General features: G+C 62.9%; 106 protein-coding genes and 1 pseudogene (1 of these 107 only partly in view). 63 read left to right on the forward strand and 44 right to left on the reverse strand.

Features of this window, described 5'->3' with window-relative positions; genetic code table 11:
* A pseudogene (locus RLEG4DRAFT_RS47065) lies at positions 1-132 on the forward strand (IS110 family transposase); the annotation flags it as partial.
* Positions 133-318: 186 nt separating this feature from the next.
* Here RLEG4DRAFT_RS47065 and tam read toward each other — a convergent pair.
* The 4 genes from tam to RLEG4DRAFT_RS15285 all read right to left on the reverse strand — a co-directional run bounded on the left by tam (position 319) and on the right by RLEG4DRAFT_RS15285 (position 4,138).
* Positions 319-1,089 carry a trans-aconitate 2-methyltransferase gene (tam, locus tag RLEG4DRAFT_RS15270; RefSeq protein WP_003577977.1) on the reverse strand — a complete coding sequence of 257 codons (771 nt, stop codon included), beginning with the start codon at positions 1,087-1,089 and terminating at the stop codon, positions 319-321.
* Positions 1,090-1,198: 109 nt separating this feature from the next.
* Positions 1,199-2,473: a hemolysin family protein gene (locus RLEG4DRAFT_RS15275; protein WP_003577979.1), complete on the reverse strand. Its 1,275-nt coding sequence runs from the start codon at positions 2,471-2,473 to the stop codon at positions 1,199-1,201.
* Between the two features lie 483 nt (positions 2,474-2,956).
* Positions 2,957-3,433, reverse strand: coding sequence for a cupin domain-containing protein (locus RLEG4DRAFT_RS15280; protein ID WP_037093747.1), 477 nt, complete (start codon positions 3,431-3,433; stop codon positions 2,957-2,959).
* Positions 3,434-3,490: 57 nt separating this feature from the next.
* Complete coding sequence (locus tag RLEG4DRAFT_RS15285; RefSeq protein ID WP_003577984.1) at positions 3,491-4,138, reverse strand: cysteine hydrolase family protein; 648 nt, start codon at positions 4,136-4,138, stop codon at positions 3,491-3,493.
* An 80-nt stretch (positions 4,139-4,218) separates the two neighbouring features.
* On the opposite strand from RLEG4DRAFT_RS15285, the gene RLEG4DRAFT_RS15290 reads away from it, so the two are divergent.
* Both RLEG4DRAFT_RS15290 and RLEG4DRAFT_RS15295 read left to right on the forward strand, forming a co-directional pair.
* The gene (locus tag RLEG4DRAFT_RS15290; RefSeq protein WP_003577986.1) at positions 4,219-5,103 is read left to right on the forward strand and encodes a LysR family transcriptional regulator; all 885 of its coding nucleotides are present in this window, start codon (positions 4,219-4,221) and stop codon (positions 5,101-5,103) included.
* 139 nt (positions 5,104-5,242) lie between these two features.
* Positions 5,243-6,061, forward strand: a complete 819-nt coding sequence (locus RLEG4DRAFT_RS15295) for a sugar phosphate isomerase/epimerase family protein (RefSeq protein WP_003577988.1) — start codon at positions 5,243-5,245, stop codon at positions 6,059-6,061.
* A gap of 802 nt (positions 6,062-6,863) precedes the next feature.
* Here the strand turns inward: RLEG4DRAFT_RS15295 and RLEG4DRAFT_RS15300 are convergent.
* Positions 6,864-7,907, reverse strand: a complete 1,044-nt coding sequence (locus RLEG4DRAFT_RS15300; RefSeq protein ID WP_003577990.1) for a zinc-dependent alcohol dehydrogenase family protein — start codon at positions 7,905-7,907, stop codon at positions 6,864-6,866.
* A gap of 240 nt (positions 7,908-8,147) precedes the next feature.
* Here RLEG4DRAFT_RS15300 and RLEG4DRAFT_RS15305 point away from each other — a divergent pair, with 240 nt between their 5' ends.
* The gene (locus tag RLEG4DRAFT_RS15305) at positions 8,148-9,035 is read left to right on the forward strand and encodes a branched-chain amino acid aminotransferase (RefSeq protein ID WP_003577992.1); all 888 of its coding nucleotides are present in this window, start codon (positions 8,148-8,150) and stop codon (positions 9,033-9,035) included.
* A 313-nt stretch (positions 9,036-9,348) separates the two neighbouring features.
* Here RLEG4DRAFT_RS15305 and RLEG4DRAFT_RS15310 read toward each other — a convergent pair whose 3' ends face one another.
* On the reverse strand, positions 9,349-10,086 hold the full coding sequence (locus RLEG4DRAFT_RS15310) for a class I SAM-dependent methyltransferase (RefSeq protein WP_003577995.1): 738 nt from the start codon (positions 10,084-10,086) through the stop codon (positions 9,349-9,351).
* A 396-nt stretch (positions 10,087-10,482) separates the two neighbouring features.
* Complete coding sequence (locus RLEG4DRAFT_RS15315; protein ID WP_003577996.1) at positions 10,483-11,385, reverse strand: LysR family transcriptional regulator; 903 nt, start codon at positions 11,383-11,385, stop codon at positions 10,483-10,485.
* Positions 11,386-11,523: 138 nt separating this feature from the next.
* Between RLEG4DRAFT_RS15315 and RLEG4DRAFT_RS15320 the strand changes: the two genes are divergently transcribed.
* The 4 genes from RLEG4DRAFT_RS15320 to nadE all read left to right on the forward strand — a co-directional run bounded on the left by RLEG4DRAFT_RS15320 (position 11,524) and on the right by nadE (position 16,752).
* Positions 11,524-12,750, forward strand: a complete 1,227-nt coding sequence (locus tag RLEG4DRAFT_RS15320; RefSeq protein ID WP_003577997.1) for an HlyD family secretion protein — start codon at positions 11,524-11,526, stop codon at positions 12,748-12,750.
* Between the two features lie 78 nt (positions 12,751-12,828).
* Positions 12,829-14,448, forward strand: coding sequence for an MDR family MFS transporter (locus tag RLEG4DRAFT_RS15325; protein WP_003577999.1), 1,620 nt, complete (start codon positions 12,829-12,831; stop codon positions 14,446-14,448).
* A 33-nt stretch (positions 14,449-14,481) separates the two neighbouring features.
* Entirely contained in the window at positions 14,482-15,666 is a 1,185-nt protein-coding gene (locus tag RLEG4DRAFT_RS15330) for an adenylate/guanylate cyclase domain-containing protein (RefSeq protein ID WP_003578001.1), read from the forward strand.
* Positions 15,667-15,918: 252 nt separating this feature from the next.
* Positions 15,919-16,752 (forward strand): ammonia-dependent NAD(+) synthetase, encoded by an 834-nt coding sequence (gene nadE, locus RLEG4DRAFT_RS15335; protein WP_003578004.1) that lies wholly within the window; start codon positions 15,919-15,921, stop codon positions 16,750-16,752.
* An 11-nt stretch (positions 16,753-16,763) separates the two neighbouring features.
* Here nadE and gstA read toward each other — a convergent pair whose 3' ends face one another.
* Positions 16,764-17,447, reverse strand: coding sequence for a glutathione transferase GstA (gstA, locus tag RLEG4DRAFT_RS15340; RefSeq protein WP_003578006.1), 684 nt, complete (start codon positions 17,445-17,447; stop codon positions 16,764-16,766).
* Between the two features lie 129 nt (positions 17,448-17,576).
* On the opposite strand from gstA, the gene RLEG4DRAFT_RS15345 reads away from it, so the two are divergent.
* Positions 17,577-18,188, forward strand: a complete 612-nt coding sequence (locus RLEG4DRAFT_RS15345) for a TetR/AcrR family transcriptional regulator (protein ID WP_003578007.1) — start codon at positions 17,577-17,579, stop codon at positions 18,186-18,188.
* On the opposite strand, the gene RLEG4DRAFT_RS15350 is transcribed toward RLEG4DRAFT_RS15345, so the two are convergent.
* Positions 18,156-19,427 (reverse strand): multidrug efflux MFS transporter, encoded by a 1,272-nt coding sequence (locus RLEG4DRAFT_RS15350; protein WP_003578008.1) that lies wholly within the window; start codon positions 19,425-19,427, stop codon positions 18,156-18,158. The two genes, RLEG4DRAFT_RS15345 and RLEG4DRAFT_RS15350, sit on opposite strands and share 33 nt — an antisense overlap.
* Before the next feature lie 115 nt (positions 19,428-19,542).
* On the opposite strand from RLEG4DRAFT_RS15350, the gene RLEG4DRAFT_RS15355 reads away from it, so the two are divergent.
* Entirely contained in the window at positions 19,543-19,884 is a 342-nt protein-coding gene (locus RLEG4DRAFT_RS15355; protein WP_003578010.1) for a nuclear transport factor 2 family protein, read from the forward strand.
* Between the two features lie 22 nt (positions 19,885-19,906).
* Here the strand turns inward: RLEG4DRAFT_RS15355 and RLEG4DRAFT_RS15360 are convergent, their stop codons facing one another.
* From RLEG4DRAFT_RS15360 to RLEG4DRAFT_RS15370, 3 genes are all read right to left on the reverse strand, one after another.
* Positions 19,907-20,638 carry a sulfite exporter TauE/SafE family protein gene (locus RLEG4DRAFT_RS15360; RefSeq protein ID WP_003578012.1) on the reverse strand — a complete coding sequence of 244 codons (732 nt, stop codon included), beginning with the start codon at positions 20,636-20,638 and terminating at the stop codon, positions 19,907-19,909.
* Between the two features lie 58 nt (positions 20,639-20,696).
* On the reverse strand, positions 20,697-21,350 hold the full coding sequence (locus RLEG4DRAFT_RS15365; protein WP_003578014.1) for a class I SAM-dependent methyltransferase: 654 nt from the start codon (positions 21,348-21,350) through the stop codon (positions 20,697-20,699).
* Positions 21,351-21,566: 216 nt separating this feature from the next.
* The gene (locus tag RLEG4DRAFT_RS15370) at positions 21,567-21,893 is read right to left on the reverse strand and encodes a hypothetical protein (protein WP_003578016.1); all 327 of its coding nucleotides are present in this window, start codon (positions 21,891-21,893) and stop codon (positions 21,567-21,569) included.
* A gap of 224 nt (positions 21,894-22,117) precedes the next feature.
* Here RLEG4DRAFT_RS15370 and RLEG4DRAFT_RS15375 point away from each other — a divergent pair, with 224 nt between their 5' ends.
* Both RLEG4DRAFT_RS15375 and RLEG4DRAFT_RS15380 read left to right on the forward strand, forming a co-directional pair.
* A complete protein-coding gene (locus tag RLEG4DRAFT_RS15375; RefSeq protein ID WP_003569477.1) occupies positions 22,118-22,720 on the forward strand; it encodes a superoxide dismutase in 603 nt (200 codons plus the stop codon).
* A gap of 140 nt (positions 22,721-22,860) precedes the next feature.
* Positions 22,861-23,706 (forward strand): metallophosphoesterase, encoded by an 846-nt coding sequence (locus tag RLEG4DRAFT_RS15380; protein ID WP_003578018.1) that lies wholly within the window; start codon positions 22,861-22,863, stop codon positions 23,704-23,706.
* A gap of 268 nt (positions 23,707-23,974) precedes the next feature.
* Here RLEG4DRAFT_RS15380 and RLEG4DRAFT_RS15385 read toward each other — a convergent pair whose 3' ends face one another.
* On the reverse strand, positions 23,975-24,667 hold the full coding sequence (locus RLEG4DRAFT_RS15385) for a helix-turn-helix transcriptional regulator (RefSeq protein ID WP_003578020.1): 693 nt from the start codon (positions 24,665-24,667) through the stop codon (positions 23,975-23,977).
* Between the two features lie 130 nt (positions 24,668-24,797).
* Between RLEG4DRAFT_RS15385 and RLEG4DRAFT_RS15390 the strand changes: the two genes are divergently transcribed.
* The 3 genes from RLEG4DRAFT_RS15390 to RLEG4DRAFT_RS15400 all read left to right on the forward strand — a co-directional run bounded on the left by RLEG4DRAFT_RS15390 (position 24,798) and on the right by RLEG4DRAFT_RS15400 (position 27,159).
* Entirely contained in the window at positions 24,798-25,433 is a 636-nt protein-coding gene (locus RLEG4DRAFT_RS15390; protein ID WP_003578022.1) for a LysE family translocator, read from the forward strand.
* A gap of 235 nt (positions 25,434-25,668) precedes the next feature.
* Positions 25,669-26,109: a c-type cytochrome gene (locus RLEG4DRAFT_RS15395; protein ID WP_003578023.1), complete on the forward strand. Its 441-nt coding sequence runs from the start codon at positions 25,669-25,671 to the stop codon at positions 26,107-26,109.
* Positions 26,110-26,244: 135 nt separating this feature from the next.
* Positions 26,245-27,159 (forward strand): c-type cytochrome, encoded by a 915-nt coding sequence (locus tag RLEG4DRAFT_RS15400; RefSeq protein WP_003578025.1) that lies wholly within the window; start codon positions 26,245-26,247, stop codon positions 27,157-27,159.
* Between the two features lie 69 nt (positions 27,160-27,228).
* Here the strand turns inward: RLEG4DRAFT_RS15400 and RLEG4DRAFT_RS15405 are convergent, their stop codons facing one another.
* Together RLEG4DRAFT_RS15405 and RLEG4DRAFT_RS15410 are read right to left on the reverse strand one after the other, a co-directional pair.
* Entirely contained in the window at positions 27,229-27,858 is a 630-nt protein-coding gene (locus RLEG4DRAFT_RS15405; RefSeq protein ID WP_003578027.1) for a glutathione S-transferase family protein, read from the reverse strand.
* A 204-nt stretch (positions 27,859-28,062) separates the two neighbouring features.
* Positions 28,063-28,557, reverse strand: a complete 495-nt coding sequence (locus RLEG4DRAFT_RS15410; protein WP_003578028.1) for a GNAT family N-acetyltransferase — start codon at positions 28,555-28,557, stop codon at positions 28,063-28,065.
* 279 nt (positions 28,558-28,836) lie between these two features.
* On the opposite strand from RLEG4DRAFT_RS15410, the gene dmeR reads away from it, so the two are divergent.
* From dmeR to bla, 3 genes are all read left to right on the forward strand, one after another.
* On the forward strand, positions 28,837-29,109 hold the full coding sequence (dmeR, locus tag RLEG4DRAFT_RS15415; RefSeq protein WP_003578029.1) for a Ni(II)/Co(II)-sensing transcriptional repressor DmeR: 273 nt from the start codon (positions 28,837-28,839) through the stop codon (positions 29,107-29,109).
* A 24-nt stretch (positions 29,110-29,133) separates the two neighbouring features.
* Positions 29,134-30,141 (forward strand): CDF family Co(II)/Ni(II) efflux transporter DmeF, encoded by a 1,008-nt coding sequence (gene dmeF / locus RLEG4DRAFT_RS15420; protein WP_003578031.1) that lies wholly within the window; start codon positions 29,134-29,136, stop codon positions 30,139-30,141.
* Positions 30,142-30,220: 79 nt separating this feature from the next.
* On the forward strand, positions 30,221-31,153 hold the full coding sequence (gene bla / locus RLEG4DRAFT_RS15425) for a class A beta-lactamase (protein ID WP_003578034.1): 933 nt from the start codon (positions 30,221-30,223) through the stop codon (positions 31,151-31,153).
* A 242-nt stretch (positions 31,154-31,395) separates the two neighbouring features.
* Here bla and RLEG4DRAFT_RS15430 read toward each other — a convergent pair whose 3' ends face one another.
* A complete protein-coding gene (locus RLEG4DRAFT_RS15430; RefSeq protein WP_003578035.1) occupies positions 31,396-33,735 on the reverse strand; it encodes a glucose/quinate/shikimate family membrane-bound PQQ-dependent dehydrogenase in 2,340 nt (779 codons plus the stop codon).
* A gap of 137 nt (positions 33,736-33,872) precedes the next feature.
* Positions 33,873-35,375: a protein adenylyltransferase SelO gene (locus RLEG4DRAFT_RS15435; protein ID WP_003578037.1), complete on the reverse strand. Its 1,503-nt coding sequence runs from the start codon at positions 35,373-35,375 to the stop codon at positions 33,873-33,875.
* A 254-nt stretch (positions 35,376-35,629) separates the two neighbouring features.
* Between RLEG4DRAFT_RS15435 and RLEG4DRAFT_RS15440 the strand changes: the two genes are divergently transcribed.
* A complete protein-coding gene (locus RLEG4DRAFT_RS15440; protein WP_003578039.1) occupies positions 35,630-37,087 on the forward strand; it encodes an MFS transporter in 1,458 nt (485 codons plus the stop codon).
* 35 nt (positions 37,088-37,122) lie between these two features.
* On the opposite strand, the gene RLEG4DRAFT_RS15445 is transcribed toward RLEG4DRAFT_RS15440, so the two are convergent.
* Positions 37,123-37,647, reverse strand: a complete 525-nt coding sequence (locus RLEG4DRAFT_RS15445; RefSeq protein ID WP_003578041.1) for a DUF1697 domain-containing protein — start codon at positions 37,645-37,647, stop codon at positions 37,123-37,125.
* A 226-nt stretch (positions 37,648-37,873) separates the two neighbouring features.
* A complete protein-coding gene (locus RLEG4DRAFT_RS15450; RefSeq protein WP_003578043.1) occupies positions 37,874-39,982 on the reverse strand; it encodes a S9 family peptidase in 2,109 nt (702 codons plus the stop codon).
* Between the two features lie 254 nt (positions 39,983-40,236).
* On the opposite strand from RLEG4DRAFT_RS15450, the gene RLEG4DRAFT_RS15455 reads away from it, so the two are divergent.
* The gene (locus RLEG4DRAFT_RS15455) at positions 40,237-40,626 is read left to right on the forward strand and encodes a DUF930 domain-containing protein (RefSeq protein WP_003578044.1); all 390 of its coding nucleotides are present in this window, start codon (positions 40,237-40,239) and stop codon (positions 40,624-40,626) included.
* A gap of 97 nt (positions 40,627-40,723) precedes the next feature.
* Complete coding sequence (locus tag RLEG4DRAFT_RS15460) at positions 40,724-41,527, forward strand: polysaccharide deacetylase family protein (protein ID WP_003578047.1); 804 nt, start codon at positions 40,724-40,726, stop codon at positions 41,525-41,527.
* A gap of 230 nt (positions 41,528-41,757) precedes the next feature.
* Here RLEG4DRAFT_RS15460 and RLEG4DRAFT_RS15465 read toward each other — a convergent pair whose 3' ends face one another.
* The 3 genes from RLEG4DRAFT_RS15465 to RLEG4DRAFT_RS15475 form a co-directional block, all read right to left on the reverse strand.
* Positions 41,758-43,050: an NAD(P)/FAD-dependent oxidoreductase gene (locus RLEG4DRAFT_RS15465; RefSeq protein WP_003578048.1), complete on the reverse strand. Its 1,293-nt coding sequence runs from the start codon at positions 43,048-43,050 to the stop codon at positions 41,758-41,760.
* Positions 43,051-43,068: 18 nt separating this feature from the next.
* Positions 43,069-44,235: an AI-2E family transporter gene (locus RLEG4DRAFT_RS15470; protein ID WP_037093753.1), complete on the reverse strand. Its 1,167-nt coding sequence runs from the start codon at positions 44,233-44,235 to the stop codon at positions 43,069-43,071.
* A gap of 177 nt (positions 44,236-44,412) precedes the next feature.
* On the reverse strand, positions 44,413-45,378 hold the full coding sequence (locus RLEG4DRAFT_RS15475) for a VOC family protein (RefSeq protein ID WP_171898212.1): 966 nt from the start codon (positions 45,376-45,378) through the stop codon (positions 44,413-44,415).
* 187 nt (positions 45,379-45,565) lie between these two features.
* Between RLEG4DRAFT_RS15475 and RLEG4DRAFT_RS15480 the strand changes: the two genes are divergently transcribed.
* From RLEG4DRAFT_RS15480 to RLEG4DRAFT_RS15495, 4 genes are all read left to right on the forward strand, one after another.
* A complete protein-coding gene (locus RLEG4DRAFT_RS15480; protein WP_003578052.1) occupies positions 45,566-45,985 on the forward strand; it encodes a universal stress protein in 420 nt (139 codons plus the stop codon).
* A gap of 127 nt (positions 45,986-46,112) precedes the next feature.
* Entirely contained in the window at positions 46,113-46,781 is a 669-nt protein-coding gene (gene trhA, locus RLEG4DRAFT_RS15485) for a PAQR family membrane homeostasis protein TrhA (protein ID WP_003578054.1), read from the forward strand.
* A 99-nt stretch (positions 46,782-46,880) separates the two neighbouring features.
* Positions 46,881-47,426, forward strand: coding sequence for a GNAT family N-acetyltransferase (locus RLEG4DRAFT_RS15490; protein ID WP_003578056.1), 546 nt, complete (start codon positions 46,881-46,883; stop codon positions 47,424-47,426).
* 102 nt (positions 47,427-47,528) lie between these two features.
* Positions 47,529-48,230, forward strand: coding sequence for a pentapeptide repeat-containing protein (locus tag RLEG4DRAFT_RS15495; protein WP_003578058.1), 702 nt, complete (start codon positions 47,529-47,531; stop codon positions 48,228-48,230).
* A 226-nt stretch (positions 48,231-48,456) separates the two neighbouring features.
* Here the strand turns inward: RLEG4DRAFT_RS15495 and RLEG4DRAFT_RS15500 are convergent, their stop codons facing one another.
* Positions 48,457-48,987 carry a GNAT family N-acetyltransferase gene (locus RLEG4DRAFT_RS15500; protein ID WP_003578059.1) on the reverse strand — a complete coding sequence of 177 codons (531 nt, stop codon included), beginning with the start codon at positions 48,985-48,987 and terminating at the stop codon, positions 48,457-48,459.
* A gap of 52 nt (positions 48,988-49,039) precedes the next feature.
* On the reverse strand, positions 49,040-49,453 hold the full coding sequence (gene msrB / locus RLEG4DRAFT_RS15505; protein ID WP_003578061.1) for a peptide-methionine (R)-S-oxide reductase MsrB: 414 nt from the start codon (positions 49,451-49,453) through the stop codon (positions 49,040-49,042).
* A gap of 189 nt (positions 49,454-49,642) precedes the next feature.
* Between msrB and RLEG4DRAFT_RS15510 the strand changes: the two genes are divergently transcribed.
* From RLEG4DRAFT_RS15510 to RLEG4DRAFT_RS15550, 9 genes are all read left to right on the forward strand, one after another.
* Positions 49,643-49,858, forward strand: a complete 216-nt coding sequence (locus tag RLEG4DRAFT_RS15510; protein WP_003578063.1) for a hypothetical protein — start codon at positions 49,643-49,645, stop codon at positions 49,856-49,858.
* A gap of 150 nt (positions 49,859-50,008) precedes the next feature.
* The gene (locus RLEG4DRAFT_RS15515; RefSeq protein WP_003578064.1) at positions 50,009-52,372 is read left to right on the forward strand and encodes a putative monovalent cation/H+ antiporter subunit A; all 2,364 of its coding nucleotides are present in this window, start codon (positions 50,009-50,011) and stop codon (positions 52,370-52,372) included.
* Positions 52,372-52,791 carry a Na+/H+ antiporter subunit B gene (locus RLEG4DRAFT_RS15520; protein WP_003578065.1) on the forward strand — a complete coding sequence of 140 codons (420 nt, stop codon included), beginning with the start codon at positions 52,372-52,374 and terminating at the stop codon, positions 52,789-52,791. The genes RLEG4DRAFT_RS15515 and RLEG4DRAFT_RS15520 overlap by 1 nt, the downstream gene beginning before the upstream one ends.
* A complete protein-coding gene (locus RLEG4DRAFT_RS15525) occupies positions 52,791-53,168 on the forward strand; it encodes a Na+/H+ antiporter subunit C (protein ID WP_003578066.1) in 378 nt (125 codons plus the stop codon). The genes RLEG4DRAFT_RS15520 and RLEG4DRAFT_RS15525 overlap by 1 nt, the downstream gene beginning before the upstream one ends.
* A 240-nt stretch (positions 53,169-53,408) precedes the next feature.
* Positions 53,409-54,956 carry a Na+/H+ antiporter subunit D gene (locus RLEG4DRAFT_RS15530; protein ID WP_003578067.1) on the forward strand — a complete coding sequence of 516 codons (1,548 nt, stop codon included), beginning with the start codon at positions 53,409-53,411 and terminating at the stop codon, positions 54,954-54,956.
* The gene (locus RLEG4DRAFT_RS15535; protein WP_003578068.1) at positions 54,953-55,426 is read left to right on the forward strand and encodes a Na+/H+ antiporter subunit E; all 474 of its coding nucleotides are present in this window, start codon (positions 54,953-54,955) and stop codon (positions 55,424-55,426) included. Before RLEG4DRAFT_RS15530 ends, RLEG4DRAFT_RS15535 begins: the two co-directional genes overlap by 4 nt.
* The gene (locus tag RLEG4DRAFT_RS15540; protein ID WP_003578069.1) at positions 55,423-55,794 is read left to right on the forward strand and encodes a cation:proton antiporter; all 372 of its coding nucleotides are present in this window, start codon (positions 55,423-55,425) and stop codon (positions 55,792-55,794) included. The genes RLEG4DRAFT_RS15535 and RLEG4DRAFT_RS15540 overlap by 4 nt, the downstream gene beginning before the upstream one ends.
* The gene (gene mnhG, locus RLEG4DRAFT_RS15545; RefSeq protein ID WP_003578070.1) at positions 55,791-56,123 is read left to right on the forward strand and encodes a monovalent cation/H(+) antiporter subunit G; all 333 of its coding nucleotides are present in this window, start codon (positions 55,791-55,793) and stop codon (positions 56,121-56,123) included. Before RLEG4DRAFT_RS15540 ends, mnhG begins: the two co-directional genes overlap by 4 nt.
* Positions 56,124-56,562: 439 nt before the next feature.
* On the forward strand, positions 56,563-56,994 hold the full coding sequence (locus RLEG4DRAFT_RS15550) for a MucR family transcriptional regulator (RefSeq protein ID WP_003569414.1): 432 nt from the start codon (positions 56,563-56,565) through the stop codon (positions 56,992-56,994).
* Positions 56,995-57,203: 209 nt separating this feature from the next.
* Here RLEG4DRAFT_RS15550 and RLEG4DRAFT_RS15555 read toward each other — a convergent pair whose 3' ends face one another.
* Positions 57,204-57,626: a SufE family protein gene (locus RLEG4DRAFT_RS15555; RefSeq protein ID WP_003578071.1), complete on the reverse strand. Its 423-nt coding sequence runs from the start codon at positions 57,624-57,626 to the stop codon at positions 57,204-57,206.
* Positions 57,627-58,123: 497 nt separating this feature from the next.
* Positions 58,124-58,618, reverse strand: a complete 495-nt coding sequence (locus RLEG4DRAFT_RS15560; RefSeq protein ID WP_003578072.1) for a DUF5330 domain-containing protein — start codon at positions 58,616-58,618, stop codon at positions 58,124-58,126.
* A 451-nt stretch (positions 58,619-59,069) separates the two neighbouring features.
* Here RLEG4DRAFT_RS15560 and RLEG4DRAFT_RS15565 point away from each other — a divergent pair, with 451 nt between their 5' ends.
* The 4 genes from RLEG4DRAFT_RS15565 (at position 59,070) to RLEG4DRAFT_RS15580 (ending at position 63,513) form a co-directional block, all read left to right on the forward strand.
* The gene (locus RLEG4DRAFT_RS15565) at positions 59,070-60,611 is read left to right on the forward strand and encodes a sensor histidine kinase (protein WP_003578073.1); all 1,542 of its coding nucleotides are present in this window, start codon (positions 59,070-59,072) and stop codon (positions 60,609-60,611) included.
* Positions 60,583-61,506, forward strand: coding sequence for a peptidoglycan-binding domain-containing protein (locus tag RLEG4DRAFT_RS15570; protein ID WP_003578074.1), 924 nt, complete (start codon positions 60,583-60,585; stop codon positions 61,504-61,506). Before RLEG4DRAFT_RS15565 ends, RLEG4DRAFT_RS15570 begins: the two co-directional genes overlap by 29 nt.
* Positions 61,507-61,661: 155 nt before the next feature.
* On the forward strand, positions 61,662-63,107 hold the full coding sequence (locus tag RLEG4DRAFT_RS15575) for a methyl-accepting chemotaxis protein (RefSeq protein WP_003578075.1): 1,446 nt from the start codon (positions 61,662-61,664) through the stop codon (positions 63,105-63,107).
* Positions 63,108-63,168: 61 nt separating this feature from the next.
* Complete coding sequence (locus RLEG4DRAFT_RS15580; RefSeq protein WP_037094631.1) at positions 63,169-63,513, forward strand: DUF1491 family protein; 345 nt, start codon at positions 63,169-63,171, stop codon at positions 63,511-63,513.
* 21 nt (positions 63,514-63,534) lie between these two features.
* Here the strand turns inward: RLEG4DRAFT_RS15580 and RLEG4DRAFT_RS15585 are convergent, their stop codons facing one another.
* Both RLEG4DRAFT_RS15585 and RLEG4DRAFT_RS15590 read right to left on the reverse strand, forming a co-directional pair.
* The gene (locus tag RLEG4DRAFT_RS15585; RefSeq protein WP_085061905.1) at positions 63,535-64,584 is read right to left on the reverse strand and encodes a DUF2336 domain-containing protein; all 1,050 of its coding nucleotides are present in this window, start codon (positions 64,582-64,584) and stop codon (positions 63,535-63,537) included.
* Between the two features lie 251 nt (positions 64,585-64,835).
* Positions 64,836-65,042 carry a hypothetical protein gene (locus RLEG4DRAFT_RS15590; protein ID WP_003578078.1) on the reverse strand — a complete coding sequence of 69 codons (207 nt, stop codon included), beginning with the start codon at positions 65,040-65,042 and terminating at the stop codon, positions 64,836-64,838.
* A 538-nt stretch (positions 65,043-65,580) separates the two neighbouring features.
* Here RLEG4DRAFT_RS15590 and RLEG4DRAFT_RS40855 point away from each other — a divergent pair.
* Entirely contained in the window at positions 65,581-65,748 is a 168-nt protein-coding gene (locus RLEG4DRAFT_RS40855) for a hypothetical protein (RefSeq protein ID WP_003578079.1), read from the forward strand.
* A 48-nt stretch (positions 65,749-65,796) separates the two neighbouring features.
* Here the strand turns inward: RLEG4DRAFT_RS40855 and RLEG4DRAFT_RS15595 are convergent, their stop codons facing one another.
* The 3 genes from RLEG4DRAFT_RS15595 to RLEG4DRAFT_RS15605 all read right to left on the reverse strand — a co-directional run bounded on the left by RLEG4DRAFT_RS15595 (position 65,797) and on the right by RLEG4DRAFT_RS15605 (position 69,447).
* Complete coding sequence (locus RLEG4DRAFT_RS15595) at positions 65,797-66,345, reverse strand: DUF1254 domain-containing protein (RefSeq protein WP_003578081.1); 549 nt, start codon at positions 66,343-66,345, stop codon at positions 65,797-65,799.
* Complete coding sequence (locus tag RLEG4DRAFT_RS15600) at positions 66,338-66,925, reverse strand: DUF1214 domain-containing protein (protein WP_003578083.1); 588 nt, start codon at positions 66,923-66,925, stop codon at positions 66,338-66,340. The genes RLEG4DRAFT_RS15595 and RLEG4DRAFT_RS15600 overlap by 8 nt, the downstream gene beginning before the upstream one ends.
* Before the next feature lie 335 nt (positions 66,926-67,260).
* On the reverse strand, positions 67,261-69,447 hold the full coding sequence (locus RLEG4DRAFT_RS15605) for a transglycosylase domain-containing protein (RefSeq protein WP_037093759.1): 2,187 nt from the start codon (positions 69,445-69,447) through the stop codon (positions 67,261-67,263).
* 216 nt (positions 69,448-69,663) lie between these two features.
* Here RLEG4DRAFT_RS15605 and RLEG4DRAFT_RS15610 point away from each other — a divergent pair, with 216 nt between their 5' ends.
* Complete coding sequence (locus tag RLEG4DRAFT_RS15610) at positions 69,664-70,140, forward strand: YcgN family cysteine cluster protein (RefSeq protein WP_003578085.1); 477 nt, start codon at positions 69,664-69,666, stop codon at positions 70,138-70,140.
* A 6-nt stretch (positions 70,141-70,146) separates the two neighbouring features.
* Here RLEG4DRAFT_RS15610 and RLEG4DRAFT_RS15615 read toward each other — a convergent pair whose 3' ends face one another.
* Positions 70,147-70,707, reverse strand: coding sequence for a TetR family transcriptional regulator (locus RLEG4DRAFT_RS15615; RefSeq protein ID WP_003578087.1), 561 nt, complete (start codon positions 70,705-70,707; stop codon positions 70,147-70,149).
* 118 nt (positions 70,708-70,825) lie between these two features.
* Here RLEG4DRAFT_RS15615 and RLEG4DRAFT_RS15620 point away from each other — a divergent pair, with 118 nt between their 5' ends.
* Positions 70,826-71,740: an SDR family oxidoreductase gene (locus tag RLEG4DRAFT_RS15620; RefSeq protein ID WP_003578088.1), complete on the forward strand. Its 915-nt coding sequence runs from the start codon at positions 70,826-70,828 to the stop codon at positions 71,738-71,740.
* Between the two features lie 10 nt (positions 71,741-71,750).
* On the opposite strand, the gene RLEG4DRAFT_RS15625 is transcribed toward RLEG4DRAFT_RS15620, so the two are convergent.
* The 4 genes from RLEG4DRAFT_RS15625 to RLEG4DRAFT_RS15635 form a co-directional block, all read right to left on the reverse strand.
* Positions 71,751-72,806, reverse strand: a complete 1,056-nt coding sequence (locus tag RLEG4DRAFT_RS15625; protein WP_245277967.1) for a fatty acid desaturase — start codon at positions 72,804-72,806, stop codon at positions 71,751-71,753.
* Positions 72,807-73,121: 315 nt separating this feature from the next.
* The gene (locus tag RLEG4DRAFT_RS40860) at positions 73,122-73,265 is read right to left on the reverse strand and encodes a hypothetical protein (RefSeq protein WP_003578094.1); all 144 of its coding nucleotides are present in this window, start codon (positions 73,263-73,265) and stop codon (positions 73,122-73,124) included.
* 542 nt (positions 73,266-73,807) lie between these two features.
* Positions 73,808-74,104, reverse strand: coding sequence for a hypothetical protein (locus tag RLEG4DRAFT_RS15630; RefSeq protein WP_003578096.1), 297 nt, complete (start codon positions 74,102-74,104; stop codon positions 73,808-73,810).
* A gap of 175 nt (positions 74,105-74,279) precedes the next feature.
* Positions 74,280-75,680 carry an MFS transporter gene (locus RLEG4DRAFT_RS15635; RefSeq protein WP_003578098.1) on the reverse strand — a complete coding sequence of 467 codons (1,401 nt, stop codon included), beginning with the start codon at positions 75,678-75,680 and terminating at the stop codon, positions 74,280-74,282.
* A gap of 124 nt (positions 75,681-75,804) precedes the next feature.
* Between RLEG4DRAFT_RS15635 and RLEG4DRAFT_RS15640 the strand changes: the two genes are divergently transcribed.
* On the forward strand, positions 75,805-76,767 hold the full coding sequence (locus RLEG4DRAFT_RS15640) for a LysR family transcriptional regulator (RefSeq protein WP_003578100.1): 963 nt from the start codon (positions 75,805-75,807) through the stop codon (positions 76,765-76,767).
* A 49-nt stretch (positions 76,768-76,816) separates the two neighbouring features.
* Here the strand turns inward: RLEG4DRAFT_RS15640 and RLEG4DRAFT_RS15645 are convergent, their stop codons facing one another.
* Together RLEG4DRAFT_RS15645 and RLEG4DRAFT_RS15650 are read right to left on the reverse strand one after the other, a co-directional pair.
* A complete protein-coding gene (locus RLEG4DRAFT_RS15645; RefSeq protein ID WP_003578102.1) occupies positions 76,817-77,197 on the reverse strand; it encodes a VOC family protein in 381 nt (126 codons plus the stop codon).
* Positions 77,198-77,378: 181 nt separating this feature from the next.
* Positions 77,379-77,996, reverse strand: a complete 618-nt coding sequence (locus RLEG4DRAFT_RS15650; RefSeq protein ID WP_003578105.1) for an NADPH-dependent F420 reductase — start codon at positions 77,994-77,996, stop codon at positions 77,379-77,381.
* Between the two features lie 102 nt (positions 77,997-78,098).
* On the opposite strand from RLEG4DRAFT_RS15650, the gene RLEG4DRAFT_RS15655 reads away from it, so the two are divergent.
* Entirely contained in the window at positions 78,099-78,986 is an 888-nt protein-coding gene (locus RLEG4DRAFT_RS15655) for a LysR family transcriptional regulator (protein WP_003578107.1), read from the forward strand.
* Positions 78,987-79,019: 33 nt separating this feature from the next.
* Here the strand turns inward: RLEG4DRAFT_RS15655 and RLEG4DRAFT_RS15660 are convergent, their stop codons facing one another.
* Entirely contained in the window at positions 79,020-79,925 is a 906-nt protein-coding gene (locus tag RLEG4DRAFT_RS15660) for a S1C family serine protease (RefSeq protein ID WP_003578109.1), read from the reverse strand.
* A 223-nt stretch (positions 79,926-80,148) separates the two neighbouring features.
* Here RLEG4DRAFT_RS15660 and RLEG4DRAFT_RS15665 point away from each other — a divergent pair, with 223 nt between their 5' ends.
* Positions 80,149-81,552, forward strand: a complete 1,404-nt coding sequence (locus RLEG4DRAFT_RS15665; protein WP_003578111.1) for a PLP-dependent aminotransferase family protein — start codon at positions 80,149-80,151, stop codon at positions 81,550-81,552.
* 248 nt (positions 81,553-81,800) lie between these two features.
* The gene (locus RLEG4DRAFT_RS15670; RefSeq protein WP_003578114.1) at positions 81,801-82,169 is read left to right on the forward strand and encodes a DUF983 domain-containing protein; all 369 of its coding nucleotides are present in this window, start codon (positions 81,801-81,803) and stop codon (positions 82,167-82,169) included.
* On the opposite strand, the gene RLEG4DRAFT_RS15675 is transcribed toward RLEG4DRAFT_RS15670, so the two are convergent.
* Entirely contained in the window at positions 82,139-83,065 is a 927-nt protein-coding gene (locus tag RLEG4DRAFT_RS15675) for a LysR family transcriptional regulator (protein ID WP_003578115.1), read from the reverse strand. The genes RLEG4DRAFT_RS15670 and RLEG4DRAFT_RS15675 overlap by 31 nt on opposite strands.
* Before the next feature lie 145 nt (positions 83,066-83,210).
* On the opposite strand from RLEG4DRAFT_RS15675, the gene RLEG4DRAFT_RS15680 reads away from it, so the two are divergent.
* The 4 genes from RLEG4DRAFT_RS15680 to RLEG4DRAFT_RS15695 all read left to right on the forward strand — a co-directional run bounded on the left by RLEG4DRAFT_RS15680 (position 83,211) and on the right by RLEG4DRAFT_RS15695 (position 85,985).
* A complete protein-coding gene (locus RLEG4DRAFT_RS15680; protein ID WP_003578116.1) occupies positions 83,211-83,822 on the forward strand; it encodes a glutathione S-transferase family protein in 612 nt (203 codons plus the stop codon).
* Positions 83,823-83,882: 60 nt separating this feature from the next.
* Entirely contained in the window at positions 83,883-84,836 is a 954-nt protein-coding gene (locus RLEG4DRAFT_RS15685; protein WP_003578117.1) for a pyridoxamine 5'-phosphate oxidase family protein, read from the forward strand.
* 104 nt (positions 84,837-84,940) lie between these two features.
* Positions 84,941-85,402 (forward strand): DUF1348 family protein, encoded by a 462-nt coding sequence (locus RLEG4DRAFT_RS15690; protein WP_003578118.1) that lies wholly within the window; start codon positions 84,941-84,943, stop codon positions 85,400-85,402.
* 22 nt (positions 85,403-85,424) lie between these two features.
* Entirely contained in the window at positions 85,425-85,985 is a 561-nt protein-coding gene (locus RLEG4DRAFT_RS15695) for a TetR/AcrR family transcriptional regulator (protein ID WP_003578119.1), read from the forward strand.
* Positions 85,986-86,113: 128 nt separating this feature from the next.
* On the opposite strand, the gene RLEG4DRAFT_RS52965 is transcribed toward RLEG4DRAFT_RS15695, so the two are convergent.
* Positions 86,114-86,245, reverse strand: coding sequence for a hypothetical protein (locus tag RLEG4DRAFT_RS52965; protein WP_003578120.1), 132 nt, complete (start codon positions 86,243-86,245; stop codon positions 86,114-86,116).
* A 158-nt stretch (positions 86,246-86,403) separates the two neighbouring features.
* Here RLEG4DRAFT_RS52965 and RLEG4DRAFT_RS15700 point away from each other — a divergent pair, with 158 nt between their 5' ends.
* Together RLEG4DRAFT_RS15700 and RLEG4DRAFT_RS15705 are read left to right on the forward strand one after the other, a co-directional pair.
* On the forward strand, positions 86,404-87,108 hold the full coding sequence (locus RLEG4DRAFT_RS15700) for a hypothetical protein (RefSeq protein WP_003578121.1): 705 nt from the start codon (positions 86,404-86,406) through the stop codon (positions 87,106-87,108).
* A 52-nt stretch (positions 87,109-87,160) separates the two neighbouring features.
* A complete protein-coding gene (locus tag RLEG4DRAFT_RS15705; protein ID WP_003578122.1) occupies positions 87,161-87,466 on the forward strand; it encodes a Dabb family protein in 306 nt (101 codons plus the stop codon).
* A 283-nt stretch (positions 87,467-87,749) separates the two neighbouring features.
* Here the strand turns inward: RLEG4DRAFT_RS15705 and RLEG4DRAFT_RS15710 are convergent, their stop codons facing one another.
* On the reverse strand, positions 87,750-88,973 hold the full coding sequence (locus RLEG4DRAFT_RS15710) for an MFS transporter (RefSeq protein ID WP_003578123.1): 1,224 nt from the start codon (positions 88,971-88,973) through the stop codon (positions 87,750-87,752).
* 554 nt (positions 88,974-89,527) lie between these two features.
* On the opposite strand from RLEG4DRAFT_RS15710, the gene RLEG4DRAFT_RS15715 reads away from it, so the two are divergent.
* From RLEG4DRAFT_RS15715 to RLEG4DRAFT_RS15770, 12 genes are all read left to right on the forward strand, one after another.
* Positions 89,528-89,776, forward strand: coding sequence for a hypothetical protein (locus tag RLEG4DRAFT_RS15715; RefSeq protein WP_003578124.1), 249 nt, complete (start codon positions 89,528-89,530; stop codon positions 89,774-89,776).
* Between the two features lie 54 nt (positions 89,777-89,830).
* Positions 89,831-90,502 (forward strand): response regulator transcription factor, encoded by a 672-nt coding sequence (locus RLEG4DRAFT_RS15720; protein ID WP_003569356.1) that lies wholly within the window; start codon positions 89,831-89,833, stop codon positions 90,500-90,502.
* A complete protein-coding gene (locus RLEG4DRAFT_RS15725) occupies positions 90,492-91,895 on the forward strand; it encodes a sensor histidine kinase (protein WP_003569355.1) in 1,404 nt (467 codons plus the stop codon). The genes RLEG4DRAFT_RS15720 and RLEG4DRAFT_RS15725 overlap by 11 nt, the downstream gene beginning before the upstream one ends.
* 118 nt (positions 91,896-92,013) lie before the next feature.
* Positions 92,014-92,439: a hypothetical protein gene (locus RLEG4DRAFT_RS15730; protein WP_003578126.1), complete on the forward strand. Its 426-nt coding sequence runs from the start codon at positions 92,014-92,016 to the stop codon at positions 92,437-92,439.
* Between the two features lie 118 nt (positions 92,440-92,557).
* On the forward strand, positions 92,558-93,742 hold the full coding sequence (gene ccmI / locus RLEG4DRAFT_RS15735; RefSeq protein WP_003578128.1) for a c-type cytochrome biogenesis protein CcmI: 1,185 nt from the start codon (positions 92,558-92,560) through the stop codon (positions 93,740-93,742).
* Positions 93,739-94,221: a cytochrome c maturation protein CcmE gene (gene ccmE / locus RLEG4DRAFT_RS15740; RefSeq protein ID WP_003578130.1), complete on the forward strand. Its 483-nt coding sequence runs from the start codon at positions 93,739-93,741 to the stop codon at positions 94,219-94,221. Before ccmI ends, ccmE begins: the two co-directional genes overlap by 4 nt.
* Positions 94,218-96,215, forward strand: a complete 1,998-nt coding sequence (locus tag RLEG4DRAFT_RS15745) for a heme lyase CcmF/NrfE family subunit (protein WP_003578132.1) — start codon at positions 94,218-94,220, stop codon at positions 96,213-96,215. Before ccmE ends, RLEG4DRAFT_RS15745 begins: the two co-directional genes overlap by 4 nt.
* 149 nt (positions 96,216-96,364) lie before the next feature.
* Positions 96,365-96,862, forward strand: a complete 498-nt coding sequence (locus tag RLEG4DRAFT_RS15750; RefSeq protein WP_003578133.1) for a cytochrome c-type biogenesis protein — start codon at positions 96,365-96,367, stop codon at positions 96,860-96,862.
* A 243-nt stretch (positions 96,863-97,105) separates the two neighbouring features.
* A complete protein-coding gene (locus RLEG4DRAFT_RS15755; protein WP_003578134.1) occupies positions 97,106-98,704 on the forward strand; it encodes a Do family serine endopeptidase in 1,599 nt (532 codons plus the stop codon).
* A 65-nt stretch (positions 98,705-98,769) separates the two neighbouring features.
* Entirely contained in the window at positions 98,770-99,525 is a 756-nt protein-coding gene (locus RLEG4DRAFT_RS15760) for a response regulator transcription factor (protein WP_375164600.1), read from the forward strand.
* Complete coding sequence (locus RLEG4DRAFT_RS15765) at positions 99,522-100,934, forward strand: sensor histidine kinase (RefSeq protein WP_003578136.1); 1,413 nt, start codon at positions 99,522-99,524, stop codon at positions 100,932-100,934. The genes RLEG4DRAFT_RS15760 and RLEG4DRAFT_RS15765 overlap by 4 nt, the downstream gene beginning before the upstream one ends.
* Before the next feature lie 135 nt (positions 100,935-101,069).
* Complete coding sequence (locus RLEG4DRAFT_RS15770) at positions 101,070-104,027, forward strand: bifunctional [glutamine synthetase] adenylyltransferase/[glutamine synthetase]-adenylyl-L-tyrosine phosphorylase (protein ID WP_003578137.1); 2,958 nt, start codon at positions 101,070-101,072, stop codon at positions 104,025-104,027.
* On the opposite strand, the gene RLEG4DRAFT_RS15775 is transcribed toward RLEG4DRAFT_RS15770, so the two are convergent.
* Both RLEG4DRAFT_RS15775 and pepN read right to left on the reverse strand, forming a co-directional pair.
* Positions 104,024-106,333 (reverse strand): PAS domain-containing sensor histidine kinase, encoded by a 2,310-nt coding sequence (locus tag RLEG4DRAFT_RS15775; protein WP_003578138.1) that lies wholly within the window; start codon positions 106,331-106,333, stop codon positions 104,024-104,026. The two genes, RLEG4DRAFT_RS15770 and RLEG4DRAFT_RS15775, sit on opposite strands and share 4 nt — an antisense overlap.
* Positions 106,334-106,524: 191 nt before the next feature.
* Positions 106,525-108,450, reverse strand: partial view of an aminopeptidase N gene (gene pepN / locus RLEG4DRAFT_RS15780; protein WP_003578139.1) — the 3' portion only. 723 nt of this gene lie beyond the right edge of the window; only the last 1,926 of its 2,649 coding nucleotides appear in the window; its start codon lies off the right edge, out of view; its stop codon occupies positions 106,525-106,527.

Here is a 108,450-nt window from a genome sequence, read left to right on the forward strand (position 1 = left end):
CGTTTCGCAGACACACTCAAAGCCACAGGAAAACCACCCAAGGTGATCCTAGTCGCCGTCATGCGCAAACTTCTCGTTCTCGCTAACTGCCTCTTAGCTCAGGACCGCCTCTGGACCCCAAATCCGCCTTGACAACCAACACAGATTCTCATCCGCCTGCCGGCACCTTCTCCCCGCTTGCGGGGCGAAGGGGATATGCCGCGACCTTTCGGTTCCCAGCCTACGTCTCGCATGGCACGTCCCCTCGCCCCGCAAGCGGGGAGAGGGTTAGGGTGAGGGGCAGCCATCGCGGGTCCGGATGAGCATGCCGGCAGCCGATTACCCCTTCACCGCCACCATGAAAATCCGTGGAAACCGCAGCAGCACCCGCCCGTCCGACAGCTTCGGATAGGCCTTCTCCACCCGTCCCAGATAATCCGCCAGAAACGCCTCACGATGCTCATCGCCGGCATGGGCGAGATAGGGCATCAGCCCGGTTCCCTTCACCCATTCGACGATCGCCGCCGCATCCGCCATCGGATGATTGTAGATGGTGTGCCAGACATCGACGCGTGAGGCCTTGGCGATCAGCCTGGAATAATAGGCAGATGGCGCAGGCAGACCCTTGCGGCGCACGCTCTTTGCCTCGAAGGCTGCCTTCCAGGAACCGGCATGCGCCGTCTCTTCCATCGCCAGATGCGAGGGCTCGCCAAGATTGTCCGGCATCTGCACGGCAAGGACGCCGCCCTCGGAAAGCCCGTCCATCAGCCGGTCGAAGATGTCGAGATGATCGGGCAGCCATTGGAAGACGGCATTGGCAAACAGCAGGTCGGCGGGTTCCGTCGGCTGCCAGCTGCCGAGATCGGCCTCGACGAAGGCCGTGCCCGGAAGCCGCTTGCGGGCCGCCTCCAGCATGTTGAGATCGCTGTCGAGGCCCGAAACGCCTTCCGCCCCGAAACGCTCGATGATGAGCTCGGTCGAATTGCCCGGCCCGCAGCCGAGGTCGACGGCGCGACGGATGCTCTGCAGCGGCACTTGCGCCAGAAGGTCGCGTGCCGGTCGTGTGCGTTCGTCCTCGAATTTCACATATTGGCTGGCAGACCATGCCATGGCGGTACCTCCTGATGTCAGGCCACATTTTCCCTGTGGCGGATGCGGATACTGTCGATTGCTGTCGAGCTTGAACATCTCGTTGGTGAAGCAGGCATCCGTCGACCTTTCACTCCGCAGACACAAGGATCTTGTCCACGCGCCTTCCGTCGAGATCGACGACTTCGAAGCGCCATCCACCTCTCGTGAAGCTCTCACCCAACTCAGGCAGATGTTTCAGCTCCTCCAACACCAGGCCGGCGACAGTCTGGTATTCGAGATCGTCATCGAGCTTCAGATTCAAGAACTCGGCGAATTCGTCGATCGGCGTCCAGCCGGACACGAGATAAGAACCGTCGTCGCGGCGAGCGATGGCCTGCTCGTCAATCGGTCCCTCCTGGAGCGCGCCCATGATCGCTTCCAGAATGTCGCCTGACGAGACGATGCCCTCGAAATGGCCGTACTCGTCGAAAACCAGCACCATGTGGACGGGCGATTTCCGGATGGCTTCGATCACATTGGTCGCGGTTGCAAGGTCTGACACCACCGGGACGTCCTGCGTCAGAGCCTTGATATCGGCACTGCCGTGTTCGGACATCGAGTCGTAAAAATCCTTGACCGGAAGGATGCCGATCACCTCGTCCGAACTGCCTTTGCGAACCGGCAGCCGCGACCGTTTCGTCCGGTGCAGCTGGGTGCGGATTTCATCGAGGCTGTCGTCGATATCGATAATTTCGACGTCGCGCCGCGGCGTCATCAGCGCTCTTGCGGTGCGGTCCGCCAGCCGCATGACGCCAGAGATCATCGCCGATTCTTCGCTTTCGATAATACCGGCCGATTGCGCCTCGGCCAGAACGGTCTTGATCTCCTCATCGGAGACATTGTCGCCGCCTTTGCCTGCTTGGCCAAGCAGCTTCAGCACAAGATTTCCGGAGGCGTTCAGAAGCCAGACGAGCGGCAGCGCGATTTTCGAAAGCACCGCCATGGCGGGCGCCATCTTCGCCGCAACGGCTTCGGGCTCGCGCAATGCGATCTGCTTTGGAACAAGTTCGCCGACGATCAGAGAGAGATAAGTGATGGCCACGACAACGGAACCGACGCCGACAGCGTCAGCGGCCGTCGACGACATTCCCTGTGTCTCCAGCCATCCCGCCAAACGGCCCCCGAGCGTGGCCCCCGAGAAAGCGCCCGAGAGAACACCGACCAGCGTGATGCCGATCTGAACCGTGGAGAGAAAGCGGCCAGGGTTTTCGGCAAGTTTGATCGCCTGCGCTGCACCCTTACTCCCATTGTCGGAGAGAACCTTCAGGCGGGCCGTTCGAGAAGAGACAACAGCCAACTCCGACATGGCGAGCACACCATTCAGGATGGTGAGAAGCACCACAATTCCAATTTCCAGAAACACAGGGACCCTATTCGTTGAGGTTGCAATGCCGCATTCGTTAGGCGACGCGGCCAGACACGATCCTCGTCATGACGGACCGCTCCTTTGAAGTGGAAGTGATATGCCATCGGCAAGAGGGAGCCGGCCATGCGCGGCCAGTCAGCGCCAAAGCTTGTGAAACCGGCCCTCTCAGCGCGAGCGGTGAAAGACCCAAGGCGCGGCTGGTATCGTCGCGCCGTCTACAGTCGCCGCCCGCGTCATCGGCCGGGAGGTCCCGGTTGGAACGGGCGGAGCTTGTACTGGATGGTTCGCTGTCAGGCATGGCGCAATTTTGGCGGTGAAACGATGCCGGCGCAAGGGGCACCGGGCAAAAATCATGATAGCGTCTTGATGTGACAGTTATGAAAGCGGCGGCAGTACCGCGTTCTCATTGAAGGTTTAACAGTATTTTCCGCAAGACGCCGAAAGCCGCTTGAAGCGGCCCGGCATCATGCGCTTCCGCCATCAAGCCGCGAGAATGGTGATTCCATGGGCATTGGCCGCCGCCGTCATCCGGGCAAGGGTCTCAGGCGAGGGGGCTTTCAGCGGCTCGGTCGCGCCTTCCGCTTCGATGAACTCGGCCATATCTCGATCGACGACCGCGGAAAAGACCGCCGGGACGGATCCGTGGTTGGAATAGCCATGCACTACGAAGGGCGCGATGGTGACGATGTCGCCGGCGCCGGCCTCGATCTCTTCTGGGCCGCTATCGGTCAGACGCCAGATGGTCAGGCATCCCTCCAGGATGCGGAACACTTCGGGGCTCGCATGCGCATGTTTCGGCGTCCGGCTGCCCGGCGGCACGGTGACGTCGAAGATGTTGAGCCAGGTTCCGCGGATGCGAAGCCGCCGCTCGATCCGGTCGCCGAGGACGAAAAAGCGCTTCGCCCCATCATTAGTCGCTTCACCGGCATGCACGTTCACAAATGAGTTGGACATCATGTCTCTTTCTTTTTCTTGTGGCCTTTTTCTTCTGGCCTTTTCTTGCGGGCGCAGCCGTTAGACCTTTGCGCCGCCTTTGGCAACTGCCTTGGTGACGGGGAAGACAGCTTGAATGTCGGGGACGACGGTCGCGAAGCGGTCTGCGAGTTCGGCAAGTGCGGTGCGATGCACAATATCGGCATTGATGACGCCGCCGAGCGGATCGGGCAGGTCGCGCGTCGCCGCCGCCGAAGCGACGACGATGGCGCGTATGCCAAGATCGAGTGCCGCGCGCGCCGTGGCGCTGAGGCACATATGCGTCATGAAGCCAACGAGGATGATATCGGTACGACCGCCTGCTTCTGCAAGATCGGTCAGCGCCGCGGCAAGCGTCGTGCCGGCAAAGGCATTGGGAAGTGTCTTCGCGATTACCGTTTCGCCTGCGATGGGGGCAAGCGCTGGAATGATCTCTGCTGCATGCGAACCGGCGGCAAAAAGAGCGGCTCTGGCGGCCGAATGATGCACGATATGGAAGACCGGCATACCGCTGTCACGCGCTGCATCGAGCAGCCTACCGATTTCGCCGACTGCCTTCGCAACGCCGGAAAGCGGCAGTTTGCCGTCGAGATACTCGTTCTGCGCGTCGATGATCACGAGAACTGACTTAGCAAGGTCGATCGGCTTTGCCGTTGCGCCGGCATGCTGAAGAAGGGTGAGGGCGGTCATGGCTTTTCTCCTGAGGTCTAGGTCCGTGAACTAGGAGATATCGGCTATCGGCATGAGCGAATATCCGCTATATCATCACAATGGCTGATCAAAAACGCACAGGACTGGACTGGGAGGATCTGCGCTTCTTTGCTGCGCTGGCCAGGCACCGCAGCCTTTCTGCCACCGCTCGCGCGTTGAAGGTCAATCACGCAACGGTGGCGCGGCGGATCGCCGGTCTGGAGCAAAGCCTCGGCGTCTCCCTGTTCGAGCGCCGGGCCGACGGCTACGCGCTGAGCCGTCAGGGCAGCGCCATGCTCGGCGAAGCCGGCGCGATGGAGGCGGCGGCTGCCGCAATCCGCGACCGGCTGGACTCGGAGGACGCGCCGCGGGGCCGCGTGCGACTGACGACGATCCGCTCTCTCGCGGATCTCGTCTTGGCGCCGAATCTCGCCGAGATCCTGGACGGGCTGCCGCATATCGAACTGGAGATCGTCACCGACATAAGAGTGCTGAGCCTCGCCCAGCGCGAAGCCGATATCGCGCTGCGCCTCGGCCATCCCGGCGACAGCGAACTTTCCGGACGGCGCGTCGCGACCATCCGCTATGGTTTTTTTAGCTCGAGGGAGACGCGGTCCGCATTTGAAGACGGGGATTTTCCGCCGCTGATTTCCTATGATCTCGAGAGCGAGGGCGTCGCCGAAGCGCGCTGGCTCGATCGAAATTTTCCCGACCACCCCATCAGCCTGCGCTCCAGCAGCAATATGGTGCAGGCCCAGGCCGCCGCCGCCGGCCTGGGTCTCGCCATGCTGCCGCTTTATCTCGCCGGGAGCGTTTCCGGTCTCGAGCCCGTCGCCTTTGCCGCACCGATGCCGGAGCGGGAGCTCTGGATGCTGGCGCCGGCCGAACTCGCCCATGTCCCGCGCGTGCGGCTTATTCTGGATCGTCTGTCACGGCTCTTTGCCCGTCACAAGGACATGTTCTGATCGCCCGGCAGGTTCAGTCCGGCGGCGCGCGAATTGCTCTGCGCCAGTAATACCGCCGACACAGTAGAGGCGCATAGAACCCGGCGGCTGTTCCGGCCGTCCTTCACACCGCCCCGGCGTTCATCGATGGAGCCCACCCATGTCCTCTCTTCCCGTCGTCGGCGCCGCCATGACGCTCGATGAAGTCGAGCTTCACCGCGACTGGCTTTTCGAAAAGTCCCGCGATCTCGAATTGCAAAGCTTCGTCGATGCCGACGTCCTGAACGGCGACTGGGCGCCGCTCGCGACCCGCGCCCGCAGGCTTCTCGATGGCCACACCGGCCGCCTCGGCATTCACGGCCCGTTCTGGGGTTTTACCATCGCCTCGGAAGATCCCGATATCCGCGCCATCGTCACAAGGCGGCTGCTGCAAGGCCTCGATGTCTGCGCCGCCATCGGCGCGACGCAGATGGTCGTCCACAGCCCTTACACCTCGTGGTCCTACAACAACCTCGACAACAATGACGGCGCCCGCGAGGAGCTGGTTGAGCGCGTGCATCTGACGCTGCGCGATGCCGTCAGGCGCGCCGAGGATATTGGCTGCACCATGGTCATCGAGAACATTGAGGACAAGGATCCCGCTATCCGCGTGGCGCTCGCCGAAAGCTTCCATTCGCCTGCCGTCGCGGTCTCGATCGATACCGGCCACGCCCATTATGCCCATGGTTATACCGGCGCGCCGCCGGTGGATTATTACGTCAAGGCCGCCGGCAACCGGCTGCAGCATGTGCATCTCCAGGATGCCGACGGCTATGCCGATCGCCATTGGAGCCTCGGCGAGGGCTCGATCCACTGGCACGCCGTCTTTGCGGCCCTTGCCAAGCTCGACAGCAATCCACGCCTGATCATCGAGATCAAGGACAAGTCGAAGATTCCGGCGTCTGCGGCCTTTCTCGCCTCGATCGGTGTGGCGGAATAGGATTAGTCGCATCTCGACGCCTCTTGTGGCCAGGGAGGGTCGGAGGAGGGCCACACGGCACACCGGATATTTTCCGGAATTTTGGAGCAATTGCCGCCTACCGATAACGATACGGCGTTGGCAGCTTTGCGCCAGAAGCGGTCATCTTTCTAAGTATTGACGAAAGTCAGCTCTTGACCGCATTCCAGAAGTTTGAGCTTGAATACAAAACCTACAAAGCTGCCGTCAGGCGTGCTACCAGTTGGCCATCGCCAACTGGTCTCGGGGTCTAGCGTTGAAAACCTTATTTCGAGGGCTATCCTTTGTCGGATACGCCATTGGGGGCGTTTTCGCAATTTGGACGTTGGTGTGGATAGTTCTAGGCATCAGTTTCAAACCGAGCATTCCGTATTTCGAAGGATTCCTTAATCAGAAGTATAAGGGCTATAAAAGTACCGAAGGCCGAGTGATCCGGTGCGAATCCTGGACAGAGGATTCTTCTGAGTATGAGATTAGCTGTAGGTATTTTCGGCAAGCAAAAGCCGAGGAACCAACTTACCACGCATTTGACAAGTGGGGCGGCTACATCGGAAGTCGCGATGGCGGTTGATTGCAGCTTTAGGACGGATGGAAGACACATTCCATCTAGTGTCTGTCATTGGCGGCCTTCATCTTCAAAAGCTCCTAGTCTTCTCTTCATCCCATCTCAGCTACGCGCAGATCAATTCTGTAATAATGTCCGCAATGGGCCGAAAGCAGTCATTGGTGATATTCGGAGGAAGTTATTGCTTCCTCGTCCCAGGAGGGGAGAGGAAAACGCTCCCTATGAAAACCGCGTGATCACGCTGATCCCGGTCGCCTCCGCCTTGTCGAGCGCCATCAGCGCCGGCACGGCCTCTTCGAGGCTGACGCGGCGTCCGATCAGCTTCTGTGGAGCGATCTTGCCGGCGGCCAGCATCGACAGCATGGCGTCGTAGCGCCAGGCCTGCATGCCGTGGCTGCCATAGATTTCCAGCTCGTGGCCGATCACCTGGCCCATCGGGATTTGCGGCGTGGCATGTTCGCCGAGCATCAGCCCCACCTGCACATGCCGCCCGCGCCGGCGAAGATTCTTGATCGAGTTGAAGCAGGTGGCGGGATGGCCGAGCGCGTCGATCGAGACATGGGCGCCGCCCTTGGTGATCTCACGCACCGCTTCCGCCACGTCGGCGACGTCTGAGGCATTGACCGTCGCCACCGCCCCGCATTCGCGCGCGAAGGCGAGTTTCTCCTCGGATATGTCGATGCCGATTGCATTGGCGCCGAGGGCGGTGGCGATCATGATCGCCGACAGGCCGACGCCGCCGCAGCCGTGCACGGCGATCCATTCGCCCGGCCGGGTGCGCGCCTGGTCGGCGACGGCGCGAAACGAGGTGGCGAAGCGGCAGCCGAGGCTTGCAGCCGTTGCATCGTCGATCGTATCGGGCAGGTGCACCAGATTGGTGTCGGCATAATCGATCGCCACATATTCGGCGAACGATCCCCAATGGGTGAAGCCCGGCTGGAACTGGTTCGGGCAGACCTGCTGGTTGCCGGAATGGCACTCGGCACAATGGCCGCAGCCGGAAACGAAGGGCACGGTCACCCGGTCGCCCACCTTGAAGCGCACCACGCCGCGGCCGGTGGCGACGACCCGCCCGGCAAGCTCGTGGCCCGGCACATGCGGCAGGCGGATATCGGGGTCGTGGCCCATCCAGCCGTGCCAGTCGCTGCGGCAAAGGCCGCTGGCGCCGACGGAGATGACGACACCGTCCTCGGAAGGCGTCGGATCGGGCAGGGTGCGGATCTCCGGCGCCTGCTCGAAGGCTTCGTAAAACATGGCTTTCACAGACGTTCTCCCTTATTCGCGTTTGCGTCCATGATCGCACGCGGCGGGCCGCCATTCCAACATGTCATTCCATCATTTTTGCTGATGCACCCATCGCCGGGACCCCCGCTGTCGCGCACGAATATTGCGGCGCCGCGCCATCCCCCGGCATTTTCTTGCTTCCGCATTTTCCGCCCGGATTTGTCCTTGACCCCACCTGCCGCAGGGGTTTTTGCTCTCCAACTTCAGAGGGAGGGCAGCATGGCCGTCGATACATCACCGCGTTCAACCACCTGGACTTATGTCGATGGGGAATGGCTCCCCGGCAATCCGCCGCTGATCGGCCCGACCTCGCATGCCATGTGGCTCGGCTCTACGGTTTTCGACGGCGCCCGCTGGTTCGACGGCATCGCACCGGATCTCGACTTGCATTGCCAGCGCGTCAACCGCTCCGCCCTCGCCATGGGCCTTAAGCCGGTGAAATCGGCCGAGGAAATCGCCGCACTCGCCTGGGAGGGCGTTGCCAAATTCGACGGCGCCACGCCGATCTACATCAAGCCGATGTACTGGGGCGAACATGGTTCGCCCGGCAGCGTCGTCTCGGTCGATGCCGAATCGACCCGCTTCGCGCTCTGCCTGTTCGAGGCGCCGATGGGCGGCCATGGCGGCACCAGCCTGACCGTCTCGCCCTACCGGCGCCCGTCGCCGGAAACGGCGATGACCGAGGCAAAGACCGGCTCGCTCTATCCGAACAGCGGCCGCATGATCGCCGAAGCCCGAAGCCGCGGCTTCGACAATGCGCTGGTGCGCGACCTCAACGGCAATATCGTCGAGACCGCCTCGTCCAACGTTTTCCTGGTGCGCGACGGCGTGGTGATGACGCCGGCCGCCAACCGCACCTTCCTTGCCGGCATCACCCGCGCCAGGGTCATGGACCTCTTGCGCAAAGCCGGTTTCGACGTCGTCGAAGCAACCCTCTCCGTCGAGGATTTCCTTGAAGCCGACGAGGTCTTCACCACCGGCAACTACTCCAAAGTCGTCGGCGTCATCCGCCTCGACAACCGCGACTTCCAGGAAGGCCCGCTCACCCGCAAGGCGCTGGATCTCTACATGGACTGGGCCCACGGCAGGAGCGAGAGCGAGGAGTGAGACATGGTCCCGCGGAGCGGGAGCAATCGATCCAGTGAATCGATTGCAATGACGAACGCCCGGAGCGCAAGCGCAGGGCCGGGGCGCTTAGCAGAGTTGGTCCGCCCTCATCCGCCTGCCGGCACCTTCTCCCCGCTTGCGGGGCGAAGGGACATGCGGCAACGTTCGATTTTCTTGGCCGCGAAGGGAGGAGGGTATGCCGCGACCTCTCCGCTCCCGCGCGCCTCTCGCGTGGCACGTCCCCTCGCCCCGTTTACGGGGAGAGGGCTAGGGTGAGGGGCACTTTCCGGGTGACGGGCAACCTCCCGCCCGCTCACATCTTCCGCGCTGAAACGAGCAAGAAGGGAGGTCGGCGGCGCTGATCGGCCAGGCGTGGCCACTTGCTGATCGCATCGTCATCAGGCACCGGTTCCAGCACCTTCTCGATGACGAAGCCGCACTCGATCAGGACGTTCAGATAGGTGCTGATCGTCCGGTGTTGACGAGGTACCTCCAGTCCAAGCCACCGGATTAAGCGGCTTCCTTCTTCGGAATAGTGGTCCACCGGCCAATGGGCGCGTTCCCCGTCGGCATCGGTCTGCCACTCGCGGCGGGCGCAGGTCACGATCGGATGCTCGACCGAGAAGACAAACCGGGCGTCAGGTTTCAATGCCCGCCAGACATTTTTGACGAGCTTGTCGTAAGGCTCGACATAATGGAGAGCCAGGCTGCTCACCACCAGATCGTAACTATTCTCCGGCAGTTCCAGCGTCTCGAGAGGCTGCACCAGAAAACGGGCCCTGGGATGAACGGATGAGCGTGTTGCCTCAGCGATCATGCGCTCGGAGGCATCAATGCCGAGGACGTCCCGTGCGCCTTTCGCGCAGAGATCGCGGACCATGTCTCCGGCGCCGCAGCCGAGATCGGCGATAACGAGGTTTTCAGGGTTCGGAATGAGAGACCAGATCGCCGGTCTCTCGAGAACCTCATTCAGACGGCCCGGCGCCGAACGCATGTCCTGATAAGCCGAGAAAAGGTTATCGTCATCGTAAAGAGGCAGGTCGTCGGACATGTCTTGGCCCCGGATTTGAACAGCGCCTATCTCCGCGATGTGAAACAAAGATGACAGCTTTCATCCGGTGTTTCGATCTCGTGCTGGCAAACAGCCGTCGCTCAGCTTGGGGCGCCCACGACGGGCTTTGCCTCGGCAGCGGCCTGATCCTGGATCTTTCCATGATCTGCGGCCACCCCCCTCTGCCCTGCCGGGCATCTCCCCCACAAGGAGGGAGATTGGCTGGGCGCGATGGCTTGCTCAAACAACTGGCCGTCAAACGGATCGTAAAATAAGGGCGAGGCATGGCTTCTTGCTGATCTCCCCCCTTGTGGGGGAGATGCCCGGCAGGGCAGAGGGGGTGCTCGCCACCTGAGCCTGAGCTTCCCTCCCAAGGAATGCAAGAGCGGGCCCCCATCACGTCATCCACTTCCGATGCTCCGCAAATCTCTCCGCCAACAGATCGATGAACAGCCGCACCTTTGTCGGCAGATGGCTGCGGTTGGGATAGACGGCGTTGATGTTGAATTCGACCGGCCTGTAGGCCGGCATCATCTTCACCAGCCGGCCTTCGGCGATGTCGTCGAACACCACGAAACTCGGCGCCAGGAAGATGCCTTGCCCATCGATCGTCAGGAAACGCAGCATCTCGGCGCTGTTGGAGACGACGTTGCCGTCGATCTTGACGCTCTCCTGCCGGCCTTCGCCATCCTCGAAACGCCATTCCTCGCCATAGGGATAATAGGCATATTGTAGGCAATTGTGATCGGCGACCTCGGCCGGCCTTTGCGGCATCGGATGGCTCTCGAAATAGGCCGGCGAGCAGACGAGCATATGGCGCCAGGGCGTCAGCTTGCGCGCGACCAGTGATGAATCTGGCGGCGGCACGGTGCGCATCACCAGGTCGTAGCCGTCCTCGATCATGTCGACCATCCGCTCGCCGACGCTGAAATCGAGCGAGATCGAAGGGTAAAGCGCCATATATTCGCTGACGACCGGCAGCAGGAAACGCACGATGGCGCTGCTTGTATAGACCTTCAGCGTGCCGCGCGGCGTGGTGCTGAGCGCGCCTGCCGTCCGGTCCGCCTCATCGAGTTCGGCAAGGATCTGCGACGAGCGTTCATAGTAATATTTGCCGGTTTCCGTCAGGCTGACCTTGCGTGTCGTGCGGTTGAGAAGCCGCACGCCGAGCCGATCCTCCAGCGATTGCACATGATTGCCCACCATGGTCACCGACATGTTGAGCCGTCGCGCGGCGGCGGAAAAACCGCCGCATTCCACCACCTTGCCAAAGACGGCGAGGCTTGTCAGTCGATCCATGTTGCCCTCGGATTATCCGCTGAGAGTTGATGATCCTTCCCGATTTAAGCAGATTATCAGATTGAGTGGCAGGGTGCATTTTCCCTCTCGTCGATTACGGCCTCTCAGAAAACGGGGCAAAGACGAAGGAGAAGGACAATGGTCGAGTTACCCCGCACGGACGTTTTCGAAAATGCCAAACAGGCCGAGCGGATATTGGCCGAGGAGGCCGCCAGGGCCCCGGCTGCCGAGGCGCCTTCCATGCCGGTTGCCGAAGCACCGGTCGCGGACGCTCCCAAGAAGACCGGCCGCCGGATGTTCAAGCGCGCCGTCATTGCCGCAGCACTGCTTGCCGGCGTCGCCTTCTCAGGCGATTTCGGCTACCGCTACTGGACGGTCGGCCGCTTCATCGAATCCACCGACGATGCCTATGTGAAGGCCGATTACACCACGGTCGCCCCGAAGGTCGCCGGCTACATCAGCCAGGTGCTGGTCAACGACAATGACGCGGTCAAAACAGGCCAGGTCTTGGCCCGCATCGACGACCGTGACTTCCAGGCCGCCCTGTCGCAGGCGAAGGCCGATGTAAAAGCCGCCGAAGCCGCGATCACCAATATCGACGCCCAGATCGCGCTGCAGCAGTCGATGATCGAACAGGCGAGGGCGACGACCGATGCTTCGCAGGCCTCGCTGGATTTTGCCGTCGCCGACGCCGCCCGCTCGGCCCGCCTGATCACCAACGGCGCCGGCACGCAGTCCCGCGCCGAACAGACCCAGTCGGCCCGCGACCAGGCCGCCGCCGCCGTCGAGCGCGACCGGGCGGCTCTCGTCGCGGCTCAAAACAAGGTGCCGGTCCTTCAGAGCCAGCGCGAACAGACGATTGCCCAGCGCGACCGCGCGGCAGCGGCCGCCCACCAGGCCGAACTCAATCTTTCCTATAAAGATATCGTCGCTGCCGTCGACGGCACGGTCGGCGCCCGCTCGATCCGTGTCGGCCAGTATGTCACTTCGGGCACGCAGCTGATGGCCGTCGTGCCGCTGCATGCGGTCTATGTCGTCGCCAATTTCAAGGAAACCCAGCTGACCCACGTCCGCCCCGGCCAGCCGGTCGAAATCAAGGTCGACAGCTTTCCCGACAAGGCGATCAGAGGCCATGTCGACAGCCTGTCGCCGGCCAGCGGCCTCGAATTTTCGCTGCTGCCGCCTGACAATGCCACCGGCAACTTCACCAAGATCGTCCAGCGCATCCCGGTCAAGATCGTCATCGACGACGAGGCTCTGATCGGCCTGTTGCGTTCCGGCATGTCGGTCGAACCCGAAATCGATACCAAAGCAGCCCAGACCGAGGCGGCAACAGGGGAGGGATTATCCAGCCACGCCGGATAATTCTTCCGCCTTTATCCGAATTATCGCCCGAACCCCGTCATGAGAAGGTTTTCCGTGAGAACCGGAAAGAGATCAGCCATGGCCACTCTTCAGATCGCTGCAAACAGCAATTCACCGGCGCGCCCCGCCGTCGCGGCGTCCGCCCAACCCGCCGCCATTAGCCCGGTCCGCATGTGGATGGCCGTCGTCGGCTCCACGCTCGGTGCCTTCATGGCGGTCCTCAATATCCAGATCGTCAACGCCTCGCTTGCCGATATCCAGGGCGCCATCGGCGCCGGCAGCGATGACGGCGGCTGGATCTCGACCTCCTACCTTATCGCCGAGATCGTCGTCATTCCGCTCAGCGCTTGGCTGGCGCGGGTCTTCTCGCTGCGCAACTATCTGCTGGTCAATGCCGTCCTCTTTCTGATCTTTTCGGTCGCCTGCGCCTTCGCAGCCAATCTGCAGCAGATGATCATCCTGCGCGCCATTCAGGGCTTTTCCGGCGGCGTGCTGATCCCGATGGCCTTCACCATCATCATCACGCTGCTGCCCAAGCCCAAGCAACCGATCGGCCTTGCCCTCTTTGCCCTGTCTGCCACCTTCGCACCGGCGATCGGCCCGACGATCGGCGGTTACCTCACCGAGAACTGGGGCTGGGAATATATCTTCTACGTCAACCTGGTGCCGGGCGCGCTGATGATCGGCATGCTCTTTGCCTCGCTCGACCGGGCGCCGATGAATCTGAAACTGCTCGCCAAGGGCGACTGGCCTGGTATCGTCACCATGGCGATCGGCCTGGCAGCCCTGCAGACCGTGCTGGAAGAGGGCAATAAGGAAGACTGGTTCGGCTCCGACTTCATCACCCAACTGTCTGTTATCGCCGCCGTCTCGCTGACGCTGTTCATCGTCATCGAGCTGAAGACCGCCCAGCCGCTGTTGAACCTGCGCCTGCTGGTGCGGCGCAACTTCGGCTTCGGCATTGTCGCGAACTTCCTGCTCGGCATTGCGCTTTACGGTTCGGTCTTCGTGCTGCCGATCTATCTCACCCGCATCCAGGGCTATAATTCCGAGCAGATCGGCATGGTTCTGGCCTGGACCGGCATTCCGCAGCTGCTGCTGATCCCGCTGGTGCCGCGCCTGATGAAGCGTTTCGACGTCCGCCTGCTGATCGTCGTCGGCTTTGCGCTGTTTGCCGCCTCGAATTTCATGAATGTGCATATGACCGGCGATTATGCGAGCGACCAGCTGTTCTGGCCGAACATCGTGCGCGCCATCGGTCAGGCGCTGGTCTTCACCCCGCTCTCGGCGATCGCCACATCAGGCGTCGAGCAGGAGAATGCCGGCTCGGCCTCCGCGCTCTTCAACATGATGCGCAATCTCGGCGGCGCGGTCGGCATCGCTTCGCTGCAGACCTTCCTGTCGAAGCGCGAACAGTTCCACTCGAACATCCTGACCCATTCGGTCTCGGTTTTCGAGGAAGCCACCCGTGACCGTGTTGCGAGGCTCACCGCCTACTTCATGAGCCACGGTGTCAGCGATCAGGCGCTCGCCAGCCACAAGGCCGTCGTTGCCATCGCGCTCAAAATACGCAAGCAGGCCAATATCATGGCCTTCAGCGACACCTTCTTCCTGCTCGGCGTCGCCCTCGTCGTCGCCCTACTCGCAACCCTGCTTCTGAGAAAACCCGGTCAGCTCTCCGGCGGCGGCGCTCATTAGAGCGTCGTCGGCCCCACGAAGGAGGAGAAAGCCATGACATCAGCCATCGCTCAGCCAAAGGCCGCCGGCAACGCCGTCAGCACCGGTGCGCTGCTCTCCGTCATCGAGTGGCTCTCCGGCGACGAATGCCACGCGCTCGACGAAGCGGGCCTCGTCTCCGGCCTCGGCCGCAGGCTCCAGGCGCTCGGGCTCCCGATCGACCGCTTGACCCTGCATCTGATGACGCTGCATCCCGAACTCATCGGCCGCACCATCGCCTGGGCGCCGGGCGAGCCGGTCGAGATCCACGACCGCGAACACGGCGCCCGGGTCGCCATATCGAATACGCCGCTGCGCAAGGTGATGGAAACCCGCGAGCCGCTGGTCGTCGGTGTCGGTGAGAGCGTGCATGGCCGCTGGCAGCATATCGATGTCTTTGCCGACCGCGGCCTGATGCAGCTGGTCATCACGCCGCTCTGCAATGTCGACGGCCCGGTCAGCGCCGCCGTCTTCGGCACCAGGCGGCCGGGCGGCTTCACCGCCGCTGAGCAGCAACTGATCGAACGCATCCTGCCGGCGCTGCGCAACACCAGCGAACTGCGCATTCTGCGCCAGGTCGAACTCAGCCTGCTCGATACCTATATCGGCCCGCTGACGGCAAGCCGGATCCTGGCCGGCCGCATCCGCCGCGACGAAATCGAATCGATGGAGGCGGCGCTGCTGCTTTGCGACTTGCGCGGCTTTACCGAACTGTCGAACCGGCTGCCCGGCAGCACCGTGCTCGGACTGCTCAATGCCTATTTCGACAGGATCGTGCCGGCGATCACCCGCGAGGGCGGCGAACTGCTGAAATTCATGGGCGACGCCGTGCTCGCCTTCTTTCCCGGTTATGACGCCGCCCATTCCTGCGGCGCAGCTCTCACCTCGGCCCGCGCCATCCTCGATGAGATCGATCATTTCCAGTATCAAGGCATCGGCGTGAAGGCCGGCATCGCCCTGCACTATGGCGAGGTCAGCTACGGCAATATCGGCTCCGGCCGCCGCCTCGACTTCACCCTGATCGGCCGCGACGTCAACCTGGTCAGCCGCATCCAGACCGCCTGCAGCGAGTTGGGCGAGCCCTTGCTGATGTCGGATCCGTTCCGCAAAGAGGCCGGGGCAGGGGATGCCGTCACCGCCGGGGCTCACCGGCTGAAGGGGTTTGCGGAGACGGTGGAGCTGTTTACCATCGAGGGGTAGGCGCGGGTGGCACCCCCCTCTGCCCTGCCGGGCATCTCCCCCACAGGTGGGGAGATTGGCTGGGAGCGATGGTTTCCTCAAACAACAGGTCGTCACATGAATCGCTAATTTAGGGCGGGGTATAGCTTTTTGCTGATCTCCCCCCTTGTGGAGGAGTTGCCCGGCAGGGCAGAGGGGGGTGCCACACACTTTACCCTTCCCCTATCTTTCCGCCATAGTGCGCGCAAATCCACCACACTGAGGAAACCACCCATGACCGTGCTGTCCGACGAACAAGGCGAGATCATCCGGGAACTCGGCGTCGCCGCCGATATCGATCCTGAGCATGAGATCGAGCGGCGAACCGCCTTTCTCAAGGATTATCTCGTGGCGTCGGGCATGCGCGGCTATGTGCTCGGCATCAGCGGCGGCGTCGATTCGCTGACGGCGGCGCTGATTGCCCAGAAGGCGGTGCGCGAGCTGCGCGACAGCGGCCATGCGGCTGAGTTCATGGCCGTGCGTCTTCCCTATGGCGTCCAGGCCGATGAGGCCGATGCGGAGAGGGCGCTGGCAACGGTCGGCGCCGATCGCTCGATGGTGGTCAATATCAAGGCGGCGGCGGATGCGATGCTGGCCGCCGCCCAAAACGGCGGCCTCGCCTTTGCCGATGCCGGGAGGCAGGATTTCATCCTCGGCAACATCAAGGCCCGCCAGCGCATGATCGCCCAGTTTGCGCTTGCCGGCGCGCTCAGCAGCCTGGTCATCGGCACCGACCATGCGGCGGAAGCGGTCATGGGCTTCTTCACCAAGTTCGGCGATGGCGCCGCCGATATCCTGCCGCTCGCCGGCCTCAACAAGCGCCGCGTCCGCCTGCTGGCAAAGCGGCTCGGCGCCCCTGATGAGCTGGTCTTCAAGGTGCCGACAGCCGATCTCGAGGACCAGCGGCCGCTGCGTCCCGACGAGGAGGCCTATGGCGTCAGCTATGACGAGATCGACGATTTTCTCGAAGGCAAGCCGGTCGGCGAGCTCGCTCGCCGCCGGATCCTTGCCGCCTATCGCGCCACTGCCCATAAGCGCGCTTTGCCTGTGGCCGTCAACACGCTCTGAGGCGGTCGGCTTTACGGCCGCACCGGCTCGCCCGTCCGTCCGGCCGAGGCGAGATAGGCATGCGGTGCGAAATAGACGCCGTCGGCATCGAAGGCTTCGAGGTCTTCGGCCTGCAGCGCTTCGCGCACCTTCGGGCGTGCCGCCACGCGGGCCATGAAGCCGTGCAGGGCCGGCCATTGCTGGAGATCGATGCCGGTCCAGGGCGACCAGTTCAGGCAGACGAAGAGATAGGCGTCGGCCACGGTGAAGGCATCGCCGGTGAGATAGGGTCCGGCAAGCCGGCCATTCAGCCAGCCGAGCCGCTTCGAGATCAGCGCGCGGATCTCTTCATGCACGCTCGCATAGAGCGGATTGAACAGCAGCACCATCGGCTTGTGCAGCTCGGCGGTGATGAAATTGAGATAGGATTGCACTTCGTTGCGGCCGATATTGCCGACCTCGGGCAGCATGACTCTCCCTTGCGGGATGCTGTCGGCGAGGAACTGCACGATCGCCGGCCCCTCGGTCAGCACCTTGCCGTCGTCGAGCATCAGCGCCGGCACATAGCCGTTGCCGTTGATCGTCAGGTAATCCTTGCCGTCGCTCGTTCTGTGGGTCTGCCGGTCGACCTGGACGAGCTCGATGTCGAGCCCCAGTTCCCGGCAGATGATGTGCGGCGAAAGCGAGCATGCCGCGGCGTGCATATAGAGTTTCATTGCGGTTTCCTCTCTCCATGTCCTGTCTCGGCCGGCGCTTATCAGCGGCCCGCCGATAGTGTTTGAATATTTGTACTGTTTCGCATAAAATAGCTTTCGTCAAGAATTTAATGCGAAACGGTACAGAATATGAAGGACGAGAAGAAACGCGGCCGGCCGAGGGCCTTCGACGCCAAGGCGGCGCTTGAGAAGGCGCGGGATGTGTTCTGGGACAAGGGATTCGCCGCCGCCTCGCTCGATAATCTGAGTGCGGCGACCAACCTCAACCGGCCGAGCCTTTACGGCGCATTCGGCGACAAGGAGGCTCTCTATCTCGATGCACTGGAAGGCTATCGGCAGGACGGCATGGACGTGTTGACGGAGGCGCTCGACCCGTCGCTGCCGCTGCGCGACAACATCGCCCGCGTCTATGCCGGGGCGCTGGCGATCTATCTGCAGGGTGAGACCGCCGCCCGCGGCTGTTTCCTGATCGGCACGGCGACAGTCGAGGCGGTCGAGCATGAGCGGGTCCGCGAGGTGCTCGGCCGCAGCCTCAACGATTTCGACGGCGAAATCGAAAAGCGCATGCGCCTTGCCGTCGAACGCGGTGAGCTTGCCGAGGGCGCCGATCCGCGGATGCTGGCGAGACTCGCTTCCGCCGTCATGCATTCGCTTGCCGTGCGCGCCCGCGCCGGCGACAGCCGCGAAACGCTGGAGGCGATCGCCCGTTCAGGCGTCGAGCTGATCTGTGGACGGTCCTAAGGCCAGCTCAGATGTCTTCTGATCCCGCGGACGCACCATCCAGGCATAGGCGGCACCCGCGACAAGCAGCAGCGAGGTGCCGAGGAAAACCGAGCGCATGCCGATATGCCCGCCGACGAAGCCGCCGAGGATCGGACCGGCGACCTGGCCGACATATTGCGAGGAGATGGAAAGCCCGAGAATGCTGCCGGCCGCACTGTCCGGCACGCTGTGGCGGATGACCGCGGCGATGCAGGGCAGCAGCCCGCCGAGGGCCGCGCCCATCAGGAAACGCAGGATGATCAACTGCCAGGAACTGGTGACAAAGGCCTGCGGGATCAGCAGCAACCCGGCAACGGCGAGCGCGCCCGAGATGACAGGCCAGTGGCCGATCCTGTCGGCGAGCTTGCCGAGCCGGGAGGCCGAAAGAATGCTGCCGAGGGCGGCGGCCGACATGACGAGACCCGATATCATCGTCACCTTATCGGCCGCCGTCACGAGCTGCGCGACATAGACGGTGATGATCGGCTCGATCGACATATTGGCGAACATCAACAGCATGCCGGTGGCCAGCATGGCGATGACAGGGCGCTTGTCGGCGATGGATTTCCAGCCGCCGCTCGCCTTGGCCACCTGTTTGCGAGCGGGCGACTTTTCCTCCTTGATCAGCAGGGCGGTGGCGAGAAAGGCGAGGAAGATCACCGCCCCGGCGGCGAGAAAGGTGCCGCGGATGCCGATAACCTCAGGCAGTACGCCGCCGACGAGCGGCCCGACGAGATTGCCGGCCATGATGCCGGAAGAGAGCACGCCGAGGGCCCAGGCCGAACGGTCCTTCGGCGTCTGCGTCGCCACCAGCACCATAGAGCCGGAGGCATAACCGCCGGCAAGCCCGACGAAGAGGCGCAGCGCCACCAACTGCCAGACATTGCCGGCCATGCCCATCAGCGAGATTGCCAGCGTCATGCCGAGGCTGGCGCGCACCAGCATCAGCTTGCGGCCATAGATATCGCCGAGCCGCCCCCAGATCGGCGCGACCAGGGCCGCGGCCAGGAAGGTGGCGCCATAGGCAATACCAGACCATTGCACGATCGCGGCATGGTCGCTGACGCCGAGTTCCTCGACATAAAGCGGCAGGAAGGGAAGCAGGAGCGTCATCGCCACGATCGTCGTGAAGGAGCCGATCAGCGAGATGGCGAGGTTGCGCTTCCAGTAGATCGAGCCTGCGCTAACGCTCGCAGCGTCCAATTGCGTATCGGTCATTCCTTGCCTCGGCCTCGATCACGAAGGCGCAATTGCGCCGAAACTGGATCATCTCAGGGAAACGTGCTAGACATACTGATTGCGTAATGCAATCGGTTAATCGGAGGATATTGCCATGAACGATATGCGCACGCGGCAGCAGACCGTCCGCGATCTCTACGCCGCCTATCTCGACGACCGCAAGGATAAAGTCGTCGCCATGCTGACCGAGGATTTCACCTTCTCCAGTCCGCGCGACGACCATATCGACCGGGCGACTTATTTCGAGCGCTGCTGGCCGAAGGAGCCGTTCTTCCGCGCCATCCACATCGAATTCCTGGCGATTGACGGCGACGAGGCGGCTATGCGCTACCGCGCCGAAAAACTGGACGGCGAAAGCTTCGCCAACATGGAGAGCCTGCGCTTCCGCGGCGACAGGATCGCCTCCGTCGAAGTCTATTTCGGCCGGACGCTGTAACGCGGCGGTCGGCTCGCCGATTTTACAGGAGCCGCATTGCCGACGTGGCGATGATGACCATCGACACCGCCACCATCAGCGCCCGCACCGGCAGCCGTTTGACGAGGATGGCGCCGAACGGGGCGGCGATGACGCCGCCGATGATCAGGCCGATCGCCGAGTTGAGCTCCGACCAGCCGAGCGTCAGGATGAAGGTCAGCGAAATCGTCAGCGTCACCGCGAATTCGGTGAAGTTGGTCGAGCCGATCACCCGCTTCAGGTCGTGGCCGCGGCCGACGAGCGTGCTGGTGACGACGGGTCCCCATCCGCCGCCGCCGATCGCATCGAGCAGGCCGCCGCAAAAGCCGACGGGCGGCACGGCCCAGTCGCGCACCTCACGCCTGGCCGGCGGCCGAAAGGCCTTGTAGAGGATCAACAGGCCGATGGCGATCAGATAGGCCGACACGAAGGGCGCGATCACCTTGCCGTCGATATTGGCCAGCAGATAGGCGCCGATCGCCCCACCGATCATGCCGGCCGGTGCGAGCCGCGCCACCAGCCGCCAATCGACATTGCGATGATAGGCATGCGAAATGCCTGAGGCGGCGGTCGTGAACATTTCCGCCACATGCGTCATGGCGCTGGCATTGGCCGCCGGCACGCCGAAGGCCAACAGGCTCGTCGTCGACAACACGCCGAAGGCCATGCCGAGTGCGCCATCGACGATTTGCGCACAGAAGCCCACGACGATGAAGATGAAGAAATCCGATGTCATGCGGTCCCCTCGGACGAACGGTAGCATCAGAATAGTCAATGCGGGAAAAAATCTTGTGTCAGGCGGTGAGCCCGCGCTGCTTCAGCCGGACGATCTTGAAAAAGCCGTTCGGAAAGACCGGCAGGATCTCGGCAGCGGCAAAATCGCCACGACGTTCGGCCCAGGTGAGGATGCGGTGGATACGGAAGGCGGAGGACCAGCCGATGTGACGCACCAGCGGCGCCACCGCCGTCTCGATCGCGCCCTGCAGGCCGACGCCGTCGCCAAGCTTGCTGGCAAGGATGATCTCGCCACCTGGCCTCAGCACCCGGGCGCATTCGTCGAGGGCACGCTCGGGTTCTGGGATGAGCGTGATGACGAAGGGCAGGCAGACCGCATCGAAAGACTTCTCGGCAAAGCTCAGCGCATGCGCGTCCATCACTTCAAGCGCACCGATATGCTGCAGCTTCTCGCGGCGCACCTTCTCGCGGGCCCGCGCGATCATGTGTTCGGAAATGTCGATGCCGGTCACCCGGCAGTGTCGCGGGTAATGCCCGAGCGTCAGGCCGGTGCCGACGCCGATTTCCAGTATATCAGGCCCGGCCGCGGCGGCGAGTGCGGCAAGTTTGCGGTGGCCATCGCGCAGGATGCCGCGATAGACGCGGTCATAGACCGGTGCCCAGCGCTGGTAAATTTTTTGCTGATCTTCCGCCCTGCTGCGAAGCTCTGACATGCCGGCACCTCCCCAGAGCAATGCCGGGAAAAGTAAAAATGGTTTTCCAGGAATTGCATAAAACAACAGATTTGAGCGGTTCTGCGCCCTCATAAAAACGGAACCGCTTTAAGGCCCAGCCTTTCAACTCCTGAGGGTAGGCTCCGGTTCCCCGCGAAATGTGACGCAGGGCACATATTCTCACTCGCGAGCTCTTGGGGGTAATCTTGCGGCAGCCTATTTTGCCGGCATGAGCCCGAGCTTTTTGGCGTCCAGCTCGCTGCCGATCTCGACGGATTTCTTCTGCTTGTCGTAGACGCAGATCTGGGCGACCAGCCCCTTGGCGCCCTTCGGCCTGCCTGTCACCAGGGCGAGCGCGTAATGGGCGGAGCCGAAGGGATCGACGGTGGCGGCAGGTGCCTCGATCGCCACCGCCGCCTTCATGCACTTGGCCTCGACATCTGCTGCCAGCTCCTTCCAGGCCTCATCCGAGGAGGCGGACGCTGCAGCTGAAAGGGAGGGAAGCGCGGCGATGGCCAGAAGCGGGATTATATTCCTGTTCATATTGGGTCTCCGTTGAGCTCTATCACAGGCGAAGTGGTTTTCGCGGGCCGTATCCAAGGGATTTGTCCAGGCGATTTCTACGCGCAACTGCAGCCCGGCAACTGAGGCAAATTTTCCTCCGGCCGGTCGTTTTTTGATATTTCGCCGGTTGCCTCGCCCCCTTTCCCCTCCTATGTTCCGCCTCACCTGCCGAGACGCAATCTATTGCCAAGAGGAGATCTGACATGGCTTTCGAATTGCCTGAACTTCCCTATGATTACGAAGCGCTTGCTCCCTTCATGTCGAAGGAAACGCTGGAGTTTCACCACGACAAGCACCATAAGGCCTATGTCGACAACGGCAACAAGCTTGCCGCTGAAGCCGGTCTTTCGGATCTCTCGCTCGAAGACGTCGTGAAGAAGTCGTTCGGCACCAATGCCGGCCTGTTCAACAACGCCGCCCAGCACTACAACCACATCCATTTCTGGAAGTGGATGAAGAAGGGCGGCGGCGGCAACAAGCTGCCAGGCAAGCTCGAAGCGGCCTTCGCTTCCGATCTCGGCGGCTACGACAAGTTCAAGGCCGATTTCGCCAATGCCGGCGCCACCCAGTTCGGCTCCGGCTGGGCCTGGGTTTCCGTCAAGAACGGCAAGCTCGAAATCTCCAAGACCCCGAACGGCGAAAACCCGCTCGTTCATGGCGCCACCCCGATCCTCGGCGTCGACGTCTGGGAACATTCCTATTACATCGACTATCGCAACGCCCGCCCGAAATATCTCGAAGCCTTCGTCGATAGCCTGATCAACTGGGATTATGTCCTGGAGCGCTACGAAGAAGCCACGAAGTAAGCGAGCGCCAGGCTCGCCGCCATCGGCGGCGATGTCAGTCCGTTGCTTTGAACTCAGCACCCGGCGCTTCCGAACGCCGGGTGTTTTGTTTGACGGGAAGCCGTCACATTGCTGTCACCGGCCACTCCTAATCACGCACCATGTCCTCTTCCGCTCGTCCCCGGTTCCGCTTCGGCATCATCGCCGATCCGCAATATGCGGCAATCCCGCCGCATGCGGCGATGGACCGCTATTATGCCAACAGCCTCGCTAAGGTCGCCGAGGCGATCGAAGTCTTCAACCGCGAGGAGTTGAGCTTCGTCATGACGCTCGGCGATGTCATCGACCGCAGCTTTTCCAGCTTCGACGATATCCTGCCGGTCTACGAAAAGCTGAGGCACGAGACGCTCTTCCTGCTCGGCAATCACGATTTCTCGGTCTCCTCGGGTCACCTCTCCGAAATCGCCGCCCGTCTCGGCATGCCGTCGCCCTATTACAGCTTTTCCCGTCATGGCTGGCGTTTCATCGTGCTCGACGGCAACGAGGTCAGCACCTTCGCGCCGCCCGAAGGCCATCCTCATCGCGCCCTTGCCGCTGAGATGCTGGCGGCGTTGCAGGCCAAAGGTGCGGCGAATGCCCATCGCTGGAACGCCGCACTGAGCGACGAACAGTTCGCCTGGCTCGGCGATGAAATCGCAAACGCTGCCGTGACCGGCGAAAAGGTCATCGTTTTGAACCACTATCCGGTGCATCCGCCCGGCGCGCACGGCATGTGGGACAGCGAGCGCATCGTCGCCATGCTCGCCGCGCACGACCATGTCGTCGCCTACTTCAACGGTCACGACCACGTCGGCAATTACGGCAAGGCCGGCGCCTGCCACTTCGTCAATTTCAAGGGCGTGGTCGACACCGAGAAAGAAAACGCCTTCGCCATCGTCGAGGTATATGCCGACCGCCTCGAAATCCGCGGCTTTGGCCGAGAGGAGAGCCGTACGCTGGCTTATTAGGTGGGGCAGACGGCTTGCACGGCGGTTTCGTCATGCTGGGTCTTGTGCCCATTGCCGTCCGTCCGTGCCGATAGCTGCCCCTCACCCTAACCCTCTCCCCGTAGAAACGGGGCGAGGGGACGTGCCCTGCGAGAGGTTGGTGGGGAACCGAGAGGTTGCGGCATATCCCCTTCGCCCCGCAAGCGGGGAGAAGGTGCCGGCAGGCGGATGAGGGGCAGCACCCGCGAGGTAAATCCGAGCGCGTCGATATCGCCCAAGCGCTTCACAACTACCCAGACACAACATTCTCCGTCCACCCGCTCGTCCACAATTCCCGCAACCGATCGCCATCGCCCTTGAAGAAATCGTCGCTTGCCGCGCAACGCTCCACCCGGTCGCTGCGGAAATTGCGGATCGCCTGGCGCAACTCGCACCAGGCGACGATATTGGCGGTCTGCGAATAATAGATCAGTGCGATCGGCCGGATCGTCCGTTCGCTCGCCCGGCCGAGCTCGTCGCGGTAGCCGAGCATCAGCTTGCACTCGTCGCGGATCGCCCGGCGCACGATCGCAAGGTCGAAGCCGGCCGGCTGCGCGATCGAGCCCCAGGCATACAGCGCCTTGTTGTCCATTGCCTGGCGCAATGGCGCCGGCACCGCGCCTGCGATTTTCTGGTTGACCCGGCGGGCGGCCTGCTTGAGTTCCTCGTCCGCCGTGCGTTCGAGCAGCGCCAGCGACAGCACGATCGCCTCCATCTCCTCGATCGAGAACATCAGCGGCGGCAGGTCGAAGCCCGGCCGCATGATGTAGCCGATGCCGCGCCCGCCTTCGATCGGCACCCGCATCGCCTGCAGCGCTGCGATGTCGCGGTAGATCGAGCGCACGGTCACCTCGAGCGTTTCGGCCATTACAGCCGCCGTCATCGGTTTTCTGGCGAGCCTGAGGATCTGAATGATCTCGAAAAGCCGTGAGGCCTTGCGCATTTTCCCCCTCCCATCTCTTACGCTCCTGACAATACACTGTCAGTTGGGTTTGCGTATAGAGCCGCCTATCGGATTGAAATCAATCAGGGTCTTGCAACATGACCCGCAGAACCAACAGGCGGTAACTGACATGAACTACCACGAAAACCTCTGGCTCTTCTTCACCCTTCTTTTCGGCATTATCATCGTGCCGGGCATGGATATGCTCTTCGTGCTCGCCAATTCGCTGACCGGCGGCGCCAGGCGGGGGCTGGCGGCGACAGGCGGCATCATGGCCGGCGGCGCCGTGCATTCGGCCTATGGTGCGGCCGGGGTCGGCGTGCTCGTGACCATGCTGCCGCAGCTTTTCAACGTGCTGCTCTTTGCCGGCGTCGCCTATATGATCTGGATCGGGATTTCGCTGATCCGCAGTTCGATCACCGTCGAGGCGGTCGGGCCGGGAACGGCGCGCTCCGGCTGGCGCGCCTTCCGTCAGGGCGCCGTCACCTGCTTGGTCAATCCGAAGGCCTATATCTTCATGTTCGCCGTCTACCCGCAGTTCCTCAAGCCCGAATATGGCCCGATCTGGATGCAGGGGCTGATCATGGGGGTAATGACTGTTGTCACCCAGTTCGCCATCTACGGCACGCTGGCGATGACGGCCGGCCGTAGCCGCGACCTGCTCGTCGCAAACCCTGATGTCACCGCCTTTGTCGGCCGTTTTGCCGGACTGCTGCTGGTTGCGGTCTCCGCCTTCAGCCTTTGGCACGGCTGGAAAAGCGCATGAACGGCAATGCATGTCGCCCGGAAGTGTGCAGCGGTTCCGGGATAACGACATGCATAAAAACAAAGAGCTAAAGCGCGTCGCATTGATCAAATTTGATGCGACGTGCTTTAGCGGCCTATCACGTTGTTTTTATGGTGATCCGGCAAAACGTGACCACGTTCCGGCATGGATTTTGTCATGCTCCCGGTGCAGATTGGCCGTCGGCCGCCTTGGCCCCAAGAAAATGGAGAGGAATATGAACTGGAAAGCAGTAGCTGCCGCCGCAGCGATGGCCGGCATAGCCTTCGGCTCGGTGACCGCCGCCGACGGCACCCATGATTCGCGCATTGCGCTGATGAAGCAGATCGGTGGTTCGGCCGGCGCCCTGGCAGCCATCGCCAAGGGCACCAAGCCCTATGACGCCGAGGCGGTAAAGGCGGCGCTGACGACGATTGCCACAACGGCCAAGGTCTTCCCCGATCAGTTCAAGCCGGGCACCGAGACCGGCGACAAAGAGGCGAGCCCGAAGATCTGGGAAAACATGGACGACTTCAAGGCGCGCGCCGCCAAGCTCTCCACTGACGCCGAAACCGCGTTGGCCCAGCTTCCGGCCGATCCTGCGGCCGTCGGCGCCACGATGAACACGCTTGGCGCCAATTGCGCGGGCTGTCACAAGGCCTATCGCATCAAGGAGTGATAGGCCCGACTCATTCCAGCCGATGTGGATCCGCGCCGACCTTGCCGCCGGCGCGGATCACTTTATTCTCCGCCCGCGCGGGCTAGTCGCAGAAACGGTCCGCACGGGAAAATTTCGGCAAAGGGGAGGCGGGGCATGATCCGCAGGTTCATCCGGTTACTGCTCTGTCTGATCGGTGTCGCCGTGCTGGGCGGGGGCGCCTTCTATCTCGTCACCGCGCCCGACCCGCTGCCGGAGAGCCATTGGGCGGGTCTCGGCGCCCCGGATCCGGCCAACGGCCAGATGGTTTTCTGGGCAGGCGGCTGCGTCAGCTGTCATGCAGCCCCCGGTTCCGAAGGTGATGCCAAGCTGACGCTGTCAGGCGGTCTGGCGCTGAAGAGCCCTTTCGGCACCTTCCACGTGCCGAACATCTCGCCGGATGAAAAGGCCGGCATCGGCGCCTGGACGTTGGCCGGCTTCGGCAATGCGATGAAGCGCGGCGTCGGCCCGGGTGGTGAGCATCTCTACCCGTCCTTTCCCTTTGGCTCCTATTCCCGCATGAGCGACAAGGACGTCAACGATCTCTTCGCCTTCCTGAAAACTCTGCCGAAGAGCGCAAATGTCGCGCCGCCGCATGAGCTGCCGTTCCCCTTCAACATCCGGCTGGCGCTCGGCGGCTGGAAATTCCTTTATCTCAACGATCAGCCGCGGGTGGCTCTCGCCAAGAGCGACGACAAGATCAAGCGCGGGCAATATCTCGTCGAAGGCCCCGGTCATTGCGGCGAATGCCATACGCCACGCGATGCGCTCGGCGGCTTCCAGGCAGATCAGTGGCTGGCCGGCGCGCCCAATCCGGAAGGCAAGGGCCGCATACCCGATATCACCCCTTCCTCCAAGAGCATCGGCGGCTGGAGCGAGGCCGATATCGCCAGCTACCTCGAAACCGGCTTCACCCCCGATTTCGATTCCGTCGGTGGCTCGATGGTCGATGTGCAGAAGAACATCGCCCATCTGCCGGCAGCCGACCGCGAGGCGATCGCCGCCTATCTGAAGGCCGTGCCGGGCCGGTAGAAGCGCTGAGCCGCTCTAACCTTTTGTTTTTACGCAATCCCGGACGGAAAAACCGCTTCGCACTTTTGTTTACAGGGAGGTGGGACCCGGCATCAGATCATAGGGATGGCGCCAGCCGGGCATGTTGCTGATACGATCCTTCCAGGCTGCAATAGCCGGAAAGGCGCTGTGATCAATGCCGGTTTCTTCAGGCATGAAGACGTAGCCTGCCAAGGAGAGATCCGCGATCGTCAGCCGGTCGCCGACGATGAAAGCTTGGCGGGCCAGGTGTTCGTCAACAATGGCATAGGCGGCCTTGGCCCTCTGCCTTAAAAACTCGGCGACCGGTGTCTCCCCGCTCTTCTGGAGGCCGTAGATGAATCGCAGCGTCGCGTAATAGCTCGTGAATTTATGGTTGTCGAAAAGGATCCAGCGCATGATATCGCGCCGTTCCTCGGCCGTCTGCGGTCCAAAGTGCCCTGTCACCTCTGACAGGTAGTCCAGAATGATCCCCGATTGGCTGATCTTCGTTTGCCCATGTTCGAGCACAGGGGCCTCACCCTGTTCGTTTACGGTTTTTCGCCATTGTTCGGTTCGCGTTTCGCCGCCCAGATAATCAACGAAAATGCTTTCCCACTCGATGCCCGCAAGCGCAAGGAAGAGCGCAACCTTGTAGCAGTTTCCCGAGAGAGCGAAGCAATGGAGTTTGAAATCAGGCATGAAAGCTCCTTGTGCAATTCGATAGTGTGCCAGCAGTACTGAAAGCGGTGTCGACCGGCGCGCTATAGGCCTGAGCCGACGCGTCTGAATAGACGCGCGGCGCTTTAGCTGGCAAGCATGACCGAGGAACTTCCGCTTTTTCGAAGTCGAACCGCACCAAATCCGATATCTGGATCAGGAAGGTAGATCTTCGTTCCAGCCACCCTAAGCGATCGACTGCATGTAACGCATGCCGGTGACCGGGCGCGGGGTGAAATCCATCTGTTCGTAGAAGCGGTGGGCCAGCACGTTCCCGGTGGCAGCGCTGACGGAAAGGTAGCCGCAGCCGGCATTGCGCGCGGTCTCGCGAGCCCGGTCGACGAGCAGCTGGCCGGTGCCGTGGCCGCGATGGCCGTCGCGCACGAAGAGATGATGCAGGTCCATGCCGCGCTTGCCTTCCTGCGCCCTGTAGAGCGGCACGAGAATGGCGTAGCCGATCAGCCCTTCGCCCGCTTCGGCGACCAGCGCATGGATCCACGGCAGCGGGCCGAAGAGGTCGCGCTCCAACTGTTCCGGCGTTGTTGCGGCCGCATCGCCGTGATGGGCGGCAAGCAGGGCGATCATTTCGTTGAGTTCGGGCAGGTCGCGCGGCTTGGCGACGCGGATCGTCACCACAGACGGGCGCATCAGTGAAATTTCGCTGTCTTCGATTTCGGTCATGGTCTTCGCGTCCTTTGATAGTCTGCCGTCAGGACGCTGCCGATACAACAAAGCCGCCTGACGGCGGCTTGTTGACAATATGATCTTGTCCAGCCGCCCTTTACAGGTACAGCCAAAAATACGAGCGGCTCTGGTGCGCGTTTTTGATCATGGCGCATGAATCGTCGGAAATGCGGCGTTTGTCAATGGCGTTGGAGGATAACGCTCAAACATGGCGTGGGCATTGATGTCGGTTGGCTACCTTGATAGAATACCCCCCTATACTATATAGGATTCGCCATGTCTCACACCAGTCTGCAGAAGAAGAAACTCATCGCCCGCGTCAGCCGTTTGAAGGGGCAGATGGAGGCGGTGGAGCGTGCGCTCGAGGCAGAGCGTCCCTGCGGCGAGATCCTGCAGCTGCTCGCCTCCATCCGTGGCGCCCTGACCGGGCTGACCGGCGAGGTGCTGGACGATCACCTGCGCGAACATGTGCTGAATGCCGAAGACGACGCGGCAAGGGCGCAGGCGGTCGAAGAAATATCGGAAGTGCTGAGAACCTATATTCGCTGAATGCTGTGATGAAGGAGCCTGGGAATGAGTGCCGGGATCGACAAGGCTGGAATGAACACGCTGGAGCATGATCATGTTTTCCTCGGCGCCGACCATGCGGTGAACGAGAGGCGCATCTGGCTGGTGATCGCGCTGACGGCGGTGATGATGGTGGCGGAGATCGCCGCCGGCACCGCCTACGGCTCCATGGCGTTGGTCGCCGATGGCTGGCACATGTCGACCCACGCCAGCGCGCTTTTGATTTCCGCGCTCGCCTATCTCTTCGCCCGCAGGCAGGCGCGCAATCCGCGTTTCACCTTCGGCACCGGCAAACTCGGCGATCTCGCCGGTTTTGCCAGCGCCATCATCCTTGCCCTGATCGCCATGCTGATGGCCTGGGAAAGCTGGTTGCGCCTGTCAAATCCGGTGCCGATCGGTTTTGCCCAGGCGATCGCCGTCGCGGTGATCGGCCTTGCCGTCAATTTGATCAGTGCCTGGCTGCTGGCCGGCGACGGCCATCACGCGCATCACCATGGCCACGGGCAGGGCGGCCATGCCCACCACAGCCACCATGGACACGGCGACCATGCCCATCACGGCGACCACGCCCACGCAAAGCCCGGCGACAACAATATCCGCGCCGCCTATTTGCATGTGATCGCCGATGCCTTGACCTCGGTGCTCGCCATCGCGGCGCTGACGCTCGGCAGCCTCTACGGCTGGCTCTGGCTCGATCCCGTCATGGGCATCGTCGGCGGGCTGGTCATCGCCAACTGGTCCTGGAGCCTGCTGAAAGCCTCCGGCGGCGTCCTTCTCGACGTCGTGCCGCACGGCGAGACGCTGCCGGCTGAGATCCGCGAGGCGATTGAGACGGAGGAAGACCGGATCACCGATCTCCATGTCTGGCAGGTCGGCCCCGGCCATCACGCCGCCATCGTTGCCGTCGTCACCGCGACGCCGCGAGAGCCGGCCTTTTACAAGGACAGGCTTTCTGCGCTGACGGAATTGTCGCATGTGACGGTCGAGGTCACGCGCGCGGCATTATCGCCGTGAGGAGCCCAACTCACCGCAGCGGACGAGATGCCGCCGCAATCGCGCCTTAGCTCTGGTCTCCGACTCGCCGGAGGATGTCATGGATCTCAATCTTACCCGCCGCCTGCTGATCGGCTCGGCGCTTTACCTGCCTGCTTTGGGCCTGCCTGCTTTGGGACTGCCGATGCTGGCGCGTCCCGCCAATGCCGAGGAGGGGGCCGAGGAGAAGGCCGGGGAGGGCGACGACAATATCGAGCGCCGTCTTGCCGCGCTGGAAAAACGCACCGGCGGGCGCCTTGGCGTCTCGGTGCTCGACACCCAGACGAGCATCTCCTTCGGCTATCGCGGCGGCGAGGCCTTTCCGATGTGCAGCACCTTCAAGGCGCTGGCCGCAGGTTTCGTGCTTGCTCGTGTCGACAAGGGCGAGGAGAAGCTCGACCGGCGGGTGACCTACGGCAAGGACAAGCTCGTCGACTATTCGCCGCTCAGTGAAAAACATGCAGGCGCCGACGGCATGACCATCGCCGAACTCTGCGAGGCGGCGGTGACGGTCAGCGACAACACCGCCGGCAACCTGCTGCTCGAAAGCTTCGGCGGGCCGCCGGCGCTGACCGACTGGCTGCGCTCGATCGGCGATGGCACGACCCGTCTCGACCGCACCGAACCGACGCTGAACGAGGCCAAGAAGGACGATCCGCGCGACACGACCAGCCCGGACGCGATGCTCGACACCCTCGGCAACCTGACGCTCGGCTCAATCCTCACCGAGGCCGCCTGTGACAGGCTGATCGCCTGGCTGGTGGCAAGCACGACGGGCGGCGAGCGGCTGAGAGCCGGCCTGCCGGCGGAATGGAAGGTCGGCGACAAGACCGGAACCGGCCCGAACGGCTCGCTTGGCGACATCGCCGTCATCTGGCCTCCCGACCGCGGCCCGATCGTCGCCGCCGTCTATATCGCCGAGGCGACCGCATCGGCGAAGGAGCTGAACCCGATCTTTGCGGAAGTCGGCAAGATGATTGTCGAGATGGTTTGATGTGGAAAACTTCGAAGGGCATGATCGACAGCTCTCCGCTCGGGCGAAAACCCCTCCCCAACCCCTCCCCACAAGGGGGAGGGACTTTCGTGTTGCGCCCGCCGTATTTCATTCCTGACGATGCAGCATGTGGCGACGTATTTTGGTGGCAGGACCCGGTCGCGGCTTAGTCCCTCCCCCTCGTTGGGAGGGGTTGGGGAGGGGTCTTTTCCCGGCGCCAACAGCAGAGCAGCAGCTTCCCATCACGGCAGCGTATAAGCAATCAGATAATCGCCGGGCGTGGTGCCGACAGAGCCGTGGCCGCCGGCGACCATGACGACGTATTGTTTGTTATCATCCGTCGTATAGGTCATCGGCGTCGCTTGGCCGCCGGCGGGAAGCCGCGCCTGCCAGAGCTCTCGCCCGTTCGTCACGTCATAGGCGCGCAGGTAGTTGTCGACGGCAGCGCCGAGGAAGGCGACGCCGCCCTTGGTGAGCATCGGTCCGCCGATGCCGGGCACGCCGACCTTGAAGGGCAGGGGCAGCGGCGTCATGTCGTGCACGGTGCCGTTCTTGTGCATATAGGCGATCTTGCCGGTGCGCAGGTCGACGCCGGCGACATAACCCCATGGCGGCGCCTGGCAGGGGATTTTCAAGAGTCCGAGGAAGGGTCCCATGAAGACGCCGTAGGGCGCGCCGTCATTGCGGTTCAGCCCCTGTTCGCTGCCCTTCTCGTCCTGGCCGCGCGGCGGAATGTCGGCGGCCGGCACCAAGCGCGAGGTGAAGGCGAGATAAGTCGGCATGCCGAACATGATCTGCCGCTCCGGATCGACCGCCACGCTGCCCCAGTTGAAGGTGCCGAAATTGCCGGGATAGACGATCGTGCCCTTCAGCGAAGGCGGCGTGTAGCGGCCCTCGTAGAGGTAGCGGTGGAAGTCGATGCGGCAGGCGAGCTGATCGAACAGCGACACGCCCCACATGTCCCTTTCCTTCAGCGGCTCGGGCGAGAAGGTGAGGTCGGAGATCGGTTGCGTCGGCGACGTATGATCGCCGGAGACTGCGCCGTCGGGCGCGGGGATTTCCTTGACCGGGATGATCGGCTCGCCGCTGCGCCGGTCGAGCACGTAGAGATCACCCTGCTTGGTCGGGCCGACGAGGGCGGGCACCACGGTGCCGTCCTGCTTCGTCAGATCGATCAGCGCCGGCTGGGCCGGCACATCCATGTCCCAGAGATCGTGATGCACGGTCTGGCGCACCCAGCGCAGCTGGCCGGTGGCAATATCGAGGGCGACGATCGAGGAGGAGAATTTCTCGACATTGTCGCTGCGGTTGATGCCGATCTGATCGGGTACTTGGTTGCCGAGCGGGATGTAGACCATCCCCAGCGCCTCGTCGACGCTGAAGACCGACCAGCTGTTCGGCGAATTGGTCGTATAGGTCTGGCCGGCGGCGAGCGGCGTCGTCACATCCGGATTGGCGGAATCCCAGTTCCAGATCAGCGCACCGGTCTTGATATCGAAGGCGCGGATGACGCCGGATTGTTCCTCGGTGGAATAATTGTCGTTCACCGCCCCGCCGACGATGATCTTGCCGGCGACCGCGACCGGGGGCGAGGTGGAATAATAATAGCCGGCCGGGTTGAAGCGCATGCCGGTTTCCAGATGCAGCACGCCCTGGTCGGCAAAGCTGGTGCAGATTTTGCCGTCCGCCGCATCGAGTGCAATCAGCCGGGCGTCTGAGGTCGGCAGATAGACGCGCTCGGCGCAGGGCTGGCCGGCGGCGACGTCAGGATCGGCATAATAGGTGACGCCGCGGCAGGTCTGGTGCTGCCGGTCGGGGTTCATGCCGGAGTTGGCATCGTATTTCCATTTCTCCTTGCCGGTCTTGGCGTCGAGCGCGATCGCCCAATTGTGCGGCGTGCAGAGATAGAGCGTGTCCTTCACCTTCAGCGGCGTCACCTGATAGGTCGTCTCGCTGATATCCTCCGGTCGCTTGACGTCGCCGGTCTGGTATCGCCAGGCCTCCTTGAGGGTGGAGACGTTCTCGGTGGTGATCTGGTCGAGCGGCGAATAGCGCTGGCCGAAAGGCGTGCGGCCATACTGGTGCCATTCTCCATCGGGCACGCTGCCGCCGAAGGCCGGGTTGGCGGCAACCGCATCCCTCGGCAGCTCGCCGGCAAGATCGTGCGGATCTGTGGTCATCGAATAGAAGGCGACGATGATGGCGACAATCACCGGTACCGCGAGCGGCCAGGGGTTGGCGCCGTAGGTGATGCCGGTCGGGCTGCGGAAGCCGAGCGGCCGGCGGATCCACGGCGTCAGCAGCCAGAGCCCGAGCAGGATGATCATGCCGCCGCGCGGGCCGAGCTGCCACCAGTCGAAACCCACCTCCCAGATCGCCCAGGCGAGTGCCGCAACGACGAGCACCGCATAGACCCAGAGGGCTACCGCCTTGCGCATCAAAAGCAGCCCGGCGGTGATCAGGAACATCAGCCCGGCGAACAGATAGAAGACGCTGCCGCCGAGCGTGACGAGCCAGAAACCGCCGCCGCCGAGGGTCAGCCCGATGATGATGAAAAGGATGGAGGTAATGACGATCGCCATAAGGCTGTCTCCCGCTAAGGTCGGGTGGAGGGTCGGCGGAAAAGTCCCGCCGATCAGCCAGATAGCGCGAAGGAGATGCCTTTCAACAGCCGCATTTGCCGCAGGCGGGTATCACGGTAGGGTTGTATTGAACCCGCTTACGTCCCGCAGAAGGTCGCGAGCACCCGTTCGCTGGGCTTCGGCGGCTCCCTATAGGCGGCAAAGCCCGGCTGGTCCTCATAGGGCTTGGCAAGCACCGTCAGCAGCGCTTCGAACAGCGAGAAATCGCCATCCTCGACCGCGGCCCCGATCGCCTGTTCGATCCGGTGATTGCGCGGGATGAAGGCCGGATTGACGCTGCGCATGGCAATAGCGCGCTCAGCGGCGGTCTGCGGATCGCGCGACAGTCTCTCGCGCCACTGCGTCAGCCAGGGGCCGCAGGCCTCCGGGTCGCGAAAACTCGCCGCAAAGCTTGGCTCTGCGGTCTCGTCGCCGGCAAGATCCGACAGCCGCCGGAAGGTCAGGGTGAAATCCGCGCCCTGCGCCTGCATCAGCGACAGCAGCGCCTGCACCAGTTCGAGATCGCCGTCCTCTTCGCCGGCAAGGCCGATTTTTCCCAGCATACCGGCCAGCCAATGCGCCTGGAAGCGTTCGCCATAAGCCCGGATTACCGCATTCGCCTTATCGACCGCCCCGTCGGGCTCTTCGTCGATCAGCGGCAGCAGCGTTTCGCCGAGCTTTGCAAGGTTCCATTGCCCGATGCCGGGCTGGTTGGCATAGGCATAGCGCCCGTGCTGGTCGATCGACGAGAAGACGGTCGCCGGATCATAGGCATCCACGAAGGCGCAGGGGCCGAAATCGATCGTCTCGCCGGAGACGGTCATATTGTCGGTGTTCATCACCCCGTGGATGAAGCCGACATGCAGCCAGCGGGCAATCAGCGCCGCCTGGCGCTCGGAGATCGCCTCGAACAATGCGAGATAGGGATTGTCCGCCGCTTTCAGTTCGGGATAGTGCCGGTCGATCACATAGTCGGCCAGAGCCCGAACGCCGTCGGTATCGCCCCTGGCCGCGAAGAACTGGAAGGTGCCGACTCTCACATGGCTTGCTGCGACGCGGGTGAAGACCGCACCCGGCAGCACCTCTTCGCGATAGACCGGCTCGCCCGTCGTCACAGCCGCCAGCGCCCGCGTTGCCGGAATGCCGAGCGCAAACATCGCCTCGCTGACGATATATTCCCTGAGCACCGGCCCGATTGCGGCCCGCCCGTCGCCGCGGCGCGAAAAAGGCGTCGGCCCGGCGCCCTTCAGCTGGATATCGAAGCGCTTGCCGCTGCTGTCGACCACTTCGCCGAGCAGGATCGCCCGCCCGTCGCCGAGCTGCGGCGAGAAGCCGCCGAACTGATGTCCGGCATAGGCCATCGCCAGCGGTTCGGCTCCTTCGGGAACAAGATTGCCGGAAAAGATCGCCGCACCATCCCGCCGCAGCGCTTCGACGTCGAGCCCGAGTTCGGCCGCCAGCGGCTCGTTGAGTTTGATCAGCCAAGGCTCCGCCACCGGCGTCGGCGCCTGGCCGGCATAGAAGCGCTGTGGCAAGCCGACGTAGCTGTTGTCGAAGGGAAAGGCCGCAGCGGGCCGGTTTTTTTCAAGGGCGGAGGTCATGCCTCATAGGTAGGGCCGGGGTGCCCGCGGCGCAAGCCGAATTGCCGGGGATAAAGCCCTTCACGAAGCACAGGTCGATGCAAGGAATCGTGATCTGCCTTTACCTCTCGGCAAGGCAGCATTGCCATAAACGACATAGCGCCGCCATGATCGCAGGCGTATAGCAGATCGTCTCCCCTTGGCTTAGCCATGTCATCCCCCGCGGCCTTGCTGCCTTTTGTGCTCCGCCGCGCCACCGCGAGTGATCCCAGACGATGTCGGATCAGATTTACCAGGCGCCGATGGTTCGGCGCGCCGCGCCCAATTTCCGGGTGATCGCGATGATTGTCGCGAGTGCGATGCTGATGGAAAATATCGACGCGACCGTGCTGGCAACGGCGTTGCCCACCATGGCGCGCGATTTCGCCGTCAGCGCCCCGGCCATGTCGATCGCACTGACCTCCTATCTCCTGAGCCTTGCGATCTTCATTCCGGCCAGCGGCCGGATGGCCGATCGTTTCGGCTCCCGCACGGTCTTCCGTGCGGCGATATCGGTTTTCGTGATCGGCTCGATCCTCTGCGCGCTGGCGCCGACGCTGCCCTTCCTGGTGCTGGCGCGGCTGCTGCAGGGTATGGGCGGCGCGATGATGATGCCGGTCGGCCGCCTGGTGCTGATGCGCAGCGTCGACCGCAAGGATATGGTCAGCGCGATGTCCTGGCTGCTGGTGCCGGCGCTGATCGGCCCGATCGTCGGCCCGCCGCTCGGCGGCTTCTTCGTCACCTATCTCGACTGGCGCTGGATCTTCTACATCAACGTGCCGATCGGCATCATCGGCATGATCTTCGTGTCGATCTATATCGATGAGGTGAAGGGCAAGGCGAGCGGTCCCTTCGATACGATCGGCTTCGTCCTCTCCGGCATTTCGCTCGGCTCGCTGCTTTTCGGCTTCGAAATGTCGAGCCACGAAGGCGAGGGCGCCTTCTCGATCTTCCTGATCGCTGTCGGCTTGCTCTTCGGCACCGGCTATCTCAGGCATGCCCGCCGGCATCCGTCGCCGATCATGGACTTTTCGCTGATGAAGGTGCCGAGCTTCGGGACGTCGGTCATCGCCGGCTCGCTGACGCGCATCACGCAAGGGGCGCAGCCCTTCCTGCTGCCGCTGCTTTTCCAGATCGGCTTCGGCCTGTCGGCGGCGGCGGCCGGCCAGATCGTCATCGCCACGGCACTCGGCGCGCTTGCCATGAAGCCGATGGCGAAGTTCGTCTTCAGCCGGCTGGGCTTCCGCCGCAGCCTGGTCCTCAACGGCATCCTCGGCACGGTCGGTTACGGCCTCTGCGCCGCCTTCCGGCCGGACTGGCCGATGCCGCTGATCTTCGTGGTGCTGGTGCTCAGCGCCTTCTTCCTGTCGTTCCAGTTCACCGCCTATAACACCATTGCCTATGACGAGATCGACAGGGAGCGGATGAGCTCGGCCACCAGCTTCTACACCACCTTCCAGCAACTGATGCTGTCGCTCGGCATCTGCATCGGGGCTTTGGCGCTGCACGGTTCGATGGCCGTCAGCGGCACCGAAACGCCGTCGCTCGGCGATTTCTCCACCGCCTTCATCGTCGTCACCATCATCTCGATCACCGCCACCGTCTGGAACCTGCGCTTCTCGCCGACCGCTGGCGAGGAGATCAGCGGTTATAAGGCCATGCGGGCGAAGGTGGCTGGAGAAACAAAGACTTGACGGGCATCGCTTGAATCAAATTCTACGCGGCGCCTTCAGTCCTTGTCTTCCATCTCAGCCGCCATGTCCGCCAGCTTGCGCACGGTGTTGAGATTGCGTGAGGTCCCGGGCTTCAGCGCCGGCAGCTTCAACTTCGAGCGGCCGGAACCATTGGGATAATGCACGTAGATTTCGCGGGTCGCGAGCTTCGCCTCTTCGCCATCGGGCGCCACCATTTTATCAAGCGCATCTGCGGGCGGCTTTTCGGGAAGAAAATAGACGAGCAGGAAATTCGGCTTGGCGTCGGGGAAGGGCGCATTGGCGACAATGGCGTCGAGTTCCTTGCTGGTCCGCACCATCACGCCCGGCCGCTTGCCCATCTTCTTGCCGAGCGCCTCATCGAGCTTTTCCTCGACTGCCTTTTCTTTCTCATTCGAGCGGAACAGCACATTGCCGCTCTGGATGTAGGTTTTCACATCGGTAAAGCCGAGTTGTCCGCAGATCGCCTTCAGTTCCGCCATCGGCAAGGCGCCGGTGCCGCCGACGTTTACCGCGCGAAGCAAGGCGATGTAGACGGGCATTTCTGTCTCCTTGGATGGTGTGCCGTGGGATACCCCCCTCTGCCCTGCCGGGCATCTCCCCCACAGGTGGGGAGATCACAAGTGGCTAAACCTTCGCAGCCGTCTATCGTCGCGCCGGGCTGAACGCTGATTGCTGGGGGAAGCCGGTGCGCCCAGCCAATCTCCCCCTTGTGGGGGAGATGCCCGGCAGGGCAGAGGGGGGTGTCACACGGCTAACGCAAACCCTTTACATCTTCCCCGCCACCTTGATCGCAAACGCATACTCGAACGCGATCTCTTCCAGCCGCTGGAACCGCCCGGACGCGCCGCCGTGGCCGGCGTCCATATTGGTCTTCAGCAGGATTGGTGCTGCGCCGGTCGTCTTGTCGCGCAGCTTTGCCACCCATTTGGCCGGCTCCCAATAGGTGACGCGCGGGTCGGTCAGGCCGCCGAGCGCCAGGATCGGGGGGTAGGCTTTGGCGTCGACATTGTCGTAGGGTGAATAGGCGGCGATCTGCTCGTATTCTTCCTGGCTGTCGATCGGGTTGCCCCATTCCGGCCATTCCGGCGGGGTCAGCGGCAGCGTGTCGTCCAGCATGGTGTTGAGCACGTCGACGAAGGGAACGGCGGCGATGATGCCGGCGAACTTTTCCGGCGCCATGTTTGCAACCGCACCCATCAGCATGCCGCCGGCTGAACCGCCCTCGGCGATGATCTTCGCGTAAGAGGTGAACTTCTGTTGATTCAGATAGTCGGCGGCAGCGACGAAATCCTTGAAGGTATTCGTCTTTTTGTCCATCTTGCCGTCTTCGTACCAGGAAAATCCCTTGTCCTTGCCGCCGCGGATATGGGCGATGGCATAGACGAAGCCCCGGTCGGCAAGCGACAGGCAATTGGTGTTGAAACCGGCCGGAATGGTGATGCCGTAGGCGCCGTAGCCGTAAAGCAGGCAGGGCGCACTGCCGTCGAGGGCAGTGTCCTTGCGGTAGAGCAGGGTGACCGGCACCGTCTCGCCGTCCCATGCCGGGGCAAAGACGCGGCGGGTGACATAGTCGTCGGGATTGTGGCCCGACGGCACTTCCTGCGTCTTCAACAGCGTGCGCTCGCGCGTCACCATATTGTAGTCGTAGAGTTGCGACGGCGTCGTCATCGACGAATAGGAGAAGCGGATGATATCCGTGTCATATTCCGCCGCGCCCGAAAGCCCCAGCGAATAGGCTTCCTCGGCAAAAGCGATCGCGTGTTCTTCGCCGGTCGCCCGGTCGCGGATCATGATCTGCGGCAGCCCGTCCTTACGTTCCAGCCAGAGAAGATGGCGGGCATAGGCCATGTGGCTGATGATCAATGTGCCGGGCTTGTGGGCGACCACTTCGCGCCAGTTTTCCTTCACCGGGTTGTCGGCGGGCGCTTCCATGATCTTGAAATCCTTGGCGTCGCCGTCATTGGTGAGGATGTAGAAGACGTCGCCGCCCTCGGTCAGCGAATATTCGATACCTTCCTCGCGCGCCGCCACCAGCTTCGGTTCGGCTGTGAGGTCCTTGGTCGACAGCAACCGGTATTCGCTCGTCTCGTGATCGTGAATGTCGATATAGATGACATCGTCGAGCAGCGAACCGCCGACGCCCATGAAGAAACCGGCATCGGCTTCCTCATAGACCAGCCGGTCTGCCGACTGAGGTTGGCCGAGAATATGGTGGAACACCTTCGAGGGCCGGTGGTTCTCGTCGAGCGCCGAGTAGAAGAAGCTCTTGCCGTCGGGCGCCCAGACACCGCCGCCGCCGGTATTCTCGATGCGGTCATCGAGATCTTCCCCGGTCGAGAGGTCGCGCACCTTCAGCGTAAAGAATTCCGAGCCCTTGTCATCATAGCCCCAGATGCCGCGGCTGTGGTCGCTCGTATGGTCGAGACCGGCGAGGCGGAAATAGGCCTTGCCTGATGCCTCCTTGTCGCCGTCGAGCAGCACCGTGCGGATCTTCTCATCGGCGACGTCGCCGTCGCGGGCGATGCGGAAATAGCGCGGCTGTTCGCCGCCGGTCACATAGAAAGTGCCGTAGGCATAGGCGCCGTCCTTCATCGGCACCGAACTGTCATCTTCCTTGATGCGGCCGCGCATTTCGGAGAACAGCAGCTTTTGCAGCGGCTTGGTGTCTTCCATCGCCGCATTCATATAGGCGTTTTCGGCTTCGAGATGCCGGCGGATCTCGGGATCGAGGATCGACGGATCCTTGAACATCGCCTGCCAGTTATCGGCGCGCAGCCAGGCATAATCATCCGTGCGGGTGATGCCGTGGCGCGTATCGGAGACGGGCTTTTTCGGTGCGGCAGGCGGTGTCGGCAGGCTGTTGAAAACGGACAAGGAATGGCTCCGGATCGGGATATCGGGTTGGCAAGAGATAGAGGCGCACTGGTTCCGGATCAAGCGGCAAGGCTGCGCCAAGGACGTGGATAACCTTCCACAGGCTGGGAGGCCGCCCTGCCGGCTCTGCCTTGATGTCACCACAATATTTAAGAATGTCCGCTATCGCTGAGCGAAATTTGCACGTGCCAAGCCCCCGGCAAGCTGCCCTGGGCAAGGTGAAGAATGGACAACAGTAAGGGATTTTCTCCGCAATGCCGAAACGTCTGCTCCTGTTCGTATCCCTCCTTGGCCTTGCTGCTCCCGCCTTTGCCGTCGATCCGGCCATCAAGAAGCAGTTGGAAAAACTCGATCCCTCGACCCGCCTGGAGCAGAGCTGCGACACTGAGGCGATGAGCCGCATCAGCGGCGACAGCACCGGTTTCAAGCCCGATAAGGTGATCGCCTATACGTTCAAGGACCCGGTCGCCGGCGACAATTCGCTGCAGGCCCCCGGCGCGGTTTTCCGCAGCAAGGGCGACTGGTACCACCTCTCCTACAATTGCATCACCGGTCCGCAGCATATCAACGTGCGCGAGCTCGACTATCAGATCGGCGAGAAGGTGCCGCGCGAGAAGTGGGACAAATATTATCTTTACGATTGATGCCGCATTTGTTCCGGGGCTGCGGTGACATTGGGCCACATGGCGCCATGCAACGGCACCCGCTAGACTCGATGGACCCAATCGTAGAAGCCTTGATATGAACCGCATTCTTTTCGCTTCGGCCTTCCTCCTGGCCGCGATATCAGCTGCATCGGCGGACGAATTACTGTCAGCGGCGCCGATCTCGGCGGCAACGGCTCCCACCACAGGCGCTCCGGCGCCGAAGGTAAAGCTCGTCGAGCCGCATCTGCATATCGCCCGTTCCAATATTGCCGGCCATGCCCGCATTGCGCTCACCTTCGATGCCTGCATGGGCCAGGCGGACGAGCGCATCCTTTCGACCCTGGTGCGAGAACGCATCCCGGCAACGATCTTCGTCACGGCCCGCTGGCTGAAGCGCAATCCCGCCGCCCTTGCCGTCTTCCTTGAGAATCCCGATCTCTTCGAACTCGAAAACCACGGCCAGAACCATATTCCGGCCGTCGATACGCCGACGCTGGTCTACGGCATCGCCTCGGCCGGCTCGCCGCAGGCGGTGAAACAGGAAGTGGAAGGCGGCGCTGCCGCCATGGTCGCATCCGGCATTCCGGCGCCGCACTGGTTCCGTGGTTCCACCGCCAAATATGATCTTTCCGCCATCGGCGAAATCCGCGCCATGGGCTATCGCATCGCCGGTTATTCGGTCAACGGCGACGGCGGCTCGCTGCTCGGCGCCGTCATCACCGAAAAACGCATCGCCTCGGCCAAGGACGGCGACGTCGTCATCTCCCACATCAACCAGCCGACTCACGCGGCGGGTGAGGGGGTGGCGAAGGCGCTGGTCGATCTCAAGCTGAAGGGCACGCAATTTGTCCGCCTTGAGGATGTCGAGGATATGGGCGACGATCGGACGACGGAGTAGGGCGGCGGCTGAAGGTGTGCCGCGGGGCACCCCCTCTGCCCTGCCGGGCATCTCCCCCACAGGTGGGGAGATCACAAGTGGCCCGAACTTCGCACCCGTCTACCGTTCTGGCGGGCTGCAACGCTAGTTGTTTGGGGAAACCATCGCGCCCAGCCGATCTCCCTCCTTTTGGGGAGATGCCCGGCAGGGCAGAGGGGGTATCACACGGCACGACAGCCAATCCCAAGCCTTTACCGCAGTTCGCTCCCAGCCCGCACCCAATCCTCTCCAAACCGCCGCAGCCCCGGCCCATCCCTGTCGAGCGCGAAATCCTCGAACCAGTCGCGATGCATGCCGGCCAGCATGGCGCCGATCATCTGGGCGGCGAGATAGGAGAAGGTGATGCCGTTGCCGCCGTAACCGTAGGCTGCGAACACATGCTGCATCTCGGGCACCGGGCCGATAAGCGGCAGGCCGTCGGCCGTCTCGCCGAAGGTTCCGCACCAGGCGTGAGCGACGCGCGTATCCGCTTTCGGCCAAAGCCGCTTTATCTTCTCGCGAATTGCCATGATCTTGGCCGGCAGCTTGCGGTCGCGGGTTTCGGGATCGGCCGTGCCGTCATCCTCGCCGCCGGCGACGATGCGATTGTCCTCGGTCGTGCGCATGTAGAGATAGGGGTGGCTGTCCTCCCAGATCAGCGCCCTGTCGCGCCAGAAATTTGCCGGATCCTGGGGCAGGGTGGCGAGCGCCCAGCTCGAACTGGTGCGGTGCAGCTTCGGCATGTCGAGGCCCGGCATCGAATAGCCGGTGGCAAGCACGGCGTGCCGCGCTTCGATCACGTGCCCTTCGTCCGTCTCTGCGGTGACGCGATCGCCTTCGCTGTGAAGCGCAGTGACGGAAGCATTCACCAGCCGCGCACCGCGTCGGACGGCCATCTCGATCAGTGCCCAGGTCAAAAGCAGCGGATCGGCCTCCGCCGAACCTGGCGAATAAATCGCCCCATCCCGATCGAGCTCGAACTGGGTGAAGAGATCGGGATGTTCGAGATAGACGCCGGGCAGACCGGCCCGGCGGCGCAGCTGGCGCTCCTCCAGAAGATCGCGCGCGCCCTCTTGGTTGGCGGCGAGATAGAGCGTGTTGCGCGGCCGGAAGCCGCAGGCAATCCCGTGTGCGGCGATCAGCTTGGAAAGTCCGGCGACCGCGGCGCCGCTGCGGCGGTAGATGCCGGCGGCGCGTTCGAAGCCGTAATAATCCTCAAGTTCGGTCAGCGTGCTGTCGATTTCCCATTGCAGCATCGCGGTGCTCGCCGCGGTACTGCCGAAACCGGGTTGCTCCCGGTCGATGATAACAGCGGAAAAACCGCGCGCCGTCAGATGCTCGGCAACCAGTGCGCCGGTGATGCCGCCGCCGATCACGGCGATGTCGGTGGAAAAGCTCTGCTCGATCGGCCGCCATTCCGGCCGGATGCCGCTTTTCCCCCAGAGAGATCGACCGCTGACCATCTGGTCGTGATCGGATTCGGTAAGATCGAGATCAGATGCCACGCATATCTCCCCGGTTGATCATTTCGGCAATTGCGGCTGCGGCTTTTCCTCGATCAGCAATTCCTCGATGATCGTGATGACGATCAGCGACAGCGGCAAGGCCAGCATGGCGCCGACGGCACCCCACATCCATGTCCAGAACAGGATGGCGATGAAGACGACGAAAGGATTGATCTCAAGCCGACGTCCCATCACCGCCGGGAAGATCAGGTTTTCCATGACGAGGTGCACGGTAAAGAAGGCTGCCGCCGGCATCAGGCCGATCAGGAGGTCATCATGGGTGAGAATGCCGGCAATGGCGACGGCAAGCGTCATCAGCGTGATACCGAGATAGGGGATGAAGCTCGACAGGAAGGCGAAGAAGCCCCAGAGCACCGGCGCCGCCAGCCCGCCTGCATAGGCGATCACGGTCATGACGATGCCGAGCCCGACATAGATCAGCGAGGCTGTGGCGAAATAGAAGCCCAGCACCTGCTCGACGGCATTGATGACGCGGATCGCCGCCAGGCGCTGCGTGCGGGTGCGGAAGGTCATGATAACAGTCTTGCGCAGGTTGACGCGGCTGGCGAGGAAGAGCAGCAGCGCCGCAAAGAAGATCATCCCCTGCACCAGTGCCGGCGTCAGGCTGGTGGTCACCACATGCAGCACATTGCCGGTATTTTCGAGCAGCGCTCCGATCGACATCGGGCCGCTTTCGAAGGTCGCCGGCGTGATATGCAGCCATTCGATGCGCTCGAGATAGGGCATGATGCGGTTGATGGTCCGCTCGGCAAAAGCCGGTCCCTCATTGGCAAGGGTCATCAGCGGGCCGGCGAGCGAGTTGATCACCAGGAAGATCACCAGTGCCACGCTGCTCGACAGCATGACGGCGTTGGCAAGCCGCGGCACGCCCATCTTGCTGAGTTTCTCGGCCGCCATGCCGAGGATCATGCCGACGACGACGGCAAGGGTGATCGGGATCAGGATCAGTGACATCAGGTAGACGGCGGCAAGTCCCAGAATGCCGAAGATGCCGATAATCGCCCAGGCCATGCTGATATCCAGCCCGTCCTTCTCAAGCCGGTGCAGCGGCGCTTGCGGCAGCTCCTCGGCGGCCTCCTTCAGCGTCTGCGCCCAGGCGCTGGTGCGGCGTTCGCCGATTGCAATCTTATTGGCCTGTTTGCGGATACCATTGGCGATGCCCATGCGGTGAGGTCCCCGAAGCCCCATTGCTTCGTCACGGAAACGCGCCGCCGTGGTTCCGGTTCCCTTGTGGGGAAGGGCCATTCAGCAAGCCGCCTGCCGTACCTCTTCATCCGCATGATTTTGCCCGCGGAGCGCGCATTTTTCGGCCGTTGCGGGGCTGGATCCGCACCGGGGAAATTACGCCGAAAGCGTCAGCCCGATCCCCCACGGATCCCTGAGGAAAGTGCCGCCATCGCGCTTCTCGCTCTTGATCTCCAGCGCATCGAGGTTGGAGATCGCCGCATCCAGCGTCGCCTTGTCGTTGAACCGGACCTTGTAGTCCGAAAGTCCGGTCATATTGTCGGCGCGTGCCGCAGCACCCTTGCTGTTCCAGATATTGGCGGCGAGATGGTGATGATAGCCGCCGGTCGCAAAGAAACTTGCGCCGGGATAGCGCGCCATCAGCTTCAGGCCGAGCACGTCGCGGTAGAAGGCATCGGCCTGCGGGATGTCGCCGACCTGCAGATGCAGGTGGCCGATCGCCGTTCCCGCAGCCATGCCGCCCCAGCGCTCGTCCGCCGCGCTGTCATAGAGCGCCTGCAGGTCGAGGCGCAGCGTCGCCATCTCCACCATGCCGTCCTGGTGGAATTTCCATTGTTCGTGCGGCCGGTCGGCATAGATTTCGATGCCGTTGCCTTCCGGGTCGGACAGATAGATCGCCTCGCTGACGAGATGGTCCGAGGCGCCGTCGAGCACGACATTGTTCTGTGCCGCATGGCGCAGCCAGCGCGCCAGTTCGGCCCGATCCGGCATCAGGAAGGCAGTGTGGAAAAGGCCGGCGGCATTGCGTGGCGCGATCGCGGCATCTTTGGCCGTCGTCAGCGTCAGCAGCGGCAGATCGCCGACACCCAGCACTTGCCCGCTTGCCGTCTTCTCGATGACCTTCAGGCCGAGCATCGACTGATAGAAGCCGGACACGAGAGCAAGGTCGCTGACGACGAGATGTGACTGGTCGATATAGGCGGGCCGCGTCAGCGCAGAGGAAGTTTCGGTTGTCATGGATTGTTCTCCTGCCTTTGATCTGGCCTGTAGAATGGAAGGCGTACCGGCGGTGGCGGCAAAAATGCCGCCTGTGGCAAGGCCGAGGAAGTTTCGCCGGTTCATTCGCCTCTGTCTCCTCGGCTGCCGTACTTGATGCCTATATGGCGGATTGCCATTGTTCACAGAAGACCCGTTTTTGAGGATGAACTGTTGAACAGGTGTTGACGATGACTTGCGCCCACTTGATCCCGGTCAAAGCGCCCATATCTTCTTTAGAGGATACTTATACATCTCATTCATGGAGGGAGCCATGTACAGGAAGATCATCGTCGCCATCGCGCTCGGCGGCATCGAAAAGGGAGAGCAGATTCTCCGCAAGGCCGCGTCCTTGCTCGACGCAGGCGGTGAGATCGTCGCGCTCAACGTCATCGAGGATGTGCCGACCTATGTCGCGATCGAACTGCCGCCCAATATGGTCGAGGACGCCATGCGGGACAGCCGCGATAAGCTCAACGCGCTGATCGCGACGACCGGTATTGCGGCAACCGTCGAGATCCGCAACGGCCCGCCCGCCAAAGCGATCATCTCGACTGCCGAAAGCCACAGAGCCGATCTGATCATCGTCGCTTCGCATGTTCCGGATTTTTCCAACTACTTCATCGGCGCCACCGCCGACCGGGTCGTGCGCCACGCCAAATGCTCGGTGCTCGTCGATCGGCAGAAGATTTGATTTGCTGGGCCGCCTCGGCGCCGAACAGCCTGTCACGAAGATTTACCGCCGGTGCGCTTTGCCGCAGTTGCGTGCCCCTCGGTTCGATGCGACGATTGTTATCGGGGTCTGAAACGGATTGGCGTGCATGGCCGAGTTCAACGGCATTCGCTGGGCTTACGACAAATATGAACTGATCGCCGACGGCATCGTCCATGGCGTCGGTCTCGTGCTGGCGCTGATCGGGGCTACGGTGCTGATCTTCTACGCCACGCTCTGGAGCTCCGATGGCGCGCTCGCCGCCGCGTGGGTCTATGGCGTCGGGCTGGTGCTGACGCTTGCCATTTCCTTTTCCTACAACGCCTGGCCGGTCTCGCGCACCAAATGGTATCTGCGCCGCTTCGATCACTCGGCGATCTTCCTGTTGATCGCCGCCACCTACACGCCCTTCCTCGAACGCGGCGCCGACGATCCGCTGCTCTTGTTCATGCTGGTGGCGATCTGGCTGTTTGCCGCTGCCGGCATTGTTCTGAAATGCGTCTTTCCCGGCCGTTACGATCGTCTTGCCATCCTGCTTTACCTCGCCATGGGCTGGAGCGGCGTGTTGGTGGCCGAACCTGTCGCCGCGCGTATTCCCACCGCCTCGATGCTGCTGATCGTCATCGGCGGGGTCATCTATTCGCTCGGCGTCATCTTCCATGTCTGGGAAAAGCTACGCTTCCAGAACGCCATCTGGCACGGTTTCGTCGTCACCGCCGCGGCCGTGCATTATTCGGCCGTCTTCGCCTGTTTCAGCCTATCGGCGCAGGGCGTCTGACAAGGCTGTTCCCGAAGCCGCCGGTGGGGCGGGTCCGCCGTTTACATCTTCGGGAGCGGGGCGTATGCCATCCCGGCAGTCAACTCGAACCGGGCAATCATGACAGACGCCGTTCTCCTCCGCGACGCCACCGAGGCCGATCTTCCCGCCATCCGTGATATCTACAATCACGCCGTCGAGCACACGACGGCGATCTGGAACGACACGCTGGTCGATCTCGAAAACCGGCGGGAATGGCTGAAGGCGCGCAAGGCCCGCGGCTTTCCGGTCATCGTCGCCGAAACCGCGGGCAAGATCGCCGGCTACGCCTCCTATGGCGATTGGCGCGCCTTTGACGGTTACCGCCACACCGTCGAGCATTCCGTCTATGTCGACAAGGATTGCCGCGGCGCCGGCATCGGCGAGCGGCTGATGCGCGAACTGATCGCCCGTGCAACGGCCGGCAATATCCATGTGATGATCGCCGGCATCGAGGCCGAGAACACCGCCTCGGTCCGGCTGCATGAAAAGCTCGGTTTCCACATCGCCGGCAAATTTTCCGAGGTCGGCACCAAATTTGGCCGCTGGCTTGATCTCACCTGCATGGAGCTTCGCCTGCCTACAGTTGATCCGGCAGCTCCGGCTAGCCCCGGCAAGCCATTGTGAACGGCGCTCGCCATCTTTTTATTGTAGTCTGAGCTGTGTAAAAGTGGGGGCAGCCTGCTTCGCGAGAGGCAGCCTCAGAATGTTATGGAGGTGAACAGTTCAATGGCAATGCACGGATTGTCGCTCGGTCTCCTTGCCCTCGTCCTACTGGCATTTCCGCCGGTTGCCGCCCGGGCCGCCGATTGCGGCAGCCTGGCCTCACCGAAGCTCGACTGGCAGGAATGCACCAAGAAGAACCTGATGCTGCAGGGCAGTGATCTCGAAGGCGCCAACCTCGTCGGCACCGATTTCTCGCTGACCGATCTCGCCGGCGCCAACTTCAAATCCGCCAATCTTGAAAAGGCGACGCTGGTGCGCGCCTCGCTCGAGGGCGCCCACGCCGAAGGCGCCAGCTTCGCCAAGATCGAGGCCTATCGCGCCAGCTTCGCCAATATTGCCGCCGAAGGCGCTTCCTTTGCCGGCGCCGAACTGCAGCGGGCCAATTTCGCCGGCGCCAAGCTTGCCGGCGTGAGCTTCGAAAAAGCCGAACTCGGCCGCGCCGATTTCGATAAGGCGGTGCTGACGGGCACGAAATTCTCTTTCGCCAATCTCTCCCGTGCCGATCTCTCCGGCGCAAGCATCAAAGGCCCGGCGATGTTCGAGCGCGCCTTCATGTTCCTGACCCGCATCGAAGGCCTCGACCTCTCGGCCGCATCCGGCCTCGAACAGGCCCAGATCGACCTCGCCTGCGGCGACACCTCGACCAAACTGCCGGCCGGCCTCTCGGCGCCGACGAGCTGGCCATGCCCTGTGGAGCATGAGTGATCCGCTAGCTTCGCAGCCGTATCGTCGAGTCGAGCTGGTGTCTTTCGTGCGACGATTGCCCCTCACCCTAACCCTCTCCCCGTTCTAACGGGGAGAGGGGACGTGCCCTGCGAAAGCTCAGCAGGGAACGGCGAGGTTGCCACTTGTCCCCTTCGCCCCGTTTACGGGGAGAAGGTGGCGGCAGCCGGATGAGGGGCGGTCTCGCCGACCTCCCGTATGAATTTCCCTACGCTTTCTCCGAGATATAGAGGTGGAATTCCACCTTGCCGCCATCGGAGCCCGTGGCTTTGAAGAATGTTTCTCGCCGCCGGTGCACCCGCTCCGCAACCCGTTGCGAGCGCATGTTATCCGATCTGACGATGGAGACGATGCGCGCCAGACCGAGCGTATCGAGCGCGTGATCCCGGCAGGCGATGGCCGCCTCGAGCGCATAGCCCTTGCCCCAATGGTCGCGCCACAGGTGGTAGCCGATCTCCGGTTCCAGCCCTGCGGAGGTCTCCTGCAATGTGATGCCGCAATCACCCAGCAAGGCGCCGCTCTGCCGGTGGGTCACTGCAAAGAGACCGAAACCGTGACTGCTATAATTGTCGAAGGCGAGCCGTTGAAACCAGCGCGCGGTTTCGTCAAAACTCTTGATGGCGGGATAATACCGCATGCATTCCGCATCGCCGAAAATGCGGTGAAGGAACGGGAGATCGGCAGGCGTGATCTCCCGTAGCGTCAGCCGGTCGGTATGGAGGATGATATCGCGCGCCATTGGCCTCTCCTGCCTGCGGGAACAGCCACTTGCCGACTCCAGCGCCGAACGTCTATTCCCCCGGCTCAAACACCATGGAATGGCCGTTGATGCAGTAGCGCAGGCCGGTCGGCGGCGGGCCGTCGGGGAAGACGTGGCCGAGATGGGCTTCGCAGCTGCCGCAGCGGATTTCGGTGCGCACCATGCCAAAGGCGGTGTCGCGATGCTCGGTCACCGCATCGGGCGAGACGGCTTCGAAATAGCTCGGCCAGCCGCAGCCCGCATCGAATTTCGTGTCGGAGCGGAAAAGCGGGGCATTGCAGCCGACACAGCGGTAAAGCCCGGTCTCGAAGGAATCCCAGTAGGGGCCGGTGAAGGCGCGTTCGGTGCCGTGCTGGCGGGTGATGCGGTATTGCTCGGGGGTGAGCTGCTCTTTCCATTCGGCATCGGTCTTATGGATCTTGGCGGTGGTTGCAGTGTCGGACATGCCATGCTCCTTTCGCCGAGGGGCGGTTCCGTTTCGCGAGAAAATGTGGTGCGCCGTCTCCGATTCATCAAGTCTTGAGCACCATCCTGCCCAATTCGCCATGTACCGCTTTTGGAGGAGGACGCTTGCTCTTACATCCGTTAAGGGTTTTCTGTTAGGGTTAATGATACGTGCATTGGGGAATCACTGGTGTTTGAAGCAGCAATCGTCCTGCTCTACGGCCTCGTCGCCCTGGCGGCCATAACGGTCACGCTGTTGGAAGGCTGGGCCAACCATGACGGCTTGACGCTCCATCGTCTCGCCGGGCTTTTCGCCTGTCTGCTCTGGCCGCTGACGCTTCTGGTCTTCATCCTGCACGGCTGCGTCGCCCGGTTGCTGACGCGTCTTTCCCGGTCGACAGCCTGACGTCGGCCCGATCTGCCGCCTGATCCATCCGGCCATCGCGCACCTTTCGTCTTCCGATCGAAATCGCTTGAGACGCTCTCCTGTTTCGCCTAAGTCAGAGGGCAGCCGGTTTTCTCCGGCTTTCGTCTGTTTGCCGGTAGAGGAGGAGACATGGCCGATGTCACGGCTCTGACATTTCTGGCCCTGTGTCTGCCGCTTGCCGGCGCTCTTGCCGCTCCCTTCGTCATCCGGATCTTCGGCGCCAACGGCGCCTGGCTGCTGGCGATCGCTCCCCTGCTCGCCTTTCTGCATTTCCTGCGTTTCGTACCCGCGATCGCGCGCGGCGAGGTTGTCGCCGGCGGTTATGCCTGGGTACCAAGCTACAATCTCTCCTTCTCCTGGTTCCTCGACGGCCTGTCGCTGGCTTTCGCACTGCTGATCACCGGCATCGGCACCCTGATCGTGCTGTATGCCGGCGGCTACCTCAAGGGACACAAGGACCAGGGCCGCTTCTTCTCCTTCATCTTCCTGTTCATGGGGGCGATGCTCGGCGTCGTCGTTTCCGACAGTTTCCTGATGCTCTTCGTCTTCTGGGAGCTGACATCGATCACCTCCTTCCTGCTGATCGGCTTCGATCACGAGCGTGCCGCGGCGCGCCGCGCCGCCCTGCAGGCCTTGGTTGTCACCGGTGGGGGAGGGCTCTGCCTGCTGGCCGGCCTGCTGCTGCTCTGGAATATATCGGGCGTCACTGAGATGTCTGAGCTGATGAGATTTGGCGATGCCGTGCGCGGAAGCCCGTTCTATCTTGCTGCCCTCATCTTGGTTCTTGCCGGCGCCTTCACCAAATCGGCGCAGTTCCCCTTTCATTTCTGGTTGCCGAACGCTATGGAGGCGCCGACCCCGGTGTCGGCCTACCTGCATTCGGCCACCATGGTGAAGGCCGGCGTCTATCTGCTGATGCGGCTCAATCCCGTCATGGGGGCAACGCCTGCCTGGGAAATCCTTCTGCCCTTTTTCGGCGGGTTGACGCTGGTGGTCGGCACCACGCTCGCCATCCGCCAGACGGACCTGAAGCTCAAGCTCGCCTATACCACCGTCTCCTCGCTCGGCCTGCTCGTCATGCTGATCGGCTTCGGCTCGGAACATGCGGTGGAGGCGGCCGCGATCTATCTGGTGGCCCATAGTCTTTTCAAGGGCGCGCTGTTCATGGTCGCCGGCATCATCGATCATGAGACCGGCACGCGCGATATCACCAGGCTCGCCGGCCTGGGGCGGGCGATGCCGCTGACATGGGTCATCGCACTGGCGGCGGCCCTCTCCATGGCCGGCTTGCCGCCCTTCTTCGGCTTCCTCGCCAAGGAAGAGATCTATACGGCGCTTACCGGCGGCGATGTCCGCGCGCTTACCTTCACCGCCATCACCGTCTTCGGCAATGCGCTGATGTTTGCCGTCGCCTTCGCCGTGGCGCTGAAACCCTTTCTCGGCCGGCCGGTGGAGACGCCGATACATCCGCACGAAGCGCCCGTCCTGCTCTGGCTCGGCCCGGCTGTTCTTGCCGCCCTCGGCCTGCTTGCCGCGATCTTTTCGAGCTTCACGCACGCTGTCCTGTCGTCGCCGATATCAGCCGCCATCCGCCAGACCCCTGCTGACATCGACATTTCGCTGGCGCTGCATCCAGGTGTGCCCTTGGCGCTCTCTGTCCTGACGGTGCTGCTCGGCATCGGCATCTATTGGCAGCTCGCCCGCGTCCGCGCGGCGATGGCCATCTTCCTCATCGCGGCCGGGCGCGGGCCGGACCATGGCTTCGACCTCGCCATATCGGGCCTTGTTCGCTTCGCCGGCAGGCTCATGCGTATCCTCCAGCCGGGGCGGCTGCAGATCTATATCGCCTGCACCTTCCTGTCGGTCGCCGCCATCCTCATCATTCCCCCCGTCGTCTATGGTGAACTGCCGCACCTTCCCGCCTGGCCCGCCGACGTCAGGCTCTACGAATGGGCGGTTTTGCTGATCGCCGCCGTCGGCCTTGCCGCCGTGCTCGTCGCCCGCGACCGGCTGACGGCGATCGTCTCGCTCGGCATTCAGGGTTTTGCCGTCGCCATCATCTTCCTGCTGTTCGGGGCGCCGGACCTCGCCTTCACCCAGTTCATGGTCGAAACCCTGTCGGTGGTCATTCTCGCCCTGGTTATCACCAGGCTCCGGCTCTCGCCGGACGACCGGCGCCCGCTCGGGCGCAGCCTGTTCGACGCGGCGCTGGCGCTTGTCTGCGGCCTCGGCTTCACGCTTCTGCTGCTGCGGGCGACGCAGGCGCCGTTCAACGATGCGCTGACGGTGTTCTTCAACGCCTATTCGAAATCGATCGCCCATGGCGCCAATGTCGTCAACGTCATCATCGTCGATTTCCGCGGCACCGACACGCTCGGCGAAATCGCCGTCGTCGCGGTCACCGGCCTTGCCATCCTGGCGCTGATCCGCATCCGCGCCGGCAGCGAGCGCAAGCTTGCCGCCAATGATCCGGCGCTGGAGACGGAGGTCTGATGAACACCCTGATCTTCCGCACCGTCGCTCCGTTCCTCACCGCGCTGATGCTGCTTTTTTCCGTCTTCGTGCTGTTGCGCGGCCACAACGAGCCGGGCGGCGGCTTCATCGGCGGGCTGATTGCCGCTTCAGGACTGGCGATCTACGGTATTGCCCGCGGCGTTGCCGCCGTTCGCCGCGCGCTATTTTTCCATCCGCTGTCGATCGCCGGCTTCGGCCTGCTGCTGTCGACGCTGGCAGGGCTTCTCTCCATCCTTTTTGCCGTTCCCTTCATGACCGGTCTCTGGATCTATCCGGATCTCTTCGGTCTCGAAGTGCCGCTGTCGAGCGTGTTGCTCTTCGACGTCGGCGTCTATCTCGTCGTGCTCGGCGCCATCACCTCGATCGCGCTGGCATTGGAAGAAAAGGAGATGGAATGATGGAGCCGCTTCTGGCGATCCTCGTCGGCCTGTTCTTCGCTGCCGCCATCTATCTGATGCTGTCGAAATTCACGATCCGCATCATGCTCGGCATCGCCATCCTCGGCAATTCAGTCAACCTGCTGCTCTTCACATCAGGCCGGCTGACGCGCGAGGTGCCGCCGATCATCCCCGCCAATCTGGAGAGCTTGCCCGCCGGCGCGGCGAACCCGCTGCCGCAGGCCCTGATCCTGACGGCGATCGTCATCTCCTTCTCCTTCCTCGCCTTTCTGCTGGTGCTGACTTACCGCGCCTACCAGGATCTCGGCACCGACGACACCAGCGAAATGCGCGCCGCCGAACCCGACGACCGGCCGCTGCCGCCATTGGGGTATTGATAATGGACGTGGAAGTATTGGCTGAAGTTTGGCCGGCGGCCTCCCTCTTCTCCCCAGCGGGGAGAAGGTGGCCCGAAGGGTCGGATGAGGGGGGCGGCACGGCACGCGCTGTCCTTCGCTCGCGCTGCGGACGCTCGTCGCAATGGCTCCTCGCCCCCCTCATCCGCCCTGACGGGCACCTTCTCCCCGGTGGGGAGAAGAGGGGGCAAACCTTGCCGACCGGAAAAGAAGTCTGATCGCATGGCCGCCCCAACCATCGATCTCTCCGCCGCCCTGATCGCCGCCCCGGTGCCGATCGGCCATTGGCTCGCCATCCTGCCGGTCGCCCATTGCATCACGCTGGGCGCCGTCCTGCTGATGCTGCGCGCTTACCCCCGCCTGCAGGCCTGGCTGGCCATATCGAGCCTTGCGGTTCTGGCGCTGATCGATGCGGCGCTGCTTGCCAAGGTCGTGGCCGAAGGGCCGCTCACCATGGTCATGGGCCGCTGGCTGCCGCCCTTCGGCATCGCCTTCACCGTCGACCTTTTCGGGGCGCTGATGGCGTTCACATCAGCCCTTGTGGCGCTCGCCGCCGGCATCTATGCGCTCGCCGATATCGGCGAAAGCGGCCGGCGGTACGGGTTCTTCCCGCTGCTCCTGCTGTTGATGGCCGGTGTCAGCGGCGCCTTTCTCACCGGCGATGTCTTCAATCTCTATGTCTGGTTCGAGGTGCTGCTGATTTCCTCTTTCGGGCTGATCATCCTCGGCTCAGAACGTCAGCAGATCGACGGGGCGCTGAAATATGCGGTGCTGAACCTCATCGCCACGACGCTGTTCCTGATCGGCGTCGGCATCCTCTATGCCGTCTTCGGCACCCTCAACATGGCCGATATCGCGGCAAGGGCGAGGGATCTGCGCGCCACGGCGCCGCTGATGACGCTGGCAAGCCTCTTCCTGCTCGCCTTCGCCATGAAGGCGGCAGCCTTCCCGGTCAATTTCTGGCTGCCCGCCTCCTATCATACGCCACGCATCGTCGTCTCGGCGCTATTTGCCGGCCTGCTCACCAAGGTCGGCATCTACGCGCTGATCCGGGTGGTGGTCATGCTGCTGCCGGTCGAACGCGCCGAACTCAGCCCGGTAATCGCGCTTGCCGCCGCCGCGACCATCCTCGTCGGCGCGCTCGGCGCGCTTGCCGAAAACGATATCCGCAGGCTGTTCGGCTATGTCGTCATATCGGGCATCGGCAATATGCTGGCCGGCGTCGCACTTGGCGGCACCGGCGGTGGCATCAGCGGCGCGGTCTTCTATGCGCTCCATTCCATGGTGCTGATGACGGCGCTTTATCTCACAGCCGGCGAAATCGGCCGGCGCGGCGGCGGCTTTTTATTGTCGGCGCTCGGCGGCCTCTATCGCCAAAGCGGCGGCTTCACCGCGCTCTCGCTCGTGCTCTTCCTGGCCGCCTGCGGCCTGCCGCCCTTTTCCGGCTTCTGGCCGAAAGTCATTCTCGTCAAGGCCTCGCTCGATAGCGGCGCCTGGTGGCTGGCGGCCGTCATTCTCGCCGGCGGGTTTCTGACGACGATCGCCTTCGGACGCCTCTTTCTGCTCGCTTATTGGCGCCCGGCGCCGACAGCAGCGATGCCATCGGCAACCGTCTGGCGCACCGGCCTGCCGCTTGCCGCGCTGACGGCGCTGGTCGTCGGTTTCGGCATCCTGCCGGAACAGCTGCTGGCGCTGTCGCAATCGGCTGCCGCCGGTCTTGCCGATCCTGAGGCCTATCTTCATTCGGTTTTCCCCGGAGGCGCGCGGTGATCGCCTTTCTCTTCAACCTGCTGCTTGCCATTGCCTGGGTCACTGTTACCGGCAGCGCCTCGCTGCACAATCTCGTCTTCGGCTTCCTGCTAGGCGCCCTGGCGCTGTTCATCATCCGCGAACCCTTCGGCGGCAATGGATATCTGCGCCGCGCCGGCCTGATGCTCTCGCTCGCCGCGCTGTTCCTCAAGGAATTGACGCTGTCGGCCTGGAGGGTCACGCTCACCGTCCTCTCGCCCGATATGAAGCTGAAGCCCGGCATCTTCGCCTTCCCGCTGACGGTGACGAGCGATTTCGAGATCACTTTGCTCGCAAACCTCATCACCCTGACACCCGGCACACTTTCGGTCGATGTCGCCACCGATCGCCGCACGCTCTATGTCCACGCCCTCGATTGTTCCGATCCCGAGGCAAGTAAGCGTGACATCGCCAATGGTTTCGAACGCAAGATCATGGAGGCTTTCCGGTGATCACACCCGCCGCCATCGTCGCGGTCGCATCCTCGGCCGCCGCCATCATCCTCGGCCTGGCGCTGATTCTGACGGTCTGGCGCGTCGTTGTCGGCCCGACATTGCCGGATCGCATCCTCGCCCTCGATATGCTGACCGGCATCGCCATCGGTCTCATCGCCGTCATCGCGGTCAAGACCGGATTTTCGCTCTATATCGATATCGCCATTTCGCTCGGCCTCGTCGGCTTCCTGGCGACGGTCGCCTTCGCCCGATTCGTGCTGTCGCGCGGCAACATCAAATCGCCGGCCTCCGCATCTCCGGCAAAGGCCAACTCTTCGGCAAAGGCCAATGCAAAAAGGCCTCATGCGGGAGGGAAGAAGCGATGATCGATTATACCCTGGCTGCCATCGTCGCTGTGCTGCTGATCGCCGGTGCGTTCTTTGCTCTTTCGGCGGCGATCGGCCTGGTCAGGCTGCCCGATCTCTATACGCGCATGCACGCCGCCTCGAAGGTGGGCACTGTCGGCTCCGGCCTGCTGCTCCTAGCCGCCGGCCTCTATTCCCAGGACCTGGCGATTCTCGCCCGCGCCATTGCCGGCTTCGTCTTCCTGTTGCTGACGGCGCCGGTCTCCGCCCATCTGTTGGCCAGAGCTGCCCACCTTTGCGGATATGCGCTCGGCGTCGTCTCGGTCCGCGACGATATGCGCAAGCGCTGAGCCTTTGCTGTTTCGCTGCTTTACCAGATTTATGCAAAACTTATGCACAGGAAGCTGTGAGTAAAGCTTGCCCAAAGGCGCCTTAATTCTTCATCTGTCATTTTTTCTCAAGAAAAACGACAAATAATAATTGGCCTTTCGACCAAACGATGGTATTTGAAAATGCAAGTAGAGTTCTGATTGTGAATTACAATCGTACTGCTTCCAAGTCCCTCAGTTTTGATTTTTCATGTCTAAACTGGGGCCACCGCCTGGGGCATGACGTAGTGGTTTGCAGTCAGGCAGTATTAGAACAGGTCTCGCTCTTCGGAATCTAGGGGTGGATTTCGCGTTTTTCGAAACAGAAGGTCGCTACCGTGCTTTTGCTGTTCGCTTCTACGAGGCGGGTCTTTGACGTAACAGTCAAAGGCCGTTTGAGCATGCTAACAGGAGAAAAAATATGACGGAAATGGCGACCGGCAATGCGCCGGAGCTGCTTGTGGAACTGACAGCCGACATCGTCGCGGCCTATGTCAGCAACCATGTTGTCCCGGTCAGCGACCTGGCAAATCTGATTTCCGACGTGCATTCGGCACTGAGCAACACGTCCGTACCGCAGCCTGCTGCGGCCATCGTCGAAAAACAGAAGCCTGCAGTCTCTGTCCGCAAGTCCGTACAGGACGAGCAGATCACGTGTCTGGAATGCGGCGGCAACTTCAAGTCCCTCAAGCGTCACCTCATGACGCATCACAGCCTCTCGCCGGAAGAATACCGCGAGAAATGGGACCTGCCGACCGACTACCCGATGGTAGCGCCCGCCTATGCCGAAGCGCGTTCGCGCCTGGCAAAAGAGATGGGCCTGGGTCAGCGCCGCAAGCGCGGCCGCGGCTGAGCTTTTTCGAAAGCCACCAACGACAAAAGCCGGGTCTTGTGCCCGGCTTTTCTGTCTGCACTTGCGGCGGCGCCTCTGCTCGATGCTTTACCCGCAGCCTTAGAATGTATTCCTATACTATGAGCAAGTGTGAATATACTGATTCACTGAACAGCGCTTTCCGAATCGCTCGGCGCGGCATCGCTCAAAACCCCTAATCGCAAGCGCGCTCAGGCCGCGGCGCGGAGCTTTGCCTCTTCGCGAATCCTGTTGACCATCGATCGCAGTCCGTTCGAACGCTGCGACGACAGGTTCTCCACCAGGCCGATCTTCGAGAAGATTTCGAAGGCATCGAGCCCGGCGATCTCGGATGCCGTCTTGCCGGAATAGGTGGCAAGCACGATGGCGACGAGGCCGCGCACGATATGGGCGTCGGAATCACCCTCGAAACTCATGATCGGGTTGTCGGGATCGCCTGTCGTATGCGTCACCAGCCAGACCTGGCTCGCACAGCCCATCACCTTGTTTTCGGAGGTGCGCTTCTCCTCGGCCAGGTCGGGCAGCGCCTTGCCGAGTTCGATGACATAGCGATAGCGGTCTTCCCAATCGTCCAGGAAGGCGAAGTCGTCGATGATCTGGTCGAGGGATGCCATGGGAAAGCCTTTCAATCTTACCAGTGCATATAGGTGAAAGACCGGCGGATTTGAACCGTTAAAGCGCGTCGCCTCGAACAGGATTCATGCGACACGCGTCAATTCTTTGTTTTTATGCCCGTCGCTCTCTAGGAACCGCGACACGCTTCCCGCTGACAGGCATTCAAAAGAAACGCCGTGAGGGATGGGCATCCTCACGGCGCGCAGCAACATGCTGAATTAAACAGGGCAGGCACGTCAGGCATGAGGCATCTCCGCGTCATGCGGACCACCGATGCAAGTTCAAGCAATTCCCAGCAAAAGTGCGTAGCGGTTTTGCGTCCGGGATTGCGTAAAACAGAGATCAGCAATTCCCAGCAAAAGTGCGTAGCGGTTTTACGTCCGGGATTGCGTAAAACAGAGATCAGCAATTCCCAGCAAAAGTGCGTAGCGGTTTTGCGTCCGGGATTGCGTAAAAGAAAAGAATGCTCTGCGGACGAATGCCCGCGAAGATTTCGTCAGATTGCCGGCTTCGGCGTCGGCAGCGGGATCGCGCCGGTGACAACCGTCTCAGCGGAGGCGTCATCCTCGACCGGCGGGCGGTAGGGCATCGGCTGGTTCAGCGCGGCCTTCGCCTCGCGGAGCTTTTCCTGGATGGCGGGTGCCGCCAGCGAAGGTGTGGCGAGAGCCACCGGCATTTGCGGTTCGGCGTGCCTTGCGGTCGCGGGCGCCTCGTCCTTGAACTGGCTGTCGAGCAGTTCGTAGGCGACGCGGGCGCCTTCACGCGCCCGGTAGCCGAGTGCGGTGACGGTTTCGGCGCCCTTGGCGCAGACTTCGGGTTTTTCCGAGCACATGCCGGTGAGATAGTCATAGGCGCCGCTTGCCGCCGTAAAGGCGTCGGAAAGCTGCAGTTGCGGGCCGCTGGCGAGCTTGTCGGAACCCTCCGTGCTGAAGACGGAAAGAAGCACGAGCACAAGGCCAAACCAGAAGGATCCTTTGATCAGAAACCACATTGTCGTTGCCCATCCTGTTTTCCCGTCCGGTTCTTGTCGCCGAATCAGGCCGGTTGTCCGGTGTGTTTTCACCCTACCGCCAAGTTGCGAATGCCGCTTTTCGAAACTCACGCGCATTTGCGGCAAATTTAATTCGAATTTTAGCGAACGGCATTTGACGGGCATTTTAGTCGAATGCGAGCGATCGCCGTTAAGCATCAGGGCAGCACCTGCTTGCAATTGCAGGGCTTTTGCCAGCTCGCCTTGCCACAAGAGTTAATACAATGCTGAAATATGAGGAAAATCCGTCGCTTACCCGCTATTAACCACAAAAGGCAAAGGGGCTTCCAGATGCTTCAAAACGGGATTTTCGGCCGGTTCCGGCTGTGAACAGGGCTTTTGCCTTATCCTTTCTTTAAGCCGCCGGGGCCTATTGTCCGGATCGACAGACAGCCTTTTGGGCGGGTATTGCGTGCGTGTATTGAGTAACATTGGCGGCTGGGTGACGGCGCTCGTAGACCGGGCGGCGACAAGCTGGCTCTCCCGGACGGGCGGCGGTGAAGCCGTCCGCCAGCGCGAGCTCGCGATCCTGCGCCGCCTCGTGCTGTTCTCGTCGGCCGCTCTTATTGCCGCGCCTATCGGCCTTTCGGCGGTCACCAGTCCGGCCGTCGCCTTGCCGGCAGGGGTCGCCATGGTCTGCGCTGCCTTTCTCTTTTCCGCCGTCGGCAGCATCGCGCTTTCCCGCCAGGGCTCGTCCGCCGGCATCGCCACACAGTCGGCCGAGGATTTTTTCCTTGCCGCCACCCCCGGCCTCGTCTTCTTCCTCGACCCGCATGGCAGCGTGGCGACCGTCGGCGGCCGCGACCGGCGCGATTTTCTCGCCTGGATGCGCGATCCCAAGGGTAGGGGTTTCCTGGAGCAGGTGCACGTCTCCGACCGCATCCTTTTCCTGCAGGCGCTCGATAGCCTGCGCCGGGGCGAGGATGCCGAGTGCGTCGATCTGCGCATCGACCGCCCCTCGGTCGCGCGCGATCAACGCCAATTCGCCTATCTCAGAATGGACATGACAGCCCGGCGCGACGCCGACGGCGAACTTGCCGCCATCATTGCCCAGCTGCGCGATGTCTCCGTCGAGCAGCAGCTGCGGGCCGAAGCCCAGAACCGCGTCGCCGACGCCGAATCGGCAAACGACGCCAAGTCGCGCTTCCTTGCCGCCGTCAGTCACGAGCTGCGCACGCCGCTGAACGCCATTCTCGGTTTTTCCGATATCCTGATCGGCGAATATTTCGGCAAGTTCGAAAACGACCGCCAGCGCGAATATGTCGGCCTCGTGCGCGAATCCGGCGCGCATCTCTTGTCTGTCGTCAACACCATGCTCGACATGAGCAAGATCGAAGCCGGCCGTTATGAGCTGATCCTCGAAGGCTTCGATATTTCAAGCTCGGTCAAATCCTGCGAATCGATGCTGGCATTGCAGGCCAAGACCAAGGGCGTGACGCTGACGAGCCGGATCCAGCGCGGCCTCGGCGAGATCGTCGCCGATCAGCGCGCCATCCAGCAGATCCTCATCAATCTCGTCGGCAATGCCATAAAGTTCACCGAGGCCGGCGGCGTCGTCTCGGTCGATGCGGCGGCGCGCGACGGCATCCTCAAGCTGACGGTCAGCGACACCGGCATCGGTATTGCGGCCGACAAGCTGGCCTTGCTCGGCCAGCCCTTCGTCCAGATCCAGAACGACTATACCCGCCGCTTCGAAGGCACGGGCCTTGGTCTCTCCCTGGTCAAGGGGCTGGTAGGGCTGCATGGCGGACATTTCGCCATCGCCAGCCAGCCCGGCGAAGGCACGATCATCACCATCGAGATCGCGGTGGACGGCTCGGGCGCCGTGTGCGCCGAAGACGCCGGTCATGGCGCGACTGTCGAGTTCCCGCCGCGGCTGAAGGGCGCGGTCAATGCAGGTGCAGAATTGGGGGAGGGGCGTTTCGATGGCCGCGCGCAAGCGAAAATCGCCTAAAGGAAAAAGGGGACGGCAGCAGCCGGGCCTGCTGATGTCGGGTGCAGCCGCCCTGGGCGGCCTCAGCCTGCAGGGCGCTTCCGTGCTCGGCGGCGTCATCGGCCGCAATCCGTCGGTGGCCGGCGGCACGATCACCTTCGTTGTCATCTTCTCCTTCGTCGCCGCCAATGCGCTCTGGTATCAGCCGGGCCTGCATCCGCATCCGATTTTCCGCACCCGCGATCCGCAGTCTCCCGCCGTGCTCGGCGCCCGCCACCCGGCCGAGGAGCAGCAGGGCGAGGTCACCACCTTCCGGATCGAACGGCCGGAGGATGCCGCCACCACCACCAACGCAACGCCGGCGCCCGCCGCGCCCGGCCAGCAGCCGAGCCAGCTTGTCATGGACATCCAGCAGCAACTGGTGCGGCGCGGCCTCTATAACGGCATACCCGACGGCATCATCGGCCCACGCACCAGTGCGGCTATCCTCTTCTTCGAGGAAACCGTCGGCATGGCCCAGACCGGCGATCCGACGCCGGAGGTGCTGGCGGCGCTGAAGACCGATGCCGCAGGCCCTTCCACCGTTCCCGCGGAAAAGCCGCCCGAGGATGTAAGCTCGAAGGCGGCGGCGGAAGACCCGGTCGCAGCGGCGATCCGCAGCGCCGAAAAGACGGTCAAAACCGCTCCTTCAGCCGCAAAGCAGGTTCCCTCGAGCGAAATTACCAATGTCGACCTGGTGCTGAAGATCCAGAAGGGCCTTTCCAACATGGCCTATGCCAATGTCGGCATCGACGGCGTCGCCGGCGAGCAGACGCGCGCGGCCATCCGCCATTTCCAGAAGCACTACAACCTGCCCGAAAACGGCGAACCGAATCAGGCGGTGCTGAAGAAACTCAAGGAAATCGGCGCGATCTAATGCGTGTCCCGGGACGAAGACGTCCATAGAGGTAACGCGCTTTGGCAGTGCGGCCGGTTTTGCCCCACAACCTAAGTCTAAGGCGCAGCTGCTGTTTGCAACTTGTTAACCATGTTGTCTGAAGCTTTTCCGATTGGGACGGGGGAGCGTCGATCATGCATGCGCTGAAGGCGACAGACGATCTGGCTGGAGAGCCGGCGGAGGCGGGAAACCCTGGCCAGGAGGCGTTACGCCAAATCCTGCTGCGCCTTGCAGAAGAGGCTTCCACCCTTGGCATCGATCTCGTCGATATCGCCGGCGCCATCCAGGACATGGCGGCGATGTCCGCCCGGCATGCCTCCGCCTTCGATCACGTCACGCATACCGCCCTTTCGATTGCCGAGACCAACCGCGCGGTTGCCGTGTCGCTGCGTGAGACCGATCGCACGGCGGCCGAGGCCCGCCACATGCTGAAGGAATCGGCAGACCGGCTGACCGGCTCCGTCACCGAGATCGGCCACATGGTTCGGTCCTCCGAAGAGATCGGCGCGGAGATCGCCGGCTTTTCCAAGTCACTTGCCGATGTCGACGGTATCGCCGAGGAGATCAGCACCATCGCCCGCCAGACCAACCTGCTGGCGCTGAATGCCGCAATCGAGGCGGCACGCGCCGGCGATGCGGGCAAGGGTTTCGCGGTCGTCGCCGCAGAGGTGCGGGCGCTGTCGCTGCAGACGTCGAAGGCGACGAGCTCGATCCAGCAGACGCTGGACGAACTGCGGGTGAAGATCGATCGGCTGTCGGCCGCCGGCGGCGATGCGCGCGATAGCGCGGCCGGCGTGCGTGACAAGTCGGAGGCGATGCGCGGGGCCTTCGAAAGCATGGAACATGTCATCACCCGCATCCTTGACAGTTCGACCGTCATGGCCAACACCACCGAGGCGGTCGACCAGCAATGCGCCGGCTTTGTCGGGAAACTCGGCGAGATGTCGGCCGAGGTCGCCGGCTCCAATGTGCGGCTGCAGCAGGCGGCCAAACGCGTCGACAGCGTCGTCGGCCTCTCCGAAACCCTGATCCAGCTGACGGCGAGTGCCGGTGTCAAGACCGCCGACAGCCGTTGGATCGAGGAAGCGCAGTCGGTGGCCAGGCACATTTCCGGCGCCTTCGAACGTGCCGTCGCCGAGGGTCAGATCGGTCTCGATGCTTTGTTCGACCGGCGTTATCGTCAGATACCGGGTTCCGATCCGGCCCAGATGATGGCGGCCTTTACCGAACTCACCGACCGCTTGCTGCCGCCGATCCAGGAACCAGCGGCAGCCTCGGACGAGCGCATAGCCTTCTGTGCGGCGATCGACGAGAACGGCTATCTCCCCACCCATAACCGCAAATTCTCGCAGCCGCAGCGGCCCGGCGACACCGTCTGGAACACCGCCAATTGCCGCAATCGCCGCATCTTCGCCGATCGCGTCGGCCTTGCCGCCGGCCGCAGCACCGCGCCTTTTCTCGTCCAGACCTATCGGCGCGACATGGGCGGCGGCAATTTCGTGATGATGAAGGATATTTCCGCTCCGATCACCGTCCGTGGACGGCATTGGGGAGGATTGCGGCTGGCCGTCAAGGTCTGACCACCGGGGCAATCTCTGCCGCCGCATTGCCGCCGACGGCAGCCCGGTCTATACCGCGCCGATGAGATTACGCGCCGACATCTTCGTTTCCGCCCTCCTGCGCCGCGTCTTTGCCAGCGGCGATTTCGCCGCCGTCGAGAAGAAGGGTGCGGAGGAGGCGGGCGCGATTTTCATCCGCCAGCATTTTCGAGACGGCCTGGAAACGCTCTATGCGCCGGCGCCGCAGACCGCCTTCGGCGAAGGTGAGGTGGGCGACCGCCTGTTCGAGATCCGCCTGTCGCGCAGCGAGCCGGAAGCGGTGCGCGCCATGCTGGAGCGTGAGCGCAAGTTCGATCCAGACCTCTGGATCGTCGAATTGGAGGCGGAGGAATTGGCAGACATCATCCCGCTGGCGCGGGATGGCTGAGGGCCGACGACACTCCTGATTTCAGCGGGACCGCCGCCCCAGGACACGCATGTCGCGCTGCGGCGGCGCCTGATGGATGAAGCGGTGGTTCGGCGTCTCCTGAGGTGCGGGCGCATTGGCCGCCTCGGGCTTGTAGGTGTAGCGATCGGCGCGGCGCCAGGCGTCCACCCGTTCGTGGCATTCTTCCGGGTCGAGCCCATCGAGCACCATCCAGCCGCGCGTGACATTGTGCTGCTGTTCGGCAAGATGCGGATAGAACCTTTCCAGCACGAAGACGGCGTCGAGAAAGCCCATGCCGAGGCTCGTCAGCGTCGTCGCGAGCTGCTGGCCGGAAAGATCGAGCATGATGCGCTCGGCCAGCCAGCGGCTGGCCGACAGCGCATCGGCCAGCGCGGTCGCGAAATGCGCCGCCTCCCGCGAGCGGGCGAAGCGCACCAGCAGCGCCTCCTGAATGTCGGTGAGCGTTCTGAGGCCGAGCCTGTCGTCCTCCTTATGGCCGAGATGACCGGCAAGGCCGAGAATACGCTCGCGCAGTGCCTCTTCATTGGCAACCCGCTGTTCCTGCAGCGCATCCGCCTCGTTAATCTCGGCCGGCGCCGGCGAAAGCGGCAGCGTCTGTGATTCCGTGATCGGCGCCGATGCGGCCGCCGGCCGCGGCTGGCTCTGGCGCAGCGCCACCAGCGCGTCGATGACCTTCGGCGAAAGCGAATCGCGGCTGACGATCGTTTTGACATGCGCCGCACCCTGCATGCGCGCGATGGTAATCAGCGTATCGTCGGCGATGGCCTTGGAGGCGGCCAGAAAAGGGGCGGCGATCTCGATCGGCTGGTTGCCGATGAACAGCGCAACAGCCGCCGGCATGTTTTCGCATTGTGAGAGTGCTGCAACCGCCTGGCGTTTGGCCTCGTCGGAAGAGGCCTGGAAGAGCGGCATGAAAAGCTCTGCAAATTGGCGCAGTTCGGACCGTGTCGGATGAGACAGGCTCTCAAAACTGCTGACGGTCGCCATCAATACCACGTCCTTTTTCCTGACGGCCAATGGGCCCTCTAGGTCTCGAAACCGGTCACGCACAAGAACACCCCGAAAACGCCGAACCAAGGGGAACCACGGGCCGATATGCGCTGGCGGAACGCATGCCGGGCCACATGGGTTATGAACAAATCCTACACCGACAGGGTTAATGCATGCTGAAGATTTTATTAAAATGCCACAGAAAGATACACGCGGAACGCGTGTCGCCTATGTTGGGCGGCAACATAAAAAGTCTGGTTTGAAGCGGTCGTGCAACGACTGCTCGTCGCGGGAAAGGATGAGGGAAAAATTCAGGCGGCCTTGCGATCGCGCAGTGCGTCCAGCAGCTTTTCGCGGCTGTCGTGACCGGCCTGATAAAGGTCGAGCGCTGCGGATGCCGCATACTGCGCCTCGACGCTCTTGATGTCGACGCGCCGTTCGGCGCACCAGGCATCGAGCGCACCGCGCAGAACGTCGAGATCGTCAGGCGAGAAAGATGAATTCACCAGCAAAGACATCGCTAGCCTCCGCATTCCGGCAAGAGCGTGAATATCCGCGATCGATCGGGCCCGGAAACGCATGATCGACGAGGGAAACCATACGCGCATCCCAGGTGCCCGCAATTAAATATTTTCATGAAGCATTTTTGCAACATCGTGCTTTTTCCATTGGGTAGTCCTGCCGCGTCCATGCCAACCATATGAATTGTTTCCAAATTTATACATCGATCCCCGCCGGGACCTTGGGCGGGCGGCGTGAAACCAAATCAACTCTTCGCGCGTTACAGAGGAAGTGACGTGAACTGTGTTTGGCATCTGCTGAATATTAGTAAACTGTTAACTGTCATCTGTCTCAATTCGGATGGGAACGACGCGATTTGAGTGTTTGGATCGTTGAAACTCCTGATCACGGTATTTCAACAAGGTGCCGTGGGAAAGGCGCGAATGCCCTCGGTCCGGTCACTCCGCCACCGCAGGACGCGCCGGCTCGCACATTGGCGGGCAGGGTGAAATCCATCGCAAGTTCATCCGTCTCGGGCAGTGCATGGAGACGAGAATGGCAATAGTAGTCGCATTGGCGGATCGGCAGCCGCGGGCGCCGCGCCGCCCGGACAAAGAGCCCCGCGAAGCCAAGATCCTCTGGTTCACCGGCGTCCGCTACGAGCGGTTGGCCGAGAGCCCTAGGCATGGCCCGGCGCCCGCGCCGCGCGTCAATAAGAAGTAACGCCCGTTCAACCCCAGGGCGTGATCCCCGAAACATCACGCTCTCGTTCTAGCGGGCGGTGAATTGCTCGCAGCCAGCTTCCGTCAGGAAGTTTCGCGCCGCCTCATCAAAACTTGCCTGCGGCGCCAGCGTCCGCAGCACGGCATAACCGTCCCGCCGTGCCATCTCCACCAGGATCGCCTGCTGCAATTCCTGTGGCAGGTTCTTGCGCAGGTCGGTCAGCTGGATCGGCCCGCCGGCCAGCACGTCGAGTGCACCGCCGACCGAGGTCCTGTCGTTCATGCTGAAGACCTCGTTGGAGGCACTGTCGTAAATCGCAATCGACCAGAAGGGCACATAGCCCTTGGCGGTGAAATGCACCGGCGCATCCTCGACGTCGAAGGAGCAGACGGCGGTGCGCACGAAAGGGTCGCCATTGGCAAGGCCCGCCTCGTCATAATGACCGCCGAGCAGGGTGAAATTGTTGAGATCGCCCTCCGCCTCCACACGGGTCGCCGCATCCTTTCCGGTGAAATGCGGCAGCGACAGGATGATGACGAGATGCAGCAGCGCTGCGCCGAAAAGGCCGGTCAGGATGGCGAAGAAGATCCTAAGCATTGCCGCATCCGGTCTTGGTGAGCTTCGGCATGGCGAGGTCGATCACCCCGGAACTGCCGGCCGTCGGCGTGTCGAACAGCGTCAGCACCAGCCGGAAGGTGCCGGCCTCCGGCAAGGCCAGCCAGTTGCCCGGCTGGGCCGCGGCCGAGATTTCGATCGAGAAGCTGCTGTCGGGCTGGCGCAGCACCGTCCAGGAATTGAGCGCTGCGGGATGCCCAGTTTTCACCGCCGCCGGATTGCCGCCATTGTCGGCGGTAAACAGGGTCCAGAGCCGGGCAGGCGGCGTTTGCCCGCTGATACGGTAGCGGCAGGCGGCATTCAGCCGCGCGCCGTCGTCGTCGACGCTCGCCGTGAAGGTCAGCCCCTCGGCGCTGCCGTAAAGCAGCTTGCCGGCGCGCGCCCGGTGCGACTTGGCATAAGGATCGGCATCGACCGTCTGCAGCGCCGGAAAGGCCTCCCAGGCGCCGAGCTTGATCGCCCCGAAACCCTGCGTCGCATCCAGCGCATACAGCGAAATCATGATTCCGCCGCCGAAGGCGACGATCAGCGTGACCAGGATGAAGAGGGGAAATCGAAACACATTATAACCTTGGAAACCATATCCGTTGAAAGGGTTACCACTGATTCTGGCAGGGTGGAATGCCATGCGACGACATGGACGCCGATCTATCCAGGGTCGCGGGCGCATACGCGCCGAAAACTGCCCCTCACCCTAACCCGACGTCCCCTGCGGGAGGCTCGCGGGGAACGGAGAGGCTGCAGCTATCCCCTTCGCCCCGCAAGCGGGGGTCCGAAGGACGGGTTGAGACGAGTGGCTCAACCCAGGCAAAGGTGCCGGCAGGCGGATGAGGGGCTGATCTCGCCGATCTCATGGGAAACAGCGCAACACGAACGAGCGACATTCCCACTCAGGACCTATTCCGCGCTCGCCACCTTCGCCGGCGCAAGCGGGGCGGCATTTTTCAGCTTTTCGCCGAGCTTCTTGAGGATGTCGGTCGATTGCACCGAGAGCATGCGCGGCCGGATGAGCTGCGGCAATCCGTCCTGCGGTTTGGCAGCAGCGGTCTTGGCGAGATCCTTTTCCGAGGGCAGGGGATTTTCGATGCCGGGGATGGGGCGCAGCGTCACACCCTGATGGGCGTAGTCCATGGCGCGCTTGAAGGTCATCGCCGGCAGCGAGCCGCCGGTCATCTCGTTGGTCGAGGTGTAGTCGTCATTGCCGAACCAGACGGCGCAGGTGTAGTTGCCGGTGAAGCCGACGAACCAGGCGTCGCGATAGGCCTGGGTCGTGCCGGTCTTGCCGGCCGTGACGATGCCGTTATCAAGCGCCGCTTTTCGCGCCGTGCCGACATAGGGTACGCGCGACAGCATCTGGTTCATATAGGCATCGGCCTGTTCGGACAGCACACGTTTCGGCGCCGGCTCGTCGCGGTCGAAATCGTAGAGCACATCACCGGCGTAATCGAGGATCTGGGTGATGCCGTGGCGGCGCGACTGGTAACCTCCGGCCGGGAAGGTGGCATAGGCGGTCGCCTGGTCGAGCACCGTCACCTCCGAAGTGCCGATCGGGATAGTGACGTCGTCGCGGATCGGCGTTTCGACGCCGAGGTTCTTGGCCATCGCCCGGATCGGCTGGATGCCGAGCTTCTCCTTGGCAAGCCGCACCGGCACGGTGTTGATCGACTGGGCGATTGCCGTCTCCAGCGTGATGCGTCCGACATAGCGGTTGGCGTAATTGTGCGGGCTCCAATTGCCCCAATAGATCGGCGCGTCGACGATCGTCGTCTGCGGGGTCATCCCGCTCTCCATCGCCAATGCATAGGTATAGACCTTGAAGGAGGAGCCCGGCTGGCGCAGCGCCCGGGTGGCGCGGTTGAACTGGCTCTCGCCGTAATCGCGGCCGCCGACCATGGCGCGCACCGCGCCGCCGTTCTCGATCATCACCATGGCGCCCTGCTTGGCGTGATAGGCCTCGCCATATTCGCGCAGCGACGTTTCGACCGAATCGTCGGCCGCCTGCTGGATGCCCATGTCGATCGTCGTGCGCACGATCAGCGAATGCTGGTGGAAGCGCGGCGAAAGCCGCTGCACCTCGTCGAAGGCCCAATCGAGGAAGAAGTCAGGCGATTCCACCTCGTTGCGGTCGACGACCGTGGCAGGGTTGCGCCTCGCGGCGATCACCTGGCCCTCGGTCATCAGCCCGCTTTGCACGAGATTGGTCAGCACTTCGTTGGCGCGCGCGCGCGCCGCCGGCAGGTTGACATGCGGCGCATATTTCGCCGGCGCCTTGAACAGGCCGGCGAGCATGGCGGATTCGGCAAGGTTCACATCGGTGATGTTCTTGCCGAAATAGAACTGCGCCGCTGCGGCTGCGCCAAAAGTGCCGCCGCCCATATAGGCGCGGTCGAGATAGGTGGAGAGGATTTCCTTCTTGGAGAGGTTCGCCTCGAGCCACAGCGCCAGGAATGCCTCGGTGACCTTGCGGTCGATCGAGCGCTCGTTGGACAGGAACAGGTTCTTGGCGAGCTGTTGGGTCAGCGTCGAGCCGCCCTGCACGACTTCGCCGGCCTGGGCGTTGGTGACCATGGCGCGGAAGAGGCCGATCACGTCGATGCCGAAATGGTCGAAGAAGCGGCGGTCTTCGGTGGCTAGCACGGATTTGATCAGCGAATCCGGCAGCTCGTCGATCGGCACGGAGTTCTGGTGGATGACGCCGCGATGGCCGATGACGTTGCCGTAGCGGTCGGTGAAGGTGACGGCGAAGTCGCCGCGGTTGCGCCAGTCCTCCTTGGTCGCCTCGAATGCCGGCTGGGCAAGCAGCAGCATCAGCACCGAGCCGGCCGCCCCGAGCGTCAGCCCTTCGCCGGCAAGTTCGAAGACCATGCGCTTCCAGCCGCGCACGCGGAAGCGGCGGAAGAAGATGGTGATATCTTCCCAAATCTCGGCGGCGCGGAAGCCGGCGTTCCAGACGGTCGAATCGATCCAGGAATCGATCCGTAGCAGAATGTGACGGCTCTTCGCCGGCCGCTTGCCCGCCGTGTCATTCGCCGCTTTTTCTGGCCCGTTTTCAGATCCCTTTTCAGGGTTGTCCGGATCCTGCACGTCCTGTATTCCCGCCTGATCGCGCTTCACTCATGTCCGGCCATGGGAAAGCGACGAAGCGCGAGGTCGCCATATGGCCGCAAAGCTCTCCGATATCGGGAGAGAATGCTCCGGTATCAGGAGCATGCTGAAGAATTGATTGATTTTGCCGCCGATAACAAGAGAGATGCTTGACGGTCACGCGAATTTGCGGGCCGCTGTTGCAAGAAACGAACGATGATCGATCTGCCCTTCTGGAAGCGCAAGACGCTTGCCGAAATGACCGTCGCCGAGTGGGAGAGCCTCTGCGACGGCTGCGGTCTCTGTTGTCTCAACAAGATCGAGGAATGGGATAGCGGCGATATCTATTTTACCTCGGTCCGCTGCAAGCTGCTCGACGGCGAAAGCTGTCGCTGCTCCAGCTACGAAAACCGCTGGGACTTCGTGCCGGATTGCGTACAACTGACGAAGGAGAACGTGCCCGATATCGCCTGGCTGCCGCCGACCTGCGGTTATCGGCTGGTCGATGAAGGCCGCGATCTCTACTGGTGGCATCCGCTGATCTCCGGCGATCCGGAAACCGTTCATGCCGCCGGCATTTCCGCCCGCGGCCGCACGACCAGCGAAACCGAGATCGATATCGACGATCTCGAAGATTACGTCGTCGATTGGCCGCTGACCGTGGGTGAAGAGACGGACGAGGAAGAAGCGTAAGCGGGCTCAGGACTTGACCGCTGCAAGGAAGCGCCGCAGTTCCATCTCCACATATTTATCCACCGGCCCGTCAGCACCAAAGCCCCACCAGGTGAGCGAACCCTGCCATTGCGACAGCATTAGCCGGGCGATGGTCTCCGGCGCGCTTGCCGATGCGAAACAGCGTGCGATTGCCGCCGTCAGCGCCGTTCCCCAGGCCGCACCGCGGTTGCGCAGCATCGGATCGCGGAAATCCTCGCGAAGCACCAGCAATCCCTCGCCATAGGCGGCGGCATTGTCGCCGTAATCCTGCGACAGGCCAACGAGTAGCGCGACGGCGCCGTCCGGCGTTTTCGGTACCGTCTCGGCAAGCCGAGCCGTCTCCGCATCCAGCCGGTCCCAGGCATAGAGCAGGGCTGCGCGCAGCATCGCCGCCTTCGTCGCGAAGCGCTGCACCAGCGTCGAGCCGGACAGGCCGCTGGCTTTGGCCACGGCTGCAAAGGTTGCCGCATCCGGCCCTTCGGCATGGATCAGTTTCAGCACCATGGCCAGAAGCTGCTCGTCGGACAATGTGCGGCGACGCGGCATGAAATTTCCTCTTGCGTTTCCCACATTTGTAAACGATCATTCGTTTATAAACAATAGGCCGGTCATATGCGGCCGATCCGACTGAAATCACCTTGTTCTAGCCTTGGAGGATGGAGAAGTGACAGCACAGTTGCGGGAGAAAGTGGCTTTGGTGGCAGGCGCGACACGCGGCGCCGGCCGCGGCATCGCGGTGGAACTCGGTGCCGCCGGCGCCACGGTCTATGTGACGGGGCGCACGACGCGCGCCCGGCAATCCGAATATATGAGGCCGGAGACGATCGAGGAGACGGCCGAGCTGGTAACGGCGGCTGGCGGCAAGGGCATTGCCGTGCCGGTCGACCACCTCGTCGCGCCGGAGGTCGAGGCGCTGATTGCCCGCATTCGCAGCGAGGCCGGCCGGCTCGATATTCTCGTCAACGATATCTGGGGCTGCGAGAAGCTGTTCGAATGGGACAAATCCGTCTGGGAGCATTCGCTGGACAAGGGCCTGCGCATGCTGCGGCTCGGCATCGAAACCCATCTGATCACCGCCCATTACGCCCTGGCGCTGATGATCGAGCGACGGGGCGGGCTGCTGGTCGAGGTGACCGACGGCACGGCGGATTATAATGCCACGCACTATCGGCTTTCGCCCTTCTACGACCTCGTCAAAACCGGCGTCACCCGCATGGCCTGGGCACATGCGCAGGATCTGGCAAAACACGGCGCCACCGCCGTTTCGATCACGCCCGGCTGGCTGCGCTCCGAAATGATGTTGGATGCCTATGGGGTGCGCGAGGCAAATTGGCGCGAGGCGACGAAGGTGCAGCCGCATTTCGCCATTTCCGAAACCCCGCGTTTCGTCGGCCGCGCGGTGGCGGCCATATCAGCCGATCCCGACCGCGGCCGCTGGAACGGCCAGTCGCTGTCGAGCGGCGGCATGGCCAAGATCTACGGCTTCGACGATATCGATGGTTCGCGGCCGGATTGCTGGCGCTACATGGTGGAAGTGCAGGAGCCGGGCAAACCTGCGGATGTGACCGGCTACCGCTAAGGGTGCTTGCTTATCGTACGGCGGCGAGCCGCGCGGCGTCACGAAACGAGACCAGCCTTTTCGTCTGTTCGTCCCACAGCACCAGCTTGACGCAGCGCAGGCTTTCCATGAGCGTGATGCGGCCGAGGTCGGCAAGTTCCGGATGGTCCCGCAGCACCTCCGGCAGCCGGTAGTAGGGCACCCGGCTGGACAGATGATGCACATGGTGGATGCCGATATTGCCGGTGATCCAGCGCAGCACCGGCGGCAGGTCATAATGCGAGGCGCCGTGGAGGGCCGCGTGCTGGAACTGCCAGTCCGGTTCCTTGGACCAGTGGGTTTCCTCGAACTGGTGCTGGACGTAGAACAGCCAGACGCCGGCAGCACCGGCCAGAAGCACGGTCGGCAAATGCACCAGCAGGAAGGGGACGATCCCGACCGCCCAGATCAGCAGTGCGGCGACCAGCGCGATGGCCAGATTGGTCGCCATGGTCGAGACCCAGGGCAGGGCACCGGAGCGCATCATGCCGAAAGGCAGGCGCTGCTTGAAGATGAACAGCCAAGCCGGTCCGATACCGAACATCACGGCCGGGTGCCGGTAGAGCCGGTAGGCGAGCCGGCCGCGCCGCGACAGCGCGCTATATTCGGCGATCGTCAGTGTCTCGATGTCGCCGACGCCGCGCTCGTCGAGGTTTCCGGCCGAGGCGTGGTGTTCGGCATGCGCCCGGCGCCAATAGTCGTAAGGCGTCAGCGTCAGGACGCCGATCGTGCGCCCAACCCAGTCGTCGACGCCGCGACGGGCGAAAAACGAGCCGTGGCCGCAATCGTGCTGGATCATGAACAGCCGGAGCAGGAAGGCGGCGGCGGGAACGACGAGGATCAGGCCGGGCCAGAAGCTGTAGTGAACCGCCGCCCATGCGGCAGCCCAGAACAATACGAAGGGGACGACCGTGACGGCAAGCTCGAAAGCGCTGCGTCCGGCCCGTGGCTGGCGATATCCGGCAAGGATCTTCAGCCAGCGCTTTTCAGCCAAAAGCGCGGCGTGTCCCTCGGCCGAGTTTTCGGCGGATTCGCCTGACGGGGCCACTTGGATTTCCTCGCTCTCAATGCGGCGCGCGGATTCGATCACAGAATAGCGCCATGAAAGGCCGCGAGACTCGAAAGGCCGAGTGCGATCACCACGGCCGAGCGAATAAGAAAGAGCGGATAGTTGAAGTGGTACATTGTATGAAAAGTGGTCATGGGTGCAGCACTTCCTGTTTTTCTGAATGCAAGTCAATGGGTGATAGTGTCACGCCGGAGCGTGGCGCTGCCGACAGGACGCGCGATCACGCATGATTTTGCGCAAATCGATCTTGATTTACGCTTGATGTGCGAGGGGGCGGGAGGCTCGAAAGAGCGTCTATTTCTTTGGAGCGCTGCCGTGTGGGGCGGCCGCGGTCGCCGTCTTCATCTGGTTGGCGAATGTGCTTTCCACCTTCGCCGCCTGCTTGTCCTTCTTCGGCTTCCGGACCTCGCGATTGCTTCTGACCTGTCCTTTTGCCATGGATAAATCTCCCGTTTGATCGAACACTGAAAGCCGTAGCCTGCGCGGTGTTCGCCCACTTGTCGGTCGCGACCGGAGATCGCGGGATCGTCATGAGGGCAACCCGACAACGCCGGGCCGCAGGAATTGAATGAAATGATGCCTGCTGAAACCGCATCGAAGTCTGGAGGCGGATGACCGGAGAGGTCACCAAAAGCCAAACCTGACGTTGAGACGGGACGTCACCATGCTTCGCGATCGGGAAAATGGCGGGCCGGAATCCGGTCACCGCAGATGCCGCATCGGCCAAATCAGCGAGCCATCCTTTTACAATGAAATTGCGGTGCCATTAAGGCCATTGCCGCAGGAAAGCCACATTTCCACAGGGTTTAGTCAGGGATGGGGACCAGGCGGATCAGCTTGGTTCTTTTCCATTTCAGCCCGGCCCGATGCCGACATGCCGCGGGCCGGCCAAGGGTCGATGTCCCGCCCGATATCGAACGGCACGTGCATGCCGCCGGCCCTGGGCAGGCGGTCATTCATCGATAGAAGATGCGGGGCGCTTAGCCGGCGGCACGTCTTTCGCGCGGCAATCCTTGAATCGCATATCGGTTGCAGATGGGGGTGACCGGCTTCGGCGGTTCTTTCGGCTTGCCGAAATGGTATTCGAGAGCCTTTGAGAGCATGGCCGGCGAGGTGACGCCCTCTTGGAACAGCCTGATCAGCAGCACGGCGGCGACGTTGAAGACCCGTTGGTCGTCGATCAGGATTCTGGCGTCGTAGCCAGCCTCGTCGAGCACGCCCTGAAGCATGTCGAGATCGGACGAGGTCAGATGCGGCTTTTCGGAAGTGGAAGACATGGGTCCTCCTTTCGTCGGGGCGAGGGGATAAAACCCCCAGTCGGCAGCGCCCGTGCCATGGCTGCCGACGGCGAGACCATGCACCTTTCGCCGAGGCAAGGCAATAAGTTTCTTATTGCTAATATGCGCTTTTTCTGATGAAGCGCCCGCACCCATCAGGGTGCGGGCGCAGCGGTCATTCCGCCGCCTGATAGGCCGACGTCCGGGCGGCCGATGTCCGCGGACCGGCGGCGGCAAGCAGGGTGATCGCGACCGCAAGCAGCGCCACGAAGGCGATGCCGGCGACATAAGGGTCCCAGCCGAAATGCGGTGCGGCGCCGAACACGGCCGAGGCGGCTGCAAGCACGATGCCGCCGCCGATTTGGAAGGAGGCGAAGAGCAGTCCGGAGGCGAGCCCTGACTTGTCGTCCTCGACGTCGGAAAGGGCCGCGACCTGCACTGAGGGGTAGGTCAAGGCGTAACCGAGGCCGAGCGGGACCTGCGAAAACAACACGAGCAGGATCGGGTCGACATGGCCAAGCGCGGTCACCCAGAAGATGTAGCTGAAGGCCTGCAGCCCGACACCTGCCGCCATCAGCCCGGTGGCGCCGCGATTTTGCGCCAGCGCCGCAAAACGTGGCGCCAGGAACATGACGAAGACGCCGCCGAGCGCAAAGCAGAAGCCGGTGGTAAAGGCCGACCAGCCGATAACGTTCTGATAATAGAGCGTCGCCAGGAACTGGAAGCCGACATAGGCGCCTTGGAAGAGGGCGGCAATCGCATTGGCGTGCCGGAGTTTCGCCCGGCGAAACATGCCGAGCGGCACCATCGGATCGGCGTGGCGCGCTTCGACCACGAGGAAGAGCAGGATTAGCGCCAGTGACGCGATCAGCGAGCCCCAGGTGGCAAAAGCCTGCCAGCCGGCGGCCGCCGCATTGGTGATGCCGAAGACGAAGAGCAGCAGACCGGGGGTGATCGTCAGTGCGCCGGCCCAGTCGAAGGTGGGCCGCGGTCCCGTCCTTTTCGGGTCGGCCGGCAGCGCCAGCGGGACAAGCGCAAGCGTCAGGATGGCAACCGGCGCGCCCATGACAAGCGTCGCCCGCCAGCTGAAGATCGTCGCCGCGCCGCCGAGTACCATGCCGAGCACGAAGCCGGTGGCGCCGGTGGAGGCGAAGACGCCGAGCGCCTTTGCCCGTGCGGTTCCCTCGCCGAAGACGGAGAGCAGCAGCGCAAGGGCCGCAGGCGCGGTAAAGGCGGCGGCAATGCCCTTGATCAATCGGGCGGCGATCAGCGTCGGGCCGCTGTCGACGAAGCCGCCGGCGATGCTGGCGGCGGCAAAGATCGCCAGCGACCAGAGGAAGACGCGGCGATGGCCGAAGACGTCGGCGACCCGGCCGCCGAGCAGCAGAAACCCGCCATAGCCGAGCACATAGGCGCTGACGGCCCATTGCAGCGATGTCGCCTCCATGCCGAGTTCGGCCTGGATGGCGGGCAGCGCGACGCCGATGGTGGAGACGTCCATGGCGTCGAGAAAGTTGGCGGTGCAGAGCAGCAGCAATGCCAGCCCCGCTCCGCTTTTCGATTTGGAAAATGTCATCGAAATCGTTCCTTCTTTGCTGCCGCCTCGTCGGGGGAGGTTGCGCGGACGGCAGGGAACGAGAAAATGTACAGCTTCCATTCCTATTGCAAATTGATAGTAGCCATGCCAGGTATTACTCATAATGATGAATGATGCCACGCTTCGCAAAATCGACCTGAACCTGCTGCTGGCCTTTTCGGTGCTGATGCAGGAGCGCAATGTCAGCCGCGCCGCCGAGCGCCTGCTGCTCGGCCAGCCGGGCCTATCGGCCGCTTTGCGGCGCCTGCGCGAGGCGCTGGACGATGAATTATTCGTGCGCGTCGGCCGCGGCCTGCAGCCGACGCCGCGCGCGCTGTCCATTGCCCCGGCAATCGAGGATGCGCTGTCCGGCATCGAGCGCGCCATCCGCCCGCAGGCCGAATTCGATCCGGCGAGCTGGCAGGGCGAGTTCCGCATCGGCATGTGCGACAATCTCGAATCGGCCTTCTTCGGCCCGCTTGCCGCCCGCCTGCTGCGACTTTCACCCGGCGCCCGGCTGATCGGCATTGCCTCGGAAAAGCGCGACGCGGCGCGCCGGCTGGACGAGGGCGTCTTCGATTTCAGCGTGTCCGTGCATGACGAACCGGCCTCCTGGCACATCCGTGCGCCGCTGTTCAATCAGGCTTCGATCTGCATTTACGACGAGGCTCAACTCAAGCTGAAGGCGCCGTTGAGCCTTGAGGATTTCGCCAACGTCGCGCATCTCACCGTCTCGTTCGAAGGCAATGCCTCTACCAGCATCGACATTGCGCTGAGCCGCACCGGCCACAGCCGCCATGTGGTGGCGACGGTGCCGCGCTTTTCCGCATTGCCGACGGCGCTGCGGGCGATGCCCGCCATCGCCACCGTGCCGGAATCGATCGGCCGCTGCATGGCGCAGCTGCATGGGTTGACGATCTGCGCGCCGCCGCTTTCGCTGCCGGCCGATCCGGTGACCATGCTTTACCGCCGCGTCGACCAGGCCGACGGCCGGGCGCGCTGGTTCCGCCGCCTGTTCCTCGACGTCGCCGGCGAGGCGCTCGAAGCCTCCGGCTGCCGCGTCGCGATATCGAGAGCGGCGGCCTAAAAAGTGCGATGGGGTTTTCCGTCCGGAATTGCGTAAAGATTAGAGCCTGTTACAGCTCGCCTTTGTGGAAATAGGCTTCGAGGCGGTAGCCGTCCGGGTCGATGATGAAGGCGGCGTAATAGAACTGCCCATAATCCGGCCGGATGCCCGGTTCGCCATTATCCGTGCCGCCGGATGCAACGGCGGCTGCATGAAAAGCATCGACCGCGGCTTCATCAGGGGCGACGAAGCAGAAATGCAGTCCGGATCGCAGATCGGCAACAACCGGATGCTCGACCTGCATGATCCACAACCCGACCCTTTCCGGGCCGTAACCGATCATCGTGTCGGCATTGGACAGGCGCTCATATCCAAGCGGCGCCAGCGCTGCATCGTAGAAGCGCCGGGCTCTTTCGAGGTCTTTGACGCCGAGGGAGATATGATCGAACATGGACCGCAAACTCCTATAACACGCCGGATACGGATCCGGGGTGGTGCGGCATCACCATCTTTCAACCGCTCTCCGAAGTCAACGAACCCGCTGCCGGGAGCGGTCGGCGCGACAATAGCCCAGCCGACCGGCCCGCCAGCACGAATGGCTGGCCCCGCAATGCGCGAGGCCAGTCCCGACATCAAGCGTTCACGACAGCCCATTTCGGTGCAATGCCCGTACCGCGACCCAAGCCGTAACCGAGGCGGATGTTGAGCATGCCCAAGGGCTCGAGCAGGCGAGCGGCGTCCAGCGATCCGGTCTTCTCGATAGCGAAGCCGGCGTCCTTGACCAGTGCTGCTGCGGTTTCGACGGCGTCTTCGTCACCGGCCAGGAAGACCGGAAGGGTGGCGGTCTGATCGGGAGAGGCAGCAAAAAGCGCGGCAAAGATCGTGTTGAAAGCCTTCACGACCTTGGCGCCTCCGGCCTTGCGCTGGATCTCTTCGGCTGCCGACGTATCATGGCCAAACAGCAGGCCGGAAAAATCAGGTTTGAGTGGGTTGGTGATGTCGACGACGATCTTGCCTTCCAGTGCAGCGGCGCCGGCAAACTCGAGTGCCGAAGCATAGGGCAGCGCCAGCACCACGATGTCTGCTTGCGCAACGGCGCTCGCGATCGGCGCGCTCGAAGCGCCGATCTCCTCTGCCAACGACTTTGCCGCAGCGTCGTTGCGTGATGCGAGGATGAGATCGCGCTTGCCAGCGAGGCGGCGGGCCAGGCCCGCGCCCATGTTTCCAGTTCCGATGATGGCGGTTTTCATTTGGTCGTCTCCTTGGTGAGATTGAATGTCTCGGATATAGCCGACCGCGATCCCATCTTTAATGGCATTGAATGGGGAGATATAATTGCATAAAAGTATCGAATGAGCGATCTCGCCAATCTGCAGACCTTTGTCGCCGTAGCCACGGCCGGTAGCTTCGCCAAGGCTGCCGCCAGGCTCAACCTGTCGCCCGCCATGGTGGGCCGCCGTATTCAGGCTTTGGAGATGGACTATGGCGTCAAGCTGATCGAACGCACCACCCGAAGCCAGAGGCTCACCGAGATCGGCCTCAGCTTTCTGGAGAGAGCAAGCCGGGTGATCGATGAGCTGGAGCAGTTGAACGACCTCGCCGGCCCGCAGAACGACGAAATATCCGGCCACCTCCGCATCAGCGGCCCGACCACTCTCGGGGTAAAGCGGCTGGCATCGTCCATTGCTCGCTTCGCCAATCAGCATCCCGCTGTCAGCCTGGAGCTCAATCTGACCGACCGGAACGTCGATATGATTTCGGAAGGTTATGACCTGGCCATTCGGGTGGCAAATCTGCGCCCGTCTTCCTTGATCGCAAGAAAGATCGGCACTTATCGCTTCGTCTGCTGCGCCTCTCCCGGTTATCTCGACAAGAACGGCGTGCCGACCCATCCCGAGCAGTTGGAACGGCATCGCTGCATCCTAAGTCTCAACCTCGTCCCACGCGATCAATGGCATTTCGAAGGTCCGGACGGACGGGTGCTGGCGGCAAAGATCAACAGCAATATCGGTATCGACAATGGCGAAGCCATGCGGGTTGCTGCGGTGGAAGATGCCGGAATCGTCTATGCGCCTGAGGTTCTGGTCGAGGAAGACATCGCCGCGGGACGGCTGGCCGAGGTGCTCGCGGATTGGGACAAGTACAGCCTGCCAATCCATGCAGTTCACCCGTCCAGGCAGTTTGTGCCGCGACGGGTGAAGGCGGTGATCGGCTGGATCGCGGGGGATCTCCGCCGATAAAATCAGGCAGAAGTCGCGAGCGGCGGCGCGGCCTTACTGCAACTGCGGTTTCTTGAGAAAGCTGTTGCGGTCGGCGGACTTGATGCGCAGCCAGGCTTCCCGGCCGTTCCTGAGGATCCGCATTGGAATCTCGGCGCCGGCCGGGCCGCTGCTCCAGACCTTGCGGTAGAAATCGGCCAGGCCATCGACCTCTTCGTCGCGGATCTCCGAAATGATGTCGCCCTGTCGCAGGCCGGCCTGGGCGGCCGGACCGCCTTCGGCAACGCTCATCACCACCACGCCGCCGTTGCTCTCGGCGGAGAATGCGCCGAGCCACGGCCGCGGCGGCTTGTTGACCATGCCGCGGTTCAACAGATCGTCGAGGATTGGCGTGAGCAGGTCGATCGGCACCACCATGTTGATATCGGCGACCTCGTCGCCCTGGCTCATTTGCAGGCGAAGCGAACCGATGCCGAGAAGCTTGCCGTCCGAACCGATCAGCGCCGCACCGCCCCAGGAAGGATGGGCCGGCGCCGTGAAAATTGCCTCATCGAGCAGATATTCCCAGTAGCCGGCGAATTCCTGCCGGGCGACGATGTTTGCCTCGACGAATTCTCCGATGCCATCGGCAAGCACGACGGGATCGCCGGCCTTGGCGCTTGCCGCGTCGCCGAGATCGACTGCCGGCGCACCAAGCACGCCAAGCGCCTGCACCAGGCCGAAGCCGCTCTCCTGATCATAGGCGAGGGCATGGGCGGGAACGACGCGCCCGTCATGGGTGGTCAGCCACACCTCTTCGGCCTCGGTGATGAGGTAGCCGATGGTGAGCACCAGCCCATTGTCGCGAATGACCACGCCGCTGCCTTCCCGGACAGTGCCCAGCGTCTCGGCGGTGAAGGCATCTTCCGGAATGGAGGAACGGACGGCCACAACTGACCGCAGGATCGGATCGATATTCATGCTTTTATCCCAACGGGCCGCCGGTGCGAAAGACTGAAAGCCGGCGCATTCCACCTTGAATAAGTAAGAAGATGGACGGGCGGCGGCAAGACTGGAGGGGAGGGAATTTGCCGAAACCAGCTCCATGCGCGGTGCAAACCCACGAATTTGCGGGGGTGACAACCACGCCATGCAACAATATACAGTCAATCCTATCAGCAATCAGACTGACGCGGATTACGACATGAAGAACTGGCATCCCGATCTCAGCCGCAGCAGCAGCCCCCGTTATATGGCGATCGCCGATGTGATCGAAATGGATCTGCGCAGCGGCGCTCTGGCGGTCGGGGACCGGCTGCCGCCGCAGCGCGAACTCGCCAAGCGGCTGAATATCGATTTCACCACAGTGGCGAGAGGCTATGTCGAGGCGCAGAAGCGCGGGCTTGTCGATTCGCATGTCGGCCGCGGTACCTTCGTCACCGGCGGTGCGGATAAGCAGCGCCAGGGTTTCGCGCTCGGCGCCACACCCGATCCGCGCCGCGCCGCCGTCGTCGATTTCTCGATGAACATGCCGCCGGAACCGGATGATCCGGAATTGATTACCCGCATGCGCGAGGGCATGTCGGCGGTGGCGGCCGATCTCATTCCGCTTCTGCGCTATCAGGGTTTCGGCGGCTCCGGCATGGACAAGGAGGCTGCCGCCGCCTGGCTCGACCGTCGTGGTCTGAAGCCCTCGCAGGAGCGGATCTTCGTGACGCCAGGTGCCCATCCGGCCCTGCTGGCGATCTTCGGACTGCTGGCAAAGCCGGGCGAAACCGTGCTTTCGGAAATCATCACCTATCCCGGCATGCGCTCGGTCGCCGCCCAGCTGCGGCTCAATCTGACCGGCTTGCCGATGGATGAGGACGGTATCCTGCCGGACGCTTTTGCCGGAGCCTGCGAGCGCTTGAAGCCGAAGGCGCTCTATCTCAATCCGACGCTGCAGAACCCGACGACGCTGACCATCCCGGCCAAACGCCGTGAGCAAATCGCAGCCGTTGCCCGCAAATATCATGTGCCGATCGTCGAAGACGACGCCTACGGCTTCATTCCGCTGGAAGGTCCGCCGCCGCTTGCCGCTATAGCGCCGGATCTCACCTGGCATATTGGCGGGCTGTCGAAATGCATCGGCGCGGGTCTGCGCCTTGCCTATGTCGTGGCGCCGGACACCAAGGCCGTATGGCCCTTCGTCAGCGCCATGCGCGCCAACAATGTCATGGCCTCGCCGCTGACCGTGGCGCTCGCCAGCCGCTGGATCGAGGACGGCACCGCCGATGCGATCCTGCGCTTTATCCGCACGGAAGCCGCGGCCCGTCAGCAGATGGTCGCCGCCATCCTGCCGGCCGGCAGCTACCGTGCCGATCCGATCAGTTTCAACATCTGGCTGCCGCTTTCCAACGGCTGGACCCGCTCCACCTTCGGCAGCCACATGCGTTCCGCCGGCATCGGCGTCGTGGCAAGCGATGCCTTCGCCGTCGAAGGCGCAGCGCCCGAGGCCGTGCGTGTCTGCCTCGGCGGCCCGATCACCCGGGAGAAACTGCAGGGCGCATTGGAGTTCATGGCCCATGCGCTGGAAGGCCCGCCTGAGATGGCCGCCTCGTTCTTCTGACGTTCCAGCGTCGACCCCGGAAGCCGGAAACAGTCGGGTTCGGCCGCGACATGATCCACCCAAAATGAGGCGTCACTGTCGGCCGCAACGTCCAGTTGTGGCGAGCTCTTGAATGCCGCCGGCCGACGGGAAACGTGCGGCATTCTGTCGAGTTGACGGGCAATGTATGAACAATGTAGTTATATTGAATGCATACATTGTTGGGCATTGATCGACTCTATGGCCCGCGCAGATGAAGGTGAATCATCATGGACACCGAATATCCCCCACCTCCTCCGCTGCAGACCGGTGTCAGGGGACGCTGCCCGCGCTGCGGCCAGGGCCACATGTTCAAGGGCTTTCTGACGTTGCGGCCGGAATGCGAGGCCTGCGGCCTCGATTATTCCTTTGCCGATCCGGCCGACGGTCCGGCTTTTTTCGTCATCTGCTTTGCCTGCATCCCGAGCGTGCTGCTCGGCGTCTGGCTGGAGGTGGCGTTTACGGCGCCGATCTGGGTGCATCTTCTGGTCACCGGCCCCTTCATGCTCGCCACCTGCATTCCGCCGTTGCGGCCGCTGAAGGGCTGGCTGGTCGCCAGCCAGTATTTTTACAAGGCGGAAGAGGGCAGGTTGGCCTGAGACTTGTTGAGCGTAGCGCGCAGGCGCGGGGTGGCGAAATCGAGCAGCGCCCGCAATTTCAGGGGAACCAATCCCTGCGCGGGGTAAACGAGATGCACCGGTGCCGGCGGCGGTTCGAAATCGACAAGCAGCGGCACCAGTAGACCTGCCATCTCGGCGCGTGCCGCCTGGTAAGACAGGACCCGGGTGATCCCGAGGCCGGCGACCGCCGCATCGACCGCCGCCTCGGCGGTGTTGACGGCAAGCCGTGAGCGGATCGGCACGATGAGATCGCGTTTGCCCTCGGTGAATGTCCAGCTCACCGTCGAGGCCATGCCCTCGAAGGTGATGCAATCATGCGCGGAAAGATCAGGCGGGTTCCGGGGTGCGGCGTGCCGTGCCAGATAATCCGGGCTGGCATAGACCGTCCGGCGGATCGCGCCGAGCCTTATGGCGATCAGGTTGCTGTCCGGCAAATTGCCGATCCTGAGCGCTACATCGATATGGTCTTCGACGAGGTTCGACAACCGGTCGCCGAGCATCAGCCGCAGATTGATATCGGGATAGGCTTTCAGGAAGTCCACCACCACAGGCAAGACATGCAGCCGCCCGAAGACGATCGGCGCGGTCATCGTCAGCTCGCCCTTCGGCGCGCTGTATTCGCCGGCGGCCGTCCGTTCGGCCTCTTCCACCCGATCGAGAATTTCCCGCGCCGCCTCGACATAGGAGCGGCCGGCCTCCGTCAGCGCCACCTTCCGGTTTGTCCTTTGCAGCAGCCGGGCGCCGAGATGAGCTTCCAGTTCCGAAACCTTGCGGCTGACGGTTGCGAGCGGCGAGCGCAGATGCCGGGCGGCGGCAGACAGGCTGCCCTGTTCGACAACGGCCAGAAGCACGGTCATGGCGTCGAGGCGGTCCATTCTATCCTTCCATGAATTGGTAGTACGCCTTCCAGATTAGCATTCTACTGCATTGAAGTGGAAGGCAATAAATTACCCCGCAGATGGTTCGAAGCGGCCATCGTCAATTGCGGCCCGGCAATCGGGAACACCGAAGGAAACCATCATGAAACTCTATTATCACCCGCTTTCCGGCCATTCGCACCGGGCTCACCTGTTCCTGTCGCTGCTAGGCGTGCCCCATGAACTGGTCGAGGTCGACTTGGCGGCAGGCGGCCACAAGGCGCCGCAGTTTCTGAAACTCAATGCGTTTGGCCAGGTGCCTGTTCTCGACGACAACGGCACGGTCATTGCCGATTCCTCTGCCATCCTTGTCTATCTCGCCCGGAAATATGGCCGCACCGACTGGCTGCCGGAAGAGGCACTGGCCGCGGCGCGCATACAGAAATGGCTCTCGGTTGCAGCGGGCGAGATCGCTTACGGGCCGTGTGCTGCCCGCCTGGTCACCGTCTTCGGCGCCGATTTCCGCACCGTCGAGGTGATCGCCCGGGCGCACCGCATTCTGGCGCTGATCGAGGCGGAGCTCTCCGGCCGCCATTTCCTGCTCGGCGACAGTCCGACGATCGCAGACGTCGCACTCTACAGTTACATCGCCAATGCGCCGGAGGGCAATGTCGATATCTCGGCCTATCCAAGCGTCCGCGCCTGGCTAACGCGTATCGAGGCGCTGCCGGGTTTCGTCGGTTTTCGCAAGACGAAGATCGGCCTTGCCGCATGAGACGCCGCTGGGACGGATTACCGTCCCGGTTTCCCAAATGATGCCCGTTAGGAGGCCGTGATGCTGGAGCAGACAACACAGGAAACAACGTCACCCTGGCATCAGGGTGAACTTGCCATGCAGCGCAGCGTCGGCGTCGTCGAACGCATGGATGGACCCGGACGGAACTTTGTCCGCAAGGCGATGCCCGAGCAGCATCGGGCTTTCTTTCCGATGCTGCCCTTCGTCGTGCTCGGCGCCGTCGATGCCAAAGGCGATGTCTGGGCGACGGTGCGGGCCGAGCGACCGGGTTTCATGTCCTCGCCGGAGCCGGAGGTCCTTGACATCAGGCTGCCGCGCGACCCGGCCGATCCTGCCGACGCCGGCATGGAGGATGGCGACGCGATCGCCATGCTCGGCATCCAACTCGAGACCCGGCGGCGCAACCGGCTGAACGGCGTGATCGGCAGGACGGATGCGGCAGGCTTTCGCGTGCGCGTCGGCCAGAGTTTTGGTAATTGTCCGCAATATATCCAGCCCCGCTCTTCCGCCTTTGCCCGCGATCCGGATGTGCCGACAGCGATGACGCCACTGCATTCCAGCCAACTCGATGCTCGCACGCGGCGGATGATCGAGGGCGCCGATACCTTCTTCGTCGCTTCCTATGTCGATCGCGAGGATGGCGAGCGGCAGGTGGACGTTTCCCATCGCGGCGGTTACGCCGGCTTCGTGCGGATCAGCGCCGACGGCGTGCTGACCGTTCCCGATTTCCCCGGCAACCGGTTCTTCAACACGCTGGGCAATTTCCTCGTCAACCCGAAGGCCGGGCTGGTCTTCATCGATTTCGCAACCGGCGACATGCTGCAGATGACGGGGAGGGCCGAGGTGCTGATCGATTCGCCCGAAATCGCTGCCTTTCAACGAGCGGAACGGCTGTGGCGTTTCATGCCCGAAGAGATCGTGCTTCGCCCGGATGCTCTGCCGCTGCGATGGAAGCAGGAGAGCGCAGAGCTGCTGCGCCGTTCCCGCGGCTGAGAACGCCGCTGCCTCTCCACTTCTGAGGCGAAGCGTTGCTTTGCCCAACTTGCAAAACATTGTACCAATCGGTACAATAGAAACCATTCAGTACAGGAGCGCACATGTCCAGCCTCGCCCCACCCTTCACCCTTGAAACTGCCACCCGGAAAGTGCGCCTTGCCGAGGACGGCTGGAATAGCCGCGATCCCGAACGTGTCTCGCTCGTCTATACGCCGGACAGCCGCTGGCGGAACCGTGCCGAATTTGTCAATGGCCGCGCCGAGATCGTCGCCTTTCTCACCCGCAAATGGGCGAAGGAGTTAGATTATCGGCTGATCAAGGAGATCTGGGCCTTCACCGATGATCGCATCGCCGTGCGCTTCGCCTATGAGTGGCACGATGACAGCGGCAACTGGTTCCGCTCCTATGGCAACGAGAACTGGGAGTTCGATGCGACCGGCTTGATGCAGCGCCGCTTCGCCTGCATCAACGACCTGCCGATACGGGAATCGGAGCGCAAGTATGACTGGCCGCTCGGCCGGCGGCCGGACGACCATCCCGGTCTGAGCGAGCTCGGCCTTTGAACAAGGCAAGGAAAGCCCGCCGGTGAAAACCGTCTACGAACGCGCCGACATCGTGCCGCTGCTGGCGGAAATCTTCCGCGAGCTCGGTTATGAGGGCACGTCGCTTAGCCGCATCACCGAACGCACCGGCATCGGCAAGGGCAGCCTTTACCACTTCTTTCCCGGCGGCAAGGAGGAGATGGCGGGGGCCGTGCTCGCCGATGTCGATGCCTGGTTCGAACAAGCGATCTATCAGCCGTTACGAAAGGACGACGCGCATCGCGCCATCGCGGCAATGTGGACTGAAGTGAACGAATATTTTCGCTCCGGCCGCCGCATCTGCCTCGTCGGCGCCTTCGCCCTCGATGAGACCCGACAACGATTCTCGGCGGCAATCGCCGACTATTTCATCCGCTGGGTCGACGCCTTGCGTTCGGCGTTGATGCGGGCAGGCTGTCCGGAGGAAGAAGCGCAGGCGTTTGCCGAGGAGAGCGTCGCCGGCATTCAAGGCGCGCTGGTGCTGTCGCGGGCGCTCGAAGACACAGCGGTCTTCACCCGGTCGCTGGAGACCCTGGCGAAACGGCTCGATGCGGTGATGCGATGAGGGGCGGTCAAGCTGCTGGGACGGTCTATTGCCACTGCAAGGAATTCACCCGGCCACGATTGACTGGCCGGGGCATCGATCGGGCGCGGGGCGGCACTCGACCTTACATCGGTACCGCTTTGCGTGTATCAGCGTTGTTGTTGAGGCTGCTGGGCCGGGCGCGGATTTTCCCGTTCAGGGCGAATCTGGCGCCATTCATTTTCCATCTGGTCGACGACGTGCTGGGGAATGGTGGTCTGCGGAGTGGCAGGCGCCTGCATCGGAAGTCTCCTCTTTTCGGGGTTACGGCTTCAGGGCTGGAAGATGCATTGCACAAGACAAAAGGCGTGTAAATCAGTGGCTTAAACACTTTAAACGATTAAATAGATTTTAATCGATTAAGACGGTTTTAACCATGATGTTTTTGGGAAGCGCGGGAATGGTTGTCCACATGGACCGAAGTTTCTTTTTCGATGCGGTGCGGGACGAACTCTTCAAGGGAGAGATGACGCATCCTCAGGTAGTGGGCATGACGGCGATCCTCGACGCCTGGGAAAAGCGCTTTGCCCAAGCCGACCGGCGATGGCTCGCCTATATCCTCGCAACCGCCTACCACGAAACCGCCTATACGATGCAGCCGGTTCGCGAGACGCTGGCCGAAAGCGATGCACGTGCGGTCGAAATCCTCGAGAAGGCCTTCGCTGCCGGCCGGCTTTCCTGGGTGAAAACGCCCTACTGGCGGCCGGACGAGGATGGCTGCAGCTGGCTCGGGCGCGGCCTGGTGCAACTCACCCACAAGCGGAACTACGAGGCGATGAGCTTGCTGACCGGCATCGACCTCGTGGCCGAACCCGACCGGGCGATGGAAATGGAAACCGCCGTGATGATCCTGATCGAAGGCATGCTGCAGGGCAGTTTTACCGGCCACAAACTCGCCGATCACCTGAACGAGACGAACGAGGACTGGGTGAATGCGCGCCGCATCGTCAACGGCACCGACCGGGCGGAAAAGCTCGCAGCCTACGCCATGATCTTCGATGCGGCGTTACGTCCCGCTGCGGCGCATGGCATGCTCGCGCGGTTGAAGCGATGGGGTTTGCATGTTATCGCGCGGCTGACGCCTCGAGCGCCGCGCATCCGATAGGACGCGCCAAGGTCGCTTTGGCATCTTGATAAAATCCGACAGGAGATTCCGCGTGATCCGCCATATCGTCTTCTTCACCGTGCAGGAGGAACATCTGCAGGAGGTGAGGGCCGGGCTTTCGATCCTGACCAGCATTCCGCATGCGCGGCTCCTGGAAATCGGCACCAATGTGAAGACCGATCAACTGGGCACCGAGATCGATCTCGTGGTCTACGGCGAATTCGACGACGAGGCGGCCCTTGCCGCCTACAAGGCCCATCCCGATTATCAGCTGTCGATCGATCGCGTCCGGCCGCTTCGGGAAAAGCGCATCGCCGCCGATTACGATAGCGGCACGGCGGTGACGCGGCCGCTCTGAAATTGCGCAGGCATTCGGATGCCATGCCACATTCCATTGAATTTCAAAGGGATGAAGGATTTTCCGGGGTGAGCTTGCTCCGAAGTTCACTCAACCTTCGAGCCGCCGGACTCAACTTTCGAAAAAGCGGTGGCAAGCGATTCAAAAGATTCGCCAAAAGCGGCGACGTGCTGATTGTGAGCTGGCTGCAACAGCCGCGGTGCGGGGGCGGAAGGCCGCTCTCATCCTGATGTCGATGATAACCAAGACATATTAAGAATGGCTGACGTGAGGGGCCGGGCTCTCACACGGCGACGGGGCGCGGCTGCGATGCGTGGGCGCGGCGCACCAGCGCCATCAGCATCATCACGAAGATCAGCGCCAAGGCCGCAAGTACGGCGCAGGCGATGAGCGCCGGCCCGGTGCCGGCGCGGTCGAGGATAGCGGTGAAGATGACGGGAGCGATGGCGTTGGCGAGGTTTTGCGGCAGCGATAGCCGGGCCGATTGCAGGCCATATTCGGCCGGCGAAAACAGCGCCAACGGCAGAAGTGCGCGGGCGACGGTCATGACGCCGGCGCCGAAGCCGTAAAGCAGGATGAAGGTGACGAGCAGTGGTGCGGATGGACTGGCGATCAGCATGATCAGGAAACTGATCATCATCAGGCCGACGCCCATCGCCGCGCTGAGCATCGGGTTGCCGCGCCGGCCGAGCAGCATGTCGAGAAAACGCGCCGAAATGCCGAGCACGCCGCGCGCCGAGCCAAGCTGCAGCGCAAATGCTGGCGAGGCGCCGGACTGGCGGAAGATTTCGAGCAGCGATGGCGAGATACCGAAGGTGATGAACGTCGAGATCGTCGTCGCCGCGGCAATCAGCAGGAAGGCCTTGCGCCGCGCCGCCTTGGTGAGCGGCACCGGGGCAATGTCCGCCGCGCCGCCTGCGACATGCGTTAGGATCGGTTTCGGCAGGGCGAAAAGATGCAGCGGCAGGCAGACGAAAAATTGCAGCGCCGCGCAGACGAGAAAGGTCAGGCGCCAGCCGAGCGTCTCGTTGAGCAGGCTGAGGATCGGCCAGAAAATGGCGCTCGACAGCCCGGTGAACAGCATGAGAATCGCGATGACGCGTTTGCCGTTTTCCCCTTCGCGCTCGACGACGGCGGTATAGGCCGGTGCCGAAAGACCAAATGCGCCGCCGATGCCGATGACGACCCAGGCGCTGGCATAGAGCACGATGCCGTTTGCGGCGGCAAGCAGGGAGAGGCCAAGCGCAAAGGTCAGTGAGGCGGCCGAAAGCACCCGGGCGGCTCCGTAGCGGGCGAGCCAGCGGCCGGTCGCGGGACCGACGATGGCGCTGACCATCATCATGATCGTCAGGCCGGCAAAACCCACCTCATTCGGCAGGCCGAGAGCGGGCGCCACGACGCGGCCCATGACCCCGAGCATGTCGAACGTCGTACCCCAGCCGATCAGCTGGGTGACGGCAAGCACGGTGACCGTCTGCGCCGAGCGGAAGCGGAAGGAATTGAGCATTGGTGCTGAAATGGCCTGAATGCGGGCAGCAAGGACATAACAGTTTCAATCCGCCGGTAAAAGCTCAGATTGCAATTCTCGACGGTCCGCGATGCCCAGCTATCCATCCTCGCGTCAAGGGAGCATGGATGCTCGGGTCAAACCCGAGCAGGACGGAGGGTGGGGAAGCCTATGGAGAAAATTCCGTAAGTGCGCCGCAGTTTTGTTCGAATTGCCGTCCTTTGTTCTGCGCAATTCTTGCGCAAATCCGGTTCGACGATTTTGATGGACTTCCTCCACACCTCCCGCCTCTTGCCGGTCGCGATCCCCATCCTCCGTCCTGCTCGGGCTTGACCCGAGCATCCACGCCCAGCACTCAGCGCGTGCCTTGGTGTTGCAGGCTTTTCCCCCGCGGAGAAAGCCGCTGAAGCCGGCCGAGGTGGCGGGTTTACGAAGCTGCGGCCAACAGTCGAGAATGGTTCTAAATGCCCTGTATTACAGCGCATTCATTTGCCATTCAGGTCGCGTGAGTACATATTCGCAGCACGTTGGCATTACCCTTGAAAGCATAGCACATGGCCTTTCCTCTGAGCGTCGCAGCACTGGCCGCCGGACTGGTGGTATCGGCGCCCTCGCCGGACGGCGCGGGCACCCTCGTCCTGCGCGTGGCAGCCGATTGCAGCGCCGCCGCAGCCCAGGTCGTCGAGCAGACGGGCGGCCAGCTCCTATCCGTGCAACCGGTGGGCGATACCTGCATCATCACCGTTCTGGTGTCGGGCAACGGCCAGCGTCCACGCAAAGTGACGGTAAAGGTTCCGATGTAGTCGGAATCGGTCTATTCAGAACATGATCGATTTGAAGCGGACGAAGGCGGACCGATGCGCATCCTGGTAGTCGAAGACGACGTCAATCTGAACCGGCAGCTGGCCGACACGCTGAAGGAGGCGGGTTATGTCGTCGACCAGGCGTTCGACGGAGAGGAGGGGCACTTCCTCGGCGATACCGAACCCTATGACGCCATCATCCTCGATATCGGCCTGCCGGAGCTGGATGGGGTGACGGTTCTCGAAAAATGGCGCGGCGCCGGCCGCGGCGTGCCGGTGCTGATCCTGACGGCGCGCGACCGCTGGAGCGACAAGGTCGCCGGCATCGACGCCGGCGCCGACGACTATGTCACCAAGCCTTTCCATGTCGAGGAAGTGCTGGCTCGCATCCGGGCGCTGATCCGGCGTGCAGCCGGACATTCCTCGTCCGAGATCATCTGCGGGCCGGTGCGGCTCGATACCAAATCCTCGAAGGCGACGGTCAATGGCACGACGCTGAAGCTGACCTCGCACGAATACCGCCTGCTTGCCTATCTCATGCATCACATGGGCGAGGTCGTCTCGCGCACCGAACTGGTCGAGCACATGTATGACCAGGACTTCGACCGCGATTCCAACACGATCGAGGTCTTTGTCGGCCGTTTGCGCAAGAAGATGGGCGTCGATCTGATCGAAACGGTGCGCGGTCTCGGTTACCGCATCCAAGCGCCGAAACATGCGAATTAAGTCGCTCACCGCACGTGTATTGCTGCTGACCACGGTCTGGTCGACGGTGGCGCTTGTCGTGATCGGCCTGCTGATCTCGACCCTCTACCGCAAGAGCGCCGAACGCGGTTTCCAGGATCTGCTGCGGGCGCAGCTCTATAACGTCATCAACTCGGTGACCATCGGCGATCAGGGCGCGCTCAGCGGCAGCCCGCAGCTCGGCGACCTGCGCTTTGCCCAGCCGAAGACCGGTTGGTATTGGGTGGTGGAACCGCTCGGCACCTATACGACGGCGCCGCTGGTCTCGCCCTCGCTCGGTTCCGCGCTCATTCCGGTTCCCTCCGTCGTCGAGGCGCCCTTCGACAAGAACTACGAACGCTACTACCAGGTGACGGATGCCTCCGGCAACCGTGTACAGGTGGCGGAAACCGAAGTGGTGCTCGATACCGACGGGCGCGCGGCGCGCGTCCGCGTCACCGGCAATGTCGATGTCGTCGAAGACGACGTGCGCACCTTTTCCCATAGTCTCTATCTGGCGCTCGCCGGTTTCGGCGTCGGCAGCCTGATCGTCAATGCGCTGGCAATTCTCTATGGCCTGAAGCCGCTCGACAAGGCACGTGCCGCATTGGAGCGCATCCGCGCCGGCGAGAGCGAGCAGCTGAAAGGCGACTTCCCGCGTGAGATTCTGCCGCTCGCCAACGAGGTGAACGCGCTGATCGACAGCAACCGCCGCATCGTCGAGCGGGCCCGCATGCAGGTCGGCAATCTCGCCCATTCGCTGAAGACGCCGATTGCCGTTCTGCTCAACGAGGCGCGTGTGCTCGAGAAATCCCATGGCGAACTGGTGCGCAGCCAGGCGGAATCGATGCAGGGGCAGGTTCAGTCCTATCTCAATCGGGCCCGCATCGCTGCGCAGCGCGAATCCGTGCTCGCCCGCACCGATGCCGAGCCGGCGCTCGAGCGGCTGGTGCGCGTCATGCGCCGGCTGAACGTCGATACCGAATTCGATCTCGTCGTCTCGCCGCCGCATCTGGCTGTCGCCATGGAGCAGCAGGATCTCGAGGAGACCGTCGGCAATCTCCTGGAGAATGCGGCGCGTTTTGCCAAAAGCAAGGTACGGCTTTCGGCCGTCGAGGCCGGCGACGACGTCAAGGGAGCGGAGGCGAGCGCGCGCCGCCACTGGGTGGAGCTCGCCGTCGAGGATGACGGGCCGGGTCTGGAGCCCGATCAGATCCGCGAGGCGCTGAAGCGCGGCCGCAGGCTCGATGAAAGCAAGCCCGGCACCGGCCTTGGCCTTTCGATCGTCACCGAGATTTCCGGGGAGTATCAGGGACGGCTCGAGCTGTCTCGCGGCGAATGGGGCGGGCTCAAGGCGAAGCTTATCCTGCCCGGCATCACAAAGGATGTTGCATGACCAACTGCTTGATGTCACAAAGATACTGGCAAAAGCATAGCATGCTTTGCCTTAATGCTGACACGGGGACGCTGCACTTCGATCGGCTGAAATTGACCCCTGATCGTGGTTCGACGCAATGATTTTACGCTCGCAAGGCATGATCGCTTCCGCTCTTATCGTCGCCGTCGCGCTATCCGGCTGCACGACCACGAAGGGTGCCGCTTCGCGCGGCATTTTTTCGAGCAAGCCCTCGGCTTCTGCCGCCTTCCTCACTGCGCTGCAGGGCGGCCTTGTCGGCCGCAGCGGCGTGAACCTCAACGACAGCGACAAGCAGCGGGCGCTCGAGGCGGAGTATCGGGCGCTGGAAGGTGCCGCCGTCGGCCAGCCGATGCTGTGGACCGGCAAGGACGTCACCGGCAAGGTCGTCGCCGCAGCGCCCTACCAAGTCGGTTCGCAGAACTGCCGGCAATATACCCATACGCTGACTGTGGACGGCAAGGACACGGTGGTGCGGGGTGCGGCCTGCCGCAACGAGGACGGCAGCTGGTCGCCGCTCGGTTAAGGCGCCGCGCGTCCGATAGACGCGCCAAGGCTGCTCTATCGTTTAAATTGGCCTCAAATCTTCGTCATTCCGGCTTTGGCAGTTGGAATGGCGGCCCGCTTCACGTATTTGGGCCGATATGCTGTTCTGGATTCTCGTTGCCGTTCTGACGGCGGTCGTCGCCGCTGTCCTGCTCTATCCCCTTCTGCGCGGAGCGAAGGCGGTGGAGGATATCCGTGCGGGCGAGGCGGCGGTCTATCGCGACCAGCTGCTCGAACTCGATCGCGATCTCAACGGCGGGCTGATTACGTCCGAGGAAGCCGATTATGCCAGGGCGGAAATCGGCCGCCGCTTGATCGCCGTCTCCGCCGGTGAGCCGGAAGAGGCGCCGAAACCCGCCCGGCATCACCGTTTCACCGAAGCCTTCGTGCTTCTGGTCCTGCCCCTTCTCGGGCTCTGTCTTTATTTGACGACCGGCAGGCCGGACCTGCCCTCGCAGCCGCTGGAAGCGCGGCTGGAAAATCCCGGCAACGATGTGGCGGTTCTGATCGCCAAAGCCGAACGACACCTGGCACAGAGCCCCGATGACGGCAAGGGCTGGGATGTGCTGGCGCCGATCTATCTGCGCACCATGCGCGTCAACGACGCGCAGCTGGCCTATCGCAATGCCATCCGGCTTCTCGGCCCGAGCCCCGCCCGGCTGGACGGCCTGGCCGAGACGCTGATGGCGATCTCCGACGGCATCGTGACGGAGGAGGCGCGGCAGGTGCTGGAACAATCGCTGACGCTGGAACCCGACAATCCGCGTGGCCGCTTCTACGTCGCCCTCAGCATGGAGCAGGCGGGGCGGCCGGATGAGGCGCGCCGGGCTTTCGAGGCGCTGGCAAATCAATCGCCATCAGATGCGCCCTGGCTGCCGCTGGTCAACCAGCATATCGCCATGAACGGCGGCGCGCCGGCAGGCGCCGATGCGGGTCCAACTCAGGCTAACCCCAGCAATCCGAGTGCCCCTGGCAATCCGAGTGTCCCCGGCAATCCCACGCAGCAGGATGTGGCGGCGGCGGAAAACATGAGCACCGGCGACCGGCAGCAGATGATCCGCGGCATGGTCGAGAGCCTCGATGCCAAGCTCAGCCAGGACCCGAACAATTTCGAGGGATGGCTGCGGCTCGTCCGCTCTTACGCCGTATTGAACGATAAGGATCGCGCCACCGGAGCGCTGAAGCGCGGCCTCGCGGCCTTTCCGCCGGCCGGCGAACAGGGCAGGCAATTGCTGGCTTTGGCTAGGGAACTCGGCATAGCCACAGAGGGGCAGACGGAATGACCCGCAAACAGAAGCGCCTGGCGGTGATATCAGGCGGCATGGGCTTCATTGCCGCCGCCGTTCTGCTTGTGATGTTCGCCTTCAGCCAGTCGGTCGCCTATTTCTACATGCCGGCCGATCTGGCAAAGACACCGGTGGCGCCGGAAACCCGCATCCGGCTCGGCGGCCTGGTCGGCGAGGGCAGCGTCGTGCGCGGCGCCGGCTCGACCGTGGAATTTTCCGTCACCGATGGCAGCGCCAATGCCGTCAAGGTCAAATATACCGGCATTCTTCCCGATCTCTTCCGCGAAGGGCAGGGCGTCGTCACCGAAGGCATGTTTACGCCAGGCACGAATATCTTCGTCGCCGATACCGTGCTTGCCAAGCATGACGAGACCTATATGCCGAAGGACGTGGCCGACCGGCTGAAGCAGCAGGGGCTGTGGAAGGAAGGTCAAGGCCAGGAAAATCGCGGCCAGGAAGCGAAGGCGACGCAATGATCATCGAGATCGGCCATTACGCGCTGGTGCTGGCGCTGGCAACGGCGCTGATCCTCTCGATCGTGCCGGTGATCGGCGCTCGCCGCCATGACCGGGCGATGATGGATGTGGCGACGATCGGTTCGCTGGCGATGTTTGTGCTGGTCGCCTTCTCCTTTGGCGTTCTGACCTACGCCCATGTCGTCTCCGACTTTTCGGTCGAGAACGTCTGGGAGAACTCGCATTCGCTGGTGCCGCTGATCTACAAATATTCCGGCGTCTGGGGCAATCACGAGGGATCGATGATGCTCTGGCTGTTGATCCTGACACTGTTCAGCGCGCTGGTCGCCGTCTTCGGCCGCAATCTGCCGGAGACGCTGAAAGCCAACGTGTTAGCCGTGCAGGCCTGGATTTCGGTCGCCTTCACGCTGTTCATCCTGCTGACCTCCAATCCCTTTCTGCGGCTCGATCCGGCGCCGGCCGAGGGCCGCGATCTCAATCCGGTCCTTCAGGATGTCGGCCTGGCGATCCACCCGCCGCTGCTCTATCTCGGTTATGTCGGCTTCTCCGTCTGCTTCTCCTTTGCGGTTGCCGCCCTCCTGGAAGGCCGGATCGATGCCGCCTGGGCCCGCTGGGTGCGGCCCTGGACGCTCGCCGCCTGGACCTTTCTGACGCTCGGCATCGCTATGGGCTCCTACTGGGCCTATTACGAACTCGGCTGGGGCGGCTGGTGGTTCTGGGACCCGGTGGAAAACGCCTCCTTCATGCCATGGCTGGCCGGCACCGCGCTCTTGCATTCGGCGCTCGTCATGGAAAAGCGCGAGGCGCTGAAGATCTGGACGGTGCTGCTGGCCATCCTTACCTTCTCGCTGTCGCTGATGGGCACCTTCCTGGTGCGCTCCGGCGTGCTGACCTCGGTGCACGCCTTTGCCAGCGACCCGAGCCGCGGCGTCTTCATCCTCTGTATCCTGCTGATCTTCATCGGCGGCGCGCTGTCGCTGTTTGCCTTCCGCGCGCCGCGGCTCTCGGCCGGCGGGCTGTTCGCACCGATTTCGCGCGAGGGCGCGCTGGTCGTCAACAATCTGATCCTGACGGTCGCCTGCGGCACGGTGCTGACTGGCACGCTCTATCCGCTGCTGCTGGAAACGCTGACCGGCGACAAGATTTCCGTCGGGCCGCCCTTCTTCAACATGACCTTCGGCCTGCTGATGGCGCCGCTGATCGTCATCGTACCGTTCGGGCCGCTGCTTGCCTGGAAACGCGGCGATCTGCTCGGCGCGCTGCAGCGGCTCTATGTCGTGGCGGGATTGGCCTTCGTCGCCGCGCTGAGCTTCTTCTATCTCGAACATGGCGGACCGGTGCTGTCGGTGCTCGGTCTCGCGGCCGGGCTATTCCTGGTTCTCGGCGCCATCGCCGATCTCTGGTATCGCGCCGGCATCGGCAAGGTCTCGGGCAGCATCGCCTGGCGGCGGCTTTCCGGCCTGCCGCGCTCGGCCTTCGGCACTGCCCTTGCCCATGCCGGGCTCGGTGTCAGCGTGCTCGGCATCGTCTTCGTCACGACCTTTCAGACCGAACACGTCATCGAGATGAAGCCCGGTGAGACCACCGAGGCCGGCGGCTACAGCATGCACTTCGACGGCATGCAGCCGGCGACCGGGCCGAACTATACCGAGGAGCGCGGCCACTTCACCATCCGGCGCGCCGGTGTCGCGGTCGCCGACACCTGGTCGGCCAAGCGCCTCTACACCGCCCGCCAGATGCCGACGACGGAGGCAGGCATCCTGACCTTCGGGCTCAGTCAGCTCTACGTCTCGCTCGGCGACGCCACCAAAGACGGCGGCATCGTCGTGCGCATCTGGTGGAAGCCGTTCATCCTCTGCATCTGGGGCGGCGCGGTGCTCATGGCCTTCGGCGGCCTCGTCTCGCTCAGCGACCGACGCCTGCGCGTCGGCGCCCCGCGCCGGAAGGCGAAAGTCGCCAAGCCGGCCGCGCCTGCGATGGAGCCGGCGGAATGACGGGCGCACCACCACCGCCACCCTCATTCCTGTGCTCGTCACAGGAATCCAGCGCGCCCAAGTCCTTGGGCGCAGGAGACTCTTCCTGGCAAAAAGGTTCATTCACGGCGCAGACGCGCCGTGGCTGGATTCCTGTGACGAGCACAGGAATGAGGGGAGGAGAGGTTTGGCGCGTCTCGCAGGTGTTGCGGCTTCTCTCCCGACTCCTCGTTGTCCTCTTCATCCTCTTCACACCCATGTCCGCCTTCGCCGTCAATCCTGACGAGGTGCTGGCCGACCCGGCGCTGGAAGGCCGCGCGCGCGCCCTCTCGGCCGAGCTGCGCTGCATGGTCTGCCAGAACCAGTCGATCGACGACTCCAATGCCGATCTCGCCAAGGATCTGCGCCTGCTGGTGCGCGAGCGCATCACCGACGGCGACAGCGACGATCAGGTCCTGAACTATGTCGTCTCGCGCTACGGCGAGTTCGTGCTGCTGAAGCCGCGTTTCAGCATGAAGACAGTGCTGCTCTGGGGCGCCCCGGCGCTGCTGGTGCTCGCCGGCGGCCTGTCGCTGCTCCTCTTTGCGCGCAGGAGGGTCGGAAAGCCGACCGGCAGCAAGCTGACGGCGGATGAGCAGGCGCAGCTGAGCGAGTTGTTGAAGAAATAATCGGCCACCAGCAATTTTCCGCGCCCCTCCGGCAGGCAAAGGAGCGCGCGTAGGCAGGATCCTCGAGCCCCAGACCGCCGCGGCTGAAGCCATCTGCACCCGGCGCTTTGCCAAACATTGCAAACATTACCAACTTTTCATTGGCCGGACAGTTCGCAGTAAGGTGCGGCATCCTATATCTTCAATCATCGACTGATCCGGCGTCGCCGGTCTGAAGATTTAAGAAAAAGAGAAGGTGCTCCAATGCTCAAGAATTTCAACGGACGTCCGTCCCTCGCCACTGTGCTCAAGGCTTCTACCGTCGCCGGTATCGCAGCCGCTGTGCTTGCAACCGGCGTTCCGCTCGAAATCACCCGGTCTTATGCCGAAGCTGTCAAGGTTCAAGCGCCTGCCGTCCCGAGCTTCGCCAATGTCGTCGATGCCGTTTCGCCGGCCGTCGTTTCCGTCCGCGTCGAAAACCGCGTCAATCCCGTCTCCGACAACAATGACGGTTTCTCCTTCGATTTCAACGGCCGCGGCTTTGACGATCTTCCCGACGATCACCCGCTGAAGCGGTTTTTCAAGCAGTTCGGCCAGGAGCCGAATGACCAGCAGGGCCATCAGCGGCGCTTCGGCCAGAACGGCCCCGGTGGTCCGGGCGGCCCGAATGGCCCCGGCGGCAAAGGTCGTCTGCGTCCGGTCGCTCAAGGGTCCGGCTTCTTCATCTCCGAGGACGGCTATATCGTCACCAACAACCACGTCGTTTCCGATGGCCAGGCCTTCGTTGCTGTCATGAATGACGGCACCGAGCTCGATGCGAAGCTGATCGGCAAGGATCCGCGCACAGACCTCGCTGTCTTGAAGGTCGACGGCAAGGGCAAGAAGTTCACCTATGTCAACTGGGCCGATGACAACAATGTCCGCGTCGGCGACTGGGTCGTCGCCGTCGGCAACCCCTTCGGCCTCGGCGGCACGGTGACCGCAGGCATCGTTTCGGCCCGCGGCCGCGATATCGGTTCCGGTCCCTATGACGATTACCTGCAGGTGGATGCCGCCGTGAACCGCGGCAACTCCGGTGGTCCGACCTTCAACCTCAACGGCGAAGTCGTCGGCATCAACACGGCGATCTTCTCGCCGTCGGGCGGCAGCGTCGGCATCGCCTTCGCCATTCCGGCCTCGACCGCCAGGGATGTCGTCGCCGATCTGATGAAGGATGGCCAGGTTTCGCGTGGCTGGCTCGGCGTCCAGATCCAGCCGGTGACCAAGGATATCGCCGAATCCATCGGCCTTTCCGAGCCGAGCGGCGCCCTCGTCGTTGCCCCGCAGGCCGGATCACCGGGTGACAAGGCCGGCATGAAGGCCGGCGACGTCGTCACCGCGCTGAACGGTGAAACGATCAAGGATGCCCGTGATCTCAGCCGCCGCATCGGCGCGATGCAGCCGGGCAGCAAGGTCGAGCTTTCGGTCTGGCGCGCCGGCAAGGCCCAGCCTCTGACCGTCGAACTCGGCACGCTGCCGGCCGATCAGAAGGATGCGTCTGCCGACGACAACAGCCAGCCGCAGCAGCCTGAGGCACCGGCTTCCGAGAAGGCGCTTGCCGATCTCGGCCTGACGGTCGGTCCTTCCGATGATGGCAAGGGCCTGGCGATCACCGGCATCGATCCGGACTCCGACGCTGCCGACAAGGGCATCAAGGAAGGCGAGAAGATCACCTCCGTCAACAACCAGGAGGTTTCCAGCCCCGCCGATGTCGTCAAGGTGCTGAACCAGGCGAAGAAGGATGGCCGCACCCGGGCGCTGTTCCAGATCCAGTCGAGCGAAGGAAGCCGCTTCGTCGCGCTGCCGATCAACGGCCAAGGCTGATTTTTAGGAAAACCGGAGCCGTGCGGATGAAAACCCGCGCGGCTCGATTGTTCTGATTTTGAAGGATGATCGCGATGAGCGCCGCCCCGCAGGAAGATGCTTTGAGCCTTGCCGAAACGCAGCCGGTGGGTAATGTCGGCCGCATGAAGATTCTCATCATCGAAGATGATCTCGAAGCCGCGGTCTACCTCACGAAAGCCTTTCGCGAGGCAGGTATCGTCGCCGATCACGCCAGCGACGGCGAAGCCGGCCTGTTCATGGGGTCGGAGAATACCTACGACGTCATTGTCATCGACCGCATGCTGCCGCGCCGGGACGGGCTCTCGGTCATCAGCGAGCTGCGCCGCAAGGCGATCCATACACCTGTTCTCATTCTCTCCGCCCTCGGCCAGGTCGACGACCGCGTCACCGGCCTTCGCGCCGGCGGCGACGACTACCTGCCGAAGCCCTATGCCTTCAGCGAGCTTCTGGCACGCGTCGAGGTGCTCGGCCGCCGCAAGGGCACGCCGGATCAGGATGTCGTCTATCGCGTCGCCGATCTCGAACTCGACCGGCTCTCCCACGAGGTGCGTCGCGGCGGCAAGGAAATCCCCCTGCAGCCGCGCGAATTCCGCCTGCTCGAATACCTGATGAAGAATGCCGGCCAGGTGGTGACCCGCACCATGCTGCTTGAAAACGTCTGGGATTATCACTTCGACCCGCAGACCAACGTCATCGACGTCCACGTCTCGCGCCTGCGCTCGAAGATCGAGAAGGACTACAGCCAGCCGCTCCTGAAGACCATTCGGGGCGCGGGGTACATGATCAAGGACGAGGGATGAGCCGCTTCAGGGTTCTCTTCAAGTCCACCGCAGTCCGCCTTTCGGCACTCTATATCCTGCTTTTCGCCATCTGCGCCGCGACCCTCGTCTTCTATGTGACGGCGATGTCGGAACGGCTGCTGACCGGCCAAATCCGCGACGCCGTCAAACAGGAGGTGGAGCAGGTCCAGCGCGCCTATGACACCGGCGGCATGAACCTTCTCCTGCGCACCATGGAGCGGCGTGCCCGCCAGCCGGGCGCCAATCTCTATATCATCGCCGGTCCCTCGGGCGATATTCTTGCCGGCAACGTCGCCTCGGTGCAGCCGGGTGTCTTCGAGGAAATCGGCTGGACCTCCGCTCCCTTCGCCTATCAACGCTACACCGACGGTGGTGGTGTCGAGCGCCGCCATCGGGCCATTGCCAATATCTTCGTGCTCGACAACGGTCTCAGAATCCTGATCGGCCGCGACCTCGGCGACCCCGAGCGGTTTCGTTTGCTGGTGCGCCAGGCGCTGATGGTGGCCTTGGCAATCATGGGGCTCGGCGCCATCATCATCTGGTTCGCCATCGGCCGCAACGCGCTGAAACGCATCGACCGCATGTCCGATGCCAGCAAGAAGATCATGGCCGGCGACCTGTCGCAGCGCCTGCCGGTCGGCGGTTCCGGCGATGAATTCGACCGGCTGTCGATGTCTTTGAACACCATGCTGGAGCGCATCGAGAAGCTGAACGAGGGCTTGCGGCAGGTCTCCGACAATATCGCCCACGACCTCAAGACGCCGCTGACGCGGCTGCGCAACAAGGCGGCCGATGCGCTCGATATCGCCGACGGCGAGACGCGGCGCACCGCCCTCGAAGGCATTATTTCCGAATCCGACCAGCTGATCCGCACCTTCAACGCGTTGCTGATGATCTCCCGCGTCGAGGCCGGATCGGTTGCGGCGGAGATGTCGCCGGTGGAGCTTTCGGCGATCGTCTCCGATAGCGCCGAGCTTTACGAACCGGCGGCGGAGGAGGCCGGGCTCGGCCTCAACGCCAGCGTCGAGCCCGGTGTCGAGGTGCAGGGCAATCGCGAACTGATCGGCCAGGCGATCTTCAACCTGCTCGACAATGCCATCAAATACTCCTCCGACACCGAAGGGGCGGGCACCGTGTCGCTGAAGCTTGCCCGCTGCCCGGATGGCATCTGCCTTTCGGTGGCCGATCACGGGCCGGGCGTTCCGGCCGATAGGCGCGACGACGTGGTCAAGCGCTTCGTCCGCCTCGACGAAAGCCGTTCGAAGCCGGGGACGGGGCTCGGCCTTTCGCTTGTCGAAGCGGTGATGGAGCTGCACAATGGCCGGCTGGAACTCTCCGATACCGATCCCGACAGGCCCGGACAGCGCGGCCTGACCGTCAGCATGATCTTCCCGGCCAAGGCCGCCTGAACTCTTCCACCGAATTGCGATCCGCTGAATCGCGTATTGGCGGTTTGGCACGAAAACCCTAGTTTAGTCCCGATCGAAGGGCGGTTCGCGATTCCACGTGAATGTTTCCTTCGGCTCAAAAGCCAGGGAGAGCGCATGCTGACGAAATCGACGCATGGTCTGACGGATGTGGCCGAAGGACTGCTGCGTCCGTTGAACCAGACCGAGTTGAAGCTGGCGCTGGCCGACCTTCAGGAGGCCGGAAAAGGCGAGCCGTCGGTGGCTGCGATGCTGAAGGCGGAAGGCCCGCTGCGCGATTTCATCGCCGCGGCGCTGACCCTGTCGCCCTATCTGCGCGAAATCGTCAACCTTGATCCTGCCGTCCTCGCCGGCGCCATCACCGCGCCGCTGGAGCCGCAGATCGAGGCGCTGGTCGCCGAGGCCAGGGGCTGCTGGCGGCCGGACGGCGAGGGGATAGCTCCCATCGAATCCGCGGTGATGACCAGGCTGCGCGTCATCAAGCGCAAGGCAGCCTTCCTCGTCGCGCTCGCCGACCTCTCGCGCATCTTCGACGGGCGGGCGACGACGGCCTGGCTGAGCGAGCTTGCCGAAGCTTCGGTTGCCGCCGCGATCGATCATCTGCTGCTGGCGGCGCATGAGAGCGGAAAGCTGCGGTTGCGCAATCCGGAAGCCCCCAGCGACGGCTCCGGGCTGATCGTGCTTGGCATGGGCAAACTCGGCGCCTGCGAGCTCAACTACTCCTCCGATATCGACCTCGTCGTCTTCTTCGACGAGGAGGCGGGCATCATGCCCGATCCCGATGACGCGATCGAGGTCTTCCCCAGGATGATGCGCCGGCTGGTGCGCATCCTGCAGGAGCGCACCGCCGACGGCTACGTCTTCCGCACAGATCTCAGACTGCGTCCCGATCCCGGCTCGACGCCGCTGGCGATCCCAGTCGAGGCGGCGATGATCTATTACGAGGGCAGGGGCCAGAACTGGGAGCGGGCAGCCTTCATCAAGGCGCGCGCCGTTGCCGGCGACCTTGCGGCGGGCGGCGATTTCCTGCGCGGACTTTCCCCTTTCGTCTTCCGCAAATATCTCGATTACGCGGCCATCGCCGATATTCATTCGATCAAGCGGCAGATCCACGCACATAAGGGCCACGGCGCCATCGCGGTCAAAGGCCATAACGTCAAGCTCGGCCGCGGCGGCATCCGCGAGATCGAATTTTTCGTCCAGACCCAGCAGCTGATTGCCGGCGGCCGTATGCCGGCACTGCGCGGCCGGGCGACGGAAGAAACGCTCGGCGAACTCACCAAGGCCAAATGGATCGACGCGGAGACCCGAGACGAGCTGACCGAGGCCTACTGGTTCCTGCGCGACGTCGAGCACCGCATCCAGATGGTGCGCGACGAGCAGACCCACCTGCTGCCGGAGACCGATGCCGACCTGAAGCGCATCGCCTTCATGATGGGTTTCACCGATACGCCGAGCTTTGCCGAACGGCTGGTCGGCGTGCTGAAGACGGTCGAGCGGCGTTATGCCCAGCTGTTCGAACAGGAAAGCAAGCTTTCCACCGGCAGCGGGAACCTCGTCTTTACCGGTCAGGGTGACGATCCCGATACGCTGGAAACGCTGAAGAAGCTCGGCTTTACCAGACCGTCCGACATTTCCCGCATTATCCGCACCTGGCATTATGGCCGCTACCGCGCGACGCAATCGGTCGAGGCGCGCGAAAGGCTGACGGAGCTGGCGCCGGAGCTTTTGCGCGTCTTCGGCGAAAGCAAACGCGCCGACGAAGCGCTGCTGCGTTTCGACAGCTTCATCTCGGGCCTTCCCTCGGGCATCCAGCTCTTCTCGCTGCTCGGCAGCAACCCGGTGCTGCTGTCGCTGATCGTCAACATCATGTCTTCGGCGCCTCGGCTTGCCGAGGTGATCGCCGCCAGGCCGCATGTCTTCGACGGCATGCTCGATCCCGGCCTGATGGCCGAATTGCCGACCCGCGATTATCTCGGCGAGCGGCTGAAAGCTTCGCTTGCCCAGGGGCGTCACTATGAGGAGGTACTCGACCGGCTGCGCATCTTCGCCGCCGAGCAGCGCTTTCTGATCGGCATTCGTCTGCTCACCGGCGCAATCAATGGGGATATGGCCGCACGCGCCTTCACCCATCTCGCCGATCTCATCATCGCGGCGGCACTCGATGCCGTGGTGAGCGAAATGCGCGCCGCACACGGCGATTATCCCAGCGGGCGCATCGCCGTTGCCGGCATGGGCAAGCTCGGCAGCTTCGAGCTGACGGCAGGCTCCGACATCGATCTGATCCTGCTCTATGATTATGACGATGCCGCCTCCGAATCCGATGGAGCAAAACCGCTCGACGCGACGCGTTATTTCACCCGCATCACCCAGAGGCTGATCGCCGCCCTGTCGGCGCCAACCGCCGAAGGCGTGCTCTACGAAGTCGACATGCGGCTGCGCCCATCCGGCAACAAGGGGCCGGTCGCCACCCGCATCAATGCCTTCGGCAAGTATCAGCGCCAGGAGGCATGGACCTGGGAGCATATGGCGCTCAGCCGCGCCAGATTAATCTGCGGCGATGACAGTCTGATCGCCGAGACCGAACATATCGTCCACGAGGTGCTGTCGGCTGATCGCGACATTGCCAAGGTGGCGCACGACGTCGCCGAAATGCGCGAACTGATCGACAAGGAAAAGCCGCCGGCCGGCCCATGGGACCTGAAGCTGATCCCCGGCGGCGTCATCGACCTCGAATTCATCGCCCAGTACCTGGCGCTGATCGCCCCGACCAAGGGCGTCGGCATTGCCGTCAACGGGATGAGTACCGGCGAGGCGCTGAAGGTGCTTGGCGACCGGCTGATGGCGACCGCCGATCTCGACACCTGCCTCGAAGCCTTCGCCCTTTATACCGGCCTTTCGCAGCTGATCCGCCTGTCGATCGACGGCCTGTTCGATCCGAACGACGCGCCGGCCGGCCTCATCGAACTCGTCTGCCGCGCCGGCGACTGCCCCGATATCAAGACGCTGGAAGGCGAGCTGAAACGGCTTTCGAAGGCTGTGAGAAAAATATTTTTGAATGTCGTGAAGGCTTAAAGATCATCGGGAATGCGCAAGGAGATCACCGTGCCCACAGCTTCGCGGGAGCGGATCTTCATGCGACCGCCATGCAGCGCGGTCAGCGAGCGGGAGATGGCGAGCCCGAGGCCGGAGCCGCCCTTGCTCTTGGCATACTGGCTCTGCACCTGCTCGAAGGGCTGGCCGATCTTCGACAGCGCCGAGCGCGGAATGCCGATGCCGGTGTCGGCGATGGTGACGAGGACGGCGCCATCGATGCGGCGGGTGCGCACCGCAATGCGGCCGCCATTGTCGGTGAACTTCACCGCATTGGAGAGCAGGTTGAGAAGCACCTGTTTCATCGCCCGGCGGTCGGCCGTCAGTGTCAGGCCGGATGAGATGCGCTGGTCGATGACGATGTTCTTTTCGGCCGCCGGTATGGCGGTGAAGCGCAGGCTTTCCTCGATCAGCGGCACCAGATCGATGCGCTCGCAATGGAGCCTGAGATGGCCGGCCTCGATCTTCGACATGTCGAGAATGTCGTTGATGACGTTGAGCAGATGTTTGCCGCTGTCATGGATGTCGCGCGCGTATTCGTCGTATTTCAGCGAGCCGAGCGGTCCGAACATTTGGTTCTGCAGGATTTCCGAAAAGCCGAGGATGGCGTTCAGCGGCGTACGCAGCTCATGCGACATATTGGCGAGGAATTCCGATTTCGCCTTGTTGGCGGCCTCGGCGCGCTCTTTCTCCGCCTGGTAGTTGGCGTTCGCTGTCGAAAGCTCGGATTTCTGGCTCTCCAGCGTCTGGCGCGAGGCGGAAAGATCGCCGATCGTCGCCATCAGCCGGCGCTCGGACTCACGCAGCCGCTCCTGGTGGCGTTTCATCAGGGTGATGTCGGTGCCCACGGAGACCCTGCCGCCGTCGCGGGTGCGCCGCTCGTTGATCTGCAGCCAGCGCTCGTCGGCAAGCTGCACCTCCGTCGTGCGTGAATAGCCGGGGCCGTCGGCATCGGCGATCCGCCGTTCGATAACCGGGCGGGCCGCGGCGGCATTGACGATCGAGCGCTCGGTGCCGGGCACGAGCACGCTGTCCGGCAGGCCGTAGGCCTGCTGGAAATGGGTGTTGCACATCACCAGCCGATCGTTCTTGTCCCAGAGCACGAAGGCTTCCGAGGTGCATTCGATGGCGTCGGCAAGACGCTGGTCGGCTTCCGCGTAGCGCTGGGCCAGCCGATGCTGTTCGGTCACGTCCATGGCGATGCCGATCAGGTGCACGCGGCCGGAATTGCTGCGGATCACCTGGGCGCGGGCGCGCATCCAGACATAATGGCCGCCGGCATGGCGCATACGGAAGATCTGATCGACCTGGCCGGAGTGGCCCTTGGCGATGGCGCGGGCGATCTCGTAGAGCCCGCCGTCATCGGGATGCATCAGGCGGGCGGCTTCGCCGAAGCCCATCGTCTTGTCGGAGCCCGGCAGGCCGAGCATGTCGTACATCGATCGCGACCAGAAGAATTCGCGGTTCTCGAAATCGAAGTCCCAAAGGCCGCAGCGGCCGCGCGACAGCGCCGTCTCGACGCGCAGGTTCGATTCCAGGAAGATGTCGTCGGCGTCACGGGCGCGCTTCACCTGCGTGTAATAGGCATAGAGGATGACCAGCAGGATCGAGGAGATGCCGGCAAACAGCGTGACGTTGAGGGCCAGCTGCTCGCGCCAGAGCCGGCTGATCTCGTCGAGCGAGGTGGCGGCGACGATATAACCGCCGGCATTGCCCATCAGCGTGATCTCGGCGTAATGCGGCACGCCGCCGATCGTCGTTTCGATGACGCCGGCGCGATCGCCGAAACGCCGGATCGCCGAGACCTCGGGGAAGAAATCACCGACATTGCTGCCGACATGCGAAAGCCCGGCGGTCGTTGCGGCAAAGACCTTGCCGCTTGCCTGCACGAGTAGCACGAAGGCGCCAGTGTCGAGCCGGTCCTGCGGCAGGAACCTGGCGAGCCGCGCCTGCGCTTCGGCGATATCGCCGCTGTCGAAGATGTCGGAGGCATCGGCAAAGACGGCCGAGGCGGTCGCGGCCGAAAGCGCGGTGGCATGGCGGGCAGAGGCTTCCAGGCGGGAGTATTCGCTGACCATGCCGAAGAAATGTGAGGCGGCGACGACGAAGAGGAAGGCGACGATCAGCGCCGGAATGGCGCGCTTCAACAGCAGCTCGGCCTTTGGCAGATGACGCAGAAGCGGTTCCGATGTCGCATGACCGGAGAGGCTGTCTCGCCAGGCTTTCAGCCCGTCAAAATCGACACGCAGCCGTCCACCGGCCACGGTTGCCCGTCGCACGTCCATCATCTCTTTGCCTTGTCCCTCGTGTGATTCGCGCGCCGCTCGCTCGAACCTGAACTAGAGAATCATGGGTGATTCGCCTTGTCCAGAGGCAAAGGTAAAAATCCGTTAACTATTTATAATTTCGTATTTTTCAGGCGATTCGAATCGCTGGGGAAATGGACCGCCGCGTCTTCGCGGCGGCCCGCCGAAGCAAATCACCCCTTGAGCGTGCGCTCGACGATATCGCGGACATCCGTCGAAAGAGGAGTAGCCTGTTCGATCTCGGTCAGCGCGGAGCGGGCGTGATCGGCGCGCGCCGGTTCGAGTGAGCGCCAGGAGCGCATCGACGTCAGAATGCGGGCGGCAAGCTGCGGGTTGCGCTCGTCGATATCGAGAATCTGACGGGCGAGAAAACGATAGCCTTCGCCATCGGCGCGGCCTAAGCCGGTCGGATTGGCAAAGGCGAAGGTGCCGACCAGCGACCGCATCCGGTTCGGATTGGTCCGCTTGAACAGCGGATCGTCCATCAGCGTGCGGACCCGTTCCAGGGCTTTCGCACCGGGAATGCCGGCCTGGATCGCAAACCATTTGTCGATGACGAGGGCATTTTCCGCGAAACGGTCGCGGAACTCTGCCAGCGCCTCGCCGGTCTCCACGCTGTCGGGGAAACGATGAGCGAGGATCGTCAGCGCGTGGCTGAGATCGGTCATGTTATTGGCCGCATCGAAGGCCGCCTTGGCGCGCGCCGGCGTCTGTTCGGCGTGCGAGAGATAGGTCAGCGCCGTGTTGCGCAGCGCTCTGAGCCCGGCGCTTTTCGCATCCGGGCTGAAATCGCCCGCCGTCGTCATCGCTGAGTAAAGGCTGGCAAAAACATCCTTTCCGGCATCGGCGATCTGCTTCAGGACCGCCTGCCGGCCGGCATGGATGGCATCGGGATCGTTATTGCCGCCGAGTTCGCGGGCAATATCGGATTCGCTCGGCAGCGCTAAGGCCTGGGCGCGGAAGGCCGGCTCGAGGCTGTCGTCGGCGGCTGCCGCAATCAGCGTCTCGACGAAGGTCGCCTCGCAGACGACAGGCTTGCCCTCGCGGGCGTCGCGGGCGGCTTTCAGCAGGTTCGGCAGCGCCAGGTCGGTCAGCGCCTGCCAGCGGGCGAAGTGATCGGTCTCATGGCGGGCGAGGTGGGCGAGATCGGCCGGGCTCTGATCGAAATGCAGGTTGATCGGCGCCGAGAAGCTGCGGTTGATCGAAACGACCGGACGCGAGCCGATGCCATGGAACACCACCGTCTGCGTACGGCCGGTGAGATGCAGCACCTCGCCGGCATATTCCGCGCCCTCGACCGAACTCGGGTCGAGCTTGCCGCCGTTTTCGCCGAAGAGCGCCAGGCTGAGCGGAATATGCATCGGCTCCTTGCTGGGCTGGCCGGGCGTTGCCGGGATCATTTGCTCGAGCGACAGGGTGAAGCTGCCGGCCGCTGCATCATAGCTGCCTGATGCGGTGACGAGCGGCGTGCCGGCCTGATGGTACCAGAGCGAGAATTGCGTAAGGTCGCGCCCGCTCGCATCCTCGAAGCATTTGACGAAATCCTCGATCGTCACGGCCTGGCCGTCATGGCGCTCGAAATAGAGGTCCATGCCCTTCTTGAAGCCGTCCTTGCCGAGCAGCGTCGCGATCATGCGCGTGACTTCGCTGCCCTTTTCGTAGACCGTCGTCGTGTAGAAATTGTTGATCTCGCGATACGTCGTCGGCCGCACCGGATGCGCGAGCGGGCCGCCATCTTCCGGGAACTGCTCCGATTTCAGGTGGCGCACCTCGGCGATGCGCTTGACCGGGCGCGAGCGCTGGTCGGACGAGAATTCGTGGTCGCGATAGACCGTCAGGCCCTCTTTGAGGCAGAGCTGGAACCAATCGCGGCAGGTGATGCGGTTGCCGGTCCAGTTGTGAAAATATTCATGCGCGATGATCGTTTCGATATTGGCATAATCGGCATCGGTCGCGAGTTCCGGATCGGCAAGGACGTATTTGTCGTTGAAGACGTTGAGGCCCTTGTTCTCCATCGCGCCCATGTTGAAGTCGGAGACGGCGACGATCATGAAGATGTCGAGATCGTATTCGCGTCCGAACCTCTCTTCGTCCCACTT

The organism is Rhizobium leguminosarum bv. trifolii WSM2297 (assembly GCF_000271845.1).

What these genes read in the sequence shown, in the direction of transcription:
- tam (WP_003577977.1), bottom strand. Translation starts at nt 1,089, where the DNA reads ATGGCATGGTCTGCCAGCCAATATGTGAAATTCGAGGACGAACGCACA.
- RLEG4DRAFT_RS15280 (WP_037093747.1), bottom strand. Translation starts at nt 3,433, where the DNA reads ATGATGTCCAACTCATTTGTGAACGTGCATGCCGGTGAAGCGACTAAT.
- RLEG4DRAFT_RS15285 (WP_003577984.1), bottom strand. Translation starts at nt 4,138, where the DNA reads ATGACCGCCCTCACCCTTCTTCAGCATGCCGGCGCAACGGCAAAGCCG.
- RLEG4DRAFT_RS15290 (WP_003577986.1), top strand. Translation starts at nt 4,219, where the DNA reads ATGGCTGATCAAAAACGCACAGGACTGGACTGGGAGGATCTGCGCTTC.
- RLEG4DRAFT_RS15295 (WP_003577988.1), top strand. Translation starts at nt 5,243, where the DNA reads ATGTCCTCTCTTCCCGTCGTCGGCGCCGCCATGACGCTCGATGAAGTC.
- RLEG4DRAFT_RS15305 (WP_003577992.1), top strand. Translation starts at nt 8,148, where the DNA reads ATGGCCGTCGATACATCACCGCGTTCAACCACCTGGACTTATGTCGAT.
- RLEG4DRAFT_RS15310 (WP_003577995.1), bottom strand. Translation starts at nt 10,086, where the DNA reads ATGTCCGACGACCTGCCTCTTTACGATGACGATAACCTTTTCTCGGCT.
- RLEG4DRAFT_RS15315 (WP_003577996.1), bottom strand. Translation starts at nt 11,385, where the DNA reads ATGGATCGACTGACAAGCCTCGCCGTCTTTGGCAAGGTGGTGGAATGC.
- RLEG4DRAFT_RS15320 (WP_003577997.1), top strand. Translation starts at nt 11,524, where the DNA reads ATGGTCGAGTTACCCCGCACGGACGTTTTCGAAAATGCCAAACAGGCC.
- RLEG4DRAFT_RS15325 (WP_003577999.1), top strand. Translation starts at nt 12,829, where the DNA reads ATGGCCACTCTTCAGATCGCTGCAAACAGCAATTCACCGGCGCGCCCC.
- RLEG4DRAFT_RS15330 (WP_003578001.1), top strand. Translation starts at nt 14,482, where the DNA reads ATGACATCAGCCATCGCTCAGCCAAAGGCCGCCGGCAACGCCGTCAGC.
- nadE (WP_003578004.1), top strand. Translation starts at nt 15,919, where the DNA reads ATGACCGTGCTGTCCGACGAACAAGGCGAGATCATCCGGGAACTCGGC.
- gstA (WP_003578006.1), bottom strand. Translation starts at nt 17,447, where the DNA reads ATGAAACTCTATATGCACGCCGCGGCATGCTCGCTTTCGCCGCACATC.
- RLEG4DRAFT_RS15345 (WP_003578007.1), top strand. Translation starts at nt 17,577, where the DNA reads ATGAAGGACGAGAAGAAACGCGGCCGGCCGAGGGCCTTCGACGCCAAG.
- RLEG4DRAFT_RS15350 (WP_003578008.1), bottom strand. Translation starts at nt 19,427, where the DNA reads ATGACCGATACGCAATTGGACGCTGCGAGCGTTAGCGCAGGCTCGATC.
- RLEG4DRAFT_RS15355 (WP_003578010.1), top strand. Translation starts at nt 19,543, where the DNA reads ATGAACGATATGCGCACGCGGCAGCAGACCGTCCGCGATCTCTACGCC.
- RLEG4DRAFT_RS15360 (WP_003578012.1), bottom strand. Translation starts at nt 20,638, where the DNA reads ATGACATCGGATTTCTTCATCTTCATCGTCGTGGGCTTCTGTGCGCAA.
- RLEG4DRAFT_RS15365 (WP_003578014.1), bottom strand. Translation starts at nt 21,350, where the DNA reads ATGTCAGAGCTTCGCAGCAGGGCGGAAGATCAGCAAAAAATTTACCAG.
- RLEG4DRAFT_RS15370 (WP_003578016.1), bottom strand. Translation starts at nt 21,893, where the DNA reads ATGAACAGGAATATAATCCCGCTTCTGGCCATCGCCGCGCTTCCCTCC.
- RLEG4DRAFT_RS15375 (WP_003569477.1), top strand. Translation starts at nt 22,118, where the DNA reads ATGGCTTTCGAATTGCCTGAACTTCCCTATGATTACGAAGCGCTTGCT.
- RLEG4DRAFT_RS15380 (WP_003578018.1), top strand. Translation starts at nt 22,861, where the DNA reads ATGTCCTCTTCCGCTCGTCCCCGGTTCCGCTTCGGCATCATCGCCGAT.
- RLEG4DRAFT_RS15385 (WP_003578020.1), bottom strand. Translation starts at nt 24,667, where the DNA reads ATGCGCAAGGCCTCACGGCTTTTCGAGATCATTCAGATCCTCAGGCTC.
- RLEG4DRAFT_RS15390 (WP_003578022.1), top strand. Translation starts at nt 24,798, where the DNA reads ATGAACTACCACGAAAACCTCTGGCTCTTCTTCACCCTTCTTTTCGGC.
- RLEG4DRAFT_RS15395 (WP_003578023.1), top strand. Translation starts at nt 25,669, where the DNA reads ATGAACTGGAAAGCAGTAGCTGCCGCCGCAGCGATGGCCGGCATAGCC.
- RLEG4DRAFT_RS15400 (WP_003578025.1), top strand. Translation starts at nt 26,245, where the DNA reads ATGATCCGCAGGTTCATCCGGTTACTGCTCTGTCTGATCGGTGTCGCC.
- RLEG4DRAFT_RS15405 (WP_003578027.1), bottom strand. Translation starts at nt 27,858, where the DNA reads ATGCCTGATTTCAAACTCCATTGCTTCGCTCTCTCGGGAAACTGCTAC.
- RLEG4DRAFT_RS15410 (WP_003578028.1), bottom strand. Translation starts at nt 28,557, where the DNA reads ATGACCGAAATCGAAGACAGCGAAATTTCACTGATGCGCCCGTCTGTG.
- dmeR (WP_003578029.1), top strand. Translation starts at nt 28,837, where the DNA reads ATGTCTCACACCAGTCTGCAGAAGAAGAAACTCATCGCCCGCGTCAGC.
- dmeF (WP_003578031.1), top strand. Translation starts at nt 29,134, where the DNA reads ATGAGTGCCGGGATCGACAAGGCTGGAATGAACACGCTGGAGCATGAT.
- bla (WP_003578034.1), top strand. Translation starts at nt 30,221, where the DNA reads ATGGATCTCAATCTTACCCGCCGCCTGCTGATCGGCTCGGCGCTTTAC.
- RLEG4DRAFT_RS15430 (WP_003578035.1), bottom strand. Translation starts at nt 33,735, where the DNA reads ATGGCGATCGTCATTACCTCCATCCTTTTCATCATCATCGGGCTGACC.
- RLEG4DRAFT_RS15435 (WP_003578037.1), bottom strand. Translation starts at nt 35,375, where the DNA reads ATGACCTCCGCCCTTGAAAAAAACCGGCCCGCTGCGGCCTTTCCCTTC.
- RLEG4DRAFT_RS15440 (WP_003578039.1), top strand. Translation starts at nt 35,630, where the DNA reads ATGTCGGATCAGATTTACCAGGCGCCGATGGTTCGGCGCGCCGCGCCC.
- RLEG4DRAFT_RS15445 (WP_003578041.1), bottom strand. Translation starts at nt 37,647, where the DNA reads ATGCCCGTCTACATCGCCTTGCTTCGCGCGGTAAACGTCGGCGGCACC.
- RLEG4DRAFT_RS15455 (WP_003578044.1), top strand. Translation starts at nt 40,237, where the DNA reads ATGCCGAAACGTCTGCTCCTGTTCGTATCCCTCCTTGGCCTTGCTGCT.
- RLEG4DRAFT_RS15460 (WP_003578047.1), top strand. Translation starts at nt 40,724, where the DNA reads ATGAACCGCATTCTTTTCGCTTCGGCCTTCCTCCTGGCCGCGATATCA.
- RLEG4DRAFT_RS15470 (WP_037093753.1), bottom strand. Translation starts at nt 44,235, where the DNA reads ATGGGCATCGCCAATGGTATCCGCAAACAGGCCAATAAGATTGCAATC.
- RLEG4DRAFT_RS15475 (WP_171898212.1), bottom strand. Translation starts at nt 45,378, where the DNA reads ATGAACCGGCGAAACTTCCTCGGCCTTGCCACAGGCGGCATTTTTGCC.
- RLEG4DRAFT_RS15480 (WP_003578052.1), top strand. Translation starts at nt 45,566, where the DNA reads ATGTACAGGAAGATCATCGTCGCCATCGCGCTCGGCGGCATCGAAAAG.
- trhA (WP_003578054.1), top strand. Translation starts at nt 46,113, where the DNA reads ATGGCCGAGTTCAACGGCATTCGCTGGGCTTACGACAAATATGAACTG.
- RLEG4DRAFT_RS15490 (WP_003578056.1), top strand. Translation starts at nt 46,881, where the DNA reads ATGACAGACGCCGTTCTCCTCCGCGACGCCACCGAGGCCGATCTTCCC.
- RLEG4DRAFT_RS15495 (WP_003578058.1), top strand. Translation starts at nt 47,529, where the DNA reads ATGGCAATGCACGGATTGTCGCTCGGTCTCCTTGCCCTCGTCCTACTG.
- RLEG4DRAFT_RS15500 (WP_003578059.1), bottom strand. Translation starts at nt 48,987, where the DNA reads ATGGCGCGCGATATCATCCTCCATACCGACCGGCTGACGCTACGGGAG.
- msrB (WP_003578061.1), bottom strand. Translation starts at nt 49,453, where the DNA reads ATGTCCGACACTGCAACCACCGCCAAGATCCATAAGACCGATGCCGAA.
- RLEG4DRAFT_RS15515 (WP_003578064.1), top strand. Translation starts at nt 50,009, where the DNA reads ATGGCCGATGTCACGGCTCTGACATTTCTGGCCCTGTGTCTGCCGCTT.
- RLEG4DRAFT_RS15520 (WP_003578065.1), top strand. Translation starts at nt 52,372, where the DNA reads ATGAACACCCTGATCTTCCGCACCGTCGCTCCGTTCCTCACCGCGCTG.
- RLEG4DRAFT_RS15525 (WP_003578066.1), top strand. Translation starts at nt 52,791, where the DNA reads ATGGAGCCGCTTCTGGCGATCCTCGTCGGCCTGTTCTTCGCTGCCGCC.
- RLEG4DRAFT_RS15530 (WP_003578067.1), top strand. Translation starts at nt 53,409, where the DNA reads ATGGCCGCCCCAACCATCGATCTCTCCGCCGCCCTGATCGCCGCCCCG.
- mnhG (WP_003578070.1), top strand. Translation starts at nt 55,791, where the DNA reads ATGATCGATTATACCCTGGCTGCCATCGTCGCTGTGCTGCTGATCGCC.
- RLEG4DRAFT_RS15550 (WP_003569414.1), top strand. Translation starts at nt 56,563, where the DNA reads ATGACGGAAATGGCGACCGGCAATGCGCCGGAGCTGCTTGTGGAACTG.
- RLEG4DRAFT_RS15555 (WP_003578071.1), bottom strand. Translation starts at nt 57,626, where the DNA reads ATGGCATCCCTCGACCAGATCATCGACGACTTCGCCTTCCTGGACGAT.
- RLEG4DRAFT_RS15560 (WP_003578072.1), bottom strand. Translation starts at nt 58,618, where the DNA reads ATGTGGTTTCTGATCAAAGGATCCTTCTGGTTTGGCCTTGTGCTCGTG.
- RLEG4DRAFT_RS15570 (WP_003578074.1), top strand. Translation starts at nt 60,583, where the DNA reads ATGGCCGCGCGCAAGCGAAAATCGCCTAAAGGAAAAAGGGGACGGCAG.
- RLEG4DRAFT_RS15575 (WP_003578075.1), top strand. Translation starts at nt 61,662, where the DNA reads ATGCATGCGCTGAAGGCGACAGACGATCTGGCTGGAGAGCCGGCGGAG.
- RLEG4DRAFT_RS15580 (WP_037094631.1), top strand. Translation starts at nt 63,169, where the DNA reads ATGAGATTACGCGCCGACATCTTCGTTTCCGCCCTCCTGCGCCGCGTC.
- RLEG4DRAFT_RS15590 (WP_003578078.1), bottom strand. Translation starts at nt 65,042, where the DNA reads ATGTCTTTGCTGGTGAATTCATCTTTCTCGCCTGACGATCTCGACGTT.
- RLEG4DRAFT_RS40855 (WP_003578079.1), top strand. Translation starts at nt 65,581, where the DNA reads ATGGCAATAGTAGTCGCATTGGCGGATCGGCAGCCGCGGGCGCCGCGC.
- RLEG4DRAFT_RS15595 (WP_003578081.1), bottom strand. Translation starts at nt 66,345, where the DNA reads ATGCTTAGGATCTTCTTCGCCATCCTGACCGGCCTTTTCGGCGCAGCG.
- RLEG4DRAFT_RS15610 (WP_003578085.1), top strand. Translation starts at nt 69,664, where the DNA reads ATGATCGATCTGCCCTTCTGGAAGCGCAAGACGCTTGCCGAAATGACC.
- RLEG4DRAFT_RS15615 (WP_003578087.1), bottom strand. Translation starts at nt 70,707, where the DNA reads ATGCCGCGTCGCCGCACATTGTCCGACGAGCAGCTTCTGGCCATGGTG.
- RLEG4DRAFT_RS40860 (WP_003578094.1), bottom strand. Translation starts at nt 73,265, where the DNA reads ATGGCAAAAGGACAGGTCAGAAGCAATCGCGAGGTCCGGAAGCCGAAG.
- RLEG4DRAFT_RS15630 (WP_003578096.1), bottom strand. Translation starts at nt 74,104, where the DNA reads ATGTCTTCCACTTCCGAAAAGCCGCATCTGACCTCGTCCGATCTCGAC.
- RLEG4DRAFT_RS15635 (WP_003578098.1), bottom strand. Translation starts at nt 75,680, where the DNA reads ATGACATTTTCCAAATCGAAAAGCGGAGCGGGGCTGGCATTGCTGCTG.
- RLEG4DRAFT_RS15640 (WP_003578100.1), top strand. Translation starts at nt 75,805, where the DNA reads ATGATGAATGATGCCACGCTTCGCAAAATCGACCTGAACCTGCTGCTG.
- RLEG4DRAFT_RS15645 (WP_003578102.1), bottom strand. Translation starts at nt 77,197, where the DNA reads ATGTTCGATCATATCTCCCTCGGCGTCAAAGACCTCGAAAGAGCCCGG.
- RLEG4DRAFT_RS15650 (WP_003578105.1), bottom strand. Translation starts at nt 77,996, where the DNA reads ATGAAAACCGCCATCATCGGAACTGGAAACATGGGCGCGGGCCTGGCC.
- RLEG4DRAFT_RS15655 (WP_003578107.1), top strand. Translation starts at nt 78,099, where the DNA reads ATGAGCGATCTCGCCAATCTGCAGACCTTTGTCGCCGTAGCCACGGCC.
- RLEG4DRAFT_RS15660 (WP_003578109.1), bottom strand. Translation starts at nt 79,925, where the DNA reads ATGAATATCGATCCGATCCTGCGGTCAGTTGTGGCCGTCCGTTCCTCC.
- RLEG4DRAFT_RS15665 (WP_003578111.1), top strand. Translation starts at nt 80,149, where the DNA reads ATGAAGAACTGGCATCCCGATCTCAGCCGCAGCAGCAGCCCCCGTTAT.
- RLEG4DRAFT_RS15670 (WP_003578114.1), top strand. Translation starts at nt 81,801, where the DNA reads ATGGACACCGAATATCCCCCACCTCCTCCGCTGCAGACCGGTGTCAGG.
- RLEG4DRAFT_RS15675 (WP_003578115.1), bottom strand. Translation starts at nt 83,065, where the DNA reads ATGGACCGCCTCGACGCCATGACCGTGCTTCTGGCCGTTGTCGAACAG.
- RLEG4DRAFT_RS15680 (WP_003578116.1), top strand. Translation starts at nt 83,211, where the DNA reads ATGAAACTCTATTATCACCCGCTTTCCGGCCATTCGCACCGGGCTCAC.
- RLEG4DRAFT_RS15685 (WP_003578117.1), top strand. Translation starts at nt 83,883, where the DNA reads ATGCTGGAGCAGACAACACAGGAAACAACGTCACCCTGGCATCAGGGT.
- RLEG4DRAFT_RS15690 (WP_003578118.1), top strand. Translation starts at nt 84,941, where the DNA reads ATGTCCAGCCTCGCCCCACCCTTCACCCTTGAAACTGCCACCCGGAAA.
- RLEG4DRAFT_RS52965 (WP_003578120.1), bottom strand. Translation starts at nt 86,245, where the DNA reads ATGCAGGCGCCTGCCACTCCGCAGACCACCATTCCCCAGCACGTCGTC.
- RLEG4DRAFT_RS15700 (WP_003578121.1), top strand. Translation starts at nt 86,404, where the DNA reads ATGGTTGTCCACATGGACCGAAGTTTCTTTTTCGATGCGGTGCGGGAC.
- RLEG4DRAFT_RS15710 (WP_003578123.1), bottom strand. Translation starts at nt 88,973, where the DNA reads ATGCTCAATTCCTTCCGCTTCCGCTCGGCGCAGACGGTCACCGTGCTT.
- RLEG4DRAFT_RS15715 (WP_003578124.1), top strand. Translation starts at nt 89,528, where the DNA reads ATGGCCTTTCCTCTGAGCGTCGCAGCACTGGCCGCCGGACTGGTGGTA.
- RLEG4DRAFT_RS15720 (WP_003569356.1), top strand. Translation starts at nt 89,831, where the DNA reads ATGCGCATCCTGGTAGTCGAAGACGACGTCAATCTGAACCGGCAGCTG.
- RLEG4DRAFT_RS15725 (WP_003569355.1), top strand. Translation starts at nt 90,492, where the DNA reads ATGCGAATTAAGTCGCTCACCGCACGTGTATTGCTGCTGACCACGGTC.
- RLEG4DRAFT_RS15730 (WP_003578126.1), top strand. Translation starts at nt 92,014, where the DNA reads ATGATTTTACGCTCGCAAGGCATGATCGCTTCCGCTCTTATCGTCGCC.
- ccmI (WP_003578128.1), top strand. Translation starts at nt 92,558, where the DNA reads ATGCTGTTCTGGATTCTCGTTGCCGTTCTGACGGCGGTCGTCGCCGCT.
- ccmE (WP_003578130.1), top strand. Translation starts at nt 93,739, where the DNA reads ATGACCCGCAAACAGAAGCGCCTGGCGGTGATATCAGGCGGCATGGGC.
- RLEG4DRAFT_RS15745 (WP_003578132.1), top strand. Translation starts at nt 94,218, where the DNA reads ATGATCATCGAGATCGGCCATTACGCGCTGGTGCTGGCGCTGGCAACG.
- RLEG4DRAFT_RS15750 (WP_003578133.1), top strand. Translation starts at nt 96,365, where the DNA reads ATGAGGGGAGGAGAGGTTTGGCGCGTCTCGCAGGTGTTGCGGCTTCTC.
- RLEG4DRAFT_RS15755 (WP_003578134.1), top strand. Translation starts at nt 97,106, where the DNA reads ATGCTCAAGAATTTCAACGGACGTCCGTCCCTCGCCACTGTGCTCAAG.
- RLEG4DRAFT_RS15760 (WP_375164600.1), top strand. Translation starts at nt 98,770, where the DNA reads ATGATCGCGATGAGCGCCGCCCCGCAGGAAGATGCTTTGAGCCTTGCC.
- RLEG4DRAFT_RS15765 (WP_003578136.1), top strand. Translation starts at nt 99,522, where the DNA reads ATGAGCCGCTTCAGGGTTCTCTTCAAGTCCACCGCAGTCCGCCTTTCG.
- RLEG4DRAFT_RS15770 (WP_003578137.1), top strand. Translation starts at nt 101,070, where the DNA reads ATGCTGACGAAATCGACGCATGGTCTGACGGATGTGGCCGAAGGACTG.
- RLEG4DRAFT_RS15775 (WP_003578138.1), bottom strand. Translation starts at nt 106,333, where the DNA reads ATGATGGACGTGCGACGGGCAACCGTGGCCGGTGGACGGCTGCGTGTC.